At 43.1% G+C, this 115343-nt stretch carries 120 protein-coding genes and 1 tRNA gene (1 of these 121 cut by a window edge); 41 read left to right on the forward strand and 80 right to left on the reverse strand.

Annotation, left to right across the window (positions count from 1 at the left end):
- On the reverse strand, nt 1–820 hold the 5' portion of the coding sequence (locus tag GGE08_RS07110; RefSeq protein WP_179384203.1) for an MATE family efflux transporter. It extends 548 nt beyond the left edge of the window; only the first 820 of its 1368 coding nucleotides appear in the window; the start codon lies at nt 818–820; its stop codon lies beyond the left edge, outside the window.
- Nucleotides 821–900: 80 nt separating this feature from the next.
- Nucleotides 901–1674: a nucleoside triphosphate pyrophosphohydrolase gene (gene mazG / locus GGE08_RS07115; RefSeq protein WP_179384204.1), complete on the reverse strand. Its 774-nt coding sequence runs from the start codon at nt 1672–1674 to the stop codon at nt 901–903.
- A gap of 155 nt (nt 1675–1829) precedes the next feature.
- On the opposite strand from mazG, the gene GGE08_RS07120 reads away from it, so the two are divergent.
- On the forward strand, nt 1830–2474 hold the full coding sequence (locus GGE08_RS07120; protein WP_179384205.1) for a GDSL-type esterase/lipase family protein: 645 nt from the start codon (nt 1830–1832) through the stop codon (nt 2472–2474).
- A gap of 12 nt (nt 2475–2486) precedes the next feature.
- Nucleotides 2487–4064: a beta-N-acetylhexosaminidase gene (locus GGE08_RS07125; RefSeq protein ID WP_179384206.1), complete on the forward strand. Its 1578-nt coding sequence runs from the start codon at nt 2487–2489 to the stop codon at nt 4062–4064.
- Between the two features lie 3 nt (nt 4065–4067).
- On the opposite strand, the gene GGE08_RS07130 is transcribed toward GGE08_RS07125, so the two are convergent.
- From GGE08_RS07130 to ruvX, 3 genes are read right to left on the reverse strand one after another with little or no spacing between them, the layout of a single operon-like run.
- A complete protein-coding gene (locus tag GGE08_RS07130) occupies nt 4068–4511 on the reverse strand; it encodes a DUF5606 domain-containing protein (protein ID WP_179384207.1) in 444 nt (147 codons plus the stop codon).
- A gap of 55 nt (nt 4512–4566) precedes the next feature.
- Nucleotides 4567–5157 carry a peptide deformylase gene (gene def, locus GGE08_RS07135; protein WP_179384208.1) on the reverse strand — a complete coding sequence of 197 codons (591 nt, stop codon included), beginning with the start codon at nt 5155–5157 and terminating at the stop codon, nt 4567–4569.
- 3 nt (nt 5158–5160) lie between these two features.
- The gene (gene ruvX / locus GGE08_RS07140; RefSeq protein WP_179384209.1) at nt 5161–5571 is read right to left on the reverse strand and encodes a Holliday junction resolvase RuvX; all 411 of its coding nucleotides are present in this window, start codon (nt 5569–5571) and stop codon (nt 5161–5163) included.
- 100 nt (nt 5572–5671) lie between these two features.
- Here ruvX and GGE08_RS07145 point away from each other — a divergent pair, with 100 nt between their 5' ends.
- Nucleotides 5672–6487 carry a 2,3,4,5-tetrahydropyridine-2,6-dicarboxylate N-succinyltransferase gene (locus tag GGE08_RS07145; RefSeq protein WP_179384210.1) on the forward strand — a complete coding sequence of 272 codons (816 nt, stop codon included), beginning with the start codon at nt 5672–5674 and terminating at the stop codon, nt 6485–6487.
- Between the two features lie 141 nt (nt 6488–6628).
- Nucleotides 6629–7702 (forward strand): glycosyltransferase family 9 protein, encoded by a 1074-nt coding sequence (locus GGE08_RS07150; RefSeq protein ID WP_179384211.1) that lies wholly within the window; start codon nt 6629–6631, stop codon nt 7700–7702.
- Here GGE08_RS07150 and GGE08_RS07155 read toward each other — a convergent pair.
- Nucleotides 7661–8338, reverse strand: coding sequence for a class I SAM-dependent methyltransferase (locus GGE08_RS07155; protein ID WP_179384212.1), 678 nt, complete (start codon nt 8336–8338; stop codon nt 7661–7663). The two genes, GGE08_RS07150 and GGE08_RS07155, sit on opposite strands and share 42 nt — an antisense overlap.
- Before the next feature lie 209 nt (nt 8339–8547).
- On the opposite strand from GGE08_RS07155, the gene GGE08_RS07160 reads away from it, so the two are divergent.
- A complete protein-coding gene (locus tag GGE08_RS07160; RefSeq protein ID WP_179384213.1) occupies nt 8548–9351 on the forward strand; it encodes a glycosyltransferase family 2 protein in 804 nt (267 codons plus the stop codon).
- Here the strand turns inward: GGE08_RS07160 and GGE08_RS07165 are convergent.
- The gene (locus tag GGE08_RS07165; RefSeq protein ID WP_179384214.1) at nt 9333–10166 is read right to left on the reverse strand and encodes a glycosyltransferase family 2 protein; all 834 of its coding nucleotides are present in this window, start codon (nt 10164–10166) and stop codon (nt 9333–9335) included. The genes GGE08_RS07160 and GGE08_RS07165 overlap by 19 nt on opposite strands.
- Before the next feature lie 66 nt (nt 10167–10232).
- Between GGE08_RS07165 and GGE08_RS07170 the strand changes: the two genes are divergently transcribed.
- Genes GGE08_RS07170 through GGE08_RS07195 form a run of 6 tightly spaced genes read left to right on the forward strand, consistent with a single transcriptional unit; the run spans nt 10233 to nt 15703 of the window.
- Entirely contained in the window at nt 10233–11060 is an 828-nt protein-coding gene (locus GGE08_RS07170) for a zinc-binding alcohol dehydrogenase (protein ID WP_179384215.1), read from the forward strand.
- Nucleotides 11053–11613: an L-threonylcarbamoyladenylate synthase gene (locus GGE08_RS07175; protein ID WP_179384216.1), complete on the forward strand. Its 561-nt coding sequence runs from the start codon at nt 11053–11055 to the stop codon at nt 11611–11613. Before GGE08_RS07170 ends, GGE08_RS07175 begins: the two co-directional genes overlap by 8 nt.
- Before the next feature lie 2 nt (nt 11614–11615).
- A complete protein-coding gene (locus GGE08_RS07180; RefSeq protein ID WP_179384217.1) occupies nt 11616–13046 on the forward strand; it encodes a CCA tRNA nucleotidyltransferase in 1431 nt (476 codons plus the stop codon).
- The gene (locus tag GGE08_RS07185) at nt 13043–14056 is read left to right on the forward strand and encodes a COX15/CtaA family protein (RefSeq protein WP_179384218.1); all 1014 of its coding nucleotides are present in this window, start codon (nt 13043–13045) and stop codon (nt 14054–14056) included. Before GGE08_RS07180 ends, GGE08_RS07185 begins: the two co-directional genes overlap by 4 nt.
- Nucleotides 14057–14099: 43 nt before the next feature.
- Entirely contained in the window at nt 14100–14603 is a 504-nt protein-coding gene (locus GGE08_RS07190) for an IS1096 element passenger TnpR family protein (protein ID WP_179384219.1), read from the forward strand.
- A gap of 41 nt (nt 14604–14644) precedes the next feature.
- Nucleotides 14645–15703, forward strand: coding sequence for a nucleoid-associated protein (locus GGE08_RS07195; protein WP_179384220.1), 1059 nt, complete (start codon nt 14645–14647; stop codon nt 15701–15703).
- Here GGE08_RS07195 and GGE08_RS07200 read toward each other — a convergent pair.
- Nucleotides 15700–16776: a hypothetical protein gene (locus GGE08_RS07200; protein WP_179384221.1), complete on the reverse strand. Its 1077-nt coding sequence runs from the start codon at nt 16774–16776 to the stop codon at nt 15700–15702. The two genes, GGE08_RS07195 and GGE08_RS07200, sit on opposite strands and share 4 nt — an antisense overlap.
- A gap of 78 nt (nt 16777–16854) precedes the next feature.
- Between GGE08_RS07200 and GGE08_RS07205 the strand changes: the two genes are divergently transcribed.
- The 4 genes from GGE08_RS07205 to uvrB are packed head-to-tail and all read left to right on the forward strand — an operon-like array spanning nt 16855 to nt 22394.
- Nucleotides 16855–17751, forward strand: coding sequence for an ABC transporter ATP-binding protein (locus GGE08_RS07205; RefSeq protein ID WP_179384222.1), 897 nt, complete (start codon nt 16855–16857; stop codon nt 17749–17751).
- Between the two features lie 11 nt (nt 17752–17762).
- Entirely contained in the window at nt 17763–18596 is an 834-nt protein-coding gene (locus tag GGE08_RS07210) for an ABC transporter permease (RefSeq protein ID WP_179384223.1), read from the forward strand.
- Between the two features lie 29 nt (nt 18597–18625).
- The gene (locus GGE08_RS07215; RefSeq protein WP_179384224.1) at nt 18626–20356 is read left to right on the forward strand and encodes a T9SS type B sorting domain-containing protein; all 1731 of its coding nucleotides are present in this window, start codon (nt 18626–18628) and stop codon (nt 20354–20356) included.
- A gap of 49 nt (nt 20357–20405) precedes the next feature.
- The gene (uvrB, locus tag GGE08_RS07220; RefSeq protein WP_179384225.1) at nt 20406–22394 is read left to right on the forward strand and encodes an excinuclease ABC subunit UvrB; all 1989 of its coding nucleotides are present in this window, start codon (nt 20406–20408) and stop codon (nt 22392–22394) included.
- Between the two features lie 90 nt (nt 22395–22484).
- Here uvrB and GGE08_RS07225 read toward each other — a convergent pair whose 3' ends face one another.
- From GGE08_RS07225 to GGE08_RS07245, 5 genes are all read right to left on the reverse strand, one after another.
- Nucleotides 22485–22910: an Hsp20/alpha crystallin family protein gene (locus GGE08_RS07225; RefSeq protein ID WP_179384226.1), complete on the reverse strand. Its 426-nt coding sequence runs from the start codon at nt 22908–22910 to the stop codon at nt 22485–22487.
- A 115-nt stretch (nt 22911–23025) separates the two neighbouring features.
- Nucleotides 23026–23427: a TerB family tellurite resistance protein gene (locus GGE08_RS07230; protein ID WP_179384227.1), complete on the reverse strand. Its 402-nt coding sequence runs from the start codon at nt 23425–23427 to the stop codon at nt 23026–23028.
- 116 nt (nt 23428–23543) lie between these two features.
- Entirely contained in the window at nt 23544–23879 is a 336-nt protein-coding gene (locus GGE08_RS07235; RefSeq protein WP_179384228.1) for a hypothetical protein, read from the reverse strand.
- 348 nt (nt 23880–24227) lie between these two features.
- Nucleotides 24228–25421 carry an ADP-forming succinate--CoA ligase subunit beta gene (gene sucC / locus GGE08_RS07240; protein WP_179384229.1) on the reverse strand — a complete coding sequence of 398 codons (1194 nt, stop codon included), beginning with the start codon at nt 25419–25421 and terminating at the stop codon, nt 24228–24230.
- A gap of 117 nt (nt 25422–25538) precedes the next feature.
- The gene (locus tag GGE08_RS07245; protein WP_179384230.1) at nt 25539–26177 is read right to left on the reverse strand and encodes an LON peptidase substrate-binding domain-containing protein; all 639 of its coding nucleotides are present in this window, start codon (nt 26175–26177) and stop codon (nt 25539–25541) included.
- 171 nt (nt 26178–26348) lie between these two features.
- Between GGE08_RS07245 and lysA the strand changes: the two genes are divergently transcribed.
- Entirely contained in the window at nt 26349–27587 is a 1239-nt protein-coding gene (lysA, locus tag GGE08_RS07250) for a diaminopimelate decarboxylase (protein WP_179384231.1), read from the forward strand.
- 98 nt (nt 27588–27685) lie between these two features.
- The gene (locus GGE08_RS07255) at nt 27686–28201 is read left to right on the forward strand and encodes a DUF255 domain-containing protein (RefSeq protein ID WP_179384232.1); all 516 of its coding nucleotides are present in this window, start codon (nt 27686–27688) and stop codon (nt 28199–28201) included.
- Nucleotides 28202–28224: 23 nt separating this feature from the next.
- Here GGE08_RS07255 and guaB read toward each other — a convergent pair whose 3' ends face one another.
- Both guaB and GGE08_RS07265 read right to left on the reverse strand, forming a co-directional pair.
- Nucleotides 28225–29697 carry an IMP dehydrogenase gene (gene guaB, locus GGE08_RS07260; RefSeq protein ID WP_127141366.1) on the reverse strand — a complete coding sequence of 491 codons (1473 nt, stop codon included), beginning with the start codon at nt 29695–29697 and terminating at the stop codon, nt 28225–28227.
- 85 nt (nt 29698–29782) lie between these two features.
- Complete coding sequence (locus GGE08_RS07265; protein ID WP_179384233.1) at nt 29783–30283, reverse strand: hypothetical protein; 501 nt, start codon at nt 30281–30283, stop codon at nt 29783–29785.
- A gap of 279 nt (nt 30284–30562) precedes the next feature.
- Between GGE08_RS07265 and GGE08_RS07270 the strand changes: the two genes are divergently transcribed.
- Nucleotides 30563–32785, forward strand: coding sequence for a TonB-dependent receptor domain-containing protein (locus GGE08_RS07270; RefSeq protein WP_179384234.1), 2223 nt, complete (start codon nt 30563–30565; stop codon nt 32783–32785).
- Nucleotides 32786–32836: 51 nt separating this feature from the next.
- Here GGE08_RS07270 and GGE08_RS07275 read toward each other — a convergent pair whose 3' ends face one another.
- From GGE08_RS07275 to GGE08_RS07290, 4 genes are read right to left on the reverse strand one after another with little or no spacing between them, the layout of a single operon-like run.
- The gene (locus GGE08_RS07275) at nt 32837–33700 is read right to left on the reverse strand and encodes a hydroxymethylglutaryl-CoA lyase (protein WP_179384235.1); all 864 of its coding nucleotides are present in this window, start codon (nt 33698–33700) and stop codon (nt 32837–32839) included.
- A 21-nt stretch (nt 33701–33721) separates the two neighbouring features.
- Entirely contained in the window at nt 33722–34378 is a 657-nt protein-coding gene (locus GGE08_RS07280) for a LysE family translocator (RefSeq protein WP_179384236.1), read from the reverse strand.
- A gap of 5 nt (nt 34379–34383) precedes the next feature.
- Entirely contained in the window at nt 34384–35424 is a 1041-nt protein-coding gene (locus GGE08_RS07285; protein ID WP_179384237.1) for a quinone-dependent dihydroorotate dehydrogenase, read from the reverse strand.
- Between the two features lie 56 nt (nt 35425–35480).
- Nucleotides 35481–35900 carry a hypothetical protein gene (locus GGE08_RS07290; RefSeq protein ID WP_179384238.1) on the reverse strand — a complete coding sequence of 140 codons (420 nt, stop codon included), beginning with the start codon at nt 35898–35900 and terminating at the stop codon, nt 35481–35483.
- A 101-nt stretch (nt 35901–36001) separates the two neighbouring features.
- Between GGE08_RS07290 and pepT the strand changes: the two genes are divergently transcribed.
- From pepT to GGE08_RS07310, 4 genes are all read left to right on the forward strand, one after another.
- Nucleotides 36002–37231 (forward strand): peptidase T, encoded by a 1230-nt coding sequence (gene pepT, locus GGE08_RS07295; RefSeq protein WP_179384573.1) that lies wholly within the window; start codon nt 36002–36004, stop codon nt 37229–37231.
- A gap of 2 nt (nt 37232–37233) precedes the next feature.
- On the forward strand, nt 37234–37824 hold the full coding sequence (locus GGE08_RS07300) for a YdeI/OmpD-associated family protein (protein WP_179384239.1): 591 nt from the start codon (nt 37234–37236) through the stop codon (nt 37822–37824).
- Between the two features lie 103 nt (nt 37825–37927).
- Complete coding sequence (locus GGE08_RS07305) at nt 37928–38215, forward strand: hypothetical protein (protein ID WP_179384240.1); 288 nt, start codon at nt 37928–37930, stop codon at nt 38213–38215.
- Nucleotides 38216–38357: 142 nt separating this feature from the next.
- On the forward strand, nt 38358–38921 hold the full coding sequence (locus tag GGE08_RS07310) for a PepSY domain-containing protein (protein ID WP_179384241.1): 564 nt from the start codon (nt 38358–38360) through the stop codon (nt 38919–38921).
- A gap of 94 nt (nt 38922–39015) precedes the next feature.
- Here the strand turns inward: GGE08_RS07310 and GGE08_RS07315 are convergent, their stop codons facing one another.
- Entirely contained in the window at nt 39016–40413 is a 1398-nt protein-coding gene (locus tag GGE08_RS07315; RefSeq protein WP_179384242.1) for a M28 family peptidase, read from the reverse strand.
- The gene (locus GGE08_RS07320; protein WP_179384243.1) at nt 40410–41294 is read right to left on the reverse strand and encodes a PPK2 family polyphosphate kinase; all 885 of its coding nucleotides are present in this window, start codon (nt 41292–41294) and stop codon (nt 40410–40412) included. Before GGE08_RS07320 ends, GGE08_RS07315 begins: the two co-directional genes overlap by 4 nt.
- 180 nt (nt 41295–41474) lie before the next feature.
- Here GGE08_RS07320 and GGE08_RS07325 point away from each other — a divergent pair, with 180 nt between their 5' ends.
- Nucleotides 41475–42176 carry a hypothetical protein gene (locus tag GGE08_RS07325; RefSeq protein ID WP_179384244.1) on the forward strand — a complete coding sequence of 234 codons (702 nt, stop codon included), beginning with the start codon at nt 41475–41477 and terminating at the stop codon, nt 42174–42176.
- On the opposite strand, the gene GGE08_RS07330 is transcribed toward GGE08_RS07325, so the two are convergent.
- From GGE08_RS07330 to GGE08_RS07375, 10 genes are all read right to left on the reverse strand, one after another.
- Nucleotides 42177–43340, reverse strand: a complete 1164-nt coding sequence (locus GGE08_RS07330; RefSeq protein WP_179384245.1) for a sigma-54-dependent transcriptional regulator — start codon at nt 43338–43340, stop codon at nt 42177–42179.
- Nucleotides 43341–43350: 10 nt separating this feature from the next.
- Nucleotides 43351–44193, reverse strand: a complete 843-nt coding sequence (locus GGE08_RS07335) for a DUF6268 family outer membrane beta-barrel protein (RefSeq protein ID WP_218847510.1) — start codon at nt 44191–44193, stop codon at nt 43351–43353.
- Nucleotides 44194–44253: 60 nt separating this feature from the next.
- On the reverse strand, nt 44254–45141 hold the full coding sequence (locus tag GGE08_RS07340; protein WP_179384246.1) for a mechanosensitive ion channel family protein: 888 nt from the start codon (nt 45139–45141) through the stop codon (nt 44254–44256).
- A gap of 4 nt (nt 45142–45145) precedes the next feature.
- Nucleotides 45146–46489 carry an ABC transporter permease gene (locus GGE08_RS07345; protein WP_179384247.1) on the reverse strand — a complete coding sequence of 448 codons (1344 nt, stop codon included), beginning with the start codon at nt 46487–46489 and terminating at the stop codon, nt 45146–45148.
- Nucleotides 46479–47417, reverse strand: coding sequence for an ABC transporter ATP-binding protein (locus GGE08_RS07350; RefSeq protein ID WP_179384248.1), 939 nt, complete (start codon nt 47415–47417; stop codon nt 46479–46481). Before GGE08_RS07350 ends, GGE08_RS07345 begins: the two co-directional genes overlap by 11 nt.
- 181 nt (nt 47418–47598) lie before the next feature.
- Complete coding sequence (gene dnaJ, locus GGE08_RS07355; protein ID WP_179384249.1) at nt 47599–48720, reverse strand: molecular chaperone DnaJ; 1122 nt, start codon at nt 48718–48720, stop codon at nt 47599–47601.
- Nucleotides 48721–48726: 6 nt separating this feature from the next.
- Nucleotides 48727–49302 carry a nucleotide exchange factor GrpE gene (locus GGE08_RS07360; protein WP_179384250.1) on the reverse strand — a complete coding sequence of 192 codons (576 nt, stop codon included), beginning with the start codon at nt 49300–49302 and terminating at the stop codon, nt 48727–48729.
- Between the two features lie 145 nt (nt 49303–49447).
- Complete coding sequence (locus GGE08_RS07365; RefSeq protein WP_179384251.1) at nt 49448–50392, reverse strand: TIGR01777 family oxidoreductase; 945 nt, start codon at nt 50390–50392, stop codon at nt 49448–49450.
- 137 nt (nt 50393–50529) lie between these two features.
- Nucleotides 50530–51195 (reverse strand): tRNA (5-methylaminomethyl-2-thiouridine)(34)-methyltransferase MnmD, encoded by a 666-nt coding sequence (mnmD, locus tag GGE08_RS07370; protein ID WP_179384252.1) that lies wholly within the window; start codon nt 51193–51195, stop codon nt 50530–50532.
- Entirely contained in the window at nt 51192–51665 is a 474-nt protein-coding gene (locus GGE08_RS07375; RefSeq protein WP_179384253.1) for a DUF4920 domain-containing protein, read from the reverse strand. Before GGE08_RS07375 ends, mnmD begins: the two co-directional genes overlap by 4 nt.
- A gap of 105 nt (nt 51666–51770) precedes the next feature.
- Between GGE08_RS07375 and GGE08_RS07380 the strand changes: the two genes are divergently transcribed.
- Nucleotides 51771–52847 carry a branched-chain amino acid aminotransferase gene (locus GGE08_RS07380; RefSeq protein WP_179384254.1) on the forward strand — a complete coding sequence of 359 codons (1077 nt, stop codon included), beginning with the start codon at nt 51771–51773 and terminating at the stop codon, nt 52845–52847.
- A 25-nt stretch (nt 52848–52872) separates the two neighbouring features.
- On the opposite strand, the gene GGE08_RS07385 is transcribed toward GGE08_RS07380, so the two are convergent.
- Entirely contained in the window at nt 52873–53259 is a 387-nt protein-coding gene (locus tag GGE08_RS07385; RefSeq protein ID WP_179384255.1) for a nucleoside triphosphate pyrophosphohydrolase family protein, read from the reverse strand.
- Between the two features lie 39 nt (nt 53260–53298).
- On the opposite strand from GGE08_RS07385, the gene GGE08_RS16085 reads away from it, so the two are divergent.
- The 5 genes from GGE08_RS16085 to GGE08_RS07405 all read left to right on the forward strand — a co-directional run bounded on the left by GGE08_RS16085 (nt 53299) and on the right by GGE08_RS07405 (nt 57136).
- Complete coding sequence (locus tag GGE08_RS16085; protein WP_257023969.1) at nt 53299–53487, forward strand: hypothetical protein; 189 nt, start codon at nt 53299–53301, stop codon at nt 53485–53487.
- Nucleotides 53488–53800: 313 nt separating this feature from the next.
- The gene (crcB, locus tag GGE08_RS07390) at nt 53801–54172 is read left to right on the forward strand and encodes a fluoride efflux transporter CrcB (protein WP_179384256.1); all 372 of its coding nucleotides are present in this window, start codon (nt 53801–53803) and stop codon (nt 54170–54172) included.
- A 271-nt stretch (nt 54173–54443) separates the two neighbouring features.
- On the forward strand, nt 54444–54782 hold the full coding sequence (locus tag GGE08_RS07395) for a P-II family nitrogen regulator (RefSeq protein ID WP_179384257.1): 339 nt from the start codon (nt 54444–54446) through the stop codon (nt 54780–54782).
- A gap of 28 nt (nt 54783–54810) precedes the next feature.
- Entirely contained in the window at nt 54811–56067 is a 1257-nt protein-coding gene (locus tag GGE08_RS07400) for an ammonium transporter (RefSeq protein ID WP_179384258.1), read from the forward strand.
- Nucleotides 56068–56386: 319 nt separating this feature from the next.
- Entirely contained in the window at nt 56387–57136 is a 750-nt protein-coding gene (locus tag GGE08_RS07405) for a DUF6733 family protein (protein ID WP_218847511.1), read from the forward strand.
- A 38-nt stretch (nt 57137–57174) separates the two neighbouring features.
- Here the strand turns inward: GGE08_RS07405 and GGE08_RS07410 are convergent, their stop codons facing one another.
- The 3 genes from GGE08_RS07410 to GGE08_RS07420 form a co-directional block, all read right to left on the reverse strand.
- Nucleotides 57175–57813 (reverse strand): DUF1684 domain-containing protein, encoded by a 639-nt coding sequence (locus GGE08_RS07410; protein ID WP_179384259.1) that lies wholly within the window; start codon nt 57811–57813, stop codon nt 57175–57177.
- A 64-nt stretch (nt 57814–57877) separates the two neighbouring features.
- Nucleotides 57878–59299 (reverse strand): alpha/beta hydrolase, encoded by a 1422-nt coding sequence (locus tag GGE08_RS07415; protein ID WP_179384260.1) that lies wholly within the window; start codon nt 59297–59299, stop codon nt 57878–57880.
- Between the two features lie 63 nt (nt 59300–59362).
- The gene (locus tag GGE08_RS07420; RefSeq protein ID WP_179384261.1) at nt 59363–59815 is read right to left on the reverse strand and encodes an Lrp/AsnC family transcriptional regulator; all 453 of its coding nucleotides are present in this window, start codon (nt 59813–59815) and stop codon (nt 59363–59365) included.
- A 121-nt stretch (nt 59816–59936) separates the two neighbouring features.
- Between GGE08_RS07420 and GGE08_RS07425 the strand changes: the two genes are divergently transcribed.
- Nucleotides 59937–60329, forward strand: coding sequence for a hypothetical protein (locus GGE08_RS07425; RefSeq protein ID WP_179384262.1), 393 nt, complete (start codon nt 59937–59939; stop codon nt 60327–60329).
- A gap of 16 nt (nt 60330–60345) precedes the next feature.
- Here the strand turns inward: GGE08_RS07425 and GGE08_RS07430 are convergent, their stop codons facing one another.
- Nucleotides 60346–63804, reverse strand: a complete 3459-nt coding sequence (locus GGE08_RS07430; protein WP_179384263.1) for a methylmalonyl-CoA mutase family protein — start codon at nt 63802–63804, stop codon at nt 60346–60348.
- Nucleotides 63805–63946: 142 nt separating this feature from the next.
- On the opposite strand from GGE08_RS07430, the gene purU reads away from it, so the two are divergent.
- The 3 genes from purU to GGE08_RS07445 all read left to right on the forward strand — a co-directional run bounded on the left by purU (nt 63947) and on the right by GGE08_RS07445 (nt 67966).
- Nucleotides 63947–64795, forward strand: coding sequence for a formyltetrahydrofolate deformylase (purU, locus tag GGE08_RS07435; RefSeq protein WP_179384264.1), 849 nt, complete (start codon nt 63947–63949; stop codon nt 64793–64795).
- Nucleotides 64796–64847: 52 nt separating this feature from the next.
- On the forward strand, nt 64848–67139 hold the full coding sequence (locus GGE08_RS07440) for a glycoside hydrolase family 65 protein (protein WP_179384265.1): 2292 nt from the start codon (nt 64848–64850) through the stop codon (nt 67137–67139).
- A 122-nt stretch (nt 67140–67261) separates the two neighbouring features.
- Complete coding sequence (locus tag GGE08_RS07445) at nt 67262–67966, forward strand: DUF4197 domain-containing protein (RefSeq protein WP_179384266.1); 705 nt, start codon at nt 67262–67264, stop codon at nt 67964–67966.
- Nucleotides 67967–68151: 185 nt separating this feature from the next.
- On the opposite strand, the gene GGE08_RS07450 is transcribed toward GGE08_RS07445, so the two are convergent.
- Nucleotides 68152–68631, reverse strand: coding sequence for a hypothetical protein (locus tag GGE08_RS07450; protein WP_179384267.1), 480 nt, complete (start codon nt 68629–68631; stop codon nt 68152–68154).
- 244 nt (nt 68632–68875) lie between these two features.
- Here GGE08_RS07450 and GGE08_RS07455 point away from each other — a divergent pair, with 244 nt between their 5' ends.
- Nucleotides 68876–69067 carry a hypothetical protein gene (locus GGE08_RS07455; RefSeq protein WP_179384268.1) on the forward strand — a complete coding sequence of 64 codons (192 nt, stop codon included), beginning with the start codon at nt 68876–68878 and terminating at the stop codon, nt 69065–69067.
- An 8-nt stretch (nt 69068–69075) separates the two neighbouring features.
- Here the strand turns inward: GGE08_RS07455 and pyrF are convergent, their stop codons facing one another.
- The 9 genes from pyrF to GGE08_RS07500 all read right to left on the reverse strand — a co-directional run bounded on the left by pyrF (nt 69076) and on the right by GGE08_RS07500 (nt 78014).
- On the reverse strand, nt 69076–69897 hold the full coding sequence (pyrF, locus tag GGE08_RS07460; protein ID WP_179384269.1) for an orotidine-5'-phosphate decarboxylase: 822 nt from the start codon (nt 69895–69897) through the stop codon (nt 69076–69078).
- A 36-nt stretch (nt 69898–69933) separates the two neighbouring features.
- Nucleotides 69934–71010, reverse strand: a complete 1077-nt coding sequence (gene prfA, locus GGE08_RS07465) for a peptide chain release factor 1 (protein WP_179384270.1) — start codon at nt 71008–71010, stop codon at nt 69934–69936.
- Between the two features lie 69 nt (nt 71011–71079).
- Nucleotides 71080–72378: a DUF3570 domain-containing protein gene (locus GGE08_RS07470; RefSeq protein WP_179384271.1), complete on the reverse strand. Its 1299-nt coding sequence runs from the start codon at nt 72376–72378 to the stop codon at nt 71080–71082.
- A gap of 29 nt (nt 72379–72407) precedes the next feature.
- Nucleotides 72408–72617, reverse strand: coding sequence for a DUF4266 domain-containing protein (locus tag GGE08_RS07475; RefSeq protein WP_179384272.1), 210 nt, complete (start codon nt 72615–72617; stop codon nt 72408–72410).
- A gap of 12 nt (nt 72618–72629) precedes the next feature.
- A complete protein-coding gene (locus tag GGE08_RS07480; protein ID WP_179384273.1) occupies nt 72630–73625 on the reverse strand; it encodes an FAD:protein FMN transferase in 996 nt (331 codons plus the stop codon).
- The gene (locus GGE08_RS07485; protein ID WP_179384274.1) at nt 73622–74059 is read right to left on the reverse strand and encodes a thioredoxin family protein; all 438 of its coding nucleotides are present in this window, start codon (nt 74057–74059) and stop codon (nt 73622–73624) included. Before GGE08_RS07485 ends, GGE08_RS07480 begins: the two co-directional genes overlap by 4 nt.
- Nucleotides 74060–74079: 20 nt before the next feature.
- Nucleotides 74080–74520, reverse strand: coding sequence for a ubiquinol-cytochrome c reductase iron-sulfur subunit (locus GGE08_RS07490; protein WP_179384275.1), 441 nt, complete (start codon nt 74518–74520; stop codon nt 74080–74082).
- 48 nt (nt 74521–74568) lie between these two features.
- Nucleotides 74569–75747 carry an AIR synthase related protein gene (locus GGE08_RS07495; RefSeq protein ID WP_179384276.1) on the reverse strand — a complete coding sequence of 393 codons (1179 nt, stop codon included), beginning with the start codon at nt 75745–75747 and terminating at the stop codon, nt 74569–74571.
- A gap of 80 nt (nt 75748–75827) precedes the next feature.
- Nucleotides 75828–78014, reverse strand: a complete 2187-nt coding sequence (locus tag GGE08_RS07500) for a glutamine synthetase III (RefSeq protein WP_179384277.1) — start codon at nt 78012–78014, stop codon at nt 75828–75830.
- Nucleotides 78015–78225: 211 nt separating this feature from the next.
- On the opposite strand from GGE08_RS07500, the gene GGE08_RS07505 reads away from it, so the two are divergent.
- The gene (locus GGE08_RS07505) at nt 78226–79236 is read left to right on the forward strand and encodes a glutamine synthetase beta-grasp domain-containing protein (RefSeq protein WP_179384278.1); all 1011 of its coding nucleotides are present in this window, start codon (nt 78226–78228) and stop codon (nt 79234–79236) included.
- Between the two features lie 63 nt (nt 79237–79299).
- On the opposite strand, the gene GGE08_RS07510 is transcribed toward GGE08_RS07505, so the two are convergent.
- Nucleotides 79300–80238, reverse strand: a complete 939-nt coding sequence (locus GGE08_RS07510) for a calcium/sodium antiporter (protein ID WP_179384279.1) — start codon at nt 80236–80238, stop codon at nt 79300–79302.
- A 151-nt stretch (nt 80239–80389) separates the two neighbouring features.
- Here GGE08_RS07510 and GGE08_RS07515 point away from each other — a divergent pair, with 151 nt between their 5' ends.
- The 3 genes from GGE08_RS07515 to GGE08_RS07525 all read left to right on the forward strand — a co-directional run bounded on the left by GGE08_RS07515 (nt 80390) and on the right by GGE08_RS07525 (nt 83188).
- The gene (locus tag GGE08_RS07515; RefSeq protein WP_179384280.1) at nt 80390–80749 is read left to right on the forward strand and encodes a BlaI/MecI/CopY family transcriptional regulator; all 360 of its coding nucleotides are present in this window, start codon (nt 80390–80392) and stop codon (nt 80747–80749) included.
- Entirely contained in the window at nt 80746–82521 is a 1776-nt protein-coding gene (locus tag GGE08_RS07520; protein WP_179384281.1) for a M56 family metallopeptidase, read from the forward strand. Before GGE08_RS07515 ends, GGE08_RS07520 begins: the two co-directional genes overlap by 4 nt.
- 517 nt (nt 82522–83038) lie before the next feature.
- Nucleotides 83039–83188: an SsrA-binding protein gene (locus GGE08_RS07525; RefSeq protein WP_179384282.1), complete on the forward strand. Its 150-nt coding sequence runs from the start codon at nt 83039–83041 to the stop codon at nt 83186–83188.
- On the opposite strand, the gene GGE08_RS07530 is transcribed toward GGE08_RS07525, so the two are convergent.
- A complete protein-coding gene (locus tag GGE08_RS07530; RefSeq protein ID WP_179384283.1) occupies nt 83179–83691 on the reverse strand; it encodes an adenine phosphoribosyltransferase in 513 nt (170 codons plus the stop codon). The genes GGE08_RS07525 and GGE08_RS07530 overlap by 10 nt on opposite strands.
- A gap of 62 nt (nt 83692–83753) precedes the next feature.
- Between GGE08_RS07530 and GGE08_RS07535 the strand changes: the two genes are divergently transcribed.
- A tRNA-Arg gene (locus GGE08_RS07535) sits at nt 83754–83827 on the forward strand.
- A 93-nt stretch (nt 83828–83920) separates the two neighbouring features.
- Nucleotides 83921–85123, forward strand: coding sequence for a site-specific integrase (locus tag GGE08_RS07540; RefSeq protein ID WP_179384284.1), 1203 nt, complete (start codon nt 83921–83923; stop codon nt 85121–85123).
- On the opposite strand, the gene GGE08_RS07545 is transcribed toward GGE08_RS07540, so the two are convergent.
- The 22 genes from GGE08_RS07545 to GGE08_RS07650 all read right to left on the reverse strand — a co-directional run bounded on the left by GGE08_RS07545 (nt 85116) and on the right by GGE08_RS07650 (nt 107121).
- Nucleotides 85116–86903 (reverse strand): hypothetical protein, encoded by a 1788-nt coding sequence (locus GGE08_RS07545; protein ID WP_179384285.1) that lies wholly within the window; start codon nt 86901–86903, stop codon nt 85116–85118. The two genes, GGE08_RS07540 and GGE08_RS07545, sit on opposite strands and share 8 nt — an antisense overlap.
- Nucleotides 86900–88804: a BACON domain-containing protein gene (locus GGE08_RS07550; protein ID WP_179384286.1), complete on the reverse strand. Its 1905-nt coding sequence runs from the start codon at nt 88802–88804 to the stop codon at nt 86900–86902. Before GGE08_RS07550 ends, GGE08_RS07545 begins: the two co-directional genes overlap by 4 nt.
- Nucleotides 88794–91811: a hypothetical protein gene (locus GGE08_RS07555; protein WP_179384287.1), complete on the reverse strand. Its 3018-nt coding sequence runs from the start codon at nt 91809–91811 to the stop codon at nt 88794–88796. The genes GGE08_RS07550 and GGE08_RS07555 overlap by 11 nt, the downstream gene beginning before the upstream one ends.
- Nucleotides 91811–92191: a hypothetical protein gene (locus GGE08_RS07560; RefSeq protein ID WP_179384288.1), complete on the reverse strand. Its 381-nt coding sequence runs from the start codon at nt 92189–92191 to the stop codon at nt 91811–91813. The genes GGE08_RS07555 and GGE08_RS07560 overlap by 1 nt, the downstream gene beginning before the upstream one ends.
- Nucleotides 92192–92262: 71 nt before the next feature.
- Nucleotides 92263–92523 carry a hypothetical protein gene (locus GGE08_RS07565; RefSeq protein WP_179384289.1) on the reverse strand — a complete coding sequence of 87 codons (261 nt, stop codon included), beginning with the start codon at nt 92521–92523 and terminating at the stop codon, nt 92263–92265.
- A gap of 149 nt (nt 92524–92672) precedes the next feature.
- Nucleotides 92673–93032 carry a hypothetical protein gene (locus GGE08_RS07570; RefSeq protein WP_179384290.1) on the reverse strand — a complete coding sequence of 120 codons (360 nt, stop codon included), beginning with the start codon at nt 93030–93032 and terminating at the stop codon, nt 92673–92675.
- Nucleotides 93033–93180: 148 nt separating this feature from the next.
- Nucleotides 93181–93357 (reverse strand): hypothetical protein, encoded by a 177-nt coding sequence (locus GGE08_RS07575; protein ID WP_179384291.1) that lies wholly within the window; start codon nt 93355–93357, stop codon nt 93181–93183.
- Complete coding sequence (locus GGE08_RS07580) at nt 93354–93806, reverse strand: hypothetical protein (RefSeq protein ID WP_179384292.1); 453 nt, start codon at nt 93804–93806, stop codon at nt 93354–93356. Before GGE08_RS07580 ends, GGE08_RS07575 begins: the two co-directional genes overlap by 4 nt.
- On the reverse strand, nt 93778–94704 hold the full coding sequence (locus GGE08_RS07585) for a hypothetical protein (protein WP_179384293.1): 927 nt from the start codon (nt 94702–94704) through the stop codon (nt 93778–93780). The genes GGE08_RS07580 and GGE08_RS07585 overlap by 29 nt, the downstream gene beginning before the upstream one ends.
- Nucleotides 94697–95014: a hypothetical protein gene (locus GGE08_RS07590; RefSeq protein ID WP_179384294.1), complete on the reverse strand. Its 318-nt coding sequence runs from the start codon at nt 95012–95014 to the stop codon at nt 94697–94699. Before GGE08_RS07590 ends, GGE08_RS07585 begins: the two co-directional genes overlap by 8 nt.
- Nucleotides 95011–95967 (reverse strand): DUF6712 family protein, encoded by a 957-nt coding sequence (locus GGE08_RS07595; RefSeq protein ID WP_179384295.1) that lies wholly within the window; start codon nt 95965–95967, stop codon nt 95011–95013. Before GGE08_RS07595 ends, GGE08_RS07590 begins: the two co-directional genes overlap by 4 nt.
- A gap of 2 nt (nt 95968–95969) precedes the next feature.
- Complete coding sequence (locus tag GGE08_RS07600; protein WP_179384296.1) at nt 95970–97349, reverse strand: hypothetical protein; 1380 nt, start codon at nt 97347–97349, stop codon at nt 95970–95972.
- On the reverse strand, nt 97346–97618 hold the full coding sequence (locus GGE08_RS07605; protein ID WP_179384297.1) for a hypothetical protein: 273 nt from the start codon (nt 97616–97618) through the stop codon (nt 97346–97348). Before GGE08_RS07605 ends, GGE08_RS07600 begins: the two co-directional genes overlap by 4 nt.
- 227 nt (nt 97619–97845) lie before the next feature.
- Nucleotides 97846–99570, reverse strand: a complete 1725-nt coding sequence (locus GGE08_RS07610; RefSeq protein ID WP_179384298.1) for a hypothetical protein — start codon at nt 99568–99570, stop codon at nt 97846–97848.
- Nucleotides 99536–100150, reverse strand: coding sequence for a hypothetical protein (locus tag GGE08_RS07615; RefSeq protein WP_179384299.1), 615 nt, complete (start codon nt 100148–100150; stop codon nt 99536–99538). Before GGE08_RS07615 ends, GGE08_RS07610 begins: the two co-directional genes overlap by 35 nt.
- A gap of 33 nt (nt 100151–100183) precedes the next feature.
- Nucleotides 100184–100510 (reverse strand): hypothetical protein, encoded by a 327-nt coding sequence (locus tag GGE08_RS07620; RefSeq protein ID WP_179384300.1) that lies wholly within the window; start codon nt 100508–100510, stop codon nt 100184–100186.
- A gap of 3 nt (nt 100511–100513) precedes the next feature.
- Nucleotides 100514–101425, reverse strand: coding sequence for a hypothetical protein (locus GGE08_RS07625; protein ID WP_179384301.1), 912 nt, complete (start codon nt 101423–101425; stop codon nt 100514–100516).
- A 135-nt stretch (nt 101426–101560) separates the two neighbouring features.
- On the reverse strand, nt 101561–102382 hold the full coding sequence (locus GGE08_RS07630; RefSeq protein WP_179384302.1) for a hypothetical protein: 822 nt from the start codon (nt 102380–102382) through the stop codon (nt 101561–101563).
- Between the two features lie 59 nt (nt 102383–102441).
- Nucleotides 102442–104625, reverse strand: coding sequence for a hypothetical protein (locus tag GGE08_RS07635; RefSeq protein ID WP_179384303.1), 2184 nt, complete (start codon nt 104623–104625; stop codon nt 102442–102444).
- 21 nt (nt 104626–104646) lie between these two features.
- A complete protein-coding gene (locus GGE08_RS07640; protein WP_179384304.1) occupies nt 104647–105531 on the reverse strand; it encodes a S49 family peptidase in 885 nt (294 codons plus the stop codon).
- A 138-nt stretch (nt 105532–105669) separates the two neighbouring features.
- Nucleotides 105670–106239 carry a hypothetical protein gene (locus tag GGE08_RS07645; RefSeq protein ID WP_179384305.1) on the reverse strand — a complete coding sequence of 190 codons (570 nt, stop codon included), beginning with the start codon at nt 106237–106239 and terminating at the stop codon, nt 105670–105672.
- Nucleotides 106240–106302: 63 nt separating this feature from the next.
- Complete coding sequence (locus tag GGE08_RS07650) at nt 106303–107121, reverse strand: DNA adenine methylase (RefSeq protein ID WP_179384306.1); 819 nt, start codon at nt 107119–107121, stop codon at nt 106303–106305.
- Between the two features lie 243 nt (nt 107122–107364).
- On the opposite strand from GGE08_RS07650, the gene GGE08_RS07655 reads away from it, so the two are divergent.
- A complete protein-coding gene (locus GGE08_RS07655; protein ID WP_179384307.1) occupies nt 107365–108273 on the forward strand; it encodes a serine protease in 909 nt (302 codons plus the stop codon).
- 2 nt (nt 108274–108275) lie between these two features.
- On the opposite strand, the gene GGE08_RS07660 is transcribed toward GGE08_RS07655, so the two are convergent.
- From GGE08_RS07660 to GGE08_RS07705, 10 genes are read right to left on the reverse strand one after another with little or no spacing between them, the layout of a single operon-like run.
- Nucleotides 108276–108500, reverse strand: coding sequence for a hypothetical protein (locus tag GGE08_RS07660; RefSeq protein ID WP_179384308.1), 225 nt, complete (start codon nt 108498–108500; stop codon nt 108276–108278).
- Between the two features lie 25 nt (nt 108501–108525).
- Nucleotides 108526–108810 (reverse strand): hypothetical protein, encoded by a 285-nt coding sequence (locus tag GGE08_RS07665; protein ID WP_179384309.1) that lies wholly within the window; start codon nt 108808–108810, stop codon nt 108526–108528.
- Complete coding sequence (locus GGE08_RS07670) at nt 108807–109223, reverse strand: M15 family metallopeptidase (protein ID WP_179384310.1); 417 nt, start codon at nt 109221–109223, stop codon at nt 108807–108809. The genes GGE08_RS07665 and GGE08_RS07670 overlap by 4 nt, the downstream gene beginning before the upstream one ends.
- Nucleotides 109220–109588: a hypothetical protein gene (locus tag GGE08_RS07675; RefSeq protein ID WP_179384311.1), complete on the reverse strand. Its 369-nt coding sequence runs from the start codon at nt 109586–109588 to the stop codon at nt 109220–109222. The genes GGE08_RS07670 and GGE08_RS07675 overlap by 4 nt, the downstream gene beginning before the upstream one ends.
- Nucleotides 109585–109935, reverse strand: coding sequence for a hypothetical protein (locus tag GGE08_RS07680; protein WP_179384312.1), 351 nt, complete (start codon nt 109933–109935; stop codon nt 109585–109587). Before GGE08_RS07680 ends, GGE08_RS07675 begins: the two co-directional genes overlap by 4 nt.
- Before the next feature lie 6 nt (nt 109936–109941).
- Nucleotides 109942–111510 (reverse strand): hypothetical protein, encoded by a 1569-nt coding sequence (locus GGE08_RS07685; RefSeq protein WP_179384313.1) that lies wholly within the window; start codon nt 111508–111510, stop codon nt 109942–109944.
- Entirely contained in the window at nt 111511–113511 is a 2001-nt protein-coding gene (locus GGE08_RS07690; protein ID WP_179384314.1) for a hypothetical protein, read from the reverse strand. It abuts the gene before it with no gap.
- Nucleotides 113508–113705 carry a hypothetical protein gene (locus GGE08_RS07695; RefSeq protein WP_179384315.1) on the reverse strand — a complete coding sequence of 66 codons (198 nt, stop codon included), beginning with the start codon at nt 113703–113705 and terminating at the stop codon, nt 113508–113510. The genes GGE08_RS07690 and GGE08_RS07695 overlap by 4 nt, the downstream gene beginning before the upstream one ends.
- Nucleotides 113702–114400, reverse strand: a complete 699-nt coding sequence (locus GGE08_RS07700; RefSeq protein WP_179384316.1) for a hypothetical protein — start codon at nt 114398–114400, stop codon at nt 113702–113704. Before GGE08_RS07700 ends, GGE08_RS07695 begins: the two co-directional genes overlap by 4 nt.
- Before the next feature lie 2 nt (nt 114401–114402).
- Nucleotides 114403–114867, reverse strand: a complete 465-nt coding sequence (locus tag GGE08_RS07705; RefSeq protein WP_179384317.1) for a hypothetical protein — start codon at nt 114865–114867, stop codon at nt 114403–114405.
- Nucleotides 114868–115343: the final 476 nt, after the last annotated feature.

The following is a 115343-nucleotide window of genomic DNA, read 5'->3' on the forward strand; positions in this document are numbered from 1 at the left end:
TGGCCGCTTGGGCATTTTTACCCAACACCCCACTCAACCAGATGGCCGCAGTAAAGATGGCCACCTCAAAAAACATTTGCAGGGCCGAGGGAAAACCAAGACTTATGATTTTTTTCATCACCCTATTCTCAATTTCCTTAAAATTGAAATGGGTCACATAGGATTCAAATTTCTTCTTTCGCTTCAACAGATACCAAATAAAGGCCACCATAATCACACGCGAGGCCAAGGTACCTATTGCAGCACCAACAATACCTAGTTTCGGGAATCCGAAGGAACCAAAAATGAACAAATAATTTAAGGTGATGTTCACCACATTGGCCAATATGGTCGCATACATGGGGTATTTGGTCTGGGAAAGTCCCTCAGAAAACTGCTTAAATGCTTGAAAAATAATCAGCGGCACCAACGAAAAAGCGACCAAATCCAAATAGGGTAATGCCAATTCCACCACTTCGGGAGGTTGCTTCATGTGATGCATCAACGGTTTGGCCAGCAAAATGAGCCCAAAAAGGGACAGTCCCAATAAAGTGCAAAGCACCAAACCATGTTTTAGGGCACTTTTCCCGGCAGCTTGGTCCTTGGCGCCATCCGCTTCGGCCACCAAAGGGGTGATGGCCGTGGAAAAACCGATTCCGAGTGACATCGCAATAAAAACAAAACTGTTTCCCAAAGAAACGGCAGCCAGTTCGGCCGTTCCCAATTGCCCTACCATGATATTGTCCGCAAAGGCCACAAAAGTGTGCCCCAACATTCCCAAAATCACGGGATACGACAGTTTTAGATTATAGGCAAATTCCTTGGTGTAGTTTTGAAACACGGCGATTACTTAAAAAGGATGGCAAATATAGCTAGATTGACGGCAATTTGGGCGACTTCTTACATGGGAGGCGCCACAAATTAAAGTTTCTTCGCCTCTTCCCAGTACACATCCATTTCGGCCAAGGTCATATCCTTCATGGATTTTCCATTTTCCTTGGCTTTCTGTTCCAGATATTGAAAGCGCTTGATGAACTTTTTATTGGTCCGTTCCAAAGCATTTTCCGGGTTGATTTTTAAAAAACGGGCGTAATTCACCATGGAAAAAAGCACATCGCCAAATTCGGATTCCATTTTATCGGCATCTTGCGTTCGCACCTCCTCTTGAAGCTCGGCCAATTCCTCTTGCAGTTTTTCAAAGACCTGTTCGGGTTTTTCCCAATCAAACCCCACTCCTGCCACCTTGTCTTGGATACGGTTGGCCTTGACCAAGGATGGCAACCCATTGGGAACGCCTTCCAATACACTTTTCTTCCCCTCTTTTAGCTTGATGTTCTCCCAGTTTTGCTTGACCTCCTCTTCATTTTCTACTTTAACATCACCATAAATATGCGGATGGCGGTTGATGAGTTTTTCACAGATGCCATTGGCTACGTCGGCAATATCAAAATCCTGCGTTTCCGAACCGATTTTTGCATAAAAAACGATATGCAGTAAAATATCGCCCAGTTCCTTCTTTACCTCTTCCAAATCATTATCGAGAATGGCATCGCCCAATTCGTAGGTCTCCTCAATGGTCAGGTGACGTAGGCTTTGCATGGTCTGCTTCCTATCCCAAGGGCACTGCTCCCGCAACTCGTCCATTATGGTCAAAAGACGGTCAAAGGCGGCCAACTGTTCCGTTCTCGTGTGCATGGCTTTGAATTTTGTTCAAAAGTACGAAGTCTCAAGGGTTGAGATTCCTTTCACAAGACTTACTTATGAAAAGAGCCCTACCAACTTTTCAACAAACCAGAGTTACCGAAAAATATCATTATCTTCAACGTCGTTTTAAGGCAAACCCCGGTAACATGAAACATCTTTTTATTGCGTTGCTCTTGGCCCCCTTTTTGGTTTTTGGGCAAACCGATAATCCGTTCAAGGACGAGGTAAAATCCATACAGCAAAAAAATGATTCCCTTTGGGATGCCTCTCGCCCGACCATTGTTTTTACCGGTAGTTCCAGTATTCGTTTTTGGAACGATGTCCAACAGCGGTTTCCCCAGCACCAAGTGCTCAATACAGGGTTTGGAGGTTCCCAATTCTCGGATTTGGAGCTTTATTTGGATGAACTGATATTGAATTACAAGCCTGTAAAGGTCTTTATTTATGAAGGGGACAATGATATTTTCGCCAAAAAAAGACCTCGAAAAATCATGAAAAAGGCAGAAGCCATCCTAAATACCTTACAAGAAAGGAACCCAAACATGGAAATTGTGCTGATTTCCGCCAAACCCAGTATTTCCCGCTGGAAATACCGTGGCAGGTATCGAAGATTGAACAGAAAACTGGACCGATTGGCATCCAAAACAGAAGGTATCGTTTTTGTGGATGTTTGGTACCCTATGTTGGACAACAGAAAGGTAAAGCAAGACATTTTTGTGGAGGATGGCCTGCACATGAACGAAAAAGGATATGACATTTGGTACGATGTCATCAAAAATTACATGGACTAAAACTAAACAAACGTGATTTACAGATCTATTTTGCTGTTCGTTGCAGTACTCTGCATAGCAGCTTGCCAAACCGAAAAAAAGGAAATCAACTTTCCTAAAACAGACCTAGCCAGTGCTCCGCTGATTCCAAAGCCCATTAAAACCATTTCCACGGGAAGTGCGTTTGGCTTGGATGCAGGTACTGCGATTTACACGACCACCACGGACCCCGAATTTGAAAAAATAGGCCAGTTTTTATCCGATCAAATCAAGTCTAAAACAGGACTTGCCCTTGGGGTAAACACGCCATCCGAAGCTACCTTGGAGCGTTTGATCTACATCAACCGATCGGATAGTGTGGAATTGGACAATCCAGAGGCTTATCAACTTTACATTAAAAAGGATTCCATTTTATTGAATGCCAAGACGGCTGCGGGTGCTTTTAGAGGGGCACAAACACTTCGACAGCTCATTCCCGAAAAAAGCAACGATACCCTTACGGACGGTCCGATGTGGGTAATTCCCTCAGGAAAAATCATAGATGCCCCAAAATTTGGCTATCGTGGTTCCATGCTGGACGTAGCGCGACACTTTTTCACCGTGGAAGAGGTCAAAAAATATATTGATGCCCTCGCTTACTACAAGTTTAATACGCTACACCTGCACCTATCGGATGATCAAGGCTGGCGTATTGAGATCAAATCATGGCCCAAACTCACTGAGGTAGGCGGTGCCAGCGAAGTAGGTGGCGGCGAAGGTGGCTTTTACACCCAAGAGGAATACAAGGACATTGTTGCCTATGCTGCGGATAGACATATGACCATCGTTCCCGAAATCGATATGCCCGGGCACACCAATGCCGCTTCCTTGAGCTATCCCTTTTTACACTATGCCGGTGCCGAGACTCCACGAGTACGAACCGACATGAAGGTGGGTTACAGTTCGTTTGATGCCCAAAAAGATACGGTGTACAGCTTCTTGGATGATGTAATCGGCGAAATAGCTGCCATGAGCCCTGGGCCCTACTTTCATATTGGGGGTGATGAAAGCCATGTGACCAAAAAAAGTGATTATATCCTTTTTGTGGAAAAAGTGGAAAAGATTGTCCAAAAACACAACAAAAGAATGATTGGATGGGATGAAATCGCCCAAGCCGATATTGACGCCAGTTCCATTGCCCAATTTTGGAACGAGCCTGAGAATGCACTTAAAGCTGCGGAAAACGGGTCCAAAATCATTATGTCGCCAGCTAAAAAGACCTATTTGGACATGAAATATGATTCCATTTCCGAATACGGTTTAAAATGGGCGGGCTACATCCCTGTTGATGTGGGTTACCAGTGGGATCCAGAAAGCTATGTGGAAGGACTTCCCGTAGAGCACATTTTGGGGATTGAAGCCCCGTTATGGTCCGAAACCATTAGCAACAGTGCCGAATTGGAGTATTTGGCCTTTCCTAGAGTGATCGGCTACGCCGAATTGGGATGGTCACCCAGCGAACATCTTAATTGGGACGACTACAAAGAACGCCTTACCGCACAGGTTCCCTATTTGGAAGCCATGGATATCAATTATTATCCAACAAAGTTGGTGGACTGGAACAAAGAATAGTGTTTATTCTTCCTCTTCGGAGGCAGACACAGTAGGTTCTTCAGCATCCTTTTCCGCTTCAACAAATTCAGTAATGTTGTTGTCGAGAAGGATATTGTACCACTGTATGATTTTTTTGATGTCACTAGCGTACACACGGTCCTCATCATAATTGGGAAGTACCTCGAAGAAATATTCCTCCAACTCGATTTTGTCCGCCTTGTGACTGATGGAGGTCTTTTTGCCATCTTCTTTCTCCTTGATTTTTTGGAACACTTCCTTTAAGGGAATCTCTTCCTCCAAGGTATAAATGGCTATTTCGGACAGCACGCTCACATTGCTTCTTAAACCAACGGTCACACGCTTGCCATCCAATAGGGATTCGCCAACAAAGCCACCTCGGGTTTGGGTCAATAATTTGTAAAGTCCTGGTTTACCTCCAATAGATAGAATCTTGTCTAATGCCATTCAAATAGTAATTTATGGGCGCAAAAATATGTTTTTATCACAAACCGCGATTTTTTTAACGTCCTTTTTTGATATTGGGAAACCGCATCCGGTAGTCCACGCTGATCTTTCCTTTGGAAATCTTTTCCAAACGGCTTTTCAACAATCGTTTTTTAAGGGAAGATAGCTTATCGGTGAACAAAATCCCCTCGATATGGTCGTATTCGTGCTGAATCACACGGGCCAATAGCCCATCAAAGGTTTCGGTATGGGGTTTAAAATCCTCATCCAAATAACTAATAGTGATTTCGGGCTTGCGCTTTACATCTTCCCGAATGTCGGGAATGCTCAAACAACCTTCGTTAAAGTCCCATTCCTTTCCATTTTCATCCTCAATCTTGGCATTGATGAACACTTTTTTGAAGCCGTCCAACTGTTTTTGTTCAGCTTCGGTCAGGTCTTCATCATCTGCAAAAGGCGTGGTGTCCACCAGAAAAACCCGAATAGGGAGCCCTACTTGGGGAGCGGCCAATCCAACCCCATGGGCGTTGTACATGGTCTCCCACATATTGGTGATTAATTCGTCAAGTTTGGGATAATCTTCAGCAATATCCTTTGCTTTTTTTCGCAAAACGGGGTCTCCGTAAGCTACTATCGGTAAAATCATAAATCAAAATCTGTTTAAGTAGGCCTGCAATATGAGCGTGGCACTAATTTCGTCCACAAGGGCCTTATCCTTTCGTTTCTTCTTTTTCATTCCGCTGTCCAACATGGATTGAAATGCCATTTTGGAGGTAAATCGCTCATCTTGGCGTTCTACGGGGATTGAAGGAAACTTGGCCGTCAGCTTCTTCAAAAAGTTTTGGATGAGCACTTCGGACTCAGAGGCCGTGTTGTCCATTTGTTTGGGCAAACCCACCACAAATCGCTCAACGGACTCCTGTTGGGTGTATTCTTCCAAAAAGTCCAGCAGGTCTTTAGTCTCAACGGTCGTTAACCCGGAAGCGATCAACTGAAGTTCATCAGTAACCGCAATTCCTGTCCGTATCTTTCCAAAATCCAAAGCCAAAATTCTAGCCAAAACAATTTTTTGGCAAAAATAACCCTAAAAATGTTATGCACTTAAAAATGGGAACCATAATTCTGCCATGGGGCGTATCTTTGTCAAAACTTTAAGAAAAATGACAGAATTAAGAACGCTTATCGAGCAAGCGTGGGACAATAGGGCCTTATTGGAAGAGGAAAAGACGCAAGAGGCCATACGAGAAGTCATCAACCTAATTGACCTTGGCGAGCTTCGCTGTGCCCAGCCAACCACTGATGGATGGCAGATCAACGAATGGGTGAAAAAGGCGGTGGTGCTGTACTTCCCCATCCAAAAAATGGAAGTTTTGGAGGCTGGCATCTTTGAATATCATGATAAAATACCTTTGAAAAAGGGTTACAAAGAAAAAGGGGTCCGTGTGGTTCCCCATGCAGTGGCAAGGCACGGAGCCTATATCTCCAAAGGCACTATTTTGATGCCAAGTTACGTAAATATAGGTGCCTATGTAGATGAAGGAACCATGGTGGATACTTGGGCCACGGTGGGAAGTTGTGCACAAATTGGCAAAAACGTTCACTTAAGTGGCGGCGTTGGTATTGGTGGGGTTTTGGAACCCTTGCAAGCCGCTCCAGTAATTATTGAGGATAATGCCTTTATCGGTTCCCGATGTATTGTTGTTGAAGGTGTCCGCGTTGAGAAAGAGGCTGTTTTGGGTGCCAATGTGGTGCTGACGGCATCTACCAAAATCATTGATGTTACTGGAGATGAACCCGTTGAACTTAAAGGTCGGGTTCCTGCAAGATCGGTAGTGATTCCCGGAAGCTATACGAAAAAATTCCCTGCAGGAGAATATCAAGTACCCTGTGCCCTAATCATAGGCAAGCGCAAGGAAAGCACCGATAAGAAGACCTCCTTGAACAATGCCCTGCGCGAGCACGATGTAGCGGTATAGAATTCAAAGCTTTATAGTTTATTGGGACAGTCAATGTTGAACAATTTTGTTTACCTTGTCTGTCCTTTTCTATTTTATACATTTGGAAAAGCGTAAAGTCAACCTCCCTTAAAAGAAAGTTATTTGCAAAACACATCTCAAATGCGGTTTTTGATTATTCAGCAAAAAATGGTCGGGGATGTGCTGGCGAGCACAATTCTGTGTGAACACCTAAAAATCCATTTCCCGGATTGCGAAGTCCACTACGTCATCAACGAATCTACTTTGGCGGTGGTGGAGGAAAATCCTTTTATTGACAAAATCATTCTCTTTAAAAACGAATATCGGGAAAGCAAACTAGCATTCTTCAAGTTTTTAAAATCGTTGAAAAGAGAAAAGTACAACGCCACCATAGATGTATACTGCAAACTGGAAAGCAATCTGATCAGTTATTATTCTAATGCCGATATTAAGATTTCCTATAAAAAATGGTACTCCAAGTTTATTTACACCCATTTGTTTTCCTACACCAACAACCCGAACACTACTTTGGGGCATGCGATTGAAAACAGGCTTATTTTGCTCGCTCCACTGATTCGGGAATTGAAACAGCCCAATCTGGCACCAAAAATATATCTGTCCACACCTGAAAAGGAGAAGGCCAAAGAACTACTGGCCAATCATCAAATTGACACCTCCAAACCCTTAATTATGGTAGGCTTGTTGGGCAGTCAACCCAGTAAAACCTATCCGCCAGCATATTTGGCAAAGACTTTGGATTTCATTTCGGAGCAATATCAGGTAACCTTTTTGCTCAACTATTTGCCCCATCAAAGTGAAAGTTTGGCTGAATTTCTGGGGCATTGTTCGCCCAAGACGCGAAATAACATCAAGGAAGAGGTGTTTTGTCCTTCCTTGCGATCGTTTATCGCACTTTTGGACCAATGTGACGCATATATCGGAAATGAGGGTGGTAGCACCAACATGGCCAAAGCCATTGGTATTCCCAATTTTTCCATTTTTTCTCCATGGATTTCCAAGACTGCTTGGCTTACTTTTAACCAAAATCAGAAAAACCAAGCCGTACATTTAGCGGATTTTGCCCCAGAGATTTTGGAAATGCCCAAAAAGGAACGGAAAGCCAATGCCGAAGTATTGTATCAACAATTTAAGCCTGAGTTGTTTTTGGAACAATTAGAGAGCTTTATCCAAAGCGAAGTTGTTTCGGACCAATAGCACTTGATAGGATTCCATAACAATTTTCCAGCCATGCTCCAACATGTAGGCAATCACTAATTTGCCCTTCCCTCCATTGGGCAGGTCGCAATCATCGATCAAAACAATGGTGTTTTCGTGCAACTGATCTGCTATTCGTTTGAATTCCTCCAAATGGTGTTCTTGGCTTTTCCGCTGAATTTCAACATCGTGCGAACTATAATCGTAACTGTCCAAATAGAGCATATCGACCGGTTGAGCAAAATCCTTAAGAAAATCCAACGAATCGGAATGGTGAAGGGTCACCGTATCCTGCAGGCCCTGTCGCTCCACTTCTGCACTGGAGTTGGCAATGGATTCCGACTTGATGTCCACCGAATGGAGCACTGCACCGTGTTCCTTTGCCCATTTTCCAAATACGATGGTGGCCGCACCATTGCTCTTGGCTCCCTTTAAACCTTCACGCGAGGTGCCGGTCTCAATAATCACTTTAGCGTTGATGTGCTCCATCAACTCCATGGTCTTCAGGAAAGTATCCCGCCTTTTTCGGAAATCGTATTTAAAGGGCATAAAAGGGTACAACGATTTATGTTTGATAAATTTACCCGTGAAAAAGGCAACAACACCCAAAGCAACTACGTAAAGAAGTATATCCATCTAAAAGAATTTCATGATTTTTAAAGCAACCCAAGATACATTTTCTCGTCTTGATAATAAACCAAGAATTTTAGAAATGAGATTTTAACATAAATCGGGTAGGGAAATTGTCCAGTTGATTGTTTGTAAGAAAAAGTCACGCATAAACAATTTTTAACCTGTTTTTTTGTTATAGCTTTGTAAAATACCAAAACACTACACCAATAAATATGGCTGGATTGCGCACCCCAAAGCAAAAATTATCAGCACTGATCATAACCTACAACGAAATGGGTTACATTGAAAAGTGTATCGACTCCGTTTCCTTTGCTGATGAAATCATCGTGGTAGATTCTTATAGCACCGATGGTACCTACGAGTACCTTTTGGACCACCCAAAAGTGACCGTAATCCAAAATCCTTTTGATAATTTCACCGCGCAAAAATCATTCACGCTAAAACAGGCTTCCAATGATTGGGTTTTGTTTTTGGATGCAGACGAAGTAGTTACCGAAAGTCTTGAAAAAGAAATTTTGCATACCATCAACCAGCCCGATGCCAAAGAAGCCTACTGGTTTTACCGAAAGTTTATGTTCCAGGATGAACCCCTTAACTTTAGTGGCTGGCAAACCGATAAAAACTATAGGCTCTTTCGCAAGAGCAAAGCCCATTTTACGGACCGAAAGATTGTACACGAAACATTGGTAGTGGATGGAGAATCCGGCATCCTACAGGAAAAATTAATCCACTTTTGCTACAAAAACTACGAAGATTACAAGGGCAAAATGCTCAAATATGGTCGTTTAAAGGCCAAAGAGGATTTTTATAAGGAACGGCACTTCAATTATCTTTTAATGACGGTGAAACCCATCTGGAAATTCTTCAACCACTACATCCTCCGATTAGGGTTCCTTGATGGCAAAAAAGGATGGACCATCTGTTACTTGAACGCCCTTGGTGTTCTGGAACGGTTCAGGGAGCTGAAACGCTTGGAAAAGAAGAATGAACTAGCCTACTACTTGGTGATGCCGTAGTGTGTCCACACCAATTTTTGAGACCTTGTCTCTTTTCGGATAGCCTGATTTTTAGCAATGGATTCCGGTGTTTTATAACCCCGTTTGTGGTCTAAGTGCACACAAACCGCGCTATAACGCAGCTGTTTGGATTTAATCCCAAAATTAAATAATCGTTCGCCCAATTCACGATCTTGCCCACCATACTGCATTCGCTCATCAAAACCGTTCACGTTCAAAATATCCTTTTTCCAGCCCGATGAATTATGGCCGTTCCAACTGGCGTTGGTCGGGGTAATGGTATTGAGCAGTTTGGAAATCATACCACTAGCGGTGAGCTTATTGTTTTTAAAGGTTTTGGGTATCCCTTTTGTCTTTAGCCAATTAATATCGAAGCAATTCTGTTCTTCAATATCTTCCAAAGTGATCATTTTGGAAATGTTCATGGGCAACATGTAATACCCCCCAGAAATAAAGTAACCCGGTTCTTTGTTGATGTAATGTACCTCGACAAAATCTTCCCGTGGAATGCAGTCACCATCTGTCATGATAATGTAGTCCGCGCTGCAGGCTGTCACCGCCTTGTTCAGTATACGTGATTTTTGAAAACCATCGTCCTCCTGCCACACATGCACAATTTTGTAAAAGACCTTGTCGGACAGCTCCTCCAACAATTGTTTGGTTTTGGGGCCTGAGCCATCATCGGCAACCACCACCTCAAAATCCTTAAAGATTTGGCAATTGAAGCCCCACAACACTTTCTTTAGCCACTCCTCGGCGTTATAAGTGCTGATAATAACCGATATTTTTGGTGATTCTATTTGCTCTGGGCTCATCTGGACAAAAATAGAAATATTAAATGTTATCTCATATCCTTAATTTTGTGATTCTAAACTTCCAGAATGAAGGTCAAGGAAATTCCAGTTTCACTTTTTCATCAAGCTAAGTTATCCTGGCAATCGCAGCGAAAGCTCATCGCGAACAAAAAGCAGGTCCCGGTCATCGTTTCCTTGGCTTCGATTCCTTCCAGACTAGGTATCGTACATCTTACCATCCGCAGCATACTCAATCAGGATGTGCTACCAGAGAAAATAGTGCTTTGGCTTCATGAAGATTTGAAGGACAGCATACCCAAATCACTGAACGTTTTGGTAGGCGACCTTTTTTCCATCAAATATGCAGACTATTTCAGCTCACACAGAAAATTGGTAGAACCCCTAAAACTGTATCCCAATAAAATAATCGTCACCTGTGATGACGATATGATGTACCGAAAAAACTGGTTGTCCAAACTCTATCAGGCCCATGAAAACCATCCCGACCATATTGTAGCCAACCAAACGCGCTGCATTACTTACGGTAGCGATGGGGAACTCCTTTCTTACAAGGCGTGGAAACCGAACGAATCGGGATGCCAAAACCCATTATTGACACTCCCCATTGGTGCCGGAGGCACCTTATACCCACCCGATTCCATGCATAAAACGGTTTTTAACCAAGAATTGTTCCTACAACTCACCCCAAAAGCCGATGATCTTTGGTTTAAGGCGATGGGACTCTTAAAAGGCACCAAATCCATTCAGGCCCAGAACAGCGGAAAGGAACCTATCCCGATTTGGGGGTCGCAGAAAGTTTCCCTGAAGAAAGGTAATATTGGTATGGACAAAAACAGAACACAATGGCAGGCATTGACCGACCATTTTCAACTAAAATTCGAAAACATTGATTGAAGAAATCAACAACTGTGTTAAGGTCCTTCAAGAGGGCGGACTCATTGTCTACCCCACCGATACCGTTTGGGGCATTGGCTGCGACGCTACCAACCGCGAAGCGGTGCAAAAAGTATACGCCCTTAAAAACCGGGAAAGCTCCAAACCATTAATTTGCTTAGTGGCCAACCAAGCGATGCTGGAGCGTCATGTAAAGGAAGTTCCCGATGTAGCTTATGATATTATGGACTTCGCCACCAAGCCCACTACCATTATTTTTGACCAACCCTTGGGCGTTGCGAAGAACCTGGTGGCCGAAGACAACACTTTGGGCATACGGGTCGCGTCCGATAAATTTTGCCAATACCTCATCAATAAATTCAGGAAACCCATCGTCTCCACTTCGGCCAATATTTCAGGCCAACCCCACCCAAAACAATTCAACGATATTCAACCAGAAATTTTAAAAGGAGTGGACTATGTGGTAAATTTGCAAAATGAAAATTTCAACCCTTCCCCCTCCTCTATCATTAAGTTGAGCAACGACGGACAGGTGAAGGTGATACGGGAATAACAATGGCGAAGGAATTCCATACAAAGGCAATACAACACCCTATTTTTAAACTCATTGGCGAAGCTTCGGACGAGCTGGGCATGGACGCCTATGTTATCGGGGGATTTGTCCGTGATTACTTTTTAAAACGTGGCACCCCAAAGGACATCGACATCGTGGCCATCGGAAGTGGTATCGAGCTGGCAAACAAAGTAGCCTCCAAACTACAGGGCAAGCCCGAGATATCGGTTTTCAAAAATTTTGGGACCGCCATGATCAAGTACAAAGACCTTGAACTGGAATTCGTGGGCGCTCGCAAGGAAAGCTATAATCGGGATAGCCGAAAACCCATTGTGGAAGATGGCACCTTGGAAGATGACCAAAATCGTAGGGACTTTACCATCAATGCCATGGCCTTGGCGCTGAACTCATCCAATTTTGGAGAGCTTTTAGATCCCTTCGATGGTTTGGCCGATTTGGACAGACAACTGATTCGCACACCGTTGGAGCCCGGAATTACCTATTCCGATGACCCTTTGCGGATGATGCGCGCCATTCGCTTTGCGACCCAACTCCATTTTACAATTGAACTGCCCTCCTTACAGGCCATAGCAGAAAACAAGGAGCGCATTAAAATTGTGTCCAAGGAGCGCATTGTGGACGAACTCCATAAGATTTTGATGAGTTCCAAGCCCTCCCTTGGCTTTAAACTGATGCACCAAACCGAATTGTTGCCGCTCATTTTACCAGAGCTAACAGCACTGCAAGGCATCGAGGAAAAGGAAGGGCAACGCCATAAAGACAATTTCTGGCATACCCTTGAAGTGGTGGACAATATTGCGGAAACCACAGACAACCTTTGGTTGCGCTGGGCCGCCCTGCTGCACGATATTGGTAAGGCACCTACCAAAAAGTTCCACAAAAAAATCGGGTGGACCTTCCATGCCCACGAATTTGTGGGGGCAAAAATGGTGTACAAACTCTTCAAAAGGTTACGGATGCCCTTGAACGAAAAGATGAAATTCGTTCAAAAAATGGTGTTGATGAGTTCCAGACCCATCATCCTATCCGAAGATCACGTAACCGATTCTGCGGTTCGACGCTTGGTGTTCGATGCGGGAGAGCATGTGGAGGACCTAATGACCTTATGCGAAGCCGACATTACGACCAAAAACCCGAAGAAACAAAGAAAGTACAAGAACAATTTTAAGATAGTTCGACAAAAAATAGTGGAAGTTGAGGAAAGGGACCATATCCGAAACTTCCAGCCACCGGTTTCGGGAGAGGAAATCATGAAAACCTTCAACCTGAAACCCTCAAAAGAAATTGGGATCATTAAAGAGGCCATAAAAGAGGCCATATTGGAAGGTGAAATTCCCAACGAGTATGAAGCTGCCTACGACTTTATGTTGGAAAAAGGCAAGAAAATGAACCTTAAAGTCCACTCCGAATGAAAACGAACAAAGCTGTTGTGTATTGGTTGCTGACAGGATGTTTTCTCATCTTTGTCATGGTTTTGGTGGGCGGTATCACGCGCCTCACCCACTCTGGTCTCTCCATCTCCGATTATAAGCTCATCCAGGGTACCATCCCACCCATGAACGAGCAGGAATGGGAAGAAGCCTTTGAGCTGTACAAGCAATATCCAGAGTATCAAAAGCTTAACTATCATTTTGGTATTGAGGAATTTAAGGATATCTATTTTTGGGAATGGCTGCACAGGGTCATCGGTAGATTTATCGGCATTGTGTTCATTCTGCCCTTCCTCTACTTCTTGTTCACCAAAAAACTGGACAAGTCGACCATCAAAAAATGTCTGATTTTGCTCTTTATGGGCGGATTCCAAGGGTTCTTGGGTTGGTACATGGTGAAGAGTGGCCTTGTGGACCGCCCGGATGTATCGCACTATAGGTTGGCGGCCCACCTCACCACGGCCTTCCTCACCTTCGCCTATAGTTTATGGGTGGCGTTGGACCTTATCTATCCCCAAAAAAAGGAAATCCACAAAGGCATACGAAACCTGATTCGTGCCGGATTGGTGGTACTTCTTATACAAATTATCTGGGGAGCCTTTGTAGCGGGATTGGATGCAGGTTTTATCCATAACCATTGGCCCTTGATGAACGAAGGAAAACTGATGCATGAAACCGTTTACATTGAACAACAACCTGTCATCAAGAATTTTATCGAAGGAAGAAGTGGGGTACAATTTGTACACCGTTATTTGGCATACGTTGTGGTGGGCTTCATTCTTTTGATATGGTTCAGGACCCGGAAAATTGCGACCACACCAATTCAGGAAAATGGACTAAAAGCGCTTTTGGTCATGGTGTTTGTGCAGTTTTTACTAGGTGTGCTCACCTTGATCTATGCCGTTCCCATTTGGTTGGGGGTAGTGCATCAAATCGGGGCATTTTTCCTTTTGGCGGCCATGACTTTTACCTTGCACCGGTTCAGCAAATAAGGTCTAATTATTGTACCTTTGAACCCACTTTAAAATTTAATGGATGATTTATAAAATCAGGATAATACTTGATGCTGAGGAAGATATCTTTCGGGATATCGAAATTGAGGACCAGAGTAATCTGGAGGATTTCCACAATGCCATAACCCAAGCTTTTGGTTTTGAGGGAAGTGAAATGGCCTCCTTTTACACCTGTGACGAAGAATGGAACCAAGAGGAGGAAATTGCCCTGTTCGATATGAGCGAGAGCGGTTCCGATATCCGATTGATGAACGAAACATCCCTTGATGACGTTTTAACGGAGGACAACCCTAAAATGATCTATGTGTACGACTTTTTTAGCATGTGGACCTTTTTTGTGGAACTTGCGGACATTGTGGAAAAGGAAGATGGACGGGTATATCCCAACCTGCTGTTCACTTTTGGCGAACTGCCAGATGCCCCACCAGAAAAGCAGTTTGAAGCCAAGCCCAGTGAGGACGAAGGTGACTTTGACGACCTCTTGGACCGCTACGATGATATGGACTTTGACGAAAACTGGAACTAAACCCCAAACTACGTTTTAACCTTTAACACCCTACCCAAAAAATGCTAAACCTATATTCGGCCCAAATCGAGAGCATATCGCTACACCGCGTGGGCAATAAAAGCAAAAACGAATCCGCATTCCTATCTGCCGAACCCTTTTCACTGAACGATGAAATGGCCGGATTGCTCAAGGAATACTTTTTTAAGCCTTTTCGGGAAAAGGAGGAGAACTACTACAAGTTCAGTCACGAAGTGGATTTGGAATTCAATGAGGTTTGCGCTGCGGTAACGGGCATTTTCGATAACCCTTCGGATAACCATAGGCTTTCCAAAAAGATTACCACCCACCTTTTTGAACAATCGAACCACCCCCATATTAAAAGTGGGGAGGTGTACGTGGTGCATTTTTCGGATATGGTGATCGATAACCAAAAAACGGATGCCGTCGGGATTTTTAAAAGTGAATTGAAACACGATTTTCTTCAGTTTGAGGAAAAGGAACACAACTTGGAAATCCTGATTCGTCAAGGCATCAATATCAACAAACTGGATAAGGGCTGCATTGTTTTTAATGTGCAAAAGGAAGAAGGGTACAAAGTATTTTCGGTGGATAGCAATCGCTACGATGCCAAGTACTGGTTGGAGAACTTTTTAGGCGTAGCACCTTTGACCGATGAGAACTTTTACACTAAAAACTACCTAAAGTTCTGTCAAAACTTTGCCAAGGATGTGGTGCTTCCGGCGGAGGACAAACAACAGGAGGTAATGTTCATGAACCGTGCAGTGAATCACTTTGCCAAAAACGACAATTTTGAGGAAACCTCATTTTTGAACGAGGTGATGGAAAACCCAGACCTGATTCCCGAGTTTAAGCACTATAAAGTGGAAAAAGGACCCAAATATAGCATTGAGGACGTTTCCAATTTTGATATTGCCAATAAGGCGGTGAGTGATGCCCGTAAAAAAATCAAGAATGTCATCAATCTGGATACCAATATCCAGATCAAGTTGGACTTTATCAACCCAGAATCCGCTGAAAAGTTTGTGGAAAAGGGATGGGACGAAGAGCGCCAGATGTACTACTATTTGGTTTACTTCAACAAGGAACAGAAAAGCTAGAATTTTTTGTCGATAATCTGTTTCATGCTCACGTCTTCGTAATTTCGCTTCACGAAGTCAAGTGCATGGATAAGTACTTCTCCCATAGTTTTGCTATCCCTAAAATTGATATCCCCCGTAAGGTCCAACAACTGACTTTTGAGTAATTCCGTGTTTTCGGATGGAGCAATGTTGTCCTCTTTGCAGACCTCCAATAGCCTTTTGAGCCTTCGGCCCCAACTCAATATCCGTTTGGCGATAATGGAGCGCTCCTCCACGATATATTGGTTCACCGAATCGACCGTTAATTTGCTCTGCACCAAATCGACCATCACCTTGTTTTCTTTAAAAAATTGCGGACGGTACACCTTTATCTTCCCCTCGTAACACTGCTGGTCAAAATCGATGGCCCTGATTTTATAGTTCACGCTATCAAAATCGTGGGTAGGAACAATTACGTAGTTATACGAGCGCATATCGCCCAACAGGCGAATCATGCAACGCTCATTGAACTTCACAAATTCCTTGGCAATTTGCGCCTTATCGAACTCGGAACATTCCGGTAGGTTCTTCTTGAAAAAAACATCCCCAGGGATGCCTACGATGTGTTCCTCGATAAGCGTATTTTCATAAATGACGAAGTTCAAGTTGTACGGAGATAGCATGTGCTCCAGTTCCAAACCATAAACACGGGAGGCATCGGTTTTTTTTACATAGAACAGGGTGTAATTATCGTTCAAAATATTTCGCACTTTGATTCGGAAAGGTTTCGAGTTCCCAAAAGTGCAATAATCCACGTAGTCCACATTTAGATATTGGAAGATCTTATCACTACCATCCGACACAAAATTGGAATAGACCCGTTTCAGCGCCAAGTCGATTTCATCACGATCAAACTCTGGGTAAAAAACCCGTACCCAAAGGGTATCCTCATCGTTGGCATCGTAAACGGCTACACTTCCCGAAAAGCGGAGCAAGTCATCGTAATGGATGGGAATCTCAATCTTTCGATTGTAATATTCCAAGTATTCATCCAGCTCCTCGTTTATGGGATAAGCCGGTTTTTTCTTCGACATCAACTTTTCTTCGGACATTGTATTCGATTATTTTGTAACAATTTTCACTAATCATCGTCAAGTTAGTATAAACCATTCAAAAAACGATAGCATCTTTTGGAAACAATACTTACCGTAAACCATCTCACCAAAAAATTTGGGTATCTCACCGCCGTGAAGGACCTTTCCTTTTCTATTGAAAAAGGGAATGTCTATGGCATTTTGGGACCCAATGGCAGTGGAAAATCTACCACGCTGGGCATTATTCTCAATGTAGTCAATCGAACTTCAGGGGAATTTAGTTGGTTTGATGGCACCACCTCCACCCACGACGCCCTTAAAAAAGTAGGCGCCATTATCGAGCGTCCCAATTTTTACCCTTACATGGATGCCATCCAGAATTTGCGGTTGGTCTGTAAAATCAAGGATGTACCCGAAACCAAGATTCAAGAAAAACTGGAGTTGGTAGGTTTGTGGGACCGTAGAAACAGTAAGTTCAAGACGTATTCGTTGGGGATGAAGCAGCGTATGGCCATCGCCTCTGCCCTGCTCAACGACCCTGAAATCCTAATCTTAGACGAGCCCACCAACGGTTTGGACCCGCAAGGAATTCATCAGATTAGGGAAATCATTAAAAAAATTGCCGGTCAGGGCACTACCATCTTATTGGCTTCGCACCTGCTGGACGAGGTGGAAAAAGTATGTTCGCACGTTATCATTCTTCGAAAAGGGGAAAACCTATATTCTGGTCCTGTGGACAGCATGCTGGCAAGCCATGGCTTTTTTGAGCTGCGCTGTGACGATTTGGACCAATTGCAGTCACTTCTTGAAAAAAGTGCCAGTTTTGGAAAAATCGAAAACTTCAACGGAACGCTTACGGCTTATTTGAAAGAGGAAATGGATGCACAAAGTTTGAACAAAATGCTATTCGATAAAGGCATTGTGCTGTCACACCTCGTTAAAAGAAAAGAAAGCCTGGAAGAGCAATTTTTAACCCTGACCAAGAACCAATAATCAAAAAACGAATGTTACGTCTCCTACAAATAGAATTTATAAAACTTTGGAACAATAGGGCCAGCAAGGTGCTGATCATCTCTTATTTTGTGCTCCTTACCTCCATCGCCCTTATTGCTGCCATAAAGTTTGATATTGGCCCGGTGCAGTTTCACTTGGCCGACCAAGGAATTTTTAATTTTCCATATATCTGGCACTTTAACACTTTTGTTACAGCACTGTTTAAACTGTTTTTGGCGATTGTCATTGTATCCATGATGTCCAACGAATACAGTAACAAAACCATCAAACAAAACCTGATCGATGGATTGTCCAAAAAGGAATTTATTCTCTCCAAGGTACTCACGGTGATTTCCTTTGCTTTGATTTCCACGGTATTTGTGTTTGTGGTTTCGATGATTCTTGGCTTGATATATTCCGATTACAACGAGGTTTCCATCATCTTCTCCGATATGGAGTTTTTGCCTGCATTCTTTTTTAAACTGGTTGCCTTTTTTTCCTTCTGTCTCTTCTTGGGGATTTTGGTCAAACGTTCGGCCTTTGCCCTAGGGTTTCTCATTCTTTGGACCATTTTGGAGCAAGTCGTGTTTGGTCTATTGGGCTGGAAGGTGATGAGCTGGGAAGCTGCCAAATCGGTCAAACGCTTTTTTCCATTGGAATCGATGGGCAACATGATCAAAGAACCGTTTACAAGACTCTCTGCAGTACAAAACATCGGTCAACAGATTGGGGAGGACATGAAATTCGATTATCATGTGTATTGGTATGAGTTTCTGATCGTCATCGTTTGGACAGCCATTTTTATCTATTTATCCTACGCATTATTGAAGAAACGTGATTTGTAGTATCTTGTGAGATGCACATAATCATGTAAATGCTGAGCAGATTATACATTTTCTTGGTCCTTTTGATGGGCCTATCCACCTATGCGCAGGAGTGCCCCAATATGGTATTCCCGGCCAATGGTGCTACCAATGTCCCTTTGGATGCTACTATTGACTGGGAATCTGTGGATGGAGTGCCTTCTTATAATATCACCTTGGGCACGACACCAGGTGGTGATGATATTTTGAGCTCTCAATTTGCAGGAGGCTCCTCCTACACCCCTCCACTGGGCCTACCGGCAAATACGACCATTTATGTGACCATCACATTGTTCTTTTTCAACCAACCCAACATTACCTGTCCCAGTACTACTTTTACCACAGAGCCTTTGACGGCGATACCCAATTGCACACAGGTGACCAATCCACCGGATATGGCCGCGGACATTAACCCCAACACCAATATTTCATGGCAATATGCGTATGGCGCTACGGGATATTTCCTAAGCCTGGGCACTACGCCAGGGGGAACGGAACTGCTCAATAACCTGGACGTGGGCAATACACTTTCGTACAATCCCACCATGGAATTGCAGGAACAGACCACTTTTTATGCCACGGTTACTCCGTACAACCCATTGGGCAATGCCGTTGGCTGTACGTTTCAGCAATTCACCACCAGAGAGGCATCGGACATACCAGATTGTATCACGATCATCTACCCACAGAACGGGGAGACCAACGTACCGCTTTCCCCTTTATTGGAATGGAGTGCGGTCCCGGATGCCACTGGTTACATTGTGACCATTGGCACTACACCTACAGCAACCGATATTTTGGATGGTGCCATTTTTAATACCAATTCCACCCCTGTGGTGAATTTTGAGCCTAACAAAACCTTTTTTATCACCATTGTTCCCTTTAACGATGCGGGGCAGGCCGAAGGCTGTGTCCAAACCAGTTTCTCTACACTTTTGGGCTGTGGGCCCTATTTGGATTTTCAGTCTGGTGAATATATTACCATAAACCCGGTCATTGATTTTCCAGAGACTTTTTCGTCCTGCGAAAACGAGGGTCCCCTGGTTATCGCTTCCGATGACGTAGCAGAGGGTTATCGTTGGTACCAAATTGACCAATTTGGCAACGAGAATGTCATATCTTCTACCAGTGAGGTAACCATTACCGAAAACGGCACCTATCGCTACGAAGCTTACAATACGGTGGTCCAGAATGGGAATTTTATTGAGTGCCCTTCCTCCCAAGTGTTTGAGGTGCTCTCGTCCGAACGACCAACCATCGATAATATTCTGGCACGAAGAACGGGCCAATCCCTGCAATTGACCGTTATCGTCTCTGGAAACGGTGATTATGAGTATGCCATTGACAATAGCAATGGGCCTTATTCCGATAGCAACATTTTTACGAATGTTGCTTTGGGAAATCACACCATTTATGTTCGGGATAAAAATGGCTGCGGCATTGCCGAAAGATTGTTTACCCAAGATTTGACCGTGGAAGGTTTTCCAAAGTTTTTTACGCCGAATGGGGACACCATCAATGATTATTGGCAATTCATCCAGCCTAGGGGCTCCGACCCCGTCACTTTTCAGAGCATTCAGATTTTTGATCGGTTTGGTACCTTTTTAAAGCAAATTTCCCAAGATTCGCAGGGATGGGACGGCACGGTTCGTGGGAATCGGTTACCATCGGGCGACTATTGGTTTTTGGCGGTGGATGATACCAATCGCGAATACAAGGGGCATTTTACCCTAAAACGATAATATCTCCTTTTTGCTTCATTTTGGGACAAGCCTTTAGTATTTTTAACCCATGAAATTCCAGGTAGTATCCGAATTTAAGCCTACGGGCGATCAACCTGAAGCCATACGCCAATTGGTCGAAGGCATTGAGGGAAATACACGACACCAAACGCTGCTAGGGGTAACGGGTTCTGGAAAAACCTTTACCGTGGCCAATGTGGTGGAATCGGTGCAAAAACCTACCTTGGTTCTCGCACACAACAAGACCTTGGCCGCACAATTATATTCCGAGTTCAAGCAGTTTTTTCCAAAAAATGCGGTGGAATACTTTGTATCCTATTACGATTACTATCAGCCGGAGGCCTATATTCCCACCAGTGGATTATACATAGAAAAGGACCTTTCCATCAATGAGGATATTGAAAAACTGCGATTGAGCACCACTTCTTCCCTCTTGTCAGGAAGGCGGGATGTATTGGTGGTCGCCTCCGTTTCATGCCTTTACGGTATTGGTAACCCCATCGAATTCCAGAAGAACGTCATCACCATCCACCGAGACCAGGTAATCTCCAGGACCAAATTCCTAAAACAATTGGTGCAAAGTCTTTACGCTCGCACCACTGCCGATTTCAGGAACGGTAATTTTAGGGTAAAGGGTGATGTGGTGGACGTTTTCCCCGGATACGCCGACCACGCGTTCCGCATCCATTTTTTTGGGGATGAAATTGAGGAAATCGAGGCACTGGACCCTTTCAACAACAAAGTCATTGAGATATACGATACCCTGAATATCTACCCAGCAAACATGTTCGTTACCTCTCCCGATGTGCTCCAAAATGCAATTCGCGAAATTCAGGATGATTTGGTGAAGCAGGTGGATTACTTTAAGGAAATTGGACGACCATTGGAGGCGAAACGTTTGGAGGAGCGAACCAATTTTGATTTGGAAATGATCCGTGAGTTGGGCTACTGCTCGGGAATCGAAAACTACTCCAGATATTTGGATGGAAGAAAACCGGGTACCAGACCGTTCTGTCTACTGGATTATTTTCCCGATGACTATTTGATGGTAGTGGATGAAAGCCATGTGACCATACCCCAAGTGCACGCCATGTACGGTGGCGACCGTTCCCGAAAGGAGAACTTGGTGGAATATGGTTTCCGACTACCTGCTGCCATGGACAACCGTCCTCTAAAGTTTGAAGAATTTGAGGCCCTTCAGAATCAAGTGCTTTATGTTAGCGCCACACCCGCTGATTACGAACTTGAATTGAGCGAAGGGGTTTATGTGGAACAAATTATCCGCCCTACAGGTTTGTTGGACCCCGTGATAGAAGTCCGCCCCAGCGAAAACCAGATTGATGATTTGGTGGAGGAAATCCAACAACGGGTAGAACTGGATGAACGTACCTTGGTGACCACCTTGACCAAACGTATGGCCGAAGAGCTTACCAAGTATCTTTCACGAATCGATGTTCGCTGCCGCTATATCCACAGTGATGTGGATACCTTGGAACGGGTAGAAATTATGCAAGATTTAAGAAAGGGGTTATTTGATGTACTCATTGGGGTGAACTTGCTGAGGGAGGGACTAGATCTGCCCGAAGTATCGCTTGTAGCCATATTGGATGCGGACAAGGAAGGCTTTTTGCGAAGCAACCGCTCCCTGACGCAAACCGTGGGCCGTGCTGCACGTAATTTGAACGGCAAGGCCATCATGTACGCCGATACCATTACCGAAAGCATGCAAAAGACCATCGACGAGACCAATTATCGTAGGGAAAAACAGATGGCCTATAACAAGGAAAACAACATCACCCCCACAGCCTTGAAGAAAAACCTGGATAGTGCCCTGGCCAAAAACTCTGTCTCCACCTATCATTTTCAAAAGGAAGAACTACGAGCTGCCGAACCTGATTTAAAATATATTACTGAGGACCAAAAGGAGAAACTGATCAGGGAAAAGCGCAAGGCCATGGAAAAAGCGGCCAAGGAGCTCAATTTCATGGAGGCGGCCAAACTTCGGGACGAAATCAAAATGCTACAGGAGAAGGAATAAAAAAACGCGCCCCTGCAAAGCAGGAGCGCGTCCCAAACTAACCAACTAATCCAACCATCATGAAACACCTATAGTTGGTGTTCTGTTGTCTTATGCGATTTCAATCAATCTTTTTGGTTTTGGCAATGCCTCTTGTTTTTTCGGCAAGGTCAATTTCAAAATTCCATCCTCGTATTTGGCGTCGATTTTAGAACCATCCACAGTTTCAGGAAGTGTAAAGGCTCTTTTGAATGAACTATATGAGAACTCTTTGCGTGTGTAATTCTCATTTTTATCTTCATTTTCAGTCTTGATTTCACTGGAAATAGTCAATACGTCGTTATCGATTTCCACGGTGAAATCATCCTTTTTCATGCCTGGGACTGCCAATTCCAATTCAAACCCTTCGGTATTGTCCTTAATATTGACAGCTGGCATGGTAGCGTTCCATTTTTCGGTTCCTCCGAACCAATCGGGTCCTATAAAATCGTTCATCAATGATGGAAAAAACAGGTTATTTCTTTTTACTATACTCATGGCGATTCAATTTTAGTTAAACTTTGTAATCACACAGTATAAGTCAAATCATATACCAATTCAGAATAACTGACTTTTTGACAGTTTTAAAAAGAAATAAGATGTCATTGTGACATTAATTGTAATGCGCCCTGAAAATATTGATCAGTACATTGGGCGGGACAATCTTGTCGGGGTAGCGGTGCATCACCTCCAAAACCTGACTGATGGCCGCAGGAGGCAGGCCCATTCGGAGCCCGATATTGTAAAGTCTGTCGATTTCCTTTTTATGCTGCTCATCGTCGATGTTCATAAGGAGCATCAATCGGTGAAACTGCACTATTCGATCGGCCTGGGTTTTTAAGCGGACCTTGGGCGGTCTTTCCCTTAAGAGCCCTTTGAAGGTATCCTCATCCACACCTAGACTCTTGGCAACTTGAAGCAAAAAGTCATACTCGGATTGCTTTAGGGAATGATCTACCCTAGCGAAGGCGATCATCTCCGAAAGTATACTCAATTTTTCCTCATAAGTTCCCATATGGTGAGGTTTTGGTTTGTTGCTCCACTTACATAACTCCAAAACCTTCATTTTAGTACACAAAAAAGCCCTGAAATTCAGGGCTTTTACTAGCTAACTCAAACAATTTCCGTTTTTTAAGCGGTAATTCTTACTGGAAGTTCGTACACTCTACCTGGCGCAACATTCTCCAATTGTACCTTTTTGTAGTTTAAACGGTTTTTTACAAAGCCATCCAATACCTCGTCTTCCGTTTTTACGGATAGTACGATCAATTCGCCATTTTCGGTAACAATGAAACGAACTTCGGCGCTCAATTCTTTGTAGTCCACATTGAATTGGTTGTCTTTCAACATTTCGTAAATCTGCCCGGAAAGACTTTTTTCCTTGGTTTCCTTTTTACCTTCTGATGCGAACGCACCCATGGTTACGAACAAAGCCAACGCCACTGTAATCGTCTTAAATTTTCTCATGATTTCTGTTTTTTGATTTTTATTGATGATTAATGATTTGTTAAAAAAGAACCCTATTCAAGAGCTCTTTTTAAAGACATCTCAAAAATAAGACGATTAAAAATCTAAAATGTTACAGTATCTGGGGATTTAACAAATGTTTAATGTTCCTAACCTTGGCCTAATACGTGGATTGGGACCGGTATACATTTGGTAATTTCTTGGATGTTTTGGGAAAGCTCTCAAAACGAACGGACTAAGGGATGGATATTCCGTTTCCAACCAAAAATGGATACAAAACCAACCAATTTCATAAAAAAAGGGCAACACCCTTGGGTATTGCCCTTCTGAAAAATATGATAAGTGAGACTAGCTCAATACATCTTCCACTTTATCGGCAGCTTCTTTGAACTGCACCGCAGAATGCACCGCCAAACCAGAGTTATCGATAATTTCCTTGGCCAACTCAGCGTTGGTACCTTGCAATCTTACAATAATGGGCACTTGAATGGCATCGCCCATATTTTTATAGGCATCCACAACTCCTTGTGCCACACGGTCGCAACGCACGATTCCACCAAAGATATTGATAAGAATGGCCTTTACGTTGGGATCCTTTAGGATGATACGGAAAGCTTCCTCCACCCTTTTGGCATCGGCAGTTCCTCCTACATCCAAGAAGTTGGCTGGTTCTCCACCCGCCATTTTGATCAAATCCATGGTCGCCATGGCCAAACCGGCACCGTTTACCATACAGCCCACGTTACCATCCAAATCCACATAGTTTAGGCCAACTTCACGGGCTTCCACCTCGATGGGGTTCTCCTCACGAAGGTCGCGCATTTCGGCGTAGGATTTTCTTCGGTAAAGTGCGTTATCATCTATGGTTACTTTGGCGTCAACAGCCATAATTTTATCGTCCGATGTCTTCAACACAGGGTTGATTTCAAAAAGACTGGCATCACTTTCCACATATGCTTTGTAAAGTGACATCACGAATTTGGTCATTTCCTTAAAAGCCGTTCCGGATAAACCAAGGTTGAAGGCAATCCTACGAGCTTGGAAAGGCAACAATCCCATTCCGGGGTCCACTTCTTCCGTAAAAATCAAATGTGGGGTTTTTTCGGCCACTTCTTCAATGTCCATACCTCCTTCGGTAGAGTACATGATCATGTTTCTTCCAGTGCCCCGATTCAAAAGAACGGACATATAGAACTCGCTGGTTTCGCTATCGCCGGGATAATACACGTCTTCGGCCACCAGCACTTGGTGCACTTTTTTACCTTCAGCAGATGTTTGGGGGGTCACCAAGTTCATCCCGATAATGCTGCCCGCCAATTCTTCCACTTCCTTCAAGTTCTTGGCCAGTTTTACACCACCGCCCTTACCACGGCCACCTGCATGTACTTGGGCCTTTATAACGTGCCATCCTGTACCGGTTTCCTCTGTAAGTTGTTTTGCGGCGTCTACCGCTTCTTTGGCGTTGTGCGCAACTATTCCTCGTTGGATCCTAACGCCAAAACTGGCTAAAATCTCTTTTCCTTGATATTCGTGAAGATTCATCTGTGAGTTTACTTTTGTTTGCTGACAAAAATAGAAAACACCGCTGACAAATTGAAGTTGTTAAATGAATAATTACCTTTTAAAACAGAATAACGGAGTGTTTTTCCAATGAAACCGCTACAACTTAAAATCTTTGAAGTCCAACGGATCGAAGTTTTTGAAATGCCCGTTCATTTCGATCACTTCCTTGGTACGGTTGACTTTGCTCAGTACATGGGTCGTGGCTTCCAAATGCGCTTTGATAAAGTTCAAACGATCGGTTTCCTTGGTCATTAACAATAATTCGTACTCCTGCTCAAACGAAAGCCCCATTTTGTGTGCTAGGGAGTAACTATTGAATTGCTTGGGCGAGGTCTTGGTAAAAGGAACATCCATAATATCATAAAGTTCCTCTACTTTTTGCAGGACTTCCGCCCTTAAATCCACGTCGGCATCGTTCTCCGTTTCCAAAAAGGCCACTTCACCACCAGCATAGAGTTTCCCTTCCAATTGTTGTTCAAAACTCAATACCTTAAAAATCTGTCGCGCCACGCAGACTACATCCATTTCTCCGGACTCATAGGTATTAACCACTTCCACCAATTGAACTTCCGTCCCATACGAGATGGAATTATTTATATAAACGGGAATACCAAAGGTAAGGGCCTCCCTCCTACAATCATGGATCAATTGCTTGTACCGATCCTCGAATATATGAAGGGGCACGGTCTCCCCCGGATAAAACACCGACTGTAATGGAAATAATGGAAGCTTCATGTTCAATGTTGAGATTTCTTAAAAATACATATCAAAAATCAAAGCCACAATAGTAGCCATATCGACTATTGTTTCAAAACAAACAATTTGTTATATTTTGATAGATTAAATTAAATTTCTTGTAAGTAAGACCCGTAACACCTAGTTTTGTTTCAAATAATCTGTTTCATTATGAATGCTAAGGACTTACTTCAACTTACCGAAGAATTTGGTGCGCCATTGTATGTGTATGACGCTGATAAGATTACGTCCCAATACAAAAAACTGACCCATGCATTTAAAGGGGTACCCCATTTAAAGTTGAACTATGCCGCCAAAGCGTTGAGCAATATCAGCATTCTCAGATTATTGAACAGTTTGGGCAGTGGTTTGGACACCGTATCCATACAAGAAGTAAAATTGGGGCTTTTGGCAGGCTTTAAGCCAGAGTCCATCATTTTCACTCCCAATGGGGTGTCTTTGGAAGAAATTGAAGAAGCTGCTGCGCTTGGGGTACAAGTCAACATCGACAACCTATCCATTTTAGAGCAATTTGGCAGCAAGCATCCCGATATCCCGGTCTGTATCCGAATCAACCCTCATGTGATGGCGGGCGGAAATTCCAATATTTCTGTTGGACATATCGATTCCAAATTTGGGATAAGCGTTCACCAAATACCGCATTTGTTGCGCATTGTGGAACTCACCGACATGAACATTAACGGAATACACATGCATACCGGCAGTGATATTTTGGATATTGATGTATTCCTGTACGCTTCAGAAATCCTCTTTGAAACGGCCAAAAACTTCAAGGACTTGGAGTTCATCGATTTTGGTAGCGGTTTTAAAGTGCCTTACAAAGAAGGGGACATACAGACCAACGTGGACGAGTTGGGCAAAAAACTGACCAAGAGATTCAACGAGTTTTGTAAGGAATACGGGCGGGAGCTCACCCTTGCTTTTGAGCCCGGTAAGTTCTTGGTGAGCGAAGCAGGCTTCTTTTTGGCCAAAGTGAATGTGGTGAAGCAAACCACATCCACGGTTTTTGCCAGTGTGGATTCAGGTTTCAACCATTTGATACGCCCCATGCTCTATGGGTCTACCCACGAAATTAGCAATATCTCCAATCCAAACGGTAGGGAGCGCTATTATTCGGTGGTAGGATATATCTGTGAAACCGATACCTTCGGTAGCAACCGAAGAATCAATGAAATCACAGAAGGCGATATTCTCTGCTTCAGAAATGCCGGCGCCTATTGCTTTACGATGGCTAGCAATTACAATTCGAGATATCGCCCCGCAGAGGTCCTTTGGCACAAAGGCAAGGGACACCTCATCAGAAAACGGGAAACCTTCGACGACATCTTGGCCAATCAAGTGGATGTGAAGGACTTGTTTGAGTCGCCCAAGACCCAAGCGGTAAAGTAAGCACAAAGCTTTAGGGACTGTTAAAGCCCATACTTTTTTGGCACAATTTTCGTTAGTTTTGTATCAACAGGACGACTTTAGTGTCAAAATCAAAGACTATGCGCTCAATTTTTACCCAAATCAGTTTACTTTTTGTAGCACTTATCGGCTTTAACGTACAGGCCCAAGACATTAATTGGATATCTTGGGAAGAAGCCGTGCAACTTTCCCAGACGGATGCCCAACCCAAAAAAATCTTTGTGGATGTATACACGGACTGGTGCGGATGGTGTAAAAAAATGGACAAGGATACATTCCAAAATCCACAGGTTTCCCAATATATGCAGGACAACTTTTATATGGTAAAAATGGATGCAGAGGGCAAAGACCCCATCCAATACCAAGGAAAGACCTTTAAGTTTGTACCCTCGGGAAGAAGGGGATACCACGAGCTGGCCGCAGCTTTATTGCAAGGCAAGATGAGCTACCCCACCGTTGTTTTTTTGGATGAAAATTTCAATATGTTGTCTCCCGTACCCGGATATCAAAAAGTAGAGCCCTTTATGCAGATTGCCAAGTATTTTGGCGACAATATCTACAAGGACAAGGATTGGCAAAGTTATGCTGGGAAGTAATTTACCCAGCCTAGATTTTGTTTTTACCTACTATAATTCGGACTCTCCTTCGTAATGGTTACGTTGTGCGGATGGCTCTCGTGGATACCGCTTGAAGTTATCTTCACAAAGCGTGCATTGTTTTTCAAGGCTTCAATATCCTTTGCGCCACAATACCCCATACCAGCACGAAGACCACCGATAAACTGGTGCATACTTTCCACCAATTCCCCTTTGTAAGGTACACGGCCTACAATGCCTTCGGGCACCAATTTTTTGATATCGTCCTCTACATCTTGGAAATATCTGTCCTTACTACCTTGCTTCATAGCCTCAACAGAACCCATTCCTCGGTACGATTTGAATTTACGTCCTTCATAAATAATCGTTTCCCCGGGAGATTCTTTGGTACCTGCCAACAGCGAACCTAACATTACAGTATCAGCTCCTGCCGCCAAGGCTTTGGGAATATCCCCAGTGTAGCGGATTCCACCATCGGCAATTACAGGAATACCGGTACCTTTTAAGGCTGCCGCTACTTCCAAAACCGCGGAGAATTGCGGAAATCCAACACCTGCCACAACGCGTGTGGTACAGATGGAACCGGGCCCGATACCGACCTTTACGGCATCAGCTCCAGCCTCCACCAAGTATTTCGCTGCTTCAGCGGTGGCAATATTTCCAACGACCACATCCAATTCTGGATAGGCCTCTTTCACCGATTTCAAAATGCTCACCACACCTTTGGTGTGTCCATGCGCAGTGTCAATAATAATGGCATCCACCCCAGCTTTCACCAAGGCACCTGCCCGCTCCACCGCATCGGCGGTTACCCCAATGGCTGCTGCCACGCGCAAACGACCGTATTGATCCTTGTTGGCTATCGGTTTTTGGGTGAGTTTGGTGATATCCCTGAACGTGATCAAGCCGATAAGTTCCTCCTTATCGTTGACCACGGGCAATTTTTCAATTTTATTTTCTTGGAGGATCACTTCCGCTTGCTGCAATGAGGTTCCCTCTCCCACAGTCACCAAGTTTTCGGAGGTCATAACCTCCGCTATGGGCCTGTCATCATTTTTTTCAAAACGGAGATCGCGGTTGGTGACAATTCCGATCAGTTTTTTGTTGTCATCCACAATCGGGATTCCCCCAATACTGTGTTCCCTCATGCTGGCTTTTGCATCCCGGACCACAGAGTCCAACGGAAGCGTCACAGGGTCCATGATCATACCACTTTCGGCCCGCTTTACTTTGCGCACCTTCAAAGCTTGCTGCTCAATGGTCATGTTCTTGTGCAGAACTCCAATCCCACCTTCCCTAGCCATGGCAATGGCCATTCGGGATTCGGTCACCGTATCCATGGCCGCAGAAACAATGGGCACATTGATGGTGATGTTTTTGGTAAATTTTGATTGAATATTGACTTCTCGGGGAAGTACTTCGGAGTAAGCCGGCACAAGAAGAACATCGTCGTAAGTAAGTCCTTCGCCAACAATTTTGTTTTGGTGAGCTTCCATTGCAATTACGGATTAATTGCGTGCAAATATACCACTATTTTATTGGATTGTCATCAATCCCGCTAAAAGTGAAGCACAAAAGAAATTAAACCATACGTTTTTCTCCGCTCCAACACTGAATCAACACCAAAATTGCGGCAGTGGAGTAGGTCACTGTCATTAAAATGCCCGAAAACACCACGATATATTTAAACCAACCAATACCCGACCACATCAGATAGATACCACCAAACGTAAGTATGACGGATAGGAAGGGTTCGAGGGTCAAGAATAGTTTTAGTTTTTTCGGGGCTTTGGTCAACCAAACCAATCCACCCAACAAGAAAAATATGAGGGACATGGAAAGGATATGCGTATGGATTACCGTAAGCATCTCACGATTGCCTTTTTTAAACTTCATTACCTCGGCTTCCAAATCATCCTCGTTGCCCAAATAATTTTCCTGTACCCCCAATGGGGTGGTTGCCTCAGTTTCCTGCACAAAAAGCAGGCCTGTAAAATAACCCACCGAAAGCACCACAACAAAAACAGCGACAAATAAGCGTAATTCTTTGGGTAGGCGAGGTAGTAAACCATTGTAGTTCATTTGAAAAAACCTTTTTTTGATACGCCAAAGATATTCATTTAGACTTAATCTAAATAAATTAAAGGGTAACTACATCGCTGTCCGCAGTAAAGTAAAATCCAACCTAGCTTTTATCAACAACAATGATTATAACAACTGTGAGGACTTCCAACCAAAATGGCATCCTACCTTGATGAGTTAACATTTATTTATTCTAAATAAAGTTTGTTTTCTCTACAAGACCTCATACATTTGCCGACCAAAACTAACACTTATTTAAAATAAGTCTTAATTAACGTTATGCGCAGATTATCCCTTACCATTGCACTATTGAGTTGTCTAACTTTTTTTGGACAGCAAAACCCGATTTCAACCGATTCATCAACCATTCAATTGAGCGAAGTAGTCCTTTCCGCCAAGGTTATTTTCGGAAGCAAGTTTGTCGCCAAAAACCGGACTGGCTCTTCGTACTACCTTTCTCCAGAGGAAATCAAAAAGTTTAATTATACCGATATCAACCGCACCCTGCGTTCTGTGCCAGGGGTCAATATTTATGAAGAGGATGGATTTGGCCTAAGGCCCAACATCAGTTTGCGGGGAACCTCTCCTGAAAGAAGCTCAAAAATCACATTGATGGAAGATGGCGTTCTTATCGCCCCGGCCCCCTACAGTGCTCCATCGGCCTATTATTTCCCTACCATAGCCCGTATGCAGGCCGTGGAAATTCTGAAAGGAAGCAGTCAAGTACAATACGGTCCATACACTACTGGCGGAGCCATCAATATGATTTCCACTGAAGTTCCGGATGATTTTGGCATATTTTTAAACAGTAGTTACGGAAGTTTCCAAAGTGGCCGTATCCATGCACAACTGGGGGATACCCAGAAAAATTTTGGTTATGCCGTGGAATACCTCAACTACAATTCCAACGGATTCAAAAATCTTGAAAATGGGGATAATACCGGTTTTGATAAAAATGACCTCGTGGCCAAATTCAAAATCAATACCAATCCCGAGGCTCCTTTGGGGCAAGAGTTTGAAGTGAAATTCCAGTATTCGGATGAAACTTCCAATGAAACCTATCTTGGTTTGACCCAGGAAGATTTTGATGCAGATCCTTTCCGCCGTTATGCAGGCTCCCAAAACGACCAAATGAATACGGAGCATTTTCAGGTGATGGGTACCCATGCCCTAAAGTTTAGTGACCAATTCCGAATCACGACCATTGGTTATTACAACGATTTTAGCCGCAATTGGTACAAGGTTGACTTCGTAACCGTTGACGGGGAGCGTCAAGGAATTGGAAACATATTTAGCGACCCTACGACTTTTGATAGCTACATTGATTTGGTGACAGGTGCTGTTGACAGTGATGGAGACGATTTCCTCAATGCCCGAAATAACAATCGTGATTATCTATCCACTGGAGTTCAGACCAAATTGGACTACCACTGGAACGGGGAGAACACGTACCATGATTTGGAAATTGGATTGCGCTACCATTATGACGAAGAGGACCGCTTTCAATGGATAGACGATTATGCTATGGTGAACGGCAATATGCAATTGGTCAATGCTGGTATTCCCGGAACCAATGCCAACCGCATCAGTAGCGCAAGGGCCTTTGCCTCTTATGCGATGTACAAAGTGAAGATCAACGATTTGACCCTGACCCCCGGGCTTCGTTACGAGAATATCTCTTTGGAGCGATTGGACTATGGGACGGATGACATCTCTCGTGAAGGCACGGATATTTCTGAACGACAAAACAAGGTCGATGTCTTTATCCCAGGTATCGGCTTCAATTATAATTTTGATAAACTATCTGTATTTGGCGGAGTTCACAAAGGCTTTTCACCACCTAGCAATCAACCTGGGGAAAATCCCGAAGAAAGTATCAATTACGAATTGGGAAGCCGCTTTTCTATTGCTGGAATCTCTGGGGAACTGGTCGGCTTTTACAATGATTATAGCAATCTTTTGGGTAGCGACCTTGCTGCTACCGGGGGAACGGGTTCTTTGGACCAATTCAACGCTGGAGAAGTAAAAGTTCAAGGTATTGAAGTATTGCTCAACTACAATTTCTTGGAGAACAACCCCAATCTGCAACTTCCCTTTACCTTTGGCTATACCTTGACCGATACGGAGTTTTTAAACAGTTTTGGTAGTGAAAATGATATTTGGGGCGAAGTAAATTCCGGTGATGAGCTTCCTTATATTGCAAAACATCAGTTCAATGCAGCCCTATCCCTTGAGCATCAAAATTTTGAAATCAACCTCAGCGGAAGGTACAATGGTGCGTTTAGAACTTTGGCAGGAAGTGGCCCTATTCCAGTCGATGAAAAAGTGGCCTCCAACTTTATTGTGGACCTTGGTGGACGATACCGATTCAACAAGCATTTGGCCCTCACTGCGAATGCCATCAACTTGTTGGATGAAACCTATGCGGTGGCCAGAGTTCCCGCAGGGCTAAGACCCGGACATCCCTTTGGGATTTACGCAGGTATCGAACTTCGATATTAATAGTTGTTCCTAAAGGATAGTAGATAAAGGCACTCTTCGGGGTGCCTTTTTTTAGTGGTATACCGAAAATAGCTCAGTTGCCTTGTTGAAGGCTGCCTCGAACACCATCCAATTGACCCCTGTATCCGCTTTTTGCTCGGTAAAATAGGACAACATCTTTTCCGTCGGCATATTCCCAGTAAGCTCATCCTTGGCCATGGGACAACCACCAAAGCCTTGAACAGCGCCATCAAAACGACGACAGCCTGCTTTGTAGGCTGCATCCACTTTCTCATGCCATTTTGTGGGGGTAGTGTGCAAATGGGCCCCAAATTCAATATCCGGATATTTGGGAATCAAATTGGAAAACAGATAATCGATTACTTCCGGGGTGGAACTGCCTATCGTATCAGATAGGGAAAGGATACGAGTTCCCATTTCCGCCAGTTTTTCGGTCCACTCCCCTACTATCTCCACGTTCCAAGGGTCTCCATAGGGATTTCCAAACCCCATGGAGATGTAAGTGACTACTTCCTTGCCATGCTTATCCGCCAATTCCAGAATACCCTTCAAGGTTTCCACGGATTGGTCAATAGTTTTATGCGTGTTCCGCATTTGAAAGTTCTCGGAAATGGAAAAAGGAAAGCCCAAATAGTGGATGGCTTCGTGCTCACAGGCATCTTGTGCCCCACGAACATTGGCAACGATGGCCAACAGTTTGCTCTGGGTACGGGAAAGGTCCAATAGTCCCAACACTTCTGAGGTATCCTGCATTTGTGGAATGGCCTTTGGCGATACAAAACTTCCAAAATCGATGGTGTCAAAGCCGCAGCCCAGCAAAGATTGGATGTACTTCGCCTTTTCCTTGGCAGGAATATGGGTCTTTATTCCCTGCATGGCGTCTCTGGGACATTCTATGAGTTTTACCTGTGGCATAAGCTTCCGTAAAAATAGCACTTATTTATCCGATACAAATAGATAAATGGCAATCCCTACAAAAACAATGATCTGCATCCATTTTAAGTAAAGTCCCGCTTTCTTATGGTGCTTCAGATAATTGGAAATGGAGCCCGCCAAGAAAGCAATCGTGCTAAAAACTAGGGTGGCCGAAAGCATAAAAATCAACCCTAACACATAGAATTGAACCACGGTATTCACTGTTTCACTGAATAGAAAACCCGGGAAAAACGCAAGAAAGAATATGGTCACCTTGGGGTTGAGCACATTCATGGTAAAACCGGTCCAAAACAGCTTCTTCCCCGATTTTTGGGCACTTTTTCCATCCTCCAATGAAATGGACGCATCACTTTTGTAGACCTTCATCGCCAAAAACAATAAGTACAGCGCTCCGAACAATTTGATGATAAAAAAGAGAGCGTCGCTCCGTTTGATAATCTCCGAAACCCCAAAGGCCAATAAGGTCGTATGCACCAAACAGCCAGAAACGAGACCAAAGACAACGGCCAAGCCCGATTTTGTTCCATGACCCATACTTTGGGTGAGCACAAAAATATTATCGGGACCGGGGGAAAGGGCCAAGGCAAGAGCGGACAGGAAGAAACCTATCAATATGGGATAATGGATGGTTTCCAAAAATATCGCTAGGCTTTCCATGGTTCCTACGCCATTTTTTCCAAAATGGCCTTGTTGATTTTTTTAATGAGTCCCGGACCTTCATAAATGAACCCGGTATAGAGCTGAACCAAATCGGCCCCTGCTTCCAATTTTTCCAGTGCATCTTCGGGAGCATGGATGCCCCCAACCCCTATGATGGGAAATGCCTTTCTGCTGTTTTCCGATAAAAACCGAATTACCTCGGTACTTCGATTGGTCAGTGGTTTTCCGCTGAGCCCACCCATTTCTTCCGTTAAGGTAAGGTGGGATTTTAGATTTTGGCGTGCAATGGTGGTGTTGGTGGCGATGACCCCATCAATTTTCGTATCTGCCACAATTTCGATGATGTCCAACAACTGGTCATCCGTTAAGTCCGGCGCTATTTTCAATAAAATTGGCTTTTCCTTCTTTTGATGGCTCTTTGCCAATTTCTTATTTTGATGTTTCAGCTTTTTGAGCAGCTTTGTCAAAGGTTCTTTGTCCTGTAACTCCCTAAGTCCGGGCGTATTGGGAGAGCTCACATTCACCACAAAATAATCCACATGCTCAAACAGTGCCTCAAAACAAATCAGATAATCCTTTAAGGCTTCGTCATTCGGGGTAACCTTGTTCTTACCAATATTTCCGCCCACGATGACCCGATGCTTTTTCTTAAGCTGTTCCACGGCATCAAAAACACCTTTATTGTTAAACCCCATGCGGTTGATAATCGCTTGGTCATCCCGCAAACGGAACAACCGTTTTTTGGGATTTCCGGGTTGCGGCTTGGGCGTCACCGTTCCTATTTCCACGAAGCCAAAGCCAAAATCGGAAAATTCGTTGTACAATTTGGCATCCTTATCAAAACCGGCGGCAAGACCCACCGGATTTTTGAATTTTACTCCAAATACCTCACGCTCCAATCTGCGGTCGTTTACGACAAATATTTTTCTGAACAACCCGCCCAATCCCAATATGGAAAAGAATTTGATGGCCCTAAAAGAAAAGTGGTGCACGGCCTCGGGGTCAAACAAAAAAAGTACCGGGCGAATCAGGTATTTGTACATTCCAATTGGATTTTGCACAAAAATAAAAACTCTTCAAACAGTTCTTGCCATTTCGGTCAATTTTCGTCAACAGACCTATTAATGTAGATGGGGCGCAAGGTCAATTGACTGCATAACTTCAAGTACCTATCATATTGTGCCTGGCTGAAGGTACCCAGCAAACGCTTGTCAATCAAACGGACATTATTTGCCATGCTATCAATGTAAGATTGATATTTTTTGGACACTTCGATAAGCACCTCGGGGGAGCTTTCCTCGTTCTGCTTCATCAGATATTTGGCCTTTTCCTTAAAAACATCGTTCCTTACCCTTACCTCGGCACTCCAGTTTTTCAGGTTTTCCTGTTGCTCCTCGGTAAGTTCAAACACTTTGATAATGGCTTCGTTGTCACGGCCGCCCACGCCCAAAATACAGTCCATTTGGGCCATACCGCAAAACCCGCACATCAGATAAAGGAAAAAAATAGTCGCTTTCAACTTCAGTATACATTTAGGTTAAGGAAAGATACTTATTAATGGCTTTAATTGGTAAAATAGCGTTTGAATAAGCTGTATTTTTGATGAAAAGCAACTCAACCATGGAAAAATTATTGCCCCGTTTTTTGGAATATGTCACTACCGATACGCAAAGCGACCCGTATTCCCAAACCACCCCCAGCACAGAAAAGCAGTGGGACTTGGCCAAAAAATTGGTGATGGAACTACACCAAATCGGCATGCAGGAGGTTTCGATTGACGAGAATGCCTACATCATGGCGACATTGCCCAGCAATATCGATAAAAAAGTTCCCACCATTGGGTTTATTTCACATTTTGATACCTCTCCTGATTTCTCGGGTAGAAATGTAAAGCCACAGATTATCGAAAATTATGACGGAAAGGACATCATCCTAAACCGTTTGAACAATATTGTGCTTTCTCCCAATTATTTTGAGGACCTTAAAGTCTACGAAGGCCAAACTTTGATCACTACAGATGGCACCACCTTGTTGGGAGCCGATGACAAAGCAGGTATTGCCGAAATTATCACGGCTATGGAATACTTGATTCAGCATCCAGAAATAAAACACGGTAAAATTAGAATTGCCTTTACGCCAGATGAGGAAATTGGACGCGGCGCCCATAAGTTTGATGTGGAAAAGTTTGGTGCGGAATGGGCCTATACCATGGACGGCAGCCAAGTGGGCGAACTGGAATATGAAAACTTTAATGCCGCAAAGGCCAAAATTACCATTACCGGTAAAAGTGTCCACCCGGGCTATGCCAAGAATAAAATGGTAAACGCCATTGGGATTGCCAACGATTTCTTGACCCACCTACCTCCCAGTGAAGTTCCCGAACATACCACCGGCAGGGAAGGCTTTTTCCACGTGCACAAAATCAAAGGGGAAATTGAAAAGGCGGAGATAGACCTCATCATTCGTGACCATGACGCCGTTCATTTTCAGGCGAGGAAAGATTTATTGAACGACATCAAAGCAAAGCTCAATAAAAAGTATGGGGAATTCATCGACCTTACCATCGAGGACCAGTACAAGAACATGCGTGAAAAAGTTGAACCTGTTTTTCATATTGTAGAGATTGCCGAGGAAGCCATGAAATCGCTTCAAATTGAGCCCATCATCAAGCCTATTCGAGGGGGTACCGATGGTTCGCAACTGAGTTTTATGGGGTTGCCCTGCCCCAATATTTTTGCCGGCGGACATAATTTTCATGGTAAATACGAGTACGTTCCTTTGGAAAGTATGCAAAAGGCAGTGATGGTCATTGTTAAAATCTGCGAACTTACCGCCATTCAAATCAAGTAGATATGGACAAATTGGAAAAACTGGAAACGTACTACGAAAAAGAGCATCCGTTTAAGAAAGGTATCGGCATGCTAAGAAAAATAGCGTTGAAAACGGAAGCCAAGGAAGATTTTAAATGGAGTATTCCCGTGTATACGCTCAACGGGAAAAACGTTTTTGGTATCTGTAAGTTCAAGAACCACTTTGGGGTTTGGTTTTTTAACGGTGTGTTTTTAAAGGACCCGAAAAATGTCTTGGAAAATGCACAAAAAGGCAAAACAAAGGGCATGCGACACTGGAAGTTTCAAAGTTTGGAAGCAGTGGATGAACAAATTGTCCTGTCTTACATGAAGGAAGCATTGGATAACCAGAAAAAAGGAATGGAAGTAAAGGCGGAGAAAACGAAAGAGGTGGTCATCCCCGAATTACTGCTTTCTGAATTCAAAAAAGACCCTACACTGCACCAAGCTTTCAAAGGGCTATCCCCTTACAAACAGAAAGAGTTTAGCGAACATATTTCCGAAGCCAAACAGGAAAAAACCAAATTGCGAAGGTTGGAGAAAATAATACCTATGATCATTGAAGGTTTTGGTTTGAATGATGGGTATCGGTAGTACTTAACCCCTAGTAGCTCTACTACATCTAAAGTTAATTTTTCCTTATTTATTTTCAGCACAGCAAGTTATATCTTACTTTAGCTTTATAAATAAAGATGCCATGACCATAAGTACAAGACAAACCATCATTCTATCTTCCATTTTGGTATTGCTAGCCATACCCTTCATAGCTATGCAGTTCTCACCCGATGTACAATGGTCGTTGTTCGATTTTGTGGTAGCTGGCGGATTGTTATTGGCCTTGGGTTTTTCAATTGACTTTGCACTGAGAAAAGCCAAAACCCTATCCAAAAGAGTAATTGCCATCACCGTTTTTGTGGCCATATTCCTTTTGGTCTGGGCAGAATTGGCTGTTGGAGTATTCGGAACTCCCTTCGCCGGCAGTTAATTGTAATTTCCCTTTAAAGAGCATCCAAACGCCAGTTTTCCAAAATTTTTGTTAAATGCGGAGCATCTGCCAAAAATTGCTGGAACCCTCCTGTTTGCGTTCCATAAAATTTATGGATATTTAGGGTTTTTAATGGGCAAGAATGGGCAAACGGAAGAAGCAGGCCAAAGTATTACGCATATTTCGAAAAGTACACCGAACCACAGGGGCTTTACTCTTTATTTTTTTCTTTTTCATATCCATTTCAGGACTATTGTTGGGCTGGAAGAAGAATTCCAGCGGCTATATCCTTCCCGAAACTCAAAAGGGAACAACAGCCGACCTAAAACAATGGTTGCCTGTGGACAGTTTGCACACCATTGCCTGCTCGACCTTACATAGTGAAGTATCAACAGAACTTTCTTTGGAAATAGACCGTATTGATATGCGGAAAGAAAAGGGATCTGTAAAATTTGTATTTGTGGACTCTTTTTATGAGATACAATTGGATGGCGCCACAGGAAGTGTGCTTTCCATCGGCAAACGAAGGTCCGATTTTTTGGAAAACATTCATGATGGGTCTTTGGTAGACGACTATCTAGGTTCGGAGGGATATTTCAAACTGATTTACACCTCTGTAATGGGGATTTCCTTACTGATTTTTACCATCACCGGGTTTTGGCTGTGGTACGGCCCCAAGCGTATGAGAAAAGCCAACAAGGCCTAAAACTTCAATAACAACCGCTCTAGATACTCATTTTCTACACTTTGATGCGAAAACGAACTCGAACTGACGAATTTTTGTTCGAAATCTACCCTGTTTATCCTTTTATCTTTTTGGTTGGTATGGTTCCATACTTATCTATCAAATAAACCAAACTGGCCATGGTGGCCGCTCCCAACTCCAATTCGCGCTTGTTCACGTGCTCAAAAGTGTCGTTTTCGGCATGGTGGTGGTCAAAGTACCGTTGGGAATCGGGACGCAATCCTGCCAAAACGATTCCTTCATCTTTTAAAGGTCCAATATCCGCCCCACTTCCACCTTCGTAAAATAAATGTATCAGATAGGGTTCAAACAAATCCTTCCAACCTTGGATCTGTTGGATATTTTCGGGATTGGCATCAATGGAAAAACCTCTGGGCGTGAATCCGCCAGAATCACTTTCCAAGGCGAAAATGTGCCTTTCATTTTTGCTACGTGCCACCTCGGCATATTTGTTTCCGCCTCGAAGTCCGTTTTCCTCGTTCATAAAAAGAACTACACGCAAGGTTCGCTTCGGACGGTACCCAGTCTCTTTTAAAAGTCGAAGCACATCCATACTCTGTACGCATCCTGCACCATCATCGTGGGAACCGTCACCCAAATCCCAGGAATCCAAATGTCCGCCGACCACCATAATTTCATCAGGGTAGGTACTTCCCGTAATCTGCCCGATTACATTGTAGGATTGCACATCTTCCAGTTGCTTACAGTTTTGTTTGAAATAAAACTTGGCGTTAGGATTTAATTTTAAGGTAGTACTCAGCAACTCCGCTCCGTTGGTGCTGATGGCTGCCGCCGGTATTCGTTGATTGACAGGCATATCTCCGTATCCCATAGATCCGGTATGTGGATAATCGTCCAACCGAAGGTTCATGGAACGGACTATGACACCGACCGCGCCGAACTTGGCTGCTTCTGCTGCACCAGAATATCGCTGGTCCACACATCCGGAATAGGAGGCAAAAGTATTTATGAGCGTTGGGTCCATAGGCCGGTTATAAAAGACAATCTTCCCTTCAATTTGGTTGCGTCCCAATTTTTCCAAGTCCTCAATCCCCATTACTTCCACTACATTGGCCTTAAGGCCACCATCTGGGGTGGCTACGGAACCTCCGAGAGCACAAATCGGCACATTGGTCGTTAGTCCAGGTTTGGTTTCAAAGTAGGCAAATTCAGGAATGCCCCTTACCCATTTGGGCACCATTACGGGTTGTAGCCAAACCTTGTCCAGTCCCAACGAGTCCAATTGGGCCTTGGTATAGTCTACCGCCTGTTGAGCCTGTACGGATCCCGAAAGTCGCCCACCAATCTGGTTGGAGAGGTAATTCAGCCAATCATAGGCCTTCCCATTGGTCAATGCCTCATCGTAGATGGCCTTTATCTGTTTCTCATCCTCCGTTTGGGCTAAAAAGGGGGTACTGACCATCAAAAAGGCCAAAAGTAGTACGGTTCTCATGTGGTTTCTTTTTCCAATTCCTGTTTAAAGATTTCTAAATTAGCCTTTATTTCATCGTCCAACTCAGGTTCCTCGATATCTTTGTACTTTTTTAACGCTTCCATAAGAATGGATGCCACAATCACTCTCGCCGCCTTTTTGTTATCAGCTGGAATCACAAACCAAGGAGCGTGTTCCTTGGAAGTCTTACCCAATGCTTCCTCATAGCAAGCCACATAGTTGTCCCAGAGTTTGCGTTCTTCCAAATCCCCGGGTGAAAACTTCCAGTTTTTCTGCTTTAAACGGATGCGTCGCAACAACCGATGGCGTTGCTCTTCTTTGGACAGATGTAGAAAAAACTTGAATATAATGGTCCCGTTCTCCGAAATATGCTTTTCGAAGGCATTGATCTGCTCATAGCGCCTTTCCCAAAAAGCTTCGTCTATATCTTCCACCGAATCAATTTTTGGAATGTTTTCGGCCAAAATATATTCTGGGTGGACTTTGGTCACTAGCACATTTTCATAATGGGTCCGGTTGAACACAGAAAACTTGCCTCTTTCTGGTAAGGCGATGTAGTGTCGCCAAAGGTAATCGTGTTTCTTTTCTTTGGTGGATGGCACTTTGAAGCTGTGTACCACCACTCCCCTCACATTGAAATCCTTGAATACTTCCCGAATCAAACTGTCCTTCCCTGCCGTATCCATTCCCTGCAGGCAGACCAAAACCCCATATTTTCCATGGGCGTAAAGCGTATCCTGAAAATCGCCGAGGTCCTTTCTAATATCCTTTAATTGGTCTTTGAGCTCATCCTTGGAGGCACCAAAATCCTGATAGGTAGCTATTTCGGACAAACGGACATCTCCTTTGACCCGATACTTTTCTGTGTCGATTTCTTTCATAGGACTGAATATACTTCTTTTTGATTATTCCTTCAAGCCCTTTGAAAAAGTGCAGTTCATCGATGGTTTGACCACTTATACCTCAAGATCGGGATTTAATCGATCTATTTGTCCGCCCAACGGATGAAAATGTAACTTTATGAAAATCAATGACGCCACGTCCCAAATCTGTATAGCGTTATGAAAACCTCAAAGAGTATCCTACTTGTGGGGCTCGCCATGGGCCTCTTTATTATGACATCCTTTTCCAAGCCGGCCAATGCCTGCCAATATGCTAGTTCCAACTTGGAATATATCAAAAGCAAAATTCAGGAAGCCATCATGGCAGATGCCTTGCAAATGGCAAAGTACCATGCCTACAAAGCACTCAACGGTATTGAAAAGACCAGGGAAAACTTTCTGGATTGCGGTTGCGAAGGCGCTCTGGAGAGTTTGGAAAACACCCTGACCCACTTAAAGTCGGCAACCAAATCCAGCGACTTGAAAAAATCGAAATCCGCTTTGCACAAGGCTTTGGAAACGGCGACTATCGGTGGCAACGTGCTTAATGCCTTTGCACAGGAGACCTCTAGCGAATATGGCAGCAACGTTTTGGTGCTGAACACTAAAAGTGCAATTGATTTTCAAGATGGGATGTTTTTGACCCAAGGTTCCGCCGTAAAAAAACAGGTGCATCAGTGTTTACTGGGATTTGAATCCTCCTTGGAGAAAGTGGTGACCGAAGTGGATTGCGCGGATGCGCACCGATTTATCACCAATATTTATGAAGAATCCCGACTGATTTTATTGAACACCGAGTTATCACAGCATAAAAAGGAATACCACCAAAGAGTGAAGACCTTGACACAAGAGGCCCTGCAACAATTGGGCGATTGCAACTGATTACTTACTGGCGAAGAGTTTTACATCTTCCTCGGATACCTCCTTACCACCTAGAATGATCAAGCGCTCGACCACGTTTCGCAATTCCCGAACGTTACCTGTCCAGTCATAACTTTTGAGGAGATCAATGGCCTTTTTGGAAAAGCTCTTTTGGGCCGTTCCCTGTTCGGAAGCGATTTTTTTGGAAAAATGTTCTATCAATAACGGAATATCGTCCCTCCTATCGTTCAATGAGGGAACCTTGATCAAAATAACCGCTAAACGGTGATAGAGGTCCTCCCGGAATTTTCCGTCCTCAATTTCTTTCTTTAAATCTTTATTTGTGGCTGCAAGTACGCGAACATCCACTTTGATGTCCTTATCGGAACCGACCCTGCTGATTTTATTCTCCTGCAATGCCCGAAGCACCTTGGCCTGCGCAGAAAGACTCATATCTCCAATTTCATCTAGAAAAATGGTTCCCTTATTGGCTGCTTCAAACTTTCCAGCCCTATCTTTTACTGCCGAAGTAAACGCACCCTTTACATGGCCAAACAATTCACTTTCTATCAACTCGGATGGGATGGCGGCACAATTGACCTCAACAAACGGGGAAGAGGAACGTGGGCTTTTTTGGTGTACCCAGTGGGCCACCAGTTCCTTTCCGGTGCCGTTGGAACCAGTGATGAGCACCCTTGCATCCGTTGGAGCCACTTTTTCTATCATTTCTTTAATGGCTTCGATTTCCTTGCTCTCGCCGATCATCTCGTAATTTTTGGAGACTTTTTTCTTGAGCACCTTGTTCTCCACGGCAAGTTCTTTTCGTTCGAGTGCATTGCGAACTGTGGTAAGCAACCGGTTCAAATCCGGTGGCTTGGAAATATAGTCATACGCCCCCAACCTCATGGTATTTACCGCTGTATCCAAATCACCGTGACCAGAAATCATGATAAAAGGAATCTCGGGCTTTATCTTTTTGGCGGCTTCTAGCACTTCCACACCGTCCATTTTTGGCATTTTGATATCGCACAGCACTAGGTCAAAATCTTCCTTTTTGATAACTTCCATACCGGCCAGGCCATCCTCTGCCTCTACCACATTGTAGCTATCGTTTTCTTCGGCCAATATTTTGACCAATACCCTTCTAATTGCCGATTCGTCCTCTATTACCAGTATTTTTGACATATGCTGCTATTTAAAATAATCCGATTTTGAAGCCTGTTCTAATATAAAAATTCCAATCGTTATTGAATAAAAACACCTCGCCGCGATCTTTGTCCCTCAATTTGCCTTCTTGGTAGACACTGCTTCCGGCAATCGCAAAAAAGGACATGCTCTTGGACAGGTTATATTGATACCCCAAACTGCCCACCAAGGTATTGAAGGAAATTCGGGAAGCTGCCAATCCGTTATCCAAAATAATATCGTTTTGAAGGTTCAAAAAGTAACCATCCAAGAACAGTGCCAACTCCAAACTGTGCTTTTCGTTGAAATGATATTTTAGATTGGATTTTGGAACGCCCATAACAAAAGACCAATCTGGATGGAACTTTCTATAATAATGAATCAGTGGCAGCGGCACAGGAATCCCCGTGGTACTGTTATACGTAAGCCCCAAAACTATCCTGAAAGGCTTATCGGCCTTTGGTTTTTCCTTCCAAAAAGCTGCGGAGGCGTTCATAAAAAAATCGTCCTGAGATACTCCATCCAATAAATTGGAGGCTATCCTTGGGGTTAAAATGGCCACTACATTCCAATTCTCGTTCCATTTTTTGACCATTCCCAAGTTAAAGTCGATCACATGGAACCTGATCATCTCTTTTTTATCAAACGGCAAGTCCGCGGAATATCCCATATCAAAACGGTTGTATTCGGCGCCAGTTACGAGGTAATCCTTGTTATCGTTCAATTGAATGGGAAAATTGAGCAATGCTTTATAGCGTTGTGTCTTTACACCGCTATCGTTTTCCGGGATATTGAGGTATTCCACTCGAAAAATATCCGTACTCTGAGCACTTAATACAGAACTGCAAAGCATTACAACGAAAGCCAATGACTTCCAGAGTGTATTATGGTGGGCTGAGGTTTTTATCGCTTTCTATTGTTTTGGCTGAAAAATATGTACGTCGCGCTGCGGGAACGGTATAGTAACGTTGTTCTCCTTGAATTTGGTATTTATTTTATAGCGCATTTCACTTTTTATCCTAGGATCTCGAAAGGTGTCGTTGGTAAAGAAGTATATGGAAAAAATCAGTGCGGAATCTCCAAAGTCCTCAAAAAGTACAAAAGGCTTTGGGTTTTTGAGCACTTGCTTTTGGGTCGATGCCACCTCTTCCAAAATTTTGGTCACTAAATCCACGTCACTGCCATACGCGACCCCAACACTCACTCTTTCCCTGGTGGTCCTGTGATTTTGGGTATAGTTATAAACAATATCGCTGATAAACTTATGATTGGGCAGGATCAACACCTTATCATCCCTTGTGATGGCTCTTGTGGTCCTGAGCTTTATCTCGAACACCTTACCTACTTTGCCATCCACTTCGACCACATCGCCGACTTGAAGGGATTTGTCAATAATGATAAAAATTCCGCCCAAGACATCCTTGAAAAGTTCTTGCAGGGCGAGACCCAAACCAACAAAAAGGGCCGCGGAGGCAGTAATCACCAAAGTAATATCAACACCCGCCGCACTTAAGGTTACAAGTACAGCAATGATATAGATGACATAATTGATAAACTTGAATACGCTGGTAAACTTTTGTTTATCCTCCTGCTGCATTTTACGGGTAAAGATGTACCGCAGCCATTTTAGGAGAAATTTTACCACCACAATAGTGACTGTTAAGAGCAATAGAAGTCCAATGGTAAGGTCTATGGCCTTTTCCCCTTCGCCAATATGAAATCCAAGGTCCAAAAAGTTTTTAATGGACCCCCAAACATCTTCCTTGATTATTTCCTTTATGTCTTCCGTTCCGTCTTGCATACTCCTATTTATATCTCAACCATTTAAACAATTCCTTGTATGTAGGCTTCTTACCGTACATCAAGATACCCGTTCTATAAATCTTTGCCGCTAACGACACTATTCCTAAAAAAGTCACAATCAATAGTGAAATGGACACTATAAACTGCCATAAGGGTACGCCTCCTTCCCCTATACCTCCGGGCAAACGCATCAGCATTACAATGGGCGAGGTCAACGGGAATAATGAAAACCCTACTGCAATGGGCCCATGCGGATTGCTGAACACGGAAAAGAATCCAACATAAATAGCCAACATTAAAGGTAATATAATGGGGAAAATAAATTGCTGCGTATCGGTCTCATTGTCCACAGCCGCACCAATGGCCGCATAAATGGAACTATAGATCAAATAACCAAGTACAAAGTAGATAAAGAACGAAATAATGAGCAATCCCCACGGGATGCCATAAATTTCCTTGGCATATAAAAGCATTTTTCCGTCCATACCTCCCACTTCGGACATGCCTCCCATAGCGTTGGGGGGCATAGCATTGTTCTCCGATAAGGCACTTAGGTCTATCCCAAAAATCAATACGGCAACAAACAGCAAAGCTGATGCAGATACAATCCAAATGGAAAATTGGGTCACTCCAGCCAAGGAATTACCGATAATTTTTCCCAGCATCAACTGAAATGGTTTTACGGATGATATGATCACTTCAATGATTCGGCTGGTCTTTTCCTCGATCACACTCCGCATCACAAAACCGCCGTAAATAATGATGAACATCATAATGGCATAGCCAAAGCTGCCGCCAATAATGGCTTTAATTTCATTGACCCCTCGAATGCTACGCTCCCCATCAAAAGTGGAAAGATTGATTTCAAATGGCTTTTCAACACTCGAAAACTGTTCGGGTGTTACTCCCAATTTTTGTAAACGCTCCTGTCGCAAACGGTTTTGAAAAACGTTCTCCAATTCCTTGGTGACCGAAGTATTAGGGTTGTCCTTGGTGAAAAGAAAGGCCGACCTGGCAACTTCCTCAACGGTTGCCCCTTCAGGAATGTGCAGCAAACCATAATACTCCAAAGCATTTGTAGAGTCCTTGGCCTGTTCTACCGTCAAGTCATTGAATTGCAAGAAAGATATATTCTTGGATGGCTTAAACGCATCTCGATAAAAAGTGCTTTCGTTCAAAATGGTGATTACGCGTGTTTCATCATCATTGATCTTGGTCAAAAAAGCGATAAGCACAATCATTCCCACAATAAGAATCGGGCTCAAAATCGTCATCACGATAAAGGAACGATTCCGCACTTTGGCCAAATATTCGCGTTTTATGATCAGCCCAAGCTTACTTGCCATTGTCCTTGCTATTTACGGTTTGAATAAAAATATCGTTGGCCGAAGGTATGGTTTCCTCGAACCTATTGATGTTTGACACTTTTGAAAGTGCTGCCAGAATCTCCCCGGTATGGTCCGAAGGCAATTGTACCTTGAAGTTCAATTGATGCTCCATAGGGTCGATTTCCGAGGAAAGAATATTGAATTTCTCTTCCAAAGACTTTAGAAAGGCATCGGCATCCTTTTCTATATGCACGCCTACATTGAAAATATTGTTTTTATAGGCTCTTTTGATATCGGATAGCTTGCCGTCCAGAATTTTTTCCGATTTGTGAATCAGCGCGATGTACTCGCAAAGCTCCTCCACGGATTCCATGCGATGGGTAGAAAAAATAATGGAAGTACCATTTTCCTTCAACCGTAATATTTCATCCTTTATGATATTGGCATTGATGGGATCAAAACCACTAAAAGGTTCATCAAAAATCAGCAATTTGGGCTCGTGCAATACAGTGACGATAAACTGAATCTTTTGGGCCATCCCTTTGGAGAGTTCCTGAATCTTCTTGTCCCACCAGTCGCCAATATTCAGACGGTCGAACCAATGAGCCAATCGCACTTTGGCCTCTGCCTTGGTCAATCCTTTCAATTGTGCCAAGTAGAGTGCCTGTTCGCCTACCTTCATGCTCTTGTACAACCCGCGCTCCTCGGGCAAATAGCCAATGGACGCAATATGCTTCGGGGCCAAGGGCTCGCCATTGAGCCAAAGTTCGCCAGTATCTTGGTAAGTGATTTGATTGATGATTCGGATAAATGAGGTTTTGCCGGCTCCATTCGGACCTAAAAGTCCATAAATACAATTCTTGGGAATTTGAAGCGAAATGTTGCTCAACGCTGTGTAGTCACCATACGTTTTGGTCACATTTTTGGCAACAAGGATATGATCCATGTAAACAATTTTTTCAAAGATATGCATTTGCGGCATACCTACATTTTCCCTAAAAACAAAAACCCACCCTTAAAAGAATCAAGGATGGGAAAAAAATTGCTATGAAAAAGAAAATTAGATATCGGTCACCCAACATCAGTTTCAAATATACGTTTTTTATTTAAACAGACAGTTCTAAATTTTAAGAGAACATATCTTTTACCTTTTCAAAAAAGGATTTATCCGATTTTTCGGGCCTTGGAGCGAAGTTTTCATCGTCTTGCATGCGCTCAAAAAATTCCTTCTGTTCCTTGTTCACCGTTTTTGGGGTCCACACATTTACGTGGACCAATAAATCCCCCGCACCATAACCATTAAGGCTATTGATACCTTTTCCACGTAGTCTCAAAATTTTTCCGGATTGAAGTCCCGGCTCCAATTTGATCCGTACTTTGCCGCCGATAGCATCAATTTCCTTTGAACTGCCCAACACGGCTTCGGGGATACTGATGTACAAATCGTAATGCAGGTTGTCTCCCTCACGTTTTAGGGTTTCGTGCTCCACCGTTTCAATGGCTACAAGCAAGTCACCAGCGATGCCATTGCCTGGTGCATCGTTTCCTTTTCCGGTAACTTTGAGCTGCATCCCGTCTTCCACTCCGGCCGGTATTTTAATGGATACGGTCTCTTCCTCTACCTTAAGGCCTTGCGCATCGGCACCTGCAGGTCTACTATCAATGGACTGGCCTGCCCCACCACAAGTGGTACAGGTGGTAGCCGTTTGCATTCGGCCCAAAATGGTGTTGGTGATTTTCGTGATTTGTCCAGTACCATTACAGGTGGGACAGGTTTTGTAGGTAACCCCATCCGCTTGTCTTTTACGACGCACCTTCACCTTTTTCTCCACGCCATTGGCCACTTCTTCCAGTGTCAATTTAACGCGGATGCGAAGGTTGCTGCCCTTGGCCCTGCGCTGTCCGCCACCAAAGCCGCCAAATCCGCTGAATCCGCCACCGCCTCCAAAGGCACCGCCAAAGATGTCGCCAAATTGGCTAAAGATGTCGTCCATGTTCATGCCGCCACCGCCAAATCCGCCGCTTCCATCGAATGCGGCATGACCAAACTGGTCGTATTTTGCCCTTTTGTCAGGGTTGCCCAAAACTTCGTAAGCCTCGGCAGATTTTTTGAACATTTCCTCCGCCTTGGCATCTCCTGGATTTTTATCCGGGTGGAATTCAATTGCCTTTTTTCGGTAGGCCTTTTTGATTTCTGCGGCCGAAGCTCCTTTGGAAACTCCTAATATGTCGTAATAATCCTCCTTCATAAAACTCTAGTTTCCTACTACTACTTTTGGGTGTCTAATGATGCGGTCCCCCAACTTGAAGCCCTTTTCCACCACATCGATAATTTTCCCTTTCATTTTTTTATCAGGTGCGGGGATTTGGGTGATGGCATCGTGCACCTCGGCATCAAAAGCGTCCCCAGCACTTACTTCTACTTCCTCCAAGCCCTTGTTTTTAAGGGTTTCCTTGAACTTATTACTGATAAGCTCCACACCCTTGAACATTTCTTTGTCCTCCGACTTGGAAAGCTCTTTCAATGCTCTGTCAAAATCGTCCATAATGGGAAGCAGTGCTACCATGACCTCTTGTCCTGCCGTTTTGAACAGATCCATTCGCTCCTTGGATGTTCTGCGTTTGTAGTTTTCAAACTCGGCAAAAAGCCTTAGAAATTTTTCCTTTTCCTTGGCCAAATCCTCGCGCAACTGCTCCTCTTCGGATTTTTCCTCCTCGTTTTCTTCGGCAGTATCGCCCTCTATATGCTCATCGTTCAGCTCAGTACTCTCTTCGGTTTGCCCTTTTTTAGGCTCATCTTCCATTTCCTCAACCTTACTTTTATTGCTCATATTCTATTGTTTTATTCGGATTTGAAATGGCAAAAGTACTGCCAATTGTCTAAAAATGTCAAAATGTCACCGCAAAACATAAAAAAAGCCGCCGAAGCGGTCTTTCTATAATGACAAACTCATTGTAACGAATGTATCACGGATATTATACCTCCAGGGATGCCGCAACACCATTTTCATGGGAGGCATAAATGGCCTCAAGTGCCTGACAGATGTTGGCATGCTGAAATACGAAGCCCTCCTCCTCTATTTTTTTGCCACTTACTCGTTGACTGGCCAATAAGAGGGTTGCCATTTTTCCTAAAACTATTTTGAGCACAAAGGCAGGCACATTGGGCAACCACAAGGGTCGTTCCAAAACTTTGGCGAGCTCCTTGGTCAACTTGGTATTAGTTACCGGGTTGGGCGCCACTGCGTTGTACACTCCTGTTAGATTGTTTTCCACGGCAAACACGAACAACTGGGCCAAATCCTCGATATGGACCCAAGATTGCCATTGGTCACCGCTACCAATGGGCGCACCTACAAAGTTTTTAACGGGCATGGCCATTTTGGGCAGGGCCCCTCCATCTTTGGACAATACCAAACCTATCCTGATTTTGGCGACGTCAATATCCAATGCTTTAAAAGTGTCGGCTTCGGACTCCCATTTGGTCACCACTTCACCTAAAAAACCGTTATCACTCTCGGTAGTGGATTCATCGTAATAGGCACTGGTGGAATCTGGATAAATTCCTATGGCCGAAGCAGATACCAAACATTCCACCTCATGGCTCTCCGACTGCTCCACTCCCTTTTTAAGGGTTCTCAAGCTATCGATTCTGCTGGAAAGCACCTTTTTTTTGTGCTCTGGAGTCCAGCGTTTGGCGATACTGGTCCCTGCCAAATTGATAATGGCCTGGACATTCTCAAAACACTTCAAATCAATCTCCCCTTTAGCGGGATTCCAATAAAAACCAGTATAATCTTCCGCGGTGGAAATTTTATCCTTGCTCGTAGTCAAATAATTTACGGGAATGCCTTTTTGGTGCAGCACCTTTACAATGGCCTGCCCGACCAATCCCGTCGCTCCTGTTATCAACACCTTCATACTATCCTATTCTTTGACACAAAGTTATAGGTTTAATCGACTGTTTATGAGACCTTAATTTAGGTTTAACATATTTGTTCAAACTTTAAAACAATTTATGACCACCCAAAGAACTCTCCTTAACAGATTGTTGGCAACTAGCCGTGTTTGGTAGCCCTCAACATTTCCCTTTTTCCTGGTGGACCGGGCAATCTTTCCACGACAAAACCGACTGCTTGCATGGCCCTACGCACACTGCCTTTGGCGGCGTAGGTCACCAAAACACCTCCGGGTTTGGCGGCTTCATACATCTTGGAAAAAAGTTCCTCTGTCCATAACTCGGGCTGCACCCTTGCCCCAAAGGCATCAAAATAAATAAGGTTGAACAAGTTTTGGGCATCGATATCCTTAAAATCCTTCTTTTGCTTACAAAGTGAGAAGTGATCAGCAATGGAGATGTGCTTTTCCCATGGTGAAGAGTGCATGTGTTGGAAAGGCTCCTGCAGTTTATCAACTCCCAACTGATGTACATAATTCAAGGCCTCAATTTCTTCCATGGACACGGGGTATGCCTCCACCCCGACATAATCAATGACGAGCTCCAACTTGGGGGCTTCCAACAGCGTAATCAATGCGTTAAGTCCCGTACCAAAACCAATTTCCAAAAGCTTGACCTCAGTGCTGTTGAACAATCTGAGGCCATGCTCGATAAAAACGTGGTACGCTTCCTGAATGGCGCCGTGCTTGGAGTGGTACTGTTCGTTCCAGTCCTCTATTTGGATGGTTTTGGAACCATCTCCAGTAGTGATGATTTTTCGTTTCAAGGTTGACTTTCGATCAGCACACCATCGGCCTCGAACCTGAGCGTTTTCTTTGGTGAGGTGATCAAGGCCAGCTCATCTTCCGATGCACCTTCATCTTCGGCGTAATGCCTTTGGTCTTCTACCGACATTTCTTCAAAAAAGGCGGCTCCATTCATCACCACCCTTTTTCCGGCAGCATCCTTGGGCACAAAAAAGCCGTAATCCTTAAAACGGACAAAAACTTCTTCGTTCGACTCCAATTGGACTTTCATCCAGCAACCTTTGGCTTGGCAAACCTCTTTTATTTCCCCAACCACTTGTGTTTGTAATGAATCTTTCCCCACAATTTGATCATACGGAGCGGCAGTCTTTGATGCTTGGTCGGAAATGGCAAATTCCTCGCCAAAATAATCTCCTTTCATGGTCTCTTGCTTACAGGAAACCAAGCAAATACCTAGAAGTGCAACAGTGAAAATGTTAAAAACCCTCATTTTTGATAAGATTTAAATGAATTAAGATGAAGTATCATATTTAGATTTGAGAAAAGTCCAAAACTAACAATAATTAGCTAATTTTAGCCTGAAAATATAACTGATATGGAAACAGTGGCCCATAAAATAGCGATAGAAAAAACGAAGTCTTCGAAGATCCAACAGGTGGATTTTGACAACCTTTCCTTTGGAAGTGTGTATTCGGACCACATGTTGGTCTGTGATTATAAAAACGGAAAATGGGAAATCCCTAAGATTGTTCCCTACCAGCCCATCACCTTAGACCCTTCTGCAAAAATATTCCATTACGGACAGTCCATTTTTGAAGGCATGAAGGCCTACAAGGATGAGAATGGAAAGGTATGGCTTTTTAGACCGGAACAAAACTGTGCTCGATTGAATAAATCCGCCAAAAGATTGGCCATTCCCGAAATTCCGGAAGCTTACTTTATGGAAGGGTTGAACGCGCTTATCGATTTGGAGCGCGATTGGATTCCAACAAACCCAGGCAGTTCCTTATACATAAGACCATTTGTGTTTGCCTCAGGAAATGGGTTCCACGCTTCCCCTGCCAATGAGTACAAATTCATAATCGCCTGTGCACCTTCGGGCTCCTACTTTTCAGGTAAGGTCAAGGTGTTGATTGAAGAGACCTACTCGCGCGCCGCAAATGGTGGCGTTGGGTATGCAAAGGCAGGTGGTAATTATGCTGGACAGTTCTATCCTACCAAATTGGCCGCCGACAAAGGATACCAACAGGTGATATGGACAGATGACAATACCCATGAGTTTATTGAGGAAGCAGGTGCCATGAACGTTTTTGTACGTATTAATGATACCCTCCTGACGGCACCGACCAGTGACCGTATCCTGGATGGAATCACTAGAAAAAGTATTTTGGACATCGCTGAGGACGAAGGGATTCCAACCGAGGTGAGAAAAATTTCGGTACACGAATTGGTGGAAGCCGCCAAGAACGGCTCCCTAAAGGAAATGTTCGGAGCTGGAACCGCAGCGGTCATATCCCCCATCTCGGGCTTTGGCTATAGCGGCAAGGATTACGATTTGCCCGAATTGGAGGAAAGCTATGCTTCCCGTTTAAAGAAAAGAATCACGGACATTCAATATAACCGTGCATCCGACCCATTTGGATGGCGACAAGAAGTGGTTTCACAAGAATAAAAAAAGGCGCCAAATGGCGCCTTTTTTATTTATCCATGATGGTCTGTATATCCGGTTTAAAATAATTGGGACCTTTGAGTACTTTTCCATCTTCCCGATATATCGGTTTTCCATCAGCACCCAATTTGCTCATATTACTTCGCTGAATCTCTTCAAAAACCTCCTCTATTTTATATTGCATGCCATGCTCCAAAATGGTTCCGCACAAAATATAGAGCATATCGCCCAAAGCATCGGCCACTTCCACTAGGTCGCCACTGTTCGCGGCCTCGAGGTATTCCTTATTTTCCTCATCCATTAAATTAAACCTCAATGTATTCTTTTCGGGACCTAAATTGGCTTTCGGTTGTTGCAAAACTCCCAATCCAAAGGAATTGTGAAAGAGCTCCACTGCTTTAATTTTACGTTTCATTACTTAATTTTGATTTAGCTTTGCATAAAAATATAAAATATGTTCAGCACGGGACAGCTCATTTTTGCCGCCTTATTTTTCATCGCTTTTGTTGTAATCATCTCCCTTTCCTACCGAAAAGACAAAAAATTGCACAAAAAGAACTACAAGGGCGTCATTTGGATCCTTGTTTCTTTCATAACTTTTATAATTATCCTCTTCATTATTAAGTTCTTTCTTAAAAATTAACAACAGATTTGACTTAACCACAAAAATGAACGGTTTTGCAACAATAGTGACCGTTCCATTTCGTTCTTATAGGAAAAACCGTACTTTTGTTTAACACTAATTTAGCACCTAACCTAAATGACTGTTTTTTTTAGTATTCTGTTCGTTTTGCTTGCAATTAATGCCATTCTGTTGATTTTCAGCGTCAACGGAGCAAAAGAAAGATTTACAAAACCAATTCAGCGGATTTCAACGACCTCTACTACCAAACTTTTCCCCCGAGAGGCTTTAGAGACCGAGTACAAAGAAGCGGTTTAGTTTGTACTTTTAAGGCATGAAACAGGCCTTACTCGTTTTTTTGGGCGGGGGATTTGGAAGCGTATTGCGCTATCTCATCTCAAAATCCCTTAATCCCGTATTCCAAAATTTTTTTCTGGGCACCTTCTTGGTAAACGTTGTTGGTTGTTTCCTCATTGGACTATTCTTGGGGTTATCTGCCAAAGGCAACTTGCTATCCTATAACAACACTATTTTTTTAGCCACGGGATTTTGTGGAGGCTTCACCACTTTTTCCGCATTTGCTTTTGAAAAGCATTCCCTTTTAAAAAATGGCGACCTACTACCTTTTGCCATTTACATGGCTTCCAGCATCATTATAGGTGTATTGGCCGTAGTTCTGGGGCTTTGGCTATCCAAACAACTGTAATAGTTACAGATTACATTTTTACAGTAAAAATTTGTTAAAAATTGAACAAAATCAATTCATTTCTTCCGTTTGATGCAAAAAACTCATTTCTGATTGTTTTGTGTTAAATAAAAATCAACAAATAGCTAAGAAAATAAGTTATAAAATTAAATACCCCTAAAATTATAGGGGTGTTTTTTTTATACCCATAAAAATCTTCGCAATACCCTCTTCTTTTTCATAGTCTCCTCTATTATCCCATATATTTGACGCGACAATTAATTTCTTTATCATGAAAAAAGTCGAGGCAATAATTAGAAAATCCAAATTTGACGAGGTCAAAAAGGCCCTGCATCAAATTGAGGTCAACTTCTTTAGTTACTGGGATGTAACGGGGGTTGGAAACGAAAAACAAGGACATGTGTATCGAGGTATCTCCTACAGCACCTCAGATATACAACGAAGGTATTTGGTTATCGTGGTCAGCGATGACTTTCTGGAAAAAACCGTGAACACTTTATTGGATACCGCCAGCACCGGTAATGTGGGTGATGGAAAAATCTTCGTTTCCGATGTTATCGAGGCCTACAGGATCAGAACCAAGGAAAGCGGAAGCGCTGGAATCAACTAATTATCAATCAAAAAAATAGCAAAAGCTTATGGAAGCAGGATTATTTACCGCAAACAATGTATGGATGATGATTTGTGCAGGACTAGTATTCTTTATGCACCTTGGATTCTCTTTTTTGGAAATAGGACTCACCAGACAGAAAAACACCGTAAATATTTTGTTCAAAAACGTATTCATTATATGTGTGGGACTACTCCTATATTATATTGGTGGATTCAACCTGATGTATCCAGGCTTTGAAGACGGGGATACCGGATTTTTGAAGTTTGCTGGTTTTGGCATTGGAGCTCCGGAAAATGGTATGACCCCAGCGTATGCCGATGGTGGATACACTTGGTGGACCGACTTTCTCTTTCAAGGTATGTTCGCTGCCACTGCTGCCACCATTGTGTCCGGTGCCGTTGCAGAAAGGGTGAAATTGGGTGGCTTTATGCTGTTCACCCTAGTGTATGTAGGCTTGGTGTATCCTATCGTTGGATCTTGGCAATGGGGAGGTGGTTTCCTTTCTTCGCTCTCTTATGGGGAAGCCGAAGGATTCTATGATTTCGCAGGTTCTACGCTGGTCCATTCCGTGGGAGGCTGGGGTGCCTTGATTGCCATTTTTCTTTTGGGCGGTCGTATCGGAAAGTTCGGAGAGGATGGAAGCACAAATGCAATTCCTGGGCATAATTTACCGCTAGCGACCGCAGGGGTTCTTATCCTATGGCTCGGATGGTTCGGTTTTAACGGTGGTTCGGTACTATCGGCCGATCCAGCCTTAACATCTTTGGTATTGGTTACCACTTCCCTTGCTGCGGCAGCTGGAGGCGTATCCGCATTTATTACGTCCACATTGCTTTATAAAAACTATGACTTAACGATGTTTTTGAACGGCATACTTGGAGGACTTGTGGGGATTACCGCAGGCGCCGATCAAATGTCACCCAATGAAGCAGTCATCATTGGTCTTATTGCGGGAGTCATCATTGTTTTTGGGGTTGCCCTAATTGACCGTTTGAAGCTTGATGATCCCGTGGGTGCTGTTACGGTACACCTTATCTGCGGTATTTGGGGGACTTTGGCCGTTGGACTTTTTGGGGGCAAAGCCGGTTTTGACCAATTTTTGGTCCAATTAGCTGGTATAGGTGCTGCGGCCGCCTTTTGTTCCAGTACCGCGTTTATCATTCTTTTTGCCATTAAAAAAACAGCTGGACTCCGGGTTTCAAGAGAAGAAGAACTCGACGGACTCGATATTCACGAGCATGGGATGGATGCCTATGCCGATTTCCGAATGAACCAACACTAACTATTGCTATAAAGAGGAACGGAGCGTTCTGCCAAACGCTCCGTCAGACAACCTCTTTCGTGTTTAACTCAATCAATTTGTTTAAAAACCCTTTTACAGGCATTACAACTATATGATTATGAAAGTGGCAATCTTCTTCCAAAATACTAAAAATAGTTTGTTCCGAGAACTGACAATACTATTTGTGAACAACTGGAGACCTTCCACCCGTAATCATACAGTAAATCAACTTTTGCCTATTCATTTATAATGAAGGGGTTATCACAAACGTGCCCTTTGGCGGCACAAACCATTATTAATCCTTTTAAACTTAGAAATCATGCAAAAGAAACAGTTTATTTTATCGATGTTGTTCGCTGGTGTTGCCTTTATTTCCAAAGGTGTAGCCCAAGATGCTCCTAGCAGTGACGACAAACTTAGCGCAAGCCTAACGCTAAATCACGATGCCTTTTTTGGCTTTAATCCCATGATGGCTCTTTCCTATTCCTTGAGCGATACAGATGCCCTTACGTTTTATGGCATTCAATGGGGTGCAGGTACAGGCTCCGCATGGGGGCAGTGGACCGAGTTTGGCGTTGGATACAACAAGACCATTGGGGCATTTGACATTAATCCCCAATTAGGTTTTACTATGGGAAGCCTTTTGTCCAGCGGCGCCGCACAGCCAGGTATCATTGGAGATGGTATTGTTCCTAACCTTACTGTTAATTTAGGAACCGACCTGCTCGAAGGCCAATTTTACTTTGGTTATTACGGAGCTTTGAGCGATAAGACTGCGACGGGTGAGGCCACAAACAACTATGTACACTATTGGGCAAACCTTGGTCTCAAGGTGACGGATTTTTTCTCCGTGGGAGGTCATTTTGAAGAGCTGTTCCTCTCCGGTGGTCAAATCAATGGTGGTGGAGAACTCGACAGAGCAGACGGCTACGTTTGGCTAGGGCCTTATGTACAGTTTCAAAAAGGAAACGCTGGGTTGAGATTTTCCTTCGGAGGAAACTTGGCCGATGAAGATGAGCGGTTTGCTCCCAACGATTTTTACAAATTATCTTTCTTTATTTCTTTATAATGGTCAGCTATTCTGAGGTATTCCTGACGAATAGATAATCATTCCATCAAAAAGTTTTTCTCTCCTGCTCTCACCTCAGTTCTCAAATAATTTTGCCTTGGCACTAGAGGGCAGGAGAACTTTTTGTTGTACACACAATAGGGATTGTACGCTCGGTTAAAATCAATCACTAGGGTATCCCCATCGGGAATGGAAAGGTCGATGTACCTGCCACCACCGTAGGTTTCCTCACCGTTGGTCTCATCCAAAAAAGGCAAAAAAAGGTAATCCTCAAATTCCTCATCGCCCAGCAGGCCCAAACTCTGGTACACTTCCAGTTGATGCGCTTTACCGTTCAACGAAAAATGGGCAATGCCGTAGACAACTTCCTGAGTCTGCCTATCTGTTGTTGTTGGCATCAAAAAAGGTTCGGCATCAGGAGTTCTTTCAAACCTGGCCTTTACAATGTAAGAGGTATCGGGCTCAAAGAAGTCCAAACTCTCAAAATCCTTTCGGTATTTATCGGGTAAGGGAGAAGAATCGGGGTCTTTGAAATTTTCGTTCTGCTGTTTTTGGTATTCCAAGATTTCTGCTACCAAATCAGATGTGGCGGTAACTGTGTCTTCCTCGTCGTGGTACTTTTTACCTCTACCACAGGCCACCAAGCCAATCGCCAAAAGTAAGACTGCATATTTCATCTTGAAGTATTTGTGCAAAAATACAGCTTATCCCGCACAAACAAAGGATTAGGTCAGAAGCACCTTAATTGTCCTCTATCTTAATGTCGTACCTGGCATCTTCCAAGTATTTGGAAACCAATTCATTAAATTCTGGAGTGATACGCAGGAGCGCCGTATCCTCCAAACTGTATATTTTTTCGCGATCCTTGTAGCCTTTTTTCAATAGTTCCTCCAAGTAGAACAGCGAAGTACCAAAATCATCATTTTTGGCGCTCAACGAAATGATCTTAAAATAATACTCGGTATCCTCGGGATCCAAGATGGTTTTCAACATGTATAAAAAAGCGAGCGCGTCCTCATCCACCACTTCCTCCGCCAGCACAAGGGTAATACTGTCTTCGGCCAAGGCGTTCACGTAACCTCTTAATCGATGTCCCATTTGCCTCTCAAAAGGTTTCGCACTGGCTATAAACTTCCCGATCTCTCCCATTTGGTAGTTCCACCATCCCAAATTATTGAAATTATGGGTGTACATATCATCCTCCATATAATATTGGTAATCCTCCTTTAGAATGGATTCCTGCAAAAAGGCCGCGTTTTCGGCTCTTTGCATTACCCTATACTCCTTGTCGCGTCTCAAATCCCGCTGGACAGACCTCAAGGAATCCGTGTTTTTAAGGGCACCGTACATGGACATCATCTCGGTCATGTACTGCTCCGCCCATAAGAAATCGCCAATTCTAATAAGTTGATTGACCTTTTCCAAGTCCTCCTTGTACGCATTTTCAACGTACATGGAATCCTTGGGTATCCACTTTCTGCCCATGGCATCCAAGGTGAATAATTGGAGACCCTTCCGGATATAGGCGGTACTTGGCCATTCGCCGTTGCCGTCGTAGATCAACACCTGATTGGGAAACTTTAAGCGATCCAAGAGCTTGGAATCCGTGAGCATATAAGGGTAATTATAGTTTTCCTTACTTATAATACCCACAAAGTGAAACGGTTTTTTCACATTGATCAATTCGCTATTGGCCAGTGATGCTCCAATGGCCAAAGAACCATTTACCCCATTGAGCAATACGGGTGCCAGCGTGGCAAAACGACCGCTAGAATCCTCACCACCAGTGTAGATACGGTCCGTATGAATGGGCAACATATCACCGACCCGCTGGATGGTATTGCCTATCAATACCATTTTATTGGTCAGCGAAATACTGTCATATAGCTTTGGAGCCGCCAAAACATACCCCTCCTCTTCTGCAGCGTTCAAAAACATGGAAATCACCTTTTCATCATTCCCCTCCAAATCGGCCAACAAAAGGAGCGGCCACTTTTTATCTTTGGTAAAATCCTTTGGGAGATATAATGAATAGGTGTTTTGGGTGGAATCGTTCACGGGAAGGTTTTCGATAATCTCCCCTTTTCGAAGCACTATTTGTTGCGAAAAAACGTGAACGGAGCAAAAAATAGTCAGGAGCGGTAACAGATATGCTTTTCTCATAATTCTTATCATAACAAAAATCTGGCCAAAGTTTACTCTGAAATTATCAAATTAAAATGACATCTACTTCACTGATTTGCTTTTTTTGATGGGGGCATTCCCAACAACATTGGATAGCACAATATGGGTGCGGCACTCCCCATAGACGATAAGCTCATCAATAAATTTTTCCAGGTGCGACTGATCCCGCAACACCACCTCCATGATGATATTTTCGTTACCCGTGATCCTGTAGCAATTTACGACCTCCTGAAATGTTTTTACCTTATCCAAAAAGGGTTTGAGCTTTCCCATAAAGGCACGCAGCATGATGATGGCCTTGAACTGATATCCGGCCTCCACATATGAGATGTTGGCACGGTAACCTTCTACAATGCCCAAATCTTCCATTTTTTTGACCCGCTCCGCAACCGCTGGTGGCGTAAGCCCTACTTTTCTCCCAATATTGGCAAACGATTCCCTTGCATTCTGCTGCAAATGATGTAGTATTTGCCAATTCAAATCATCTATCTTCATTTTTAAAGTAATTGAGCTGTATTATTTTGCTTTCAAAAGTAAAATCAAACTTTAGCTTTATTAACAAAAGTAAGAAAATTTAAATCGTGCGTAATTTTAGGATACTAAATTGCTTTGAAAAATGGAGAGAAATTCTCTAAACTCCTTAGGTGTATATCGTAGATCTTTGGCCCTTCGTGATATGAGCGAAGCGGTCGCTGCTTACTTTACCCAAAACCGGGAAATTCTATCCTTTCGCAAAATCGACTCCTTTCGGGACGATATTTCCCGCTCACTGTTGGCCGATGCCGACCTCATTACGAAAGAAGTGGAACAGGCCGCACTGAGCAGCTGTCCTTCCGTTCGGATGAAAAGTCTTTCTTACGTGAACATCATGACCCGAAACATCTTGGCCTATTGCAACGGATTGGAAAGGGATGGGGTCAAAGAAAAGGAATACCTCAATCTCCTTAGAAAAGAGATCCGCATCTTTAGGGTGTACTTTAAAAAATGGAGGAAATCCCTCCATCCATAAAAACGATTGATCGTCTCTACATATTTCTTCGGTATTGACCCCCTACTTGGAACAAGCCTTCCGTGATCTGTCCCAACGAACAATATTTGGCTGCCTCCATTAATTTTTCAAAGATATTTTCATTGTTGATGGCCACCTCTTGCAGCTCTTTCAATTGTTTTTCGGCTTCGCTGCCTTCCCGTTTGTGCAGGTTTTCCAGTGTCTTGATTTGATTTTGCTTTTCGGTTTCCGTAGCCCGAATCACTTCTGCTGGCAGAATGGTCGGTGAGCCTTTGGAACTCAAAAAGGTATTGACCCCAATGATGGGGTATTCCCCAGAATGCTTCAACGTCTCATAATGCAAACTTTCTTCTTGGATTTTGGAACGTTGGTACATAGTTTCCATAGCTCCCAAAACACCACCGCGTTCCGTAATCCTATCAAATTCCATCAGTACAGCCTCCTCGACCAAATCGGTCAATTCCTCAATGATAAACGAGCCTTGAATCGGGTTTTCGTTTTTGGCCAAGCCCAATTCCTTGTTGATGATCAATTGAATGGCCATGGCCCTGCGGACAGATTCCTCCGTGGGGGTAGTGATGGCCTCGTCATACGCATTGGTATGCAAGGAGTTGCAATTATCGTAGATGGCGTACAATGCTTGGAGTGTGGTTCGGATATCGTTGAAATCGATTTCTTGGGCATGCAAACTTCTTCCCGAGGTTTGGATGTGGTATTTGAGCATCTGTGCCCTAGGATTGGCACCGTACTTTTCCTTGAGGGCTTTGGACCAAATACGTCGCGCCACCCGACCGATAACCGCATATTCGGGATCCACCCCGTTCGAAAAGAAAAAGGAAAGATTGGGTCCAAACTTGTTGATGTCCATTCCCCTGCTCAAATAATATTCCACATAGGTAAAACCGTTGGACAGCGTAAACGCCAATTGCGTTATGGGATTGGCACCTGCTTCGGCAATGTGGTATCCTGAAATGGAAACGGAATAAAAATTACGTACCTGTTGCTCGATGAAATACTCCTGCACATCCCCCATTAACCTTAAGGCAAACTCCGTAGAGAAAATACAAGTGTTCTGCGCTTGGTCCTCCTTCAAAATATCAGCCTGAACCGTTCCTCTAACCTGGTTCAAGGTCTTGGCCTTGATATCTTCGTACACCTCCTTGGGCAGCACTTGGTCCCCAGTAACGCCCAAAAGCATCAACCCCAGACCGTCGTTCCCTTGGGGCAACTCTCCATAATAGGAGGGTGCTTCTGCATCCTTCGCCTTAAAAATCGACTTTATTTTTTTCTGGACCTCGTTCTCTAATCCGTGTTCCTTGATGTATTTTTCACAATTTTGGTCAATCGCAGCATTCATAAAAAAGGCCAGCAACATGGGTGCTGGACCATTAATGGTCATACTCACCGAAGTCATTGGACTGCTCAGGTCAAATCCGGAATATAGTTTCTTGGCATCATCCAAACAGCAAATGCTCACCCCTGCATTTCCAATTTTTCCGTAAATATCCGGTCTGTGGTCTGGGTCGTTCCCGTAGAGCGTCACTGAATCAAATGCTGTGGATAACCGTTTGGCGGGCATATCCATGCTCACGTAGTGAAATCGGCGATTGGTCCGTTCCGGTCCACCCTCTCCAGCAAACATTCGGGTGGGGTCTTCTCCCTCCCGTTTAAACGGATACAGTCCAGCGGTGTAGGGAAATTCACCCGGTACGTTCTCTTGTAAGATCCATAGCAAAATATCGCCCCACGCCTTGTATTTGGGCAAGGCAACTTTAGGGATTTGACTATGCGAAAGGGATTCGGTATGGGTTTTAATTTTGACTTCTTTGTCCCGCACCTTAAAGGAATACACCTCGGCCGCATAACGGCTCACCTTTTCCCGCCACTTGATGATGGCCTCCCAGTACAGTGGGTTCAAGTGCATTTTGATGCGATCAAATTCCTTGATCAAAAGATTGACCAGTTCTTTAGATTCGTCATTTTTGAGATGGGATTTAATGTTTTCCTCGTTCAATCCCGATTTATCCAAGAAAGCTTCCTCCGCCTGCTCTTGCTCCATTCCCAAAACGGAGGACAGGGTCATAAATACCCCATAAAGCTTTTGCGCAGTTTTGGATTCCTCCCTGGCCTTAGCGTCATAATTTCTATTGTTTTCCGCTATTTCCGACAGATATCTGGTCCGCGCCGGCGGAATCACATAGATCTTTTCGGTCATTTCTTGGGTCACCTCGAGAGTGGACTGCAGTTGGGCACCTACCTTTTCCACCAAGGTATCCATCACCTTTTTGTAAAGACTGTTCATACCGGGGTCGTTGAACTGCGAAGCGATGGTCCCGAAAATGGGAAGCTCATCCTCATTGGCATGCCATAATCCATGGTTACGGGCATATTGCTTTTTTACATCACGGAGGGCATCCAAAGCGCCCCTTTTATCAAACTTGTTGATGGCAACGATGTCCGCAAAATCCAGCATATCAATTTTTTCCAATTGGGTTGCCGCACCAAACTCGGGCGTCATCACATACAGGGATACATCGCTGTGCTCCAAAATTTCGGTATCGGACTGCCCTATGCCCGAGGTTTCCAAGATAATAAGGTCGTATTTTGCCGCCTTGAGCACCTGCACCGCTTCGGACACATGCTTGGAAAGGGCCAAATTGGACTGTCGGGTCGCCAACGATCGCATGTACACCCGCTCGTTATTGATCGCGTTCATACGAATACGGTCGCCCAAAAGTGCACCTCCTGTTTTTCGTTTGGAAGGATCTACGGAAACAATACCAATATGCTTGTCGGGGAAATCCATCAAAAACCTTCGGACCAATTCGTCCACCAGACTGGATTTTCCAGCACCTCCAGTACCCGTAATCCCAAGTACAGGAACATTGCCCTGTTCTTTTTGGATGGTTGATGCAAACTGCTCAAAGGCATCATGACGATTTTCTGCCAAGGAAATCAGGCGCGCCAGGGTGTTGGGATGCTTGGCGGACAATTCCTGCTCCAGACTTCTTCCCTTTGGGAAGGTCAAATCTGGGACAGCAGTATCGCAACGTTCCACCAAATCATTGATCATTCCCTGAAGACCCATTTCCCTTCCATCATCGGGCGAATAAATGCGCTCAATGCCATACTCCATCAATTCCTTGATTTCTTCCGGAAGTATAACTCCGCCTCCGCCACCAAATATTTTGATATGGCCTGCACCCCGTTCCTTCAACAAATCGAACATGTACCTAAAATACTCATTGTGCCCTCCTTGATAAGAGGTCATCGCAATGGCATTGGCATCCTCCTGAATGGCACAATCGACCACTTCGGAAACGCTTCTATCATGCCCCAAATGAATCACTTCGACTCCAGTGGCCTGTATAATTCGTCGCATGATATTGATGGCTGCATCGTGGCCATCGAACAGGGAAGCTGCGGTTACAATGCGTATTTTATGTTTGGGTGTGTAGGCTTTAATTTGTTCCATCGTTAATAAAGGATGTAATTTTGCTCTGCAATTTACGGAAAATGCAATTGAAAATTGATTTTGATTAAGATTGTACAAAAAATAGTAAATGTTTGGGCTTCCTTTTTTGAATACCATAATTTTACCCCCTCAAACCTAGCCCATGAAGCTGACCATTCTCATTCATTGTCCCGACCAATCGGGAATCATTCGTTCGGTGACCACCTTTGTCCATCAACAACAAGGAAATGTAGTGTATTTGGACCAACATGTGGACAAACAGGCCGGGGTATTTTTTATGCGTTTGAAAAGCGAGTTCGAACAAAACATCGACCTGACTCAATTCAAGGAAGATTTTGGTCAAGAACTGGCAACACGTTTTCAAATGGAATGGGACGCCTACACGGATGGGTACAAACCAAAAATGGCCATTTTCGTTTCCAAATACAACCATTGCCTTTATGATTTGCTCAGCCGATATAATTCTGGGGAGCTAGCCGTAGAAGTTCCCTTTATTTTGAGCAACCACAGGGATTTGGAATATGTGGCCCATCAATTCGACATTCCGTATTTTCACGTTCCAGTGACCAAGGAAAACAAAGCCGAAGCTGAGGATAAACAATTGGAATTGTTGGCTGAATATGGAGCAGACTTTATCGTTTTGGCCAGATACATGCAAATTGTATCACCAAAGGTGATTGACGTTTTTCCGCAAAAAATCATTAATATTCACCATTCGTTCTTACCGGCCTTTGCGGGCGCTAAACCCTACCACGCTGCATTTGAGCGAGGGGTAAAAATCATTGGCGCCACCAGTCATTACGTAACGGAAGACTTGGACGAAGGACCCATTATTGAGCAGGATGTTACGGCCGTTTCGCACACCCATTCCGTCAAGGATTTTATCGCCAAGGGCAGGGATTTGGAACGTATTGTCCTTTCCCGTGCGGTGCAGCTTCACGTAGCCCGCAAAACAATGGTCTACAATAACAAAACCGTTATTTTTTCATAATCGAATCAAAGATTATGTATCTTAATATCAACAATTAACACCAAATTCTTACATGAATCAAGATTATATACAACCGAATGCATGGAGTCTCATCGAAGAAGGTTTCGACAAGGAACGTGTTAAATCTTCGGAAAGTCTTTTCAGTATCGGAAATGGCGCCATGGGACAACGTGCCAATTTTGAAGAATCCTATTCCGGCCCCACATTCCAAGGGAGCTATATCGGAGGGGTCTATTATCCTGACAAAACCCGCGTTGGGTGGTGGAAAAATGGCTATCCCGAATATTTTGCCAAGGTATTGAACGCTCCCAATTGGATCGGTATTGATGTCCTGATCGATGGTGAGCCGTTGGATTTGGCCAAGTGCAAAAACGTAAAAAACTTTAGGCGGGAACTCAACATGAAGGAAGGTTGGTACCGAAGGGATTTTGAAGCCACTACGGCCAATGATGTTGAAATCAAAGTGGTAGCCACCCGATTTTTAAGTCTTTCCCATGATGAAATGGGGGCGATACACTATGAGGTAACGCCGTTGAACACCGATGCCGACATCACCTTTAAGCCTTATCTGGACGCTGGCATCACCAACGAGGACAGCAACTGGGACGATAAATTTTGGAACACCACACAGATTACATCGGAAAAAAACCGAGCGTTTGTGGAATCGCACACCATGAAAACCCATTTTAATGTGTGCACTTTTATGCAGGCCCACTTGGTGTATGGAGAGCATACCAAAACAACTCCTGACCAAGTGCATAAGGGAGAGCTTTCGATTGGGTTTGAGTTTTCCCAAAACGTAAAAAAGGGAGAGGGCGTAAGTTTGGTCAAATTTGGAGGGTATACGGTAGATAGAAACCATGATGCCCAAAAACTGACCGAAGCGGCCAACCATGTTCTTGATGCAGCCTCCAAGCTAGGGTTTAAAGGGCTTCTGGACGCCCAAAAGAAAGCATGGGCCGAAGTTTGGGAAATGAGCGATATCACCATTGAAGGTGACATTAAGGCACAACAAGGTATCCGTTTCAATATTTTCCAGTTAAACCAAACCTATACCGGTACCGATTCCCGTTTGAATATTGGACCCAAAGGGTTTACGGGCGAAAAATATGGCGGTAGCACCTATTGGGATACCGAGGCGTACTGCCTGCCGTTTTACATGGCCACCAAAAATCAGGAGGTTGCCCGTAAATTGCTTAAGTACCGCTACAATCATTTGGAAAAGGCCATTGAAAATGCGGAAAAACTGGGCTTTACCAAGGGGGCAGCTCTTTATCCCATGGTAACGATGAACGGCGAAGAGTGCCACAACGAATGGGAAATCACCTTTGAGGAAATCCATAGAAACGGTGCCATTGCCTACGCCATTTTTAACTACACACGTTTCACCAACGACCAAAGCTACATTCCCGAAATGGGACTGGAGGTTTTGATAGGTATTGCACGTTTTTGGCAACAGCGCGTCAACTGGTCCGAACATCGCAAAAAGTACGTGATGCTAGGTGTAACAGGACCCAATGAGTACGAAAACAACGTCAATAATAACTGGTACACCAACTATCTGGCCAAATGGTGCTTGGAATATGCTTTGGAGCAATTGGAGCAGGTACAACAAAACTACCCATCCGATTACAAGAGGGTCATGGACAAAACCCAATTAAGCAATGACGAAACCGGACTTTGGAAAAAAATTGCGGCCCATATGTACTTCCCATATTCAGAGGAACATGGCGTATACCTGCAACAAGATGGCTTCTTGGACAAGGATTTGGTGCGGGTGGCCGATTTGGACAAAAAAGAACGACCCATCAACCAACATTGGAGCTGGGACCGCATCCTTCGTTCGCCATATATTAAACAGGCTGATACCTTGCAGGGCTTTTACTTTTTTGAGGACCATTTTACCGATGCCGAGCTGGAGAAACATTTTGATTTTTATGAATCATTTACGGTTCATGAATCCTCCCTGTCGCCCTGCGTACATGCCATACAGGCAGCAAAGCTAGGCAGAATGGAGCAAGCGTATACTTTTTATCTGCGCACTTCACGTTTAGATTTGGACGACTACAATAAAGAGGTGGAAGAAGGGCTGCACATCACTTCCATGGCGGGTACTTGGATGAGTATTGTGGAAGGCTTTGGCGGAATGCGCATCCAGAATGGAACCTTGTGCTTCACACCACAAATACCGCAACAGTGGGAGTCCTATTCCTTTAAAATCAATTTTAGGAACAGAGTCATTAAAGTGAACGTCAGCCAAAAAGAAACAACGTTTACGATTGATGAAGGAGCGGACCTCGAAATCATGCTGAACGGCAAGCCAAAAACGCTCTCTGGGTCCTAAAAATGGGCTAAGGAAACACAACGCTTGGTTTTCCCAAGGAAGAAGTTCATCTAAAATGCTTCATAAATCATCGATTTATGGAGCATTACACCTATTTTCATATCAATTTTAAACACAAAACCATGAAGAAAATAATCCTAAGTGCCGTTGTGCTGCTGCTAATGAGCTGCGCCGAACTGCAACAGGTCGTGAACCAATTGCCCCAAGGAACATCGGGCATTGGCAACGAACAGATAGCCCAAGGTCTGCGGGAAGCCTTGAATATGGGCATTGACAAACAGGTCAATAAATTGGCCCTGGAAAACGGGTTTTTTAAGAACGAACTGGTAAAAATCTTGCTCCCCGAAGAATTGCAAAAGGTAGACAAAACGCTACGTGATATTGGATTGTCGAGTTTGGCCGACGAGGGGCTGCGCATCATCAACAGGGCCGCAGAGGATGCCGTTGGGGAGGCGACCCCGATTTTTATAGAGGCTGTAAAAGGCATCACGTTCAACGACGCCAGGCAAATTCTACTGGGGAACGATAATGCCGCCACCCAATATTTGCAGCAGGCCACTAAATCCCAGTTGTACAATAAATTCAATCCCATTATCAAGCAATCGTTCCAAAAAGTAGGTGCAGACCAGATTTGGAGCAACATCATCACCAAATACAATAACCTACCCTTAACCAATGATGTAAACCCCGACCTAACGGACTACACCACCAATGAAGCGCTGGAAGGTGTTTATGCTATGATAGCGGTGGAAGAAAAGGAAATTAGGACAAAAGTTTCGTCCAGAACAACAGATTTGTTAAAAAAAGTGTTCGCTCTACAAGATTAATCATAATTTTTTCAGAAAAATGTAATAACTTTAAAACTAAAGCGTTATAATTTCAAGATTCAAGAATAATTATAACAAAACCCTAAAGTTAAATTAACCTTGAGCTGAAGGTTAAACTTGAATTTTGTACAAGTTATCTGAGTTAGCATTTTTTTGAGTTAGTTAGTTTAAAAACCGGTGTACCATCACCGGTTTTTTGTTTTCTGCATCGGACGATACAGGCCATCAAAAGCAACGGAGACCGCTCCTTTTTCGTCAAGTACCTCCCATAATTGCCTCACTGTTCCATCCGGGTTGTTTGTCCATGTAATTCTGTTTGTATAGGTTTTCCCGTCAGCTTTGGTAAACTCATCTGAGGACAAAATCATTTTATTTCCTTTTCGGTTTCCGCTTAATTTCAGCACTGCACCGGTATTATCTACCCACGTCTGTTCCCACATATCCCTTTCAACATTATAAAAATTGAGACTCGTTCCAGTATACCCCGCTTTAGCACTGGTCCAATGTTCACGGATAACACAACCGTTTTCTTCTTTTGAGATACGACTCGTTCCGGCTGGAGAACCATCTTGGGCGTTAACGACCTCCCATTCCCCTATCCAAAAATCAAAAGCCCTATGATTTTCGGTACAACAGGGACAACTATCCGAGTTTTGGGCAGTCATCAGTGTTGACAAAAACAACGCTAAAATGACCAGTGATCTAAACATAAGGATGCCCTAGTAATTATTCGACTCCTTTTAAAGGTACGTTAATTTTATCCTAACCCAATGTAATGCCTTCGATAGGATTAAGGCCGATTCGTTAAATTTTAGATAAATTACCTGATTTATAGCTGTATAGCGTCTTCACCCATAGTCCACAAGCCCGATTTGAACGTATCTTTGGAAGTAACAAATCTTAAGAGCTATGAATAATCAGTATTGTAAAGTAGGAACGGTAACGCCCATCACCGGTTTAAGTCATGCCACCTCCGTTTTGGAAGTGATGCACAACAATTTTATGGAAAAGGCTGCCAGTGTTTCCGGTAAGGATTCTCAATTGGGCGAATTCTTTAAAAGAAAAGCGCAGGGCATCAAAAAAGTATTGGAAAGTCTTTAGTTTGAGGGCTATCTCAACTTGCTCAGTTCAATTTCCATTTGCTGCTGGATTTCCTGTGCCTTTTTTGCAGCGATTTCAGCAAAGTCGTGTCCTGTTGACGCATAAATAATGCCTCTGGATGAATTCACCAATAATCCAACATCTTTGGTGATTCCGTACTTGCAGACTTCTTGCAAACTACCTCCTTGCGCTCCCACTCCGGGCACCAACAAGAAACTTTCTGGAACAATTTTTCTGATATCCGCCAAATAATCGGCTTTGGTGGCCCCCACCACATACATTAATCGCTCAGCGCCTTTGTACGTTTTAGAGACAGACAATACTTCTTTGTAGAGTTCCTGTCCATCCAAATTTTTGGTCTGAAAATCAAAAGCCCCCTGGTTAGAAGTCAATGCCAATAAAATGGTATGCCTATCCTCAAATGCCAGAAAAGGTTCCACCGAGTCTTTGCCCATGTAAGGTGCAATGGTGATGGAATCAAAATCCATGGTATCAAAAAATGCTTTGGCATAGCGGGTAGAAGTATTCCCGATATCCCCTCGTTTTGCATCGGCAATGGTAAAGATTTCTGGGTGGTTTGCATTGATATACGCCATGGTCCGTTCCAAGGATTTCCATCCTTCCAACCCATAGGCTTCATAAAAAGCGATATTGGGCTTATAGGCCACACAATAGGAGTGCGTAGCATCAATAATGGCCTTATTGAACGCAAAAATGGGGTCTTCCTCCCCCAGCAGATGCTTCGGGATTTTATCCAAGTCAGTATCGAGGCCAACACAGAGAAACGATTTTTTTTGACGTATTTGGGCAATTAAATCTGTTATCTTCATTTTGGTGGTTTCTCGACCGTTCTTGGTTTTAATACATTAGAATATCTCGGAAGCTTCCTTGAGTTTTTCGGTGTTCTCTACCAACATCAGCTCATCAATGATTTTTTGGATATCCCCATTGATGATATTCTGCAAATCGTAGAGCGTAAGCCCGATTCGGTGGTCGGTTACCCTACCCTGCGGATAATTGTAGGTACGGATTTTGGCCGAACGGTCGCCACTGCTTACCTGGGAATTCCGCTTTGCTGCATCTTCGGCCTGCTTTTTGGCCAATTCCATGTCGTACAAACGGGCACGAAGTACCTTAAAGGCTTTATCCTTGTTTTTGTGCTGTGATTTTTCATCCTGACATTGCGCAACAATCCCTGTTGGTTCATGCGTCAATCGCACCGCCGAGTACGTAGTGTTCACCGACTGCCCACCCGGTCCGGACGAACAGAAATAATCAATCCGAACATCTTTGGGGTCTATTTGCACATCAAATTCTTCCGCTTCTGGAATTACCATTACGGTAGCGGCGCTGGTGTGCACCCTACCTTGGGTTTCGGTCTGTGGCACGCGTTGCACACGGTGTACGCCCGCCTCAAACTTGAGCGTACCGTACACATCCTCCCCATTCACCTCGAAATGGATTTCCTTATAACCACCACTGGTTCCTTCGCTCAAATCGATTACATTGGTCTTCCACCCTTTGGATTCACAGTACTTGGTGTACATGCGGAATAGGTCTCCGGCAAAAATACTGGCTTCGTCTCCGCCCGTACCTGCACGGATTTCCATAACCACGTTCTTGGCATCTTCAGGATCTTTGGGAATCAAAAGGAATTTGATTTCCTCCTCCAATTGGGGCAGGGCGCTTTTTGCCTCGTCCAATTGCATTTTGGCCATTTCCACCATTTCAGCATCGCTGCCATCGGCAATGATTTCTTCGGCCTCTTGAATATTATTGGTAAGGGTAATGTACTCATCCCGCTTTTCGCTGAGTACTTTAAGGTCCTTATATTCTTTGTTGAGTTTTACGTACCGTTTTTGGTCCGCAATAATATCGGGTTGTATGATCAGGTCCGAAACCTCATCAAAACGTTGTTTTACAATGTTGAGTTTGTCTAGCATAAATCAATCCTCCTAATAGGAATGCGAATTTACGATTTTTTCGTTGGATTATTTTTTAAATCCTAGGTATCAGTTACCAACAAAAGTAGTCCCCAAGGTAACGATAAAGGCATTGAGACCATCGCTACGGTCGTATTGACTAAAGCGCAGGTTGATGGTCTTTAACCCAAAGCTGAGCACCCGGGCGCTGGTAAAAATGTCCTTGTACTGTACTCCCATTCCATATTGATGCGCATCATAGTCGGACAAATCGTAATCGGACGTATAAAACTCGAAGGTAGACAAGGCCTCTTCCTTGGGATAGAAATAATCGGCAGCTGTTTGGGTATAGTATCGATAGGTGGGAAACAGCGTAAACTTATCCGTAAGCTTAATCGGCGCCTCCAAACTCGCTGTGTGTGACTGAACTCCCCAATCGTCCCAGTAAAAACGGTAGTAGGAGCGCAATATCACCAAATCGTTCAGATAATAGTTCAATCGCCCACCCACGGGTAGTTTGAAACGGCTTTCGGGCAATTGCTCCACATTGTCTGCCAATTGGAACTCATCGATAAAAAAATCCTCAAAATCCGAAAAATAGACGCGCTGGAAGGGCGTGCTCAACAGACCATTCTGCGAAACTACATCCATAAATAGGGCTCCCTGCAATTTCGGCGTCAATATTTGGCTGAAACTCAGTGAAAGTGAATAGGAGTTTCTGTTTTCATTTTCAAATTCCGAAAAAATGGGTTGATAAGTCCCATTTCCAGTGATGCGATCATCAAAAAAACCGTTTCGCAGCTCTATCGGGTATTGCGAATTCCATTTATCCAAAAATACACGACCGCTTAGGGTGATTTCCGTATTCTTTTCATTGAACAATTTGGTAAAACTGCCACCAAATCCAATCGAAACATAATCGTACTCGGATGAAAAATAGCCATTGGCGCTCCAAATGGTATTACGGTCATCAGAACTGTGCTCGTAAGTTGGGTTGATATAAGCCAGCACATCCTTGCGCGATTCGCCCGAAGAGGCATCAAACGGGCTCACATCCACGCCGCCATCCAAAGGATTGACGTTACTGGAAGATGCTGAAGTATAGGCAGAAAGACCCACATCGACCGTTAAGATATCGTCTTCGTTCATAGGCATGCGCAACACAATGCTCGAAGTGGCATCGGTCAACTCCTCCGTGCCCTCACCACCGGTAACGGCTGCATTTTGCCCATCCTGATTGTAATAACTGAACAACAAGTCAACTTCACTAGCTTCTAGAACTCTTCTTTTATAAGAGGTATTGCTCTGCTGTGACCAGCCCATACCTGCCATCATCAAGAAGAAGAAGACAAGAAAAATAGTTTTTATGGATTTGGATAATTCGGTCATTGGGCTGTTAGATCGATTGCTGCTTTGTATTAATTGCATCCGCATCCACCACCCGTTTTACCACCATTTGCACCAGCGGATGCCTCCCTGTAAATATGAAAATTGGTCTCGAACCGTTCGCATGGCCTTGCACTCAACTGCATCTCCTCATCGTTCACGTACACCTTGTCGTACTCTCGAACGACAACGCAGGAATTGAGACCAATCAGAAGTATGATAAACCAAAAGAGTTTTTGCATGAGCTAAATGTACTAATTCGTATCGAACAGAATGCCCGAACTTCGATGAACTTTATTTTCCGAATCCACAATGACAGCCTCTACCCCATCAATTTGATTGATCATATGCAGACCAACATCGCGGCCCATGGTAAAGACAGCGGTGGCCAAGGCATCGCACAACTCGGCTTGCTTCGCAAAAATAGATACACTGTTGATGCCCCTGGTTGGATACCCCGTTCTTGGGTCGATAATATGGGAGTATTTTTCCCCGTCGATGATAATATATTTTTCGTAATTCCCGGATGTGGCCACAGAGGACTCCACAACAGGCAGCCAACTGAACACTTTATCCTTACTGAGCGGATTGGCGATGCCCACCAACCATTTTTCGCCTGTGACTTTGGTTCCCCAAGTAGTAAGATCACCAGAAGCATTGATGATTCCGCCTTTGACCTCTTTGGAAACCAATAGATCTTTGGCTTTATCGGCGGCATAGCCCTTGCCAATGGCTCCAAATCCGATTTTCATACCTTTCTCGGGAAGAAATACGGTTGCGTTTTCGGCATCCAATACCAGTTTTTGATACCCCACTTTGGCCACAGAGTTTTTGATTTCGTCAGCCGTGGGCTTTTTGTCCATGCTCCCATCAAACTTCCAGATTTGGTCCATGGAAGCATAGGTGATATCGAAGGCCCCATCAGTGATTTCCGATATTTTGATGGCCCGTTCTATCAAATTAAACAGTTCCCGACTCACCTTTACGGGTTTAATACCAGCATTTTTGTTGATCAAGGACGTTTCTGATTTTTCATTCCAAGATGAAATGAGCCTTTCGATGCGTTCAATCTCGGATACAGCTTCATCAATATTGATGTACCCTATTTCCTCGTTGGGTGCCACTACGGTAATCTCAAACCGGGTCCCCATCAATTTCAAGGTCTTTTTTACAGTCACATCCGTTTGCCTCGACTGCCCGAAAGACAGCAGGCAACACAGACTGCAGGTCAAGGCAAACAACGTTTTCATTGGAGGAATTTATTAAGGGTCTTGATATACTTTTCAGGACTGGTTCGGGCCACAAAGCCTGTGGTTCCCAAGACTTTCTGATTTTTGTCCATCACTACCACCAATGGAAAATAACCCTTTGGGTTATATTTTTCTGCCAGAGATTTATTCTGGTTCAGCTTTTCCTCTGGCAGTTTGTTCTGCTTCTTTCTAGGGAAATCGGCATCGTACATCACATAATGTTCCAAAGCATAGGCCTTAAACTCATCGCTGTCAAAAATATGTCGTTTTAAACGGATGCAAGGAGCACACCAATCCGAACCCGAAAACACAAGAATAATCGGTTTCTCTTCGGCCGACGCTTTGGCAAGGGCCGCATCAAAACTTTCTTCCCATTGTTGTGCTTGAAGCAGGCCGGAAAAGCAAAGTAGCAGTATGTAGATGATGTTTTTCATTCGATTTGGGATTGGCAAAACTACTCAAATACGCGTAATTCGGAACCGTTGAGTGCTGTATTGTACACCTTTAAGGCTCTGGCAGGGTTTCCATCTACCTGATTGAGCGGTGTGCCGTCTTGGTCGAAACGAGACCCGTGGACATCACAATAAAATATACCACCGTTCTGGTTCACAAAACGTACCTGATCATAGGATTCATGACTGCAAACTTGGCTTGCGGCCACATATTCGCCTTCCAAATTTCTGGCGACCACTACTAAATTTTTTAAGATAAACCCGCCATTCTGCGAAAGATTTGCTGCTTCGTTCGAAGTCAGGTCGATGGTAAAGTCGACTCCAGTGGGTTCTTCCACCAAATTCCCATTCACTTCGTCCTTGGAGCAACCGTGCAAACAGGGAAATGTGAGGGCAAAGGCCGCACCTGCGCCCAAACTTCGTAGGAATTCCTTTCTTTCCATAGCGTAGAGGTTTATAATGTAAAACGCTATTTCGAGAGAAATCGTATGCTAATAGGTAAACTTGCCGTAGGTACTCTGGATGGTCAATTTTTTGGTATCGGAGGGTTCCACTCGACCAATAATTTGGGCATCCACATCAAAACTCTGCGAAATGGCGATAATCTCCTCCGCAACACCCTCATCCACATACAGTTCCATACGATGTCCGCAATTGAACACCTGGTACATTTCTTTCCAATCGGTATTGGATTGTTCCTGTATCAGTTTGAACAATGGTGGGATAGGAAACATGTTGTCCTTGATGATATGAAGGTTCTCCACAAAGTGAAGTATTTTGGTCTGTGCACCACCGCTGCAATGCACCATACCGTGAATTTCTTTGGATGAATAGCGCTCCAACACTTTTTTGATGATGGGTGCGTAGGTCCGGGTGGGCGACAAAACCAGTTTTCCCGCATCAAGGGGTGATTCCGGTACTTCATCCGTCAATTTTGTGTTTCCTGAATAAACCAATTCCTCTGGAACGGAAGCATCAAAGCTTTCAGGGTATTTTTTGGCCAAATATTTCGAAAATACATCATGTCTGGCCGAGGTGAGCCCATTGCTGCCCATTCCACCATTGTATTCACTTTCGTAGCTCGCTTTTCCGAAGGAAGCTAAGCCTACAATCACATCACCTGCTTTGATATTGGCATTGTCGATAACATTTTTGCGTTCCATCCGGGCCGTTACCGTGGAATCCACAATGATGGTACGCACTAAATCGCCTACATCGGCTGTTTCGCCTCCAGTGGAACGAATGGTAATGCCGTGTTTCTCCAAATCGGCAATCAATTCTTCGGTACCATTGATGATAGCGGAGATGACCTCTCCGGGAATCAAGTTTTTGTTTCGACCAATGGTAGAGGATAACATGATATTGTCGGTGGCGCCTACACAGATCAAATCGTCCACATTCATGATCAGGGCATCTTGGGCAATCCCTTTCCAAACGGAAATATCTCCCGTTTCCTTCCAATACATATAGGCCAAAGAGGATTTGGTACCAGCACCATCGGCATGCATTACCAAACAATGGTCCTCGCTACCCGTAAGGTAATCGGGTACAATTTTACAGAACGCTTTGGGAAAAAGGCCTTTGTCGATATTTTTGATAGCGTTGTGCACATCTTCCTTGGAGGCGGAAACACCTCGTTGTGCATATCTCTTACTGGTATCGGATGACATATGAAAGGTTTGGGCAAAAATAACGGAAAGCCATCAAACTATTGATATGCTTTCCGTCTTTTACATTTTTAGGGCTCGTCCTATTTGGAGAACAGCATCTCGCGATATTTGGTAAAGGGCCAAAATTCATCGGCAACCAATTTCTCCAAGGTATCGGAGTGTTCCCGGATTTTATCAAAATAAGGTTTTACGTTATTGCAATAGGCCTGGGCCTTTTTCTCCACGGCTGACATGCCATTGGCGCGCTTACGGGCATCGGCCATTTCATCCGTCAGCTTTTTGATTTCAACGATGTGCTCCGCGATTTGCTCCAAGATGTTCAGCTGGACTTCTCCCATTTTCTTGTGGGCCGCGCCATATACTTCTTTCAACCCGTGAATATTTTCTAAAAGGATGTTTTGGTACTTTACCGCTGCCGGAATAATATGGTTGTACACCATTTCGCCCAACACACGCCCTTCAATTTGAATATGAAAAATATAGGCTCCCAACTCGACCTCTTTGTGGGCCTTAAGCTCCACTTCGTTCATTACGTCCATTTGCTTGAAAAGCTCCAGACTCTCCTTTGCCGTGATGACCTGAAGTGCCTCTGGGGTGTTTTTGTTGATGCTCAGCTTGCGTCTTCTTGCCTCTTCCTGCCATTCCATTCCATAACCATCCCCTTCAAAACGGATGCGCTTGGAGGTTTTGATATATTCCCGAAGCACATTGAAAACCGCCTCGTCCTTTTTTAGGTTTTTCTTGTCGATAAGCGCATCGACCTCCTTTTTAAAGTCGGTCAACTGTTTGGCAACAATGGTATTGAGCATGGTCATGGGCTTCGCACAATTCGTCTTGGCCCCTACCCCTCTCATTTCAAACTTGTTTCCCGTAAACGCAAAAGGCGAGGTTCTGTTCCTATCCGTATTGTCGAGCAATATTTCGGGAATCTTTCCAACCACGTTCAATTTGAGCTCCGTTTTTTCCTGCGGTGATAATTTTCCTTTGGAAACCCCTTCGAGTTCATCCAGCACATCGCTCAACTGCTTTCCTATAAATATGGAAATGATGGGAGGGGGTGCTTCGTTGGCCCCCAATCGGTGGTCATTACTGGCAGAGGCTATGGATGCCCTCAATAATTCCTCATAAGTGTCCACAGCTTTGATCGTATTCACAAAGAAGGTCAAAAACTGAAGGTTTTTCATGGGCGTACTCCCCGGACTCAACAGGTTCACGCCCGTATCGGTAGCCAAAGACCAGTTGTTATGTTTTCCCGAACCATTGATTCCTGCAAAGGGCTTTTCGTGGAACAGCACCGAGAAGTTGTATTTATCGGCAATCTCCTCCATCACGTCCATCAACAATAAATTATGGTCTACGGAAAGATTGGCCTCTTCAAAAACTGGAGCAAGCTCAAACTGATTGGGCGCCACCTCATTATGGCGTGTCTTTACTGGAATGCCCAATTTGGTACACTCTTTTTCCAGTTCGCTCATAAAGCCCAAGACCCTTGCTGGGATTACACCAAAATAGTGATCGTCCAATTGTTGGCCTTTGGCCGAAAAACTGCCCACCAATGTCCTTCCCGTTACAGAGAGGTCCATTCGGGAATTGACCAATGCCTTATCTATCAAAAAGTATTCTTGTTCCCAACCCAATGTGGCATAAACCTTCCGTACGTTTTTGTCAAAATACTGTGCCACTCCGGTTGCGGCTTGGTCCACCGCCTGTAGGGCCCGCAAAAGAGGCGCCTTGTTGTCCAAGGCTTCACCAGTATAGGCAACAAATATGGTTGGAATACAGAGTGTTGTCTTATAAATAAATGCCGGGGAGGTAGGGTCCCAAGCGGTATAGCCCCGGGCCTCGAAGGTATTACGGATTCCTCCGCTCGGAAAGCTGGATGCATCGGGTTCTTGCTGTACGAGTTGTGCCCCGCCAAACTTTTCCATGGCCTTGCCATTGGGCAGGATATCGAAAAAAGCATCGTGCTTTTCCGCAGTGGCACCGGTCAACGGTTGAAACCAATGCGTATAATGGGTAGCTCCCATGGAAAGTGCCCAAGCTTTCATCCCCTCGGCCACTTGGTCGGCAATTTTTCGGTCTATTTTGGTTCCCTGGAAAATCGCAGATTTTACCTTTTCAAATGCTTCGGCGGTAAGGAACTGGAGCATTTTTTCTTCATTGAAGACATTTTTCCCGAACAGCTCGGATCTTTTACCAGTTTCGTTTATATCAGCATGTGTCCTATTTCGGCTTTCGGCCAAGGCATCAAATCTTGTTTTCGGCATATTCCATAATTTTTAAAATTCAAATCTACAATTAAGAATTTAATAATATATGCTTCAAAAATTACTTTTTTTTCATTCCACCCTCCTTTTGACAGGGGTAAAATAAATATTAAACGCAATTTTGTGATTTTAACCCTTTAAAATATTGATAATTAAATGAAAAAACTATTTTTGTGCATCATAAAATTGAGAACGATTAACTACCAGCATTATGAGCAAATCTAAATTAGAGTATCTATGGTTGGATGGGTATGAACCAACAGCCAATATTAGAAGTAAGACTAGAATTGAGGAAGATTTTAGCGGTAAATTGGAAGACTGCCCGATGTGGTCCTTCGACGGTTCTTCTACCAAACAAGCTGAAGGTGGTTCCTCTGACTGCCTATTGAAACCTGTTGCCATTTATCCCGACCCAGCTCGAAGAAATGGCTACTTGGTGATGACCGAGGTATTGAACCCCGATGGAACTCCGCACGTGAGCAACTCCAGAGCCACTATTGATGATGACAATGATGATTTCTGGTTTGGATTTGAGCAGGAGTACTTTATTATGGATACGGCCACACAACTGCCGCTTGGCTTCCCTGTAGGTGGTTATCCTGGACCACAAGGTCTATATTATTGCTCTGTTGGTGGTAGAAACACTTGGGGCAGGGACCTTGTTGAAGAACATGCCGACCTATGTTTGGATGCAGGCCTTCAGTTTGAAGGAATCAACCAAGAGGTTGCTGCTGGACAGTGGGAATTCCAATTGTTCGCCAAAGGTGCCAAGAAAGCCGGTGATGAGATTTGGGTAGCACGATACTTGCTGCAGCGATTGACCGAGAGCTATGGTTACTATATTGAGTACCATCCAAAACCCATCAAAGGTGACTGGAACGGTTCCGGTATGCACGCCAACTTCTCGAACACCTTGTTGAGAACCTGTGGGTCGAAAGAAGTATACGAAAAGGTATGTGAGGCTTTCCGTCCGGTAACCGCAGAGCACATTGCCGTTTATGGTGAGTACAACGATGAGCGATTGACCGGTAAGCACGAGACCGCCTCCATTAGCGATTTTAGCTACGGGGTTTCCGACAGAGGTGCTTCTATCCGAATTCCAATTTTGACCGTAGAGAAAGGATGGAAAGGATGGTTGGAAGACCGAAGACCAGCTTCCAACGCTGACCCATACAAAGTAGCGGCCGTTATTGTGAAAACAGTAAAATCCGCCAACGTATAAACGGATAATAGATTAGTTGTTGATTATAGGTGAAAACCGTCCCGAACTTTTTTGGGGCGGTTTTTATGTTATGGTAAAGTATACAAATGCGGTATAAAAGGCCGCAAGGACCAAACCGTCCCTCCACCCCAAGCGCAATCCTTTGGGGAAGAACACCAAGGGCAAAATAAGGAAGGATATGCCCAACATCCAAAATATGTCGTTGGACAACAATCCTTGGTCCACCACGGTTATAGGCGTGATGATAGAAGTGATTCCCAACACCGCCAACAGATTAAAGATATTGGAACCGATCAAGTTGCCAACAGAAATGGCCTTCTCCTTTTTGATAACCGCAATTACGGATGCCGCCAACTCTGGTATACTGGTCCCTACCGATACAACGGTTATCCCGATTACCCGGTCACTCACTCCAAAGGACGAAGCCAGTCCAACAGCTCCATCGATAAGCAATTCGGAACCGCCCCAAAGGGCAGCACCGCCCAGTCCCAAGAACAAGACCGTTTTGTAGAGGGGCAGAGGTACATCGTCCTCGGGCGCATCATCCACCACGGCTGTTTTTTGAAAACGAAGCAGATACACTAAAAACACAAATAATGAGGACACCAGCACTATGCCCTCGGTTTGTCCCAATTGCCCATCAAAATAGATAAAACCAAAAAAGAGCAAGGAGGCCACCATCATCACCGGCCAGTCGGTGGTATAAAAACTTTTGCGCACCTCAATATTTCGCAAGATTACCGTAACGGCCAACACCAGTCCCAAATTGGCAATGTTGGAACCCACCACATTACCCAAGGCAATATCGGGAAAGCCATCCAATGCGGCCTTTATACTTACAATAAGTTCTGGTGCCGAGGTTGCGAAAGAAACCACCGTCATCCCTATCACAATTTTAGGAATATTCAGTTTAAGCGATAATGCCACCGCTGACTTCAACAGCCAATTTCCTCCCGCAATCAAAAGGGCCAGACCCAAAAGTATAAATAACAGATTTCCCAAAAGCCTAAATTTTAGGACAAATATAAGCGTTGGGAAATTGATGCAGTACAGCAAGTTTATAAATAAAACTACAAAAATAGTTAACAAACTATAAAAATAGTTGTTTAACTATTTTATTAGTATTATGTTTGGTGCAGTTAAAGATTAGATCATGCAAAAATTGACCAATAAAGAAGAGGAAGTCATGAAAATCCTCTGGGAGCTCGAAAGAGCTTTTGTAAAGGAAATCCTGGAAAAAATCGAAGGGGAAAAGCCGCACTACAACACTTTATCCACCATAGTTCGGAATCTCCAGGAAAAAGGATATGTGGACCATGAGGCCTTTGGCAACACCCATCGCTATTTCCCCGTGATCAGCAAGGAACAGTACCGCAAAAAATTTGTGAATGCTGCCATTGCCGATTATTATAATGATTCCTTTAAAAGTTTGGTCTCACATTTTGCACAGGAAGAAAAAATATCCATTTCGGAACTCAAGGAAATTATCGAACTCATAGAAAAGAAGAAATGATGGAACCACTATATATGTATATTTTACAGTCTGTCCTTATATCCGGAGGTTTTTTGGCGGTATACCATATCCTTTTGAAACGAGATACCCTTTTTACCGAAAACAGATTGTTTCTCTTATCCGGTTTGATTCTGGCCCTTGTATTCCCGTTAATCAAGATCAAAAAGACCGTGGTCATTGCGAAACCTGCGCTGATTCAGGCAAGTGCAGCCAGTGGAGAGATGTCAACAACTCTTCAGGAAAATGGATTTTTTACGCTTCAAAATGGACTCGTTACCATCTACATAGTCGTGAGCGCTTTTTTATTGATACGGTTCATACTTAAATTGATTTCCTTGAAAAATTTGGCCGAAAAAGCAGAGTGGAGAAAGGAAACCCCATTTTTGCACCTGGTCACGGAAAAGAAGATTACCCCGTTTTCCTTTTTCAACTATATTTTTTACAATCCGCAACTTTTTGAACCCACCGAACTGCACGCCGTCTTGGAGCACGAAAAGGCGCATGCCCGGCAATGGCACACCTTGGACATCCTATTCTTGGAACTGCTGAAAATCGTGTTTTGGTTCAACCCGGTTTTATGGTTGTACAAAAGTGCGGTAAAAGAAAACCTGGAATACTTGGCAGACCATTTTGCCATAGCCCGGGCTGCGGACAAAAAATCCTACCAATACCTGATGCTTAAACAGGCAGTTAATACACCAAAATATGCCTTAACCAATTCATTTTATAATTCATTAATCAAAAAACGAATAGTCATGTTAAATCAAAATCAATCCAAAAAAATCAATGCCCTTAAAATTCTGGTGATGCTACCCCTGTTGGGACTGTTCTTGGCAAGTTTCAGCATCAAGAAAACTTATATTTATAAGGAATCGGACAGTATAGAGGATGTAATGGTGGAAGAATCCCCCATTGATGACAAAACCGTGGAGCTTAGCATAAATAAAAACACCACGGATGCCGAATTGGACCAAATGAAGAAAGATTTGGCCGAGGATGATATCGACTTCAGCTACACCACGGTTCGGAATGATGATAGGGAAATCATTGAAATTTCGCTACAATTGAGTGGCAAGAGTTCAGATGGCAAATCGTTCAGTGGTAATTACAACAGCAATTCGGACGGTCCCATTGGTCCCATCACCGTGTTGTACGACGATACGAACAATGCGGTTTCCTTTTGGAATGCAGGCAAGGGCCAAAACGTCAAAATACATAAAATTAAAGGCAAAGGCTCTTGGACTACCGATGATGATACGGAAATCATCATAAAAGAAGGTGATGAAGAGAAAGAGGTCATCATTAATGGAAAGCGATTGACGGAAGAAGAAATGGAGGAAATCGATTTAGATAACGTTGCTTCCATTTTTGTAACAAAGGACGAGGAAGATAAGGACGTTAACTATGTGACCATCAAAAAAGTGGGAGAAGAGAAACACAAGAATGTGGTGATGATCCGAACGGATGATGAAAAAAAGATCCATGTAAAAAGAGACAAAAATATAGTGGTCATTAAAGATTCTGTGAGCGATGAGGAAAATGAGGTTATTCTTGGCGATGAAGACTCCCGTTTCTTTTACATCAAAGATGATGGAAAAAGAAAACCTCTCTATCATATCGACGGTAAAAAGTCGGGATCAAAAGACTTTAAAAATATGTCCCCGGACGAGATTGAGAGCATTAGTGTGCTTAAAGGAGACACCGCGGTGGAGAAGTATGGAAAAAAGGCCAAAAATGGCGTTATCGAGGTAACTACAAAAAAAGGCAATTGATCAAAAAACCAATGGTTTTTGAGTAGTCAGTGGAACCGTCTTTCGAGGCGGTTCTTTTTTTGCCCAAAACGAAAACCCAAAAAACAGCCCTTTTTTAAACGAAAGCTCCCTTGGTTTTTAATTTCACCCCAAAAAAGCCCCTTCAATTCTAACATTTTAAACATCAAAATAATATTTATGATTACAAAATATAACTTTTTTCAAGGAAACATGTTTCAGTTAAAGAAGCAACGCGTTTTTTAAAATACAATCTCGTATGCAATTACATTGTTTTTATGCCAAATGCTTGGAAGCATGACATTTATCATTATATATTCGGGGACATAACAGAAAAATAGTAGTTTTTTCAACCTTAAAAATCAATCAAAAAATGATAGCAATTGTAAAAGTATTCATCACACTTCTTGTGCAACTCTTAACGGTTATCTTCATTTAACCGTTAGGGTTGCCACATTGCTATTGACCTCCATTGCTTGTATTAGGCTTTGTGTATATTTGTACAGAGCAACACAACAATATGTTTTACAAGATTTTGGCAAAACTGAACAAGGCACTGTTGCCCTCTTATAGTAAAAGGGGGTTGGACTTGGCCAAAGCATCCAAATTACAGATGGCCATTATTGGTTGGAGATACTATATCACCACTAGGGCACTCGATCAATACTGAAGCAGGGCAGCTTTTTGATAGTCCTTTATTTTTTCAAATCCGTTCAAAAAGGTAAGTTCAATTAAAAAATTGCATTGGACGACCTCTCCTCCCAGTTTTTCTACCAATCGGCAAACGGCCTGAGCCGTGCCTCCCGTAGCCAGAACATCGTCGTGTACCAGCACCTTATCCCCTACCTCAATGGCATCGGAATGGATTTCGAGGGTGCCTGTCCCATACTCCAATTCATAGGTCTCGGAGATGGTGGTATAGGGCAATTTGCCAGATTTGCGCACCGTTACAAAGCCCGCACCCAATTTTTCGGCCATCATGGGCGCAAATATGAATCCGCGGCTATCCACACCCACCACTTTATCAATTTTCATATGGTTGGTGAAACCGACCAGGGCGTCGGCCGCTTTTTGCAGTGCTGTGGCATTTTTCAAGAGCGGAGTGATATCCTTAAAAACGACCCCAGGCTTGGGAAAATCCTTGATATCACGAATGTAGGGTGCAAAATCCATTTTTTGTTCGCTAGGGTTTTGAGGTAAAGTTAAAAAGAAATATATTTGCAGCCCTTAAATAAGGCCGCGTGGCGCAACTGAATAGCGCATCTGATTACGGCTCAGAAGGTTGCAGGTTTGAATCCTGCCGCGGTCACTAAATTTTTCAAATAAAGAAAGCCAGGCTTTTGCTTAAATCGCAAAGGCTTGGCTTTCTGCGTTTTAAATCATTTTAAAATTTAGTTTTCCTATGCAGACTTTAATAACTCACAGGGATTTTGTCCCACTGATTGACCCACTAAAAACCATTGGGAAGTTGAACTCAAAAATTGTACTAAAAAAGGATTACGTTAGGGATGACGGCACTTGTGCCGTTTATCTGCAGTTGTTCCAGAACAACGAAAGAAAAAGGATTCCCCTTAACATTTCTGTCCCTGTAAGTGATTGGGACGAGAAAAAACAATTAGTAAAAAACCGGAACAGGAATGCAGATGACTACAATCTACTTATCGGTAAGGTAAAGTCAGACCTAAATACGGTGCTCGTAAACTATAGGCTCTCAGGGATGGAACCGAAACTTTCAGATGTTGTGGAAGAATTACTGAGCCCAACACTCAGGACCTGCTTCAACGCTTTTTACGCCGCTGAACTCGAATATCAATATGAAAAGGGCATAATCAAGTACTCCACTTATCGGCAACAAAAAGGAGCTCTAGGGAAAATCAAGAAATTCCGCGACCCGCTTCCTTTTTGTGATATCGATGAAAATCTAGTGCTGGAATTGAAGGCGTTCTGCAGACATGAACTCAAAAACAAAAAAGCCACCATTGAAGGAACAATTAAGAACTTCAAAAAATTCCTGCACTTAGCCAATAAAAAGCGAATACGCACGAAAATTTCGTTTGATGAAATCAAAATAAAAAAGATGGTGGGATCCAGAGTGTTTTTATTGCCGGAAGAGCTCAAGAAGCTATATCAATACGCCCAAAGCCCGTTTATTAGCGATGAACGTAGAATGATATTGAAAAGGTTCCTTTTCAGTTGCTTTACCGGTATAAGAATCAGTGATAGCGAAAGAATCACAGAGGATAATTTTATCGGCGACCACTTGGCTTTCACAATGTACAAGACGGACAAATTCATTCGTATAAAATTGAATCAGGCAGCCCTATCGATGATTGAATTTCCCGATGTGTTCAAGGATAATTTTACAAGGGAACACATCAACAGGCAATTAAAGAACATTGCCAATAGTCTTGGGATGAAAAAAAGACTTCATTTTCATTGTAGTAGGCATACATTTGCCACTAACTTTTTGATCAGTGGTGGCGATGTGGTCAACCTTCAAAGGCTTTTGGGTCATTCTAAAATCGAGGAAACGATGATTTATGTCCACATTGTCGATAGTATCACAGACAAACAAATCGACCTACTGGACGATATTATCAAATAGTCTCGGCCTCCATCTCCACATCGTAATATTCTAAACTGACACGCCTCATACGTATCTTTTTGGGTAAAAGCAGCTGGTTGTATTTGTATATTTTCGACCTTACCCTCAAGCTTTCGGTATAATGCGCCATGAAACGGTCTTTGATTGTCTTGTTCCTCGTACGGCGATAAATCCATTTTTTCCAAAATTCATCATATACATCTTCTATCTTAGCTGTGAACCCGTTGATGTTATCCACGGTTGGGTTTCGACCAAAAATATCCTTTCCGTCATAAAAGGCAAATGTTAGGCTTGAGTCATCCTCAGGGTCGACAGCGGTCAACCTTCCATAGTTTTGTTGTACGGCCGCCATTCTGACATCCATCTCTATGTTTACCATATCTGAAGAATCCTTTTCCAAATCTGAATAAATGACCCCTGTTCTGTCTGCTAGGATTTCATTGCCGTCAGCATAACTAAGCCTAAATGTTCGATCTGCATTACTGCTTCTCTTAGGGTATTTTACCTCAAGATGTTCATTCTCCATTATAGGCAATTTATCCAAGGCTTGGTCCAAGAAGTCTATCGTAGCGAACTCTTCATTTACCAATATGTCAAGGTTCAACCAATTTTTTAAGCTGTCCATAAATTCACCAAAAGTGATATCCGGCATGATTTCGGCCAATGAATAGCTGGTATCGAGTTGGTTTAAACGCCCATCCCTGTGAGAATATTCGAAGGAGTTCAAATCCTTTATCGTTGAAGTGCTGTACAATAGACGCATTTCCACGATAATTTCATCGGTTACTAAGCTTCCAAGAATATTAATTGCAATTTCTTTATTGATGTTTACCCGGTTGTTGATTGAGCTTGCTACAAATTCGGTCTTTTCCTCTTCAGTGTCCGTGTTCCTTCGATAAATTCTTAAGTAGAAATACTTTGCACGCACAGGATCAATATTGACGTTGAATTTTATATTGTAAGTTCCTGGGGTACTTGGTGAAAGTGTTCTCTTGTATATACCAATTGTGCCAAGGTCAATTTCATCAGTAGAGTCGGGCAAAGTGAACTGCCAGTAATCATAAGTAGAGCCGCGGAATTTTTCCAAAAACTTGTTTGGAATGTATACCATCTTTTTCAGCCTCTCATCATTGAAAAACCCACCTCTCACTTTTCTTCCAGATGACAAGTACCCAAATCTCACTATCTCCAATAAATATGGGCAAGGCATAAGTACATTCTTGTTCAAAAATGAAGTTTCGCCTTCAATCGTGAGTTCTACATTTGCTTCAAAATTGCCTCCATCATAGTTATTGGCAAAAAATTGAAAGTCCTGATAATCGGTCTTTTCTTTCAAGGAAGGTTTATATACCATGGGGAAATTGTGGGTCACTTCCGGCCATCCCGAGCTCAAATGTTTTTCAGCTAAGTTAAAGGTCGTGGTCACTATATTTATAGGCCATGGAAGGGATGCGAGCTTGGTCCCATAAACGTTCAGTTCTTCGTCACCGTAATACAACGTAACCTCCAACTCTTCACCTTGGACGTCTCCAGTACGCAATTTGGCAGGATAATATGTATTGTCAACCAAAAGCCTTCCCTCAATTAGGGAGCGTGAACTGCTTACCGCCTCCACATTAGGAAAACCAAGGTTTTTTACAGTCTGGTCCAGTAATGGAATTCTGAAGGGAAACGAATAGGATTTGATAAGGTTGTCGATAAACATATTGCTTTCCTCATTGAGTGTGATTCCCATAAGGGTAAGGTCAATTTGAAATCCATTGCCATAGAAAATTATCATATCGCGGCCTTTTTAAATCTCAACATGTAGCTCTTGAAAAACTCCCTGGTCCTGTATATTTCCATTGAAGTGTTCTCGCAAATCACTTCTTCCCACTGACCCTCCGTATGAATCCAAATCTTTTTCGAATCCAGAATGGAAGCATAATATTCATAATATTCAGTTCCGTATAAAAAGCCTGTTCTAAGCCCGAAGTCTTTTGGTTTTCGTACTTCAAGAACCTTGGTAACTTCTTTTCCGTTTACCGCATAATTACCTGTGACCTTTTCAGTGCCCTTGGAGATGTCCAAGTGACCGTACATGGTCGCAAATTCCGGACAGTTCCATTCATTAAGCCAACAAAGGTGGGTTTCCTCTGGTGCCCTTGCAATAATCTTGACCTTAACCGTATGAACACCGCACCTTATGTCAATTTCATCCCCCTCTACAAGTTCAAATTCCGACAGATTAACCAAACAGGTGTAAATAGGTCCAGATATTGAACTGATGGCCTTTGTCGCTGTCACGGCTCCTGATATCTGAATGTTCACCGGTGCGCTATCTGCCCTAAAACTAAATGACACAAGCCCCTTGTTGGATGTTCTTAATAGTTCAGGTACATATGTCAACCAATCTGTTTTTTGTGGAGTTGAACCTGTCAGCAAAAGAATATTTTCGTACGTGCCACGGTTGTTCAGCTGTGTGCTGTCCAAAGTTTTGTCAAATGCGGTTATGACCATCCTCAATGGGTCAACCGGCACAAAAGCCTTTGTTATGGATGTTTGCAAAAAATCCCTATGCTCAACAAGGTTGTTTGCAACATCGCCTAAAAGTGCCTTTCCCTGGCCATTGATAAAAGGCAAAACCTTTTCAAAGTTGTATTGGCCTTCATTTATCTGATATCTTAAAACGAGCTCTTTGTTGCTCGATGCTGAAGCCAAGGTTATCAAATCCCTGTCATCCGAAAAATAGAGGGTTCCATCCACCACGCCATCAGTACCGGTCGCATTTACAAGCAAGACAATGGATATCTTTTTGACAGTATAGCTGCTTGTAACCGTGATTTCTGCAATATGAGTTCCGGCAGACAAACCGTCAGTGTTTTGTGTCGATGCCGTTATCGTTCGAAGTCCTGCGGTTTCTGAATTTGAAGATAGTTTAAGCCATGATTGGCTAGATGATAAAGTGAAATTCTCCGAGCTGTCAACTTCAAAACTTCGCTGCACACTTGAGGTGCTTCCTTCTTGAACGGACAATTGAAAGCTCTCCGGAGAAACAATTAGAAAATCATTGGCAACATTTTCATTGATTACCTCCAAAAAAACGTCCAATGTAAGCCTGTCATATCCATCATCAAATAAGACTGTATATTGATAATTTCCTACCTGAAGTCCCGAAACGTCAACATCCAATTCCATGTTTACATCGTTAGTTCCGCCTGACCCGCTATTCCTGTTCAGGGATACTCTAGAATCAGATATAACCGTGGTCCAAGGATTTTCGGTGCCCAAGGTGAAGAACTCTGTTGGTGGAACAGGCCCTCCTATGGTGTATGTTATATTTATCGAAGCCCTGCTTATCGTAAGTTTAATGGTGTCCTCCACCGTCAATTTCACCACGTACCGCTCTACTACTGTTGGAAATCCTGCTTGATCCCGGAAATATTTAAAAACAATTTCGGTCTCATGGTTTCCTGGACTCAAATTGTTGGCCAAAGATGTCAGCTTAAAATTATAGGTGTAAACCGATGGGTTGGAATAATTGTTGAACCCCCACAGACTAATGCTCAACCAACTTACAGGGTTGGTAACTTGGGGTGCAGCTGTAATTGCACTGGTCACCGTTAAATCAACAAATTCCGATGCCAGTGTCCGGAACTTTTTATGTTCAATTGCTAAAGGCGAAGTTGGATTAAGAGGCATTGTTCTTGATTTTTGCGTTGTTCCTTACTTTTCTGATTTTTTCATCGAACTCTTGTTGTTTAATACTGGCTTCGTTATCGTAAACCGTATAAGAGTAAATTGGCTCAGATAGCCTCTCGTTGAGCTTTGCCAAAGAAGCGGACAACATTTCCATGGTTTTTCCATCATTTTCATTTTTCGGATACATCCCGTTCTGAAACCCTGGAAGACGCCCGGAGAGTGCCAATATATAATCCGTTATGGCAGGATCCATTTTTTTGAAAGTGTCCCCATCAATTATCATTTCGGGTTTTGCCTCGCCGGCAATAAAGTGAGTTGGGGCCGTTACCACTTGCGTTGTTGGCTCACCACCAAATCGGGATTGAAAAGTTCTCCCATCATTTCTTTTGATGGGATATAGTCCTTTTTCGAATCCGGCTATGCCTGCAACGGTTTCAGCAACTATAGTGGCTATGTTTAATTTTGAAGCGGCATTGTTGGTAGCGATAGAGGCCAATGCCGTAGTGGTGTTTGCACCAACGAAAGGTTGTCCAAATGTTAATGGGGAGGCGGCCATGGCTTTTGTATTTGCAATGGCCAGATTGGCCATTACGGCCGCGTTTGCCTTGGCTGTCTGTGTTACAATGCTGGATATTGCAAGTCCCTTTTCAACGGCAAAAATGGCTTTGCCCAACACAGAAGACTCACCAACAACACGTTTCAGAATGTTGAGACCTTGCTCCTTCAGTTGTGCTTTTCCTGCTTCCAACTTTGATTCAGACTGTAGCAATTGTTCATTGAACTTTTTTGAATCAGCCAAAAGTTGTTTTCTGATTTCTTCATTCTTTGCTATTTGGATATCTCCATACTTATTGCGTACATCCTGAATCTGGGCCTGTTTTTCTTCCTCCAGCCTAGCCAATAATTCAGTTTCACCTTGAGCTTGTTCGGAAAGCTTCTGAAACTTCTGTTCAATCCTCAATATTTCTTCTTCCTCTGCTCGTTTCTCCTTTTCTACTTTTTTAAGGTCCTCCTGAAGTTTACGCTCGGTCTCAAATTGATCTAAAAGCTCAGCTAATCGTTTACGGCTTTCCAATTTTTTCTTATCCTCAGGTGTTAACTCTCCTTCCCCTTGGCCACCTCCACCTGTCCCACTTCCCGTTCCCGCATTACCCAATTCTACCTGTGCAGCTGCAGCTGCTCTTTTCTCGGCAAACTTTTTGGCCACATAGTCTCCTGCAATCTTTTGTGCTTCTCGCAATTGATTCATTGCATCTCCTGCAACGTTTTTTACATCTCCTACTTCGTTCTTGAAATTCCTTTTAAATTTTTCAAAAGAATCCTTAGCTGCACTGAAATTGAAGGACATCAAATTTTCCATAACATCTCCCAATCCTTTAAAAGTGGTCACTACATCCCAAATTTCATCTTTCATTTTGCCGAAATTCTGCTTTGCAACACTCGGCAGAATGCTCAAAGTAGTAATTGCTTGAGCAAGTATGGTCTGCAGTCTTTCGTCCCATTTAGTCCATAAATCCGTTATAAACCTTATGCCCTTGAAAAATTGAGTCTTAACATTGGTCCAGAACAATTGGAGGTCATTTGTGTATGCTACATATCTATCTGACCTTAAAGCTTCATCCTGAGCCTCGGCTAATTCTTTGTTTGCTTCTGAAACATCCTTTAAGTGTTGCTGCAGAGGGGTTAGAGCTTCATCCGTTTTGTTTAGTGCAATGTTAAAAGCCTCCAAAACCTTGGCGGCACCTCCTGCATCTTCTCCGGCTCCTCTAAACAAATCTGCAGTCAATTGGGCATTTTGCTGTACATTAAGACCAGTTTTTTCTGCTTCTGCAGATATAAGCTGTAATGCTTCTTTGGTGGTGATTTCCCCTTTGCGTATCCTTGTTAAAATATCTTCTGTAAAAGCCGCTCCAAATGCATTCTTTAATGCGTCCTTGGTAGATTTGGTTTGTTCACGAAGAGATAAATCCACTTCTTTAATCGCGTCTGGCAATTTATCCGAATATATGCTTAAATCATATCCTGTTTCAATCGTCTTTCGAAATTCAGAGACTGAGAACCCTGCGGAAGAAAAAAAGGTTGGGTACTCCCTTAAGCTATCAAAGTATTCTTCATTCGTCTTTTGGCCCTTGACCAGTCCCGCTTCTATTTCGTCCAAAGCCTCCGTAAAAGAAATGTTGAATTGCTGTGATAGGCTTTTGGCAGCCTTTAAAGTCTCATTAAAATCGACATCGAATACTTCTGAAATAGACTCAGCCTGTAAGCGTGCAGCATTTGCGGATTCTCCTTGAAGACCAGTAATTTGTTCTGTAAGAATCATTGCTTCACGCGCAGCCTTGTTATAACTGAACCACTCTTTTGCAACTAATCCTACAGTTGCCAAGGCTGCAATCGCTGCCCCAATTGGGGTGGCTATAAATCGGATACCAGCTTTTGTAGCACCTTTTAAAGAATCCATTATTCCAATTATAGCCGCTTTGGCAGCTTTGGCATCGCCTGAATTAAGTGCTACAAAGAATTGTCCTAAACCAGCAGTCATATTCCCCAAAAGGTCGATATTGTCCTCCATGGAGCTTTGAACAGGGCGCATCTCCTCTCTTAGTTCCGACATTCTGCCTTTTACTACTTTGAGCTCTTTATTTAACTCGGCCCATTTAGGACTTTCTGGATCTAGGTTAGACATTATGCCGGATAGTCTTCTGGCCTCCTTTCCCAAATCGCGCATAGAAAGATTGTTCAAACCAATTTCCTTGGTAAGCTGTTTCATACGTGATTCGTTGGACTGAATCGTCTTATTGTTCTTTTCAATCTCATCCCGCAGCTTTTTAATTGCCTCCTTGTTATCCTTACGGGAGCGTTCCAATTTTTTGGCTTGCTTTTCCAACTCATCATTTCTGTCCACAAGTTTTTTGGTGGCTCGGTCTAGCTGGCCATATTCCTTTTTGGCCTTATCACCATTTATGATAACCTCAAACTTCAATGTCTCATCTACAATTTTTTTTCCCATTATAGGTGGATTTTTTGGTCTTTCGCTATAAGGTTTCGAACATCTTCAGTGAATCCATAGGCCAATCTACCTACGATGCTGTTGAAGTGGCTGTAAAGTACCTTGTTGTGAAGTTGGATGGCCTTTTGACGTTGCCCTCTGATGGTCTTCATGTCAATGAATCGTTCCCTTATCGGATGGGTCAAGGTCAGCCTGCCAGATGAAACAGATATCCTTCTACGGGTAATCTCTGGAATCAGCTTCTTTACATTATATCGGGAAATTACTTTGTCCTGGGCACGTAGCATATTTTGGCCCTCATCCATAAGGACCCTATCAATATACTTTTGTTCAATGTATTTTTTTCCCGACCTCGAGCCGAGTACATCTGTAGCTGCCATGGCACAATGTTAGCACCAAGCAAGATGTTTTAAGAGGACAGCGCCCCCTTTCGAGAGCGCTGTTTTTAATTTTAGACCGCTAATTGATAGCAGCCTTCTTTTTCTTGGATAATCATATCCAATTTTGCTAAAAAGTTGTGCAAATGTAAAAAAGTGCAGGTCTTTTCTTCCCTTGTTTCTGGGTCGTTCATAAGGTAATGCTCCAAGGCCATAAAATAAAGGCCTATGCAATCTTGTAGTAAAATACCGGTTTCACCTTCACAGAGCTCGATGATGGCATCGATGATTTTTTCTTTCTGTTCTTTTGAAATTTTTGAGACTTCTTTTGACATAATAATAGTATATGGAGGGGGCGCTGTCGGGTAGAAATCCCAATGGAATAGTCAGACCCCCGGGCCTTACGGCTTGCGGACACCCCCATTATTAGAATAAATTTTTGAAGTAATAGCATTGAGATTTCATTTTGACAATGCTAAGTTAATTAATTATTACTTAAAACTGAAAAATAAACCATAGAGGGAAGTTCTGATGCCGTTTCGGTACCCAAAGTTATTGTATGTGAATATTCAAACTTTTTGACTTTACCAGACATTTTTTGAACCATGATTGCCATCGGAACATTTCCTGTGTCAACTTTGTAAAAGTTGGGGCCAACCATCCCCAAAACGTTATACTTTATATCGTATTCAGGAGACTTTATGGAAATAAAATCTTCGCCAATATCAATGTAGGATTCACTTTTCAAAAATTGGTTCCCTGATGATACAACGGCTGAATAATATTTTTGTCCATATGTTGTTGATAGAACAAAAAATAAGAACAAAAAAAATATGCATTTCATAATAAATCAATTTAGGTTAATGCCTACAAGATAGCGATTAACTTGTAAGAATACACTCATATATTTCTACCATACAAGGTATTGAAATAACAAAGCCGCCCAAAAGGCGGCTTTGACAGGGTTCCAGTGAGAGAGAGAGACTCGGCGACTAGTTCTTTTGGTGGTATCGAAGGTTTTCAATCCGTTGACCTATGGCCTCACGTACCAAAGTGTGTTTTTTAGAGGTGTATAGTTTCTTCATGGCAATGAGCTCTGCGATGTCCTCGGTTTCCACGATCTTTACGTAAATATGGTCAGGTATGGATGTGATATCAAAAGGTGTCATAGGCTAGTCTCAGTCGAGAATTCAAGTTCCCATCCATTGGTGCCGTGGTAATTCGCGACCGGGTCCACTCTAAAGGTCTGGAGGTCTATATTTCTAAACAGACAATTGTTTCCGAAGTTCTTGTGCAAATCCACGATTTTTTCCAAAAGTGCCTTGAGCTCCAATTGTGTCTTTTTAAAGATTTCGACTTTGGAATCATGACCTGCACTGTTGTCGGTTTTTTTGACGACCATAAAATATAGGTTGTTACCCATGTCCCTAGTATCCTCATCGTCCATGCGGCTGTCATATGTAGGCAGTACGAGAACCAAGCTCATAAGGTCACCATGGTTTCCGATATCCTTTAAAAATTTGGCATATTCACTTTCTTCCGATATTACAAAGAGCTTTTCCAACAATGGCCGCTCCGATACATGGGCATTAGCGAACTGCTCTAGTTCTTCTAGCATTAGCATTTTTAAGTCTTTTTTCGTTTTCCTTCATTTTGTGTTTCTGGTCCACCAAAAATGCGAATACATCAATGGTGTTTTGTTTGGCCACTTCATTGATGTTGCCAAAAACCTTTGTCTCAGCAATACTGTAAAGCGTTGAAAGCATACCAACGCCGCTTCCTTTCTGGTTTCCGTCTGGTTTTTCAAAAATAGAGGCAATATTCAATGTGTTTCCGCCACCTATGTCCAAAGCCTCCGCATTGAGCAAAAAATTGATGGAGCTCGACACATAAAGATAAATTGCGTGCTTCTCATGGAGATTTAATCCCCTCAATGATTTAGCATACTTTGCGGTCAGCTCTGGATTGTATTCCCTCCTTTTGTCCAAGCGGTATTTTCCAATAAGGTTCCTGAACCAACCAAACATCCTTTTTGGTCTGTAAAGTGTTGCAATCATCATGTCGAGATGCTCGATCTGCCCGGATGTAGAATAGTCATTGAAATGGCTCAACGTATCAATGAATTCACCATATACGGTATTGAAAAGCGCATCACTCGGCCCGTAGAAGATTTTTCCATTTGCTTTTATGGTTGGCACCAATTGGCGGTAGAAGTCCATTTTCACCACTTTTTGCCCATCTTGGGTCTTTTTGGAAAAGAATCCATTGGCCAGTTTGGATATGGAGAGGATGTTCTCTATCGCAGGCAGGTTTTTGTCGTCATTGGCATCAATCGACCTCTTGAGGTTCAAAAATGCATAGGTCAGGCGTGTGCGGAACTGATCATAAGAAAGCACTTTTGAATTGTACATCAGCACATATTTGGAAAAGGCCAAAAATTGCTCTTTGGAAAACTCCAGTCCATTTTCCGGATATTCTAGAACAAGCTTAGTGCCGACCACCTCTATTTTATGCATTTTTGAGTTTACCTGATTTGGTTATTTTAATTCCCCGCTCTTGAAGTTCCTCCGAATGACGATGCTTGACCCCCTCGATTATTTCATGGTCTGTTTTTTTAGACTTTACCACAGAGCCATTTTTCCCAAAGCCCAAAATCTTTTTTGATTTAATCATTTTATTTGCAGAATGAATCACCTTAAGCTTGGTCTCCCTTCTTGAAATACTGCTCCTTTTGAGGCCTTCAAATCCCTGCTTTAAAATCCATTCCCTTCTACCTCTTGGAAATAGTCTGTATAAGGCCCAAAAAGCCTTTTTAAATATGTTCATAGACTTACATGTTTACTGCCCTCTGAAAGGCCCTGTGTTAAATTAATCTGTTCGAACGTTTGATTTTGTTGGCTGAATACATGTTCAAGTTTTATCAGGTAGTCATTCCCCTCCTTGTTCATAAACTGCATCACTTCAGCTCTTGCCTCCGATTTCATTCGGGTATTTTCAGAATAGACAATGCCGTCAGGGAACATTTCCACCGGAAATGCTTTTAGGGCTTTCCCTAATGATAGATGGGCAACCGCCTTTTTGACAAGTCTCTGGAGTTCCTTTTGGCCTGCATCTGGCGATTCTTCGGTTTTCAATGATTCAAATACATCTTTTCCCAAAATCGGGGAAACTTTGTCGCTCTCGATATCCGCCATGAATGGAACCAGCCTGTAATAAAGTTGTCCTGATTTGTTGATAGGGAAAACAGTGTCGAATTCCTTTGTATTCTTGATGAAAATGGAATTGGCCTGCTTATATTGGTCGCTTCCGGTCCATTCGGTCCATCCAGAACTGTCCAACAGCAGCATTAATTGATCCAATGCCTTATATCCCCTTTTTTTAATGCTTGAGTTGCTTTTGTTGACTTGCCATTCAAATGGCTTGTCCTGATCTTCTTCGGTACGTACCGTACGGCCATCATTGCCATGATTTAGGTCGTTATCCGAAGCATAATCCAGATAGGCCATTGAGAGGATATAAATTTGGGCATATTTTACAGCTTTGTTGTGCCTTTCAACTTCTGCATTTTCAGTTGGCGGATTATCTTCCCCGTTATAGAAATCGGCCATTTTATCGTATACCTCAGTTCCAATCAAGTCTATCAAGTCCGGGGTGCAAAGGATGATATCCGATTCCAGGTTTGTAAATGACATATCGGCACTCAAGAATCCCAAGGTCTCCTTGATTTCCTTTTGACCCTGTTTTTCGCTATTGACTTCCCTGTTGAACAATAATTTCATGATCACTGATTACTTGGTGTGTTATTGGCAATTCTTTGACTTTGGGTAATATCCTGCTCCCTTTCCGGATTAATATGGTAAAATCCTATTTTGATATTGGTATTAAATTTGGCCTTCAAAGAGTCGTTTATGGATTTGCATACATGGTATTCCGCAATGTTCACCGAAGTGAGTTGATGGATTTTAAGCGCATAAAGCTGTTCACTTCCAGAGTCAGACTTTCCGTCAGCACCAACATTGCCCAAAGCAGCATGTAGTCCTAGTCCTGCTACGGTGGCAAAATCGGCCTTTTCCGAGATTTTTATCTGAGCGGTGACGTATTCCTCGATTTTTTGCTCAATTGGCATAATTTTCCATCCCTGCTCAACTGCATTGGCACCGATAAGCTCTATCACATACTCATTATGCCAAAACTTTCCAACGTTCTCAACTCCCGATAATAAAGAGGACAATTTTTCAAGAATCTGTTCTTTAAGGTCCACGAGCATCTGCTCTTTATATTGTATTGGTGGTTGTTGGGATTGGCAGTTTTCCTTTAGCTGACTTCTTTTGCGGTCCCAATACGCTGCTGGTGATTGGATATGCCACTTGATGTTCAAAGAATTCTCGGTAAGTGCCCTGAAAATTTTTGGAATACTGGTAGACCTGTCAATCCATTCCAATGAACCGTAAATATCGGGTACCGGGTAATCTCTTTTCCCAAAGGAAGCAAACTTTGACCAATGCATTGACAATCTATGTTTAGTAGGCTCCATACGGTCATATAATGGATAAACCTTTACATCTTCGTTCTGCAGGTTGTCCCAATCGGCCACCAATACATGTGTCGGTGCCTTTTTCTTGTCGTTCCTTCGATAGGCCAATCTACAATCAAAAGCCGGTTGGTGCTCTATAGCTCCTAACCCGCCATCTCCCAAGCGATATCCAAGCTCGCGCCTCACCTTGTTAAATACTTGATTTTGGTAATAATAATCTGTAGCGTTTGCCAATAGGATATCCTCATAGCCTATGGAATCCAGCCATTCTTGTATCTTGGATTCCTCCACTGGTTCCCTGAAGTATTTCCTTCCATCCTTAACGTGCTGGTACAGGTATGGCCCCTGCTCGAAAAGCAGCTCGATTTTTCTGTTCTGGAGACGAGGGGCCAATGAATTGGGAAATACGGATTCCTGTATTTTTTTTGGAATGTCGTTGTCTGCGCCAAATGGAATGACCTTATAGTCACCCACATCAATCGGGCTTTCACTCCAATCGCTGAAAGTTTCTTTCGTGGACTCAGTTGACTTGGCGTCGCGCTCCGATCCGGTTATCTCGTAATAATAGAGATTGTTCTCCTGGACACCGATATAATCCTTGTGATTGAGTCTGTGTATTCCCTTCATAGGATAATGGGTTTATCGTTAACGGCCAATATCAATGGAATGTATGCCGACCTTAGTTCATCCCTATCCTTGTCAATCAATTGGATTTTATATGCCGATTGTTTGTCATCCTTGCTCCTTGGCTGCTTCCTAATCTGTGCACGGTGGATTACCCGAGGCTCCCCGTTCTTCTTTCTAAAGGATATCTTGAAGCTTTCACCCCTCAACGTGAGCTCTTTCATCAGTGTAATGGGTTCTGCATAGTCTGAATATTGTCCCTGATTGTCCATGGAACAATATTAATGCCCGATATGGCCAGTTAAGAGGACAATCATATCTCTAAAAATGCAATATGGTGCAGATGCATCTTTTCAGGAGAGCGTGGCGGACTTCTTTTTCACTCAAAATTTTTTTAAAAAAATTTTTCAAGGGTCAAATTGCTGACATTTAAAAAGTTGGCATCTCTTTTTTGCTGAAAACAGGTGCAATTGTGCCGTTAATGGATGTAAATAACACGTTAGTAGCTACTTGGGTCTGCAAATTCTGTGGTCCATCCTTTTGTCTTATCAAGATAATTCTGTCTGCAGCAAAGGTATTTTACCGCGTCGGAGTAGTTGGTGGACTTCTTTGGAAGTTGTGAAAATTCCAGTTTTTCACTGGTTTTGCATTTGTGGATGGTCTTGTTTCCATCTCTATTCACCTTGATAATTTTTTCGGCACGTTCCATACTGCTCTTGATGTTTGAGCAGTTGTGTTTATCTATCAGCAACAAAGGAAGGTCCTTATTGCTGCCTGACATCAACTCCAACATTAGCTCATATTCGCGTTGTTGGGTGATATTTCCTTGATTCTCGGTCATCAATGTGACTATCCACCCTGTTCGGTTCCCTTCCTTATCGTATTCTATTGCCTTTTTGAACTTACTCGCATGGTCCTCTCCAACTTGCTTCCATTTATTTGCGGCCCTATCGGCCCACAGCATTACTTGCTTGCATTTATGATACTTGAAATAGTCACGTACTATTTCTCCTAGTTCCGGTAAAAAGTTAGGTGGAAGTGTATGGAACTCTTTTAGGATTCGTAAAACTTTTCCTTGCTCCTGACCAATAGCCAAACTGCACATATTGCCAGTATCCAATCCAAGTTCCAAGGGCGCATTGTGGTCGATGTATCTTAAATCAAGGCTGCTCTCCACATAATCATCAGTGGATTTGTAACGGTCACGGTTTTCATAGGCATAGCCGTCCATGAAAAAATTATTCGGTGTCAGGTTCGGATAAAACATCAATCCCTTTTCCAATTTGGGCTCCAGCGATAGTATTGACACCATGAACTCTTTGAAATCCATGTTTTCCAATAGCTTCTTAAAATACCCCTCAGTAAGTATATCTGCGTTTACAAAGGAGCTTACCACGTAAAAAAACGTTGTGTTCATCCTGAATTTTCTCAGGCGCTCCTCCCATTTCTTAAGCAACTTTTCAACACGTTTGAGCTTTCTTTTTGCCGATGTGTCATGAGGGTGTTCCTTACAAAAGTGCATCCTCCTCACCATCTCCTCACGGATTTTATTGACTTCAACCGCTAAATAGAGAAGGTACTTTATCTTCTCCCTATCCATGTTCTCCGCCATTTTTAAAATCCAGTCATACTCTCCCTGGTTTACATTGGGCATGTCAGTGGTGAACGTAAGGCCTCCGTAGAAAGGTGAGTGACCAAATCTTACAAACTCACCGCGAACTGCGGGATTCACCTTGTTCAGCTTTTTTTCATTAAGGTATTTAGCTTCATCTCCAACATGGTGCTGAAAGGAATCCCCTGCCCCAATCGATGGCCTGTCTTGGGATATTATTTTGAAATGGGTACCCGTGAACGTTGTAATAGTGTGCTTCCAATTGAATATTGGCTTATATGGGAGTTTAAAATGTTTCGGGGGCCTCACATCCACAACAAAATGAATTCCTTCTACCCAGCCCTTTCTTTTCCATCCGTTCACAATGCTGGGCACAATGTTCTTAGTGGCGTTCATAAAGGTATCCGCCGAAAGTGCCACAAATGCACCCTGCATATCATAGGCAATATCCATGGTCCTCTCTGCAAGTATATCTTCCGATTTAGACGTGCCACGGCCGCCGATTACAAAGAGAAACGTCGTTTGGAGTAGATTGACCAATTGACTGAACCAATTACTGTACCTGAGCTCTACATCTTCAGCTTTCCTGTCTACGTTCTTTTGAATCCTCATGGTCAAACAATTGTTTTGGTTCAATTCCGGCATCCTGTTTTATGCGAAGTGCCTGAGCCTCGGTGACGTTCATCTGATCAATATATTCGGCCAGAAGTTTACGGTCTGGAGCTTCTGGTAGGTCTTCAAACTCTGAGGTATCCAAACTGTAAATCTTTATGGGTTTCTTAAAAGCTTCTTCAGGTATGGACTCTTCTTCGTCTTTGTCCAGCTGTTTAACGCGGTATGCCCTTAAAAGTATTTTGGATGCCCTATCGTAGTCCTCCGGGCTTGTGGCGGAGATAATTGTCGCGTCCACCAACTTGAGCATTTTGTCAAAAAGCATGTTTCTGTAGGCGTCCTTTTTGACTTGGTCATCAAGGTAGAACCAAGTAAAGGCATCGTCCATTCGGCTACGAGCTGTCTTGGCATTTAGCTCTGGATAACTGGCCTGTAACTTTTGAAGTATTTTGTTCGGGCTATTTTGGGAGTTCCATAATTGGTTAACCATGGTAAGCTGTTCCAGATATTCGACCATTTCATCCGGAAGGGTCTCGGTTCTGCCCTTATCGACCCAATCTTCGAGGATGCTGTAATGCATCCCTTCAAGTTCGCTCTCTATGTGCTTTTTTTTTTACTCAAGATTGAAAATTTCGTTTTTAATGTCCTCAAACCTCTGTGCCTTTGCGGCCTTGTCATGGAGCTGAATGGCAAAGGTGTTTCCCGCTCTTACTTTTTCCAGTAGGTTGACCTGTTTTTCCTCGGCAATCGCGGTTCTGCCAAGCTCGTATCTTTTTCTAAGTACACTTTCCTGATCTCTCCACACTCTCATGAAAGCCCATTTGTCCAAAAGGAGCATCTCCGATATTTGGCTTGGCGCAAAATTTTGTGATGCGAGCTCTTCAACACGTTCCAAATCGGATGCAGTAAGTCCCGACAAAAACTCGCTTATTTTTTGCATGTGTTATCTTTTTTCAAGAACCTGCTTGGCATGCGCTAAGAGGGTTTCCTGCTTTTCGACAAGTTCATCGTTGCCCTTATTCTTGTTTCTGGAGATGTTGTTCTCCAAGTTTTTTATCTTCTTGGCCAGTTCCTCTGTCTTTAAGGTTGAAATTTCCTCTTTTTCCTTGATCACTTCAAAAATTGGATGTTCCCCCAACACTTTTCCGTTCTCCTTGTAATATTCGAGCTCGGACCACGCCATTTTATTGGACACATAATCCCTTAGAACTACATCTGCCAATTCTTCAGCCGAAGCATCGGAAAGCTTCTCGTGTAGTCTAGGTTGGTTTTCCTTGAATTTTTCATAGGAGGTAATCAAATCGTTGACCAAAAGCTTAAGTGGATCAGGACAATCGGCATCTCTCAAAAATGGAAACTGCTCTCTAAGTTTGATGCTTGCCTTTACTTCTTTTGGAAGGCCAGAAACTTGCTCTTTAACCAATTCAGATTTCGCTTGTAACAATGCTTGCTTTAAATCCGTGTGCTTACGTCCATTGGTCTGCAATTCCAATTCTTTCACCATGGCAACCGCTTCTTGGTAGGAACCGTTATCAATATCTAGTTCCATTAACTTTTCCTCCGGTGTCTTGTCCTTTACAATTTCCAGCGGTGAAGTTTCCTCCGGGCGCCCTTTAGTTCGCTCTACAGGCTTTTGCATCAGAACTCTCAGCAATCTTGTTTCCAGACCTACTGTTCTTGCCAGTTCGTGACACAATCGCTCTACATTGGTTGGAGTATTGGTCCATCTTCCCAGCTGTCTTTGGAAAGCAAGGTTCTTTCCAGCGAGTTTATTGTATAGGTTTCTGCCGCCCAAAAGTGTACGGTCGTGTTTCAAGAAATTTATTACTGCTTGTTTTTGCTCCTGAGCTTTCATCGATGTGGATTTTGATGTTATAACGAAAGTACCGTGCACATGCATCTGTTAAGAGGACAGCTGCCAAACAAGCACAAAAAAGGCCCTGAATTTCTCCAGGACCTTCCTAACCTAAATTAACTAACTCAAACTATGTTACGAACTTCTTGACTCTTCCACAAATACATGGTCACCGCCTCCTGCATCGTAGGCCCTAACGGTAAGAGTGGCTCCTGACAGCCCTTGCCAGTCAACACCCCCGGCCAATACAAAATTGGTATTGGAGGCCTCAATTGTGGCAGGGTTGGCACCACCACTTCCCAACAAGGTATATACCTCTCCGGTAACAGCGTTGGAGATATCGGTAATAACGGTCGTTGCCGCGTTATCCTGCAATTGATATTCACCGGTTCCATTGGCAACATCCACGGTCGTAGCATCGGCCGTTACGGTATTCACGGTCGCAAGGGTAAATGTCCCACTGTATCTTCCGGGCATGTTCCTGGTCTTTGCAAACTGTTGGAACTTAACCATGGATGCGGTGGCATCGTTGTCATTTTGAATTTCAGGCAAAAGGCTCAAAGGTGCGCATGGGGTCCCGAAAATCCTGTAAAAAGGGGTTTCTCCACCACAGGCACCCACACGGACACCCACGGCCATACTCTTGTTCAGCCAGTTGGCAAAGAACTCTTCGGAGTCCAATGTGCTTCCGGGAAAGGAAAATTCCGGTAACGAATTCAAGGAAACATTATCCTCTTCACCTTCACTGCCCAATGGTAATGAAGTCTTACTTGCAGTAACCTGCATTTTTGTAACGTACTTACCATCTTTCATTACAATGTTGCCCAACATCTTGACCTTGTTGTCGTCTCTTGAAGGCCATGTCAACACATCGTTCAAGTCTATGAGAACTATCTCAAAGTTCTTGTCCTCGGCGCCGCCATTGCCCTTTGATATCAAACTTGGTTTTGTATACATCTCAATAAATGTTTTTAGTTAAACAAATACCCCAAGGGACAGGCCCTTGGGGAATGAACTTATCCTCTTTCGATTTCGACGAACTTGGCTCCATTGTACTTCACCTTCAAGAAGTTTCCGACCCCTGCGTTAAACGCTCCGGTCAATAGGAAGTTTCCTGAGTTGGCTACCGTTGTACTATTAGTACCGCTTCCTCCTTCAAGAGTATAGACTTCTCCGGCTACAGCATTTTGAATGTTGGTAAAGGCGGTGCCCCCAGTATTGGCTTGGGTAATAAACCAGTTGCCATCCTCGGCGTTGGCCGTGGTCGCATCCGCAGCTAATTCTACCTTGGTCGGTTCTGGTACCGTACCCGCAACTTTTCTGGAGTATTCTATGACCTTTCCGCCTGAAAGTCCGATCAATACGATTTCATTTCCATCGTTAAGGGCAAAATCCCCATCTGAAAGAATGATATCTGTGTTGTTTTTCACCGTACTTACATTTGAGGAGGCATTGCCCCTTAAATAGTAGGTCTGGCCCTCCACAACATCATCTATTTTGGTAATGTTCGTAGCGGAAGTATTGTTGGCGCCTATTACCAAAGCATGGTGGTCGGCAACCGACGGGGTGGCATCATTGGATACTACCGGTACGTAGGTCGTGTTCAAAAGTTCAACATTGTTACTGAAGAAAATTTGGTCCTCGTAATCCAGTTCGGCATTAGGGTCCACTTTCGCTCCAAAGGCTTTGAAATAAACCCCGTGCTTATAGTCCGCAAATGCGTTGATAACCCTCTTGTCCTTCTCAATTTCCAAAAGACTTTCCTCGCCTGGAACATCTACCATGATACCGTTATTGTCCTCGGTGGTCAAATAAATGAATCCGGTACCTTCCATTTGAGGGTGCTTGACGAACTTGATGTTATCAAACTCATAAACATGGTCGCCCAACTCACTGTAATCGTTGTTGGTGCCATACTTTGATTTATGGCCTTCTTTGTACCATCTTAGGACATCATTCCCGACACCCAACACCAATCCTGGCATATTTCGGATGTCCAGGGGAATATCGTTCTCAACCCAATCTTGAATTACATCGTAGGCATTAATTGCTGTGATAGGGTCTAGATTGTGCGCTTTGTAATCAACGTTCCTGTGGTCCGAAACAAGCTTTAAGAAACCGTCCATTGCATTCATAAAGCTTCCGGCAGTTCCATCTGGAAGGTTCTCTGGGTCAAAATAAACTCCTTTGAACATGTTTATTTTGTCCTCTTTTCTGGCCTTTTTCATGATTTCGCTCAATAGATATCGGGCAAAGCTCATTTTGTAAGGAGTGGACCCATCATTAAAGAACATGTTCAACCAGCTCTTCTCGATGCTCTTGAGTTCGGAAGAATCCCAAGTAATGTCGATTTGCTTATCGAACACCTTATTGACAACAGGAACAAATCTCTGCTTGTTCTTTGGCAACCAAGACTTTTTGAACGCTTGGGTAACCTCTCCAGTTGCAATGCTTGTAAAAACATACTGGTCTTGAACATTGGTCACGATGTTCCAGTGGGCAGGAATATCGTATCCATCAAGAATCATGCTCATAATTTCAGAGCTGTTCCTTCTCGCATATGCCCCAAGGTCTGAATTCAATTTATCTATGTTGACCTTGTCCCAAACTGTAGCACCACGCATTGGTGCACCACTTTCAAGGCTGTCTACTACCCGTTGGTTCCATGGACGGTCAAGTGCATCATAGGCCTGTCCGCTGGCGAACAAGTGGGTTTTTGAATGTTTCACTGATTTTGCTTTTTGTGATCCCGAGGGAATCGTTTCCGGTTCGTCCGGTTCCGGGTCTTTTTTAAGGGCATCAAGTTGCCGTTTGTTTTCCTTGTTTTCGGCCAATAGTTCTTGACCTGCTTTGACCAATTGATTGATCATGGAAATCTGATCGTTTTCCTCGGCCTTTGGAACTTCATCTCCTTCAGGGGATTCTTCCGAACCACCTTTTGGAGCTCCTTCAACAGCAATGCCGTCTTTGTTGTACTCTGCCATGAAACCTTCAAAGGCCTTTTTGGCTTCTTTTTCGTCAACGACCATATATTTGTTGTAGGCCGCCATAAAACTCTCGGCAAACTTTTCCGTTCCCGATTCTTTGTCCAGCTTCCCCATGTCTTCTTCGGAGAGCTCAAGCTTTTCTTTCCCGTCCAATTTTAGATTGGGAAGGATTCCCGCTACAAATGGAAAAAGGGCGATTAACTTTTTTTTCATTTTTCTGGTTTTTGTTAAACTTTAATTAGTAATCGATATAAAAGATCTCGCCGAAGCAAGGAACTTTACTCTTTCAATGGCCGCCTGCAAATTTCCTATCCCGTCAATCATTCCGTGTTCCAATGCCTCTTCCGCATAGAACATCTTTCCAGAAAGAATCCCAGGGATATCATGGTTCAATGAAGGCCGCTTTGCCTTTACATGGTCCTGAAACATTTTGGCCGCTGGATCCAGCATTTCCTCCTTGATAAGGTCATATTTTCCCTCCAGGGCGAGCTTAAAGGGTTTGTTCTTGTCCTTGCTCAAATTGGATTCAATGATGTGCTCCTTGATTCCCATTTCCTTGAGCATTTTTGCAAAGTCGTAGAACTGAATCAGAACACCAATACTTCCGAACATGGCCGAGATGTTGTTTTCCGCCATCACGTAATCCGTACCGCAGTTTTTGTAATAACAAGCGGAACTGCACATATCCAATAATGAAACCACCGGCTTTTTTTTGTTCTCCAAAAAATTTAAATACGGAGCTACAGAAGAAATGAGGCCCCCGCCCGAATCATCCTGCCAAATCTGTCCAATGATATTGGGATGGTTATCAAAATATTGGGCAAAGGCCAAAAGTTCGTCCGTGCCCCAGTAGAACCATCCACCATATTTGTACATTGGCCCGACACACCTTACGATTCCAACGGAATCCATTGGCACGTCGTCCTGGTTAACGTTTATATAGTTTCCGTCAGGGTCTATGACCTCCCTGACCAGACCTCCCTGAAGCTCCTTTTTGTTGGATTCGGTCGGAATGCATGAAAAAAGCTCTTCTGCAGATAACAAATAAGGGTATAGCATATGGGGTGAAACCATCCAAATGCCCTTTTGAATCTCCGAAATAGTCTTGTCGTTGCCCATCATTGGATTTTATGAGACAATTATAAAAGAGAATGAACGCTGTTAAGAGGACACGGATATCGTAAATTCCATTTATACTTCAACTAAGTCTTTATAATTTGGAAAAGCCCAATAAACAAGGGGTTTGAGGGTTTTTATTTAAAGAGACACTACTTCGCCAATTTTTTTACAGAAGGATGTGTGGGCGTTCGGGTCATCTGTTCCATATCGCTGGCATTTTTTTACCATGGCCGCAATATTCTTTTTGTTCGGAAAGATTTCATAGCGAATACAGAACTCGAAAATTGCCTTTTTTCTGATGCCCTTTCGCTTTTGTTCCGGGGTCCACCCGTTTTCGCGATGGGCAAATTCCGCACCCTGCACAAAGCTTATGAGTTTTTTGTTGAAATCATCTTCCAAGTACTGGAATATTCGATTGGCCTTCTCGGGATTTATTTTAAGAAAGTTTCTCTTTCCCCGCGGTGCTCCTTTGAAGTGGTCTCCAGAGTGAGGGCTTATGAGAACATGAAGAGCGCTGTCATCAGATGCTACAGGGTTCTCCGACACTTCCAGTGAATCCATTATAAGGCTTCCAAAAAAGGACCTTCTATCAACCAGCAGTCTTTTATTTCCCTTGGATTCGATTAACGGCCGTCGAATCCTACTGGCCAAATATTGTGCCAGATACTCGGGAAGGTCGAACGGTATTTTTAGGAATCTGTCTGTCAACTCAATAATTGATATACATAAATTTATGTATATTTTTTCAAAGGCCAACGAAAACAACCGTTTTTAGAACAATCTCAGCTCCTCCCTAACGTTTCCAAGGTCATAATTGGCCGTCAATACCTCAATCTTTTTCTTTCTTGGCTTGCCGGGATTGTTCGCTACGCTCACTGTCTGCTCTAAGGTCTTCGTAAACCATTTGTTTTTTGAGGTGTACTCCTGTAAAATATCGCTGGGATAGCTGCTCAACAGAAACTTGCCCTCAATATTTGAAAGCGCTTCTAAAAGCTCCATAAAATCCTGCTTGCTGTATCCATCATAATGACCACAATCACTGTTAAAATAGGGAGGGTCGCAATAATGGAATGATTCTTCACAGTCTCTGGACCTTATTACGCGCAACGCATCAGTACATTCTACCTGCACATTTTGCATCCTGATACTAAAATCTAAGGTAAACTCTTTCCTCTTGTTCGTTATTTTTTTGCTTGTGGTACCAGATGTCCGATCATAGCCAAATGAACCATCCAGCTGACCAGAAAAACTCTGGGCAGCCAATACCCAAACAGCCCATGCCCTCTTTGTCCTTGAGAACATATGTGGATTATTGTACACCACACTCGCGTCGCTGTGCAGGCTTCTACTGTGAAGTGTGATTCGAATCATCTTTTCCAGGTCGACAAATTCGTTTTGCACACACTCATAAAAATTGATCAGTTCCCTGTTATAATCATTGATGATTTCAGCCTTGCTTGGAGTCTTCGCCCAGAATATTGCACCACCTCCTACGAACGGTTCAATGTAGGTGTTGTGTGTCGGAATCAACGGGAGAATGGTGGATATCAAATTTTGTTTGCCTCCATAATAGCTAATTGGTGTGTTCATCCTTATATTTGTTAACGTCCAAAACAGTCAAGCACATCGTTTCCAACGGGTCATGCCCCGGTTGGCGATGTGCTTTTTCTTTATGTTTTGGACGATATAAGGGAAACCGGGGCTTTTTCTATCTCAACTAAATCTTAGTTTTTTACAAAACTCTGGATTACAATGTTCCCTATAAGGACAATTTCTAAGAAAATACTGGTGGCATAAGAATTGCTATATTAGCTTTCGTTTTAATTCATCAAAATGAGATACCTAACCCTTTTAAGCTTTATCCTCTTTACGATGTTTGGAAAAGCACAATCGAGTGAACAGAATATGATGCGTCCATATTATGGAAACAAAATATTCAAGCTACAAATCGGTGATAAATTTGGAACAGGATTCTTGATAAAAGACAAACTACTGGTCACGAACTTTCATGTTGTAAAAGATGTTGTCGAAGCCTTAAGGTCAAACAAAGTGCCAGAAAAAATTATTTGTTCGTCTGGACAAATGATAGAATTGCTGCAAGACCATGATAACTTTAACTTGGAGGCCAAGGTTTTTGATGATTATATCCAATCTGATTCTGTTTATCACTATTCCAAATTGACCGATGTTATCATACTCGACTTGTCCAATAATGAAAATTTGGGGGATTCTGATGGTATCGAAATTCAGGCTAGACCACATTTAATTACTGGAGAGGAAGTTTTTACAATAGGGTTCCCCATGACAAACCTGAGATCATCAGTTAGCAAGGGCGTGGTTGGTTTTATGAACATGGTACGAGTTTACCCATGGGAAAACCCCGGTACAGCGCTGAATTCAATCACTACTTATCAAACTGATATACGCACTACTAGGGGAGGTTCTGGGTCGCCTATAATCGTGCGCGGAGAAAACGGTGAAACAGATAAGGTAGTCGGGGTTCTAAACAGTGGTACGTTTGCAAATGCTGCAACAGTAGAAAATCTATGGAAAAAATATAAATCCAAGGCTGACAGCTTAATTGTCAATGGTTCAAACTTAAAGTTAGAGGAGAACAATGAGATAATGGAAAAATATGTAATCTATGATACCCTATTGAATGATGTCGCTACCATAGCAGTTTTCATAGATTCTCACCACATTGTTGATTTGCTGAAAATGTTAGGCTTAGAGAGTGAATAAACTCAAAGTAAAAGAACCACTAAGCCACCAACTCCAATGCCTTTTATAAAGGCCCAAAGTCGGGGCCAAAACTTTTTTCTATTGACTCTATTCACTTGCTCACTTAGGATATCTACTTTTAGTTCTGTTTGATCAATTACCACACCTTGGCCCTGGATAATCAATTTTTGATTGTTGACCTTACCTTGGAGATACTTGACTTCCACCTTCAGCTCTGCCACATTCATCAAGACATTGAATAGCGAATCCCGGTCAATCAATATTTTGTCCTGCGATAAACAGGGAGTCCAGAAGAGCATTATCAGGATAACGGGCACGAAGCTCTTCAATATGTTGTTTTTCCTTTTCATATTCAATTGAATCTAATTTCATTTTTCGCTGCAGCTCGGAATTCACGTATTTCTGGATATTGATTACACTGTCCTTTTTCTGAAGCTCATCTTCATAATCTTTGCGATCGGATGAGTGATTGCATTCTTGGACCAATACCGTCATCAAAAAAATACCTACAACTATATATGTCCAGTATTTTTTCATTTCTTCCTTCTCTGAAAATGTGGTGTATCAACAAAACCGTCCTCGATTTCATTTTTATTAAAATCACCGCCCCAAACATTATCGGGGTGTAGTGACTCCCAATAATCGCCTAAGGGCTTTATTTTATCATAGTCATATGTGAGTTTGCCATCAATAAAAAAATTTAAGTCGATTGCCAATCTATCCCCGTGGCTACTCCATTTGGCCTTGCTAGTTGGTTTTCGCTTTTTTAAGTACAAGGAATTTCCGGAAGGGGATTTTTTGACCTCGTAGCCGTAATAGTTGAGCAGCATTTGGTCGTTGGTCCGATGAGCCTCGCCAAGAGTAACCTCAATGTCCAGCTCATCCTTTGCGTAATGTATCAAGCAAGCTACGTGATAGGCAAATTCGCTCTGTATCCTTCTTAGGCTCATCTTTGCCGGTTTTGGTTCTCAATGATGATTCGCTGCATATTCTTGATTTGGTCAAGGTCTTGACCAATTCGTTTTTGGGTCTCACCAAATATTATAAGTGCACGTTTCTCCTCGGCGCTCATGTGACGGTCTTCATCCTCAATATGGGAACGGAATCTTTCAGCCTCTTCTGCAGTAATAACCTGCTTTTGTTTTAGTAGGTTTATTATATCGCCTTTTTGGGTGATGTCATCAAACGTCCTATTATTAAGAGCATCAGAAGCATCCACAGCAAAACTAAAAACACGTGTAGCTATAGCCCCTAATAATGATACAACAAAGGCCCTATAGGCCCAAGTGCCCCGAGTCTTTGCTTTCTCTGTCATTTCTTTATAAAATTGAATTTAGCATCGGCCTTATGCACTATCCATGCCACCGGCCTTGAACCCAACATACCTATCAAACTTGATAAAGTCAATGGATATAGACCTCCTTTATCTAAAAATGTCAGATAGTTGGCAATTAGTGCTTCACCTAATTCATTTATGGCAATCAACATAATAAGTGAAGCAATCATATGAAAACCAAAGTTTGTCCAAGTCGCCCGATAAAACCTACCTACGCCATCCTTTCGGTCAATTGTCATCTTCGAGTAAAGCACAATGCAGGCCACTCCAAGAAGGAACATGAACCACATTTCTAGACTGATATGTTGTAAAAAATTTTTTTCCATGGTATTCTAATTTGAAATTATATTTGATTGTACCCGCCTTTTAGCCGGTGTCCAATTATTTAATGGATTTTGTGTTGTGGTAAATCCGTCCCAATCCCCTGCCAAATCAGCGGAAAAAACATACATGTGCGTGATTTTTAGATTCGTTGAAACCCCGCTTTGATCGATTCTTTTATTTCCGTCAATGTAGAACATAGAAGGTTTATCGTTTGGGTTGATATTTCCACCATTCAATGTTTCGTATGCTTCAGAAAGGCCGTCGTTATCCGTATCGTAACCCGATGGATGTGTTGTGCTGCTTATTGTTGGAAATCCGCCAACAGTAGCTATGTCCGTAAAATCCCGAACACCATCCTCGTTGGTGTAATTATTAATGACCCGTTCGTCCACGGCATCAGAAAACAAGGTGCTAGGCCCAACATTGTTCAAAACTGCATTTACGACTTCTGAACTTGGCAATGGTGTATAAGAACTCGTTAATGTCCTTTGCGATTGATTTACGCTACTCCAATTGGAGTTCATCATGTTAAATGGGTTTGTACCTATTTGAACATTGTCAAATTGATACATGGTTCCTTCTCCAATCGTCCCGTTAGGGTTTTCGGTCCCGTTTAACTGGTATACGTGATTTGCCTGTTCAGGAGGGTAGTCGGAATCGGCCTTGAAAATGTTTCCGATACTTTCAACTATCGCAGGGCCAAAACTCGTAGTTACGGCCCTATTGTAGTTGTAAATCACGTTGTTTACAAACTCAAATTCACTAGCATCTCCGTAAGTGTGCTCAGGAATCCTGTTTCCAAGGTTTGCCCAATAATTTTGAAGTATTGAGATATTGTCAACATTAAGACCTATCAAAGCTCCGTAATAACCCGGGCTGCCTACACTTTCTGCTATAATCGAATTTTGCAATGTTACGTTTCGGGTTGGTGCGTTCGAGGAACCTCCAGAATCACCCGTGACCGAAAAATTTTCATCCGCGCCCCACATCAAACTAACGTGGTCAATAATGACATTTTGGACGGTTTGACCAGTTTCGTGGTTCGTGACCCCTATTGGATCACCTTCCCCGGTATCCCTTATTCTCAAGAATCTAATTATTACCTCTGATGCCATAGACCGGATTCCTGCACCCCTAATGGTTATACCTGGACTTGGAGCAGTCTGACCAAGTATGGTTATGTTAGGGTCCGCAAAAAATATACTTCGCTGTTGAGTCCACACAATTTCACCCCCAACATCAAAAACAACGATTCGGGGACCATTTGCATACATAGCCTCAACCAAACTTCCCGGCCCCGTCTCGGCCAATGTGGTTACATGGTATATGGTTCCTCCCCACCCACCAACAGCATTTCTGCCACCACCTTTTGCCGTTGGGAAGGCAAGTATGTCCTCATCAGTGAGAACTATGGTTTCAACCCATTCATCGGGAGCTTGGTGAGTTTCCCAAAATGAATCTTGAAACACAGGTGGTGCAGTGTAGTAAACCTTTACCTTTTTTGGTCTCGGGTCTGAATTGGCATAGAACCCACCTATATTAAGTATTACAATTAGTATGGTAAGAATCCTTCTCATTTAGTTAATGGTTACTGTAATATTGTCAATCAATATTTCATCGTTCAGGTCACCTAAACTTGTTGTGCTTATTCTCAGCCTAGGATTGTTTACCGATGCTGTTGAAGTGAGTGTGTATTGTGTCCAAGTTCCTTGTGAATCAAAGTTTACACTAACCTCTGGTGACCAATCCGAAACCCCATCCTCTAAATTGGTTCTCAACTTTCCTTCCCAAAAAGTCCCCTGAGCTTCATAAACCCAAAATGAAACCGTGACATTTTGCCCAGCTTGGACACCCGTCAATTCAATGAAACTTTTAGATAGGGTATTGTCTCCCGCATTTTGCACGAATCTTAAATAGTATGTCCCGTTTTGAGGCGTTACAGTGCTTGCGCTGGTCACTACATGATTAGTAGCGTTTATGGTAACTCCATTGGTGCCGTTTACCTCATTTACCGGATCAGCTGCATTGGCCCCTTGGTATATAGCAGAAGCAACCTCAATATGCAACCTTCCGTTACCGTATCCGTAATAGGTAGAATCATTTATTTTTTTGTAAACAAAGGGTTCATATTTATCCACCACATATCCTTGTCCAGGACCAATCTTAGAAGCTAGCCCAGGAACAATCAAACTATCGTTGTCAATTGGCCGCCAATAAATGCTGTCCTTTAATGGAATAACCGACTGCCATTTACCATAATAGGCTGATGAGACCCCATCCCCTCCAGAAATGGTGTCATTGTTGGTAAACCACATTTCACGTTTATTATAAAGTGCTGCAGAGGCAAATAATGAATCCGCAACTACTTTGCTACTTGATTCCGTGGTCATTAAGTCTTGGTTGGCGGTAACGGGAAGTGACCCTGCAACAACCGACTCTATTTTGGCATAAACATCAGCTTTAGATGCTGGTTGAAATTCTCCGTTCCAATTGGCATCATATGGATCGCTAGGTAATAAAAATGAGTTGGTTCCATCACCATCAATTATCAATATATCTGAAGCGCCCTTTGTGACTTTTAAACTTCCCAAAACACCTACATCGATAATCCTATCATTATTTCCCAGAAACTGATTGGCTTCAGAAAGTGAATTATCAGAACCTTCCTGTCCTGTAACTTTTGACCATTTGGTTCCATTGGACCAGTATACTTGTGCATCACCAGAGTGTTCCACAATAAAACCACTGTAGCTTGCTGCCGCATATAAGGTGGTGTCAACCGAGACTATGTTAGTTGGGTTGATAAACCTGATTTTATCATCACCTTGGATAGCTTCAATAGCTTTTATCCTAACAGCTAAGTCATTGTTTCCACCAACCTTCATAAGTTCCACTCCATTTTGTTGTAAACTCAATTCCCCGTTACCATCTGTATTGATAACACGGGTGGTGTCACTTGCAATGGTTTGATCCCGTTGTGAAAGCGAATTGTCCGAGCTTCCGGGAATCGCTGCAATTTGACTGTCCGCATAATCCTTTGCTCCTTGTACTTCCGTATCCACATAAGATTTTGTTGTAGCATGATAGGTTTGTGTGGGAGTTGAAAACCTATGGCCTACTGGAAAATAAAATTCTTCCGTATTCCAATCGAACCTTATTCCTATATTGGTGCCTGTCGGCTTCCAATTAAAAACAGTTCCTGAATTTGAAAAGTAGCTGTTGATCTGATTTGCCGGCACGTCCGTGTTTCTAATACTTAAAGGGAACGATCCAGAAGGACCAGTGGATAAAATTCCATCTTCAAATGTTTTTTGACCACCAATGATTTGATTGGTTGTGAGGTCCACCGCTCCACCGGCCCCAGAAGCTGCCACGAAATTTGACCCGTTCCATGTAACCATGTATCCCTTGGTAATATCATGGTAGTAGGCCCCCTTCACCTTTGCGATTGAAGGTAGGTTCAACAATTCTGTGGTAGTAAGGGTATCCAAGATGATTCCTCCAAATCTTTCAACCCCTCTTTGTGCCTTTACCGTTACCACGGTCAAAAAAATCAATGCGAATAATACTTTTTTCATTTTTTATGTTCTATGATTATTCTTTCACTTACCTTATTACCCTTGCCGTCCACAAAAAACAGAAGGTCTCCTTCGCGGTCAAAAAAAATTGCGCTTTTCAGCTTTTCCTTTAAACCAATAATCAACAGATATAGATATACTATGGCCAAGGCCACGAGAATAACCAATATGAATATTACGGTGAGTGCTGTCATTGGTTAATGTTAATTTTATCGTTCAATAAAAATATTTTGGCCTGATCATCGAAATCAGCTGGAAGTGTCACTGGCGTGCCTATTATAACACCGCGGCTCCAACGATCTCGGTTTACATTATCATGCCATCCCTCGACTATATCATTCTCTTCATGGCCGGACCCAGAGTTGCCATATCCCTTTTCTGTCTTAAAGTATCGGCCGTTGTTCTGGATATATTTGACAACTACTTCTACGGATGGCCCTGCCGTTTCATATTGGCTACCGGTCCAATAATAGAATGTACCTGTATCCAGAGCGATATATAGCTTTTGAGATATTCCGGTACCGGGCAAAGCTGCCTGATTTGAAACCCAAATAATGGATTCATCCGGAGTGGAAAGTTCCCAGAGTGATGTTCCATTATTATAAGTGGCCACGTTTGGTGTTCCTCCTTGACCATCATCTATGACCGCATAGGAACCGTTGGCACCGTTTGGATATGCAGCCTGTAAAATGGATAGTGATACAAAAACACCTATACTATTTGTACCCTCGGTGATTCCAACCGCCTGCAGGAGTTGGTCCAGATTGTCAGCATGGTTGTTTACGGCTGCCTTTAAATCGTTGGCATCATTAAACTGGAATTTCCTGACACTGTCCGGATCACTCGGATTGTTTGTTTTGGTAGGATATGTGATACGTAGTACGCTCATTGCTATAGATTGAAATCAAAATCGTAGTTAAATACTTTTTGCTCCGCTATAGGTTCTTCACCTGGAACGTTGGAACCTAGATAAATCAATTCCTCTGGAGATGTTGATGATAGAACAAGCTCATGTCCCCTGCTTATATCAAAACTTGTGCTGCATGACATCGGCAGTTGACTACTGGCCACCTCGAAAACCTTACCGTCCTCCAATTCGATATATACTTGGTAAACGCCCTTTGTCAGTTTATTGAACTTGGAAAAATCGCTCTCGCTCAGTCCGGGATAGGATAATCTCAAATTCTTGTTTATCAGGGTTCCGTCCGCGGTTTCAGTGGTGGACTTGGTAAAACTAATCATGCTAGGGGTGTGATATATCTTTTGAAGGGATGGAATATCGACAACATCGTCCGTAGAGCGTATCAGCACCTTACAGATATTGAGTACCAGACTGTCGTTCTTTTCAAGTTCCATGGTACAAGTATAATCCCGCACCGGGCTCTTTAAAAGGACATTGTCTTTGCTCCTTCTGTCAATTATTCAAAGACATACTTTTAAAAAAACTGCAAAAAAATCGTGCGTTAGTACGAAGTAACGGGAACACCAGTAAACATGGGGCATTTGTGCGCACACCTTAATCGTGCAAAATCGTGCATACGCACTAAAGCACAAACGCACTATTGCGCACTTTTGGGGTGTGCGCTATAAGTCTTTGATTTTTAGAAAGATAGAGCCTTGCGCACGAAAGCACAGCTTTCTACATCTTTTTTTATAAGTCTCTTTTAAAAAAGAAAAGTATCTATATATGTTATTTCGCATGTTTGCACTATTTTATTTCATCAATGTTTATGGGGGTTTAAGGGGGAAATAGGCAAAGATTCTCGGTTTAAGGAGAATGTTTCAAAGAGGTCAAAAGTTGCTATCGAGGGAAAAAATCGTGCGCAAATCGT

This window comes from Allomuricauda sp. ARW1Y1, assembly GCF_013407935.1.
Lineage (GTDB): Bacteria > Bacteroidota > Bacteroidia > Flavobacteriales > Flavobacteriaceae > Flagellimonas.

Excerpts from the sequence above, each read along its gene's own strand:
- GGE08_RS07660 (WP_179384308.1), bottom strand. The coding sequence starts at position 108,500 with ATGAATGTGGCAGAGCTGAAGGTGGAAGTCAAGTATCTCCAAGGTAAG.
- GGE08_RS07365 (WP_179384251.1), bottom strand. The coding sequence starts at position 50,392 with ATGAAGGTGTTGATAACAGGAGCGACGGGATTGGTCGGGCAGGCCATT.
- lysA (WP_179384231.1), top strand. The coding sequence starts at position 26,349 with ATGAATGCTAAGGACTTACTTCAACTTACCGAAGAATTTGGTGCGCCA.
- GGE08_RS07405 (WP_218847511.1), top strand. The coding sequence starts at position 56,387 with ATGCAAAAGAAACAGTTTATTTTATCGATGTTGTTCGCTGGTGTTGCC.
- GGE08_RS07655 (WP_179384307.1), top strand. The coding sequence starts at position 107,365 with ATGAGATACCTAACCCTTTTAAGCTTTATCCTCTTTACGATGTTTGGA.
- GGE08_RS07180 (WP_179384217.1), top strand. The coding sequence starts at position 11,616 with ATGGCGAAGGAATTCCATACAAAGGCAATACAACACCCTATTTTTAAA.
- GGE08_RS07590 (WP_179384294.1), bottom strand. The coding sequence starts at position 95,014 with ATGAACATATTTAAAAAGGCTTTTTGGGCCTTATACAGACTATTTCCA.
- GGE08_RS07490 (WP_179384275.1), bottom strand. The coding sequence starts at position 74,520 with ATGGAAAGAAAGGAATTCCTACGAAGTTTGGGCGCAGGTGCGGCCTTT.
- GGE08_RS07685 (WP_179384313.1), bottom strand. The coding sequence starts at position 111,510 with ATGAGAAGGATTCTTACCATACTAATTGTAATACTTAATATAGGTGGG.
- GGE08_RS07635 (WP_179384303.1), bottom strand. The coding sequence starts at position 104,625 with ATGAAAAAAAAGTTAATCGCCCTTTTTCCATTTGTAGCGGGAATCCTT.
- GGE08_RS07545 (WP_179384285.1), bottom strand. The coding sequence starts at position 86,903 with ATGATAATTTTCTATGGCAATGGATTTCAAATTGACCTTACCCTTATG.
- GGE08_RS07415 (WP_179384260.1), bottom strand. The coding sequence starts at position 59,299 with ATGAGAAAAGCATATCTGTTACCGCTCCTGACTATTTTTTGCTCCGTT.
- GGE08_RS07360 (WP_179384250.1), bottom strand. The coding sequence starts at position 49,302 with ATGAGCAATAAAAGTAAGGTTGAGGAAATGGAAGATGAGCCTAAAAAA.
- GGE08_RS07585 (WP_179384293.1), bottom strand. The coding sequence starts at position 94,704 with ATGCATAAAATAGAGGTGGTCGGCACTAAGCTTGTTCTAGAATATCCG.
- GGE08_RS07475 (WP_179384272.1), bottom strand. The coding sequence starts at position 72,617 with ATGCAAAAACTCTTTTGGTTTATCATACTTCTGATTGGTCTCAATTCC.
- GGE08_RS07150 (WP_179384211.1), top strand. The coding sequence starts at position 6,629 with ATGCGGTTTTTGATTATTCAGCAAAAAATGGTCGGGGATGTGCTGGCG.
- GGE08_RS07525 (WP_179384282.1), top strand. The coding sequence starts at position 83,039 with ATGTTTTACAAGATTTTGGCAAAACTGAACAAGGCACTGTTGCCCTCT.
- GGE08_RS07145 (WP_179384210.1), top strand. The coding sequence starts at position 5,672 with ATGACAGAATTAAGAACGCTTATCGAGCAAGCGTGGGACAATAGGGCC.
- GGE08_RS07595 (WP_179384295.1), bottom strand. The coding sequence starts at position 95,967 with ATGAAATTATTGTTCAACAGGGAAGTCAATAGCGAAAAACAGGGTCAA.
- GGE08_RS07325 (WP_179384244.1), top strand. The coding sequence starts at position 41,475 with ATGAAAACCTCAAAGAGTATCCTACTTGTGGGGCTCGCCATGGGCCTC.
- GGE08_RS07120 (WP_179384205.1), top strand. The coding sequence starts at position 1,830 with ATGAAACATCTTTTTATTGCGTTGCTCTTGGCCCCCTTTTTGGTTTTT.
- GGE08_RS07560 (WP_179384288.1), bottom strand. The coding sequence starts at position 92,191 with ATGGCAGCTACAGATGTACTCGGCTCGAGGTCGGGAAAAAAATACATT.
- GGE08_RS07690 (WP_179384314.1), bottom strand. The coding sequence starts at position 113,511 with ATGAAAAAAGTATTATTCGCATTGATTTTTTTGACCGTGGTAACGGTA.
- GGE08_RS07430 (WP_179384263.1), bottom strand. The coding sequence starts at position 63,804 with ATGGAACAAATTAAAGCCTACACACCCAAACATAAAATACGCATTGTA.
- GGE08_RS07345 (WP_179384247.1), bottom strand. The coding sequence starts at position 46,489 with ATGGCAAGTAAGCTTGGGCTGATCATAAAACGCGAATATTTGGCCAAA.
- GGE08_RS07400 (WP_179384258.1), top strand. The coding sequence starts at position 54,811 with ATGGAAGCAGGATTATTTACCGCAAACAATGTATGGATGATGATTTGT.
- GGE08_RS07450 (WP_179384267.1), bottom strand. The coding sequence starts at position 68,631 with ATGACTGCCCAAAACTCGGATAGTTGTCCCTGTTGTACCGAAAATCAT.
- GGE08_RS07245 (WP_179384230.1), bottom strand. The coding sequence starts at position 26,177 with ATGAAGCTTCCATTATTTCCATTACAGTCGGTGTTTTATCCGGGGGAG.
- GGE08_RS07505 (WP_179384278.1), top strand. The coding sequence starts at position 78,226 with ATGAGCAAATCTAAATTAGAGTATCTATGGTTGGATGGGTATGAACCA.
- GGE08_RS07420 (WP_179384261.1), bottom strand. The coding sequence starts at position 59,815 with ATGAAGATAGATGATTTGAATTGGCAAATACTACATCATTTGCAGCAG.
- GGE08_RS07480 (WP_179384273.1), bottom strand. The coding sequence starts at position 73,625 with ATGAAAACGTTGTTTGCCTTGACCTGCAGTCTGTGTTGCCTGCTGTCT.
- GGE08_RS07530 (WP_179384283.1), bottom strand. The coding sequence starts at position 83,691 with ATGGATTTTGCACCCTACATTCGTGATATCAAGGATTTTCCCAAGCCT.
- GGE08_RS07605 (WP_179384297.1), bottom strand. The coding sequence starts at position 97,618 with ATGGACAATCAGGGACAATATTCAGACTATGCAGAACCCATTACACTG.
- GGE08_RS07160 (WP_179384213.1), top strand. The coding sequence starts at position 8,548 with ATGGCTGGATTGCGCACCCCAAAGCAAAAATTATCAGCACTGATCATA.
- GGE08_RS07580 (WP_179384292.1), bottom strand. The coding sequence starts at position 93,806 with ATGCTAGAAGAACTAGAGCAGTTCGCTAATGCCCATGTATCGGAGCGG.
- GGE08_RS16085 (WP_257023969.1), top strand. The coding sequence starts at position 53,299 with ATGTTCAGCACGGGACAGCTCATTTTTGCCGCCTTATTTTTCATCGCT.
- GGE08_RS07445 (WP_179384266.1), top strand. The coding sequence starts at position 67,262 with ATGAAGAAAATAATCCTAAGTGCCGTTGTGCTGCTGCTAATGAGCTGC.
- GGE08_RS07440 (WP_179384265.1), top strand. The coding sequence starts at position 64,848 with ATGAATCAAGATTATATACAACCGAATGCATGGAGTCTCATCGAAGAA.
- GGE08_RS07410 (WP_179384259.1), bottom strand. The coding sequence starts at position 57,813 with ATGAAATATGCAGTCTTACTTTTGGCGATTGGCTTGGTGGCCTGTGGT.
- GGE08_RS07285 (WP_179384237.1), bottom strand. The coding sequence starts at position 35,424 with ATGTACAAATACCTGATTCGCCCGGTACTTTTTTTGTTTGACCCCGAG.
- dnaJ (WP_179384249.1), bottom strand. The coding sequence starts at position 48,720 with ATGAAGGAGGATTATTACGACATATTAGGAGTTTCCAAAGGAGCTTCG.
- GGE08_RS07540 (WP_179384284.1), top strand. The coding sequence starts at position 83,921 with ATGCAGACTTTAATAACTCACAGGGATTTTGTCCCACTGATTGACCCA.
- guaB (WP_127141366.1), bottom strand. The coding sequence starts at position 29,697 with ATGGAAGCTCACCAAAACAAAATTGTTGGCGAAGGACTTACTTACGAC.
- GGE08_RS07165 (WP_179384214.1), bottom strand. The coding sequence starts at position 10,166 with ATGAGCCCAGAGCAAATAGAATCACCAAAAATATCGGTTATTATCAGC.
- GGE08_RS07555 (WP_179384287.1), bottom strand. The coding sequence starts at position 91,811 with ATGGGAAAAAAAATTGTAGATGAGACATTGAAGTTTGAGGTTATCATA.
- GGE08_RS07200 (WP_179384221.1), bottom strand. The coding sequence starts at position 16,776 with ATGTCCGAAGAAAAGTTGATGTCGAAGAAAAAACCGGCTTATCCCATA.
- GGE08_RS07620 (WP_179384300.1), bottom strand. The coding sequence starts at position 100,510 with ATGCAAAAAATAAGCGAGTTTTTGTCGGGACTTACTGCATCCGATTTG.
- GGE08_RS07215 (WP_179384224.1), top strand. The coding sequence starts at position 18,626 with ATGCTGAGCAGATTATACATTTTCTTGGTCCTTTTGATGGGCCTATCC.
- GGE08_RS07495 (WP_179384276.1), bottom strand. The coding sequence starts at position 75,747 with ATGTCATCCGATACCAGTAAGAGATATGCACAACGAGGTGTTTCCGCC.
- GGE08_RS07625 (WP_179384301.1), bottom strand. The coding sequence starts at position 101,425 with ATGAAAGCTCAGGAGCAAAAACAAGCAGTAATAAATTTCTTGAAACAC.
- GGE08_RS07130 (WP_179384207.1), bottom strand. The coding sequence starts at position 4,511 with ATGGCATTAGACAAGATTCTATCTATTGGAGGTAAACCAGGACTTTAC.
- GGE08_RS07300 (WP_179384239.1), top strand. The coding sequence starts at position 37,234 with ATGGACAAATTGGAAAAACTGGAAACGTACTACGAAAAAGAGCATCCG.
- GGE08_RS07340 (WP_179384246.1), bottom strand. The coding sequence starts at position 45,141 with ATGCAAGACGGAACGGAAGACATAAAGGAAATAATCAAGGAAGATGTT.
- GGE08_RS07705 (WP_179384317.1), bottom strand. The coding sequence starts at position 114,867 with ATGGAACTTGAAAAGAACGACAGTCTGGTACTCAATATCTGTAAGGTG.
- GGE08_RS07600 (WP_179384296.1), bottom strand. The coding sequence starts at position 97,349 with ATGAAGGGAATACACAGACTCAATCACAAGGATTATATCGGTGTCCAG.
- prfA (WP_179384270.1), bottom strand. The coding sequence starts at position 71,010 with ATGCTAGACAAACTCAACATTGTAAAACAACGTTTTGATGAGGTTTCG.
- GGE08_RS07275 (WP_179384235.1), bottom strand. The coding sequence starts at position 33,700 with ATGCCACAGGTAAAACTCATAGAATGTCCCAGAGACGCCATGCAGGGA.
- GGE08_RS07610 (WP_179384298.1), bottom strand. The coding sequence starts at position 99,570 with ATGAGGATTCAAAAGAACGTAGACAGGAAAGCTGAAGATGTAGAGCTC.
- GGE08_RS07225 (WP_179384226.1), bottom strand. The coding sequence starts at position 22,910 with ATGAGTATAGTAAAAAGAAATAACCTGTTTTTTCCATCATTGATGAAC.
- pyrF (WP_179384269.1), bottom strand. The coding sequence starts at position 69,897 with ATGAAGATAACAGATTTAATTGCCCAAATACGTCAAAAAAAATCGTTT.
- GGE08_RS07640 (WP_179384304.1), bottom strand. The coding sequence starts at position 105,531 with ATGGGCAACGACAAGACTATTTCGGAGATTCAAAAGGGCATTTGGATG.
- GGE08_RS07650 (WP_179384306.1), bottom strand. The coding sequence starts at position 107,121 with ATGAACACACCAATTAGCTATTATGGAGGCAAACAAAATTTGATATCC.
- GGE08_RS07335 (WP_218847510.1), bottom strand. The coding sequence starts at position 44,193 with ATGCTTTGCAGTTCTGTATTAAGTGCTCAGAGTACGGATATTTTTCGA.
- GGE08_RS07565 (WP_179384289.1), bottom strand. The coding sequence starts at position 92,523 with ATGTCAAAAGAAGTCTCAAAAATTTCAAAAGAACAGAAAGAAAAAATC.
- GGE08_RS07425 (WP_179384262.1), top strand. The coding sequence starts at position 59,937 with ATGGAGAGAAATTCTCTAAACTCCTTAGGTGTATATCGTAGATCTTTG.
- pepT (WP_179384573.1), top strand. The coding sequence starts at position 36,002 with ATGGAAAAATTATTGCCCCGTTTTTTGGAATATGTCACTACCGATACG.
- GGE08_RS07265 (WP_179384233.1), bottom strand. The coding sequence starts at position 30,283 with ATGAACTACAATGGTTTACTACCTCGCCTACCCAAAGAATTACGCTTA.
- GGE08_RS07210 (WP_179384223.1), top strand. The coding sequence starts at position 17,763 with ATGTTACGTCTCCTACAAATAGAATTTATAAAACTTTGGAACAATAGG.
- GGE08_RS07395 (WP_179384257.1), top strand. The coding sequence starts at position 54,444 with ATGAAAAAAGTCGAGGCAATAATTAGAAAATCCAAATTTGACGAGGTC.
- purU (WP_179384264.1), top strand. The coding sequence starts at position 63,947 with ATGAAGCTGACCATTCTCATTCATTGTCCCGACCAATCGGGAATCATT.
- GGE08_RS07470 (WP_179384271.1), bottom strand. The coding sequence starts at position 72,378 with ATGACCGAATTATCCAAATCCATAAAAACTATTTTTCTTGTCTTCTTC.
- GGE08_RS07485 (WP_179384274.1), bottom strand. The coding sequence starts at position 74,059 with ATGAAAAACATCATCTACATACTGCTACTTTGCTTTTCCGGCCTGCTT.
- GGE08_RS07230 (WP_179384227.1), bottom strand. The coding sequence starts at position 23,427 with ATGGGAACTTATGAGGAAAAATTGAGTATACTTTCGGAGATGATCGCC.
- uvrB (WP_179384225.1), top strand. The coding sequence starts at position 20,406 with ATGAAATTCCAGGTAGTATCCGAATTTAAGCCTACGGGCGATCAACCT.
- GGE08_RS07385 (WP_179384255.1), bottom strand. The coding sequence starts at position 53,259 with ATGAAACGTAAAATTAAAGCAGTGGAGCTCTTTCACAATTCCTTTGGA.
- GGE08_RS07310 (WP_179384241.1), top strand. The coding sequence starts at position 38,358 with ATGGGCAAACGGAAGAAGCAGGCCAAAGTATTACGCATATTTCGAAAA.
- GGE08_RS07235 (WP_179384228.1), bottom strand. The coding sequence starts at position 23,879 with ATGAGAAAATTTAAGACGATTACAGTGGCGTTGGCTTTGTTCGTAACC.
- GGE08_RS07380 (WP_179384254.1), top strand. The coding sequence starts at position 51,771 with ATGGAAACAGTGGCCCATAAAATAGCGATAGAAAAAACGAAGTCTTCG.
- GGE08_RS07680 (WP_179384312.1), bottom strand. The coding sequence starts at position 109,935 with ATGGAAAAAAATTTTTTACAACATATCAGTCTAGAAATGTGGTTCATG.
- GGE08_RS07670 (WP_179384310.1), bottom strand. The coding sequence starts at position 109,223 with ATGAGCCTAAGAAGGATACAGAGCGAATTTGCCTATCACGTAGCTTGC.
- mazG (WP_179384204.1), bottom strand. The coding sequence starts at position 1,674 with ATGCACACGAGAACGGAACAGTTGGCCGCCTTTGACCGTCTTTTGACC.
- GGE08_RS07550 (WP_179384286.1), bottom strand. The coding sequence starts at position 88,804 with ATGCCTCTTAATCCAACTTCGCCTTTAGCAATTGAACATAAAAAGTTC.
- GGE08_RS07570 (WP_179384290.1), bottom strand. The coding sequence starts at position 93,032 with ATGAAATGCATATTTTTTTTGTTCTTATTTTTTGTTCTATCAACAACA.
- GGE08_RS07455 (WP_179384268.1), top strand. The coding sequence starts at position 68,876 with ATGAATAATCAGTATTGTAAAGTAGGAACGGTAACGCCCATCACCGGT.
- GGE08_RS07315 (WP_179384242.1), bottom strand. The coding sequence starts at position 40,413 with ATGAGAACCGTACTACTTTTGGCCTTTTTGATGGTCAGTACCCCCTTT.
- GGE08_RS07185 (WP_179384218.1), top strand. The coding sequence starts at position 13,043 with ATGAAAACGAACAAAGCTGTTGTGTATTGGTTGCTGACAGGATGTTTT.
- GGE08_RS07665 (WP_179384309.1), bottom strand. The coding sequence starts at position 108,810 with ATGAAAAAATACTGGACATATATAGTTGTAGGTATTTTTTTGATGACG.
- GGE08_RS07700 (WP_179384316.1), bottom strand. The coding sequence starts at position 114,400 with ATGAGCGTACTACGTATCACATATCCTACCAAAACAAACAATCCGAGT.
- GGE08_RS07575 (WP_179384291.1), bottom strand. The coding sequence starts at position 93,357 with ATGACACCTTTTGATATCACATCCATACCTGACCATATTTACGTAAAG.
- GGE08_RS07350 (WP_179384248.1), bottom strand. The coding sequence starts at position 47,417 with ATGGATCATATCCTTGTTGCCAAAAATGTGACCAAAACGTATGGTGAC.
- GGE08_RS07675 (WP_179384311.1), bottom strand. The coding sequence starts at position 109,588 with ATGACAGAGAAAGCAAAGACTCGGGGCACTTGGGCCTATAGGGCCTTT.
- GGE08_RS07500 (WP_179384277.1), bottom strand. The coding sequence starts at position 78,014 with ATGCCGAAAACAAGATTTGATGCCTTGGCCGAAAGCCGAAATAGGACA.
- GGE08_RS07280 (WP_179384236.1), bottom strand. The coding sequence starts at position 34,378 with ATGGAAAGCCTAGCGATATTTTTGGAAACCATCCATTATCCCATATTG.
- GGE08_RS07695 (WP_179384315.1), bottom strand. The coding sequence starts at position 113,705 with ATGACAGCACTCACCGTAATATTCATATTGGTTATTCTCGTGGCCTTG.
- GGE08_RS07270 (WP_179384234.1), top strand. The coding sequence starts at position 30,563 with ATGCGCAGATTATCCCTTACCATTGCACTATTGAGTTGTCTAACTTTT.
- GGE08_RS07320 (WP_179384243.1), bottom strand. The coding sequence starts at position 41,294 with ATGAAAGAAATCGACACAGAAAAGTATCGGGTCAAAGGAGATGTCCGT.
- GGE08_RS07375 (WP_179384253.1), bottom strand. The coding sequence starts at position 51,665 with ATGAGGGTTTTTAACATTTTCACTGTTGCACTTCTAGGTATTTGCTTG.
- GGE08_RS07615 (WP_179384299.1), bottom strand. The coding sequence starts at position 100,150 with ATGCATTACAGCATCCTCGAAGATTGGGTCGATAAGGGCAGAACCGAG.
- GGE08_RS07195 (WP_179384220.1), top strand. The coding sequence starts at position 14,645 with ATGCTAAACCTATATTCGGCCCAAATCGAGAGCATATCGCTACACCGC.
- GGE08_RS07330 (WP_179384245.1), bottom strand. The coding sequence starts at position 43,340 with ATGTCAAAAATACTGGTAATAGAGGACGAATCGGCAATTAGAAGGGTA.
- GGE08_RS07630 (WP_179384302.1), bottom strand. The coding sequence starts at position 102,382 with ATGTATACAAAACCAAGTTTGATATCAAAGGGCAATGGCGGCGCCGAG.
- GGE08_RS07170 (WP_179384215.1), top strand. The coding sequence starts at position 10,233 with ATGAAGGTCAAGGAAATTCCAGTTTCACTTTTTCATCAAGCTAAGTTA.
- def (WP_179384208.1), bottom strand. The coding sequence starts at position 5,157 with ATGATTTTACCGATAGTAGCTTACGGAGACCCCGTTTTGCGAAAAAAA.
- GGE08_RS07305 (WP_179384240.1), top strand. The coding sequence starts at position 37,928 with ATGACCATAAGTACAAGACAAACCATCATTCTATCTTCCATTTTGGTA.
- GGE08_RS07520 (WP_179384281.1), top strand. The coding sequence starts at position 80,746 with ATGATGGAACCACTATATATGTATATTTTACAGTCTGTCCTTATATCC.
- crcB (WP_179384256.1), top strand. The coding sequence starts at position 53,801 with ATGAAACAGGCCTTACTCGTTTTTTTGGGCGGGGGATTTGGAAGCGTA.
- GGE08_RS07155 (WP_179384212.1), bottom strand. The coding sequence starts at position 8,338 with ATGGATATACTTCTTTACGTAGTTGCTTTGGGTGTTGTTGCCTTTTTC.
- GGE08_RS07190 (WP_179384219.1), top strand. The coding sequence starts at position 14,100 with ATGATTTATAAAATCAGGATAATACTTGATGCTGAGGAAGATATCTTT.
- GGE08_RS07255 (WP_179384232.1), top strand. The coding sequence starts at position 27,686 with ATGCGCTCAATTTTTACCCAAATCAGTTTACTTTTTGTAGCACTTATC.
- GGE08_RS07515 (WP_179384280.1), top strand. The coding sequence starts at position 80,390 with ATGCAAAAATTGACCAATAAAGAAGAGGAAGTCATGAAAATCCTCTGG.
- sucC (WP_179384229.1), bottom strand. The coding sequence starts at position 25,421 with ATGAATCTTCACGAATATCAAGGAAAAGAGATTTTAGCCAGTTTTGGC.